The sequence below is a fragment of the uncultured Imperialibacter sp. genome, from assembly GCF_963974565.1.
Classification (GTDB): domain Bacteria; phylum Bacteroidota; class Bacteroidia; order Cytophagales; family Cyclobacteriaceae; genus Imperialibacter; species Imperialibacter roseus.
This window is the reverse complement of sequence record NZ_CAXBCJ010000011.1, coordinates 1-115343: the sequence shown is the minus strand read 5'-3', so window position 1 is coordinate 115343 and position 115343 is coordinate 1. Positions and strand designations below refer to the sequence as shown.

Here is a 115343-nt window from a genome sequence, read left to right as displayed (position 1 = left end):
TATCCTACACTCACCTTAAAAGTAGCGGGTTTCGCCTTGCCACCGCCACCAGAAACATGCACCATGTCCTTGCCAATTTCCTTTAGCCTCACACTGGTAAAGTCTGCAATCACATCAGGCGTGTAGTACTCATGAGGATTTACTACCTCGTAAAGTAGCTGCTCTTTACTTGTCATTAGGTTGATCACGCCACCAGTGCCGTTCACTTTACTGATGACCGCCGATCCGTCGGTCGACACCTCTGCGATTGGGAAGCCCAGCTGGGCGGGATTCGGTACATCTTTTTTACCCGGATCCATAAAATAGCCCCCGGTAATTTGTCCGGCGCATTCCATCAGGTGACCAATCACGGTGCCTTTTCCCAGAAAGTCGTAATCGTCCGTTTCCCAGCCAAATGCATATACCATAGGTGCCAGAAACAGCGACGGATCCGCCACTCTACCAGTAATGATAATATCGGCACCCGATTCCAAGGCAGGAAGAATGGCGTCTATGCCGATGTAAGCATTGGCAGAAAGGAGCTGCCCTGCTTCCTTAAGTGGGCGCCCCGTTTCCATTGCCTGCTGAGCGGGATCTATTTGCCCAAAAACGTCGTCGCCAGTTACGGCGGCTACCTTTACTGACAAGTGCAGCTCTTTGGCTATTTCCAGCACTTTGTCAACTGCAGCCAGGGGATTGGCTGCACCCATATTTGTGATCAGCCTTACTTTGTTTTTCACCAAATGTGGCAGTAGCGACCTTATCCTCCGCTCGAGTAGTGGGTCATATCCTTTGGACGGATCGGCTTGCTTTCGCTTCTGAGCCAGGGCTATTGTTCTCTCGGCCAGGCATTCCAATACAAGGTAATCGAGGTCGCCTTTTTCGGCAAGCACAACTGCCGGTTCCAACCTGTCGCCAGAAAAACCTGCCCCACCGCCGATTCTTATTTTTTTCTTCATGGTTTAGAAACTTATCGCACCAATGAGGATCGACATTGTCAGCATAATCATTGTGACTAAAAAAGCCCACGGAATGGTTTTCCGCTGATGATCACCTAAGTCCACCCCTGTGAGACCAATCAACAGAAAAGTAGCTCCTGTGAGCGGGCTTACAGGAAAGCCGGTGGTCATCTGACCTAAAATGGCTGCTCTGGCTACTTCTATGGCCTCACCATTGAAGTGATCAGCGGTTGTTCCCAGCAATGGTAGTACCCCGAAATAGAAGGAATCCGGATCGAACAGTAAACTGGCGGGCATGCTCACCACTCCCGTCATCAAGGCCAGATGATTACCAATACCCGACGGAATATAATTAACAGCCGTAGCCGCCATGGCTTCTATCATGCCCGAGCCTTTCAGAATGCCGGTAAAGCATCCGGCAGCAAACAAAATGCTAGCCATTAGCAAAGCTGCTTTTGCATGTGCATCAATCCTCTCTCTTTGCTCCTTAAGGTTGGGGTAATTCACCGTGATGGCTATGACAAAGGCGATCATGAAAATGACGTGTGGCGGTGCGAGGGCAGCAATGAGTGCAGTAATGGAAATAACGATCAACGCCGTATTCAGCCAAATTAATTTTGGCCGATGGAGGCTAATATCCTTTTCGATAGCCATAGTGGAATCAATGACCTGCCCTTGTTCATTCACCCAGCTTCTCTCCTTTTTTCCCAGATACCAGGCAATTCCCAGTACCGCCAGCAACCCGCAAATCACAGGGATTAAAATAGGATTGAATAGCTCGGTCACCGGCACTTCGAGCGCTGACGCAGCCCTGATGGTCGGCCCACCCCAGGGTAAAATATTCATGGTACCAGCTGCCAGGGCAACCACTGTAGCCAATGTAGTTCTTTTCATTCCGATGGCATCATAAAGTGGCAACATAGCTGGCACTGTGACCAGAAAGGTGACCGCACCGGAGCCATCGAGGTGGACGATCATGGCGAGAATGGCTGTAACGACAGTAATCCGTGCCGGGTCGTTACCAGCGGCTTTCAATAGGCGCTTGATAACAGGCTCAAAAGTGCCGGCATCCATCAGGATGCCGAAAAACAAAATAGCAAAGATGAACATCACCGCCGTGGTAGAAATGGTTTTCACTCCGTCGGTAATATAGGTGACGATCTCCGTTGTGAACCCGCCAATTAACGCAGTGGCAATGGGCACAATGATGAGCGCCACTACAGGAGACAGTTTTTTGCTCATTACCAAAACAAGCAAAAGCACTATGGTCAAAAGTCCGAGGAACGCCAGCATAAGCTATTTATTCGCAGATAAAATGGCCGTCATAGTATCCAATGCTTCGCCGTCGGCGATCGGCTTTGCTTCAGCTTTAGTTCCCAATAGCATCACTTGCTGGCTGTCCGGTTTGTAAATAGGCCATTCGGGCAAGCCCGTAGCGTTTGGATTTCCTGTTTTGACGAAATTAGCCCAGTAGGTAGACATCGTCGCTTCCAGTTTCCTGTCTACAGCTTCCCAGGGACGATCAACAAACTCCAGGTTGTCGTAGGCGTAGGGAACCTCTCCGGTATGAAATGCGCCATATTTGGCATACTCACCTGTGCCTGGCACCTTTCGGGTAAACCGGTACACATACACACTGGTTCTTCCCTGTTTTGCCTGCACATTGGCCCAGGCGTAATTTTGGAGTCCAAAGATCATGTCACGTGACAGATCAAGTTGTGATTGAGCGGCCTCAGCGTCGTCGGATGCCGGGTAGTAGGTCAGTACTTTTCCGGCATTGCTTCCGTACTGTTGATTGATCTGCGTTTCGAAGTCAGTGGCATTTTTTACAGGCCCAAAAAGCAAGCCTTCGTCCTGGTTCCAGCCGGTGAGCAAATCAACGGGGTTTTCTTTGCCCTCGGCGAAAATATCGGCAATGTGCTGAGGAAGTACAAAGCCATCTATGATCGGGCCTCTGATCCCCAGCTGACCCTTCATGAGCTCTTGTGGAGACAGTTTTCTTAGGTCTGCCAAGCCAGTAGCACCCAAAGATTTCGCAAAAGCAACGCCAGCCTCTTCCGATGGTGCGAGGGCCTGCTGATTTCTTCCAAAACTGGCTCCACTTTCGGCAATTGCCTTGTTGAACAGCCCCTTTGCCAGAGGAGTCGCCACCATGCAGTTGACACTCATAGAACCGGCGGATTGGCCGGCTATGGTTACATTGTCAGGATCACCGCCAAAAGCTGCGATGTTCTCTTTTACCCACTTCAAAGCTGCCACCTGATCCATCAACCCGTAGTTGCCGGAAGCGCTATTTGGTGACTCTTTCGTTAGTTCGGGGTGGGCCAGAAAGCCAAACACCCCCACCCGATAGTTGATGCTTACAAACACAATTCCCTTGCGGGCCATGGCTTCTCCGTCATAAATAGGCACGCCGCTGCCGCCGCTTTGGAAGCCTCCTCCATAGATCCACACTAATACCGAACGCTTTTCTTTGGGAGACTTTGCTCCAGTCCAGACGTTGAGGTACAGGCAATTTTCACTGATCGGTTCCTCCGGAATTAGAAATTCCTGGCTCCACATGCTAAACGGAGCGGGTTTGCCCTGCATCGGGCTTGGTCCAAATGCTGTGCACTCTTTTACCCCCTCCCACGGTTTTACGGGCTGAGGGGCTTTCCAACGCAAATCACCGACCGGCGGCGCAGCAAAAGGGATGCCTTTGTAGCTGACCACCTGACCATCGGGTGTAGCGATGCCAGCTACTTTTCCTGATTTGATCTGAACAACCTGTTTTGCTATTAGCATGGACGAGCCAAACAGCAGGGAACAAAGGATATAAAAAACCTTTTTCATATTACTTACTTGACGTACGAACCGTTTTGTTTCAAGACTTTGCTAAAAAATAGCACCTGGTAGGGAAGTGAGTTTTGCCAATATTCCCAAGAGTGTCCTCCTGGCCTTTCTGAGTAATCGTGTGGCGTTTGGTTGAAAACAAGTCTGCGATGCAGTTCCCGGTTAGGTTCAATAAGAAAGTCGTCGACACCACAATCGAAAACCAGGCTCACTCCATTGGTTTTCATTTTGTCAGCATAGCTAAGCACCGACGCCGTGATATATTCCTCGGTATTGGCTTCCAAAGGCCCTAATATCTCTGCAAAAGCCTTTTTCACCCCTTCGGTAGGCTCCGGCGGCAGCTTCCAGCTCACCATGTCAGGGTTCAACGCTCCGCTCATACTCCCGGCAGCACAATATAAATCGGGGTGTTTCGACGACAGGTATAATGCACCGTAGCCTCCCATTGATAAACCAGTGATTACACGGCCTTCCTTTTTCGCTATCGTTCGGTAAGTTTTGTCTATTTTCTCTATCACCTCCTTTGTCAAATACGTCTCAAACTGACTATCCGTCTTCACTTTACTGTCGAGGTAGTAGCTAAAGGCCTCTCCTTCAGGCATGGCAATGATCAAATTGTACTGATCCGCTAGCTGTTGAATCAGCCCCCTCTCAGGAGTTTTTAAAATCCAGTCATCAAAGTGACCAAAACCTCCGTGCAAAAGATACAAAACGGGATAGGCAACCTTGCTTTGCGTGTAGGACGCTGGAAGCGCAACAACTGCTTTGTATGACTTGCCCATCACAGCACTGGGAATCTCAAGGGTGTCTACTTTGGCGGCAAAAGTAAGGACCGGGCTAAGCAAAAAAGTTAAAACAGCAAATCTGAACATAGGATGAATGTCTAAAAGTTAAGTAACTAAACTTAGCTCAATTTTTTAATGTGTCAAAGAAACATAATGAATGCTTCAACTAAAAAGCCTCAAACCGGGAGGAATGAGGCTTTTATAAATAAGCTTGAAAGAGGCCTTACATTGCCGCTTCCAAAGGTGCTTTTTCTTCATTCAGAAATACAATTTCTGAAATCTGCACCAATACCTGATCGGGCGTTGCTTTGTCGCTTTTGAAAACAAAGTACACATCGTGTTTTCCTTCAGTCGGTTGAATTTTGGCCTGAGCTTGTGAGTTTCTCTTCCTTCTCCAGGTAACGATATCTTCGCCTTCCGCAGGTCTGCCAAACCCAACATTTTTCTGACCTACGGTGTTAGTAGTACCTAACAACGCACCGGTTGGCGAGTCAAGATGCACTTCTACATAACCCCCGGCTGCACTTACCCTTGGGGAAGCCACTACAAACAAATCAATTTGCTTGATGCCAGTGAGGTCGATGGCCTTATAGCCTATGTATGAGCCGCTACCTACCATGTTGAAAGTAGTGCCTGGAGTGGTTAGTAAATTCACGCCCTTTCTGATTTCTGCCAACTGAGGATCCAATGAAGGGTTTCTGAGCGCCACGAAATCGTCACCAGAAAGCGGGCCAACAGTGCCTGCACCTTTGTCAGCATAAGAGGCTCTGAGCAAGTAGCCGCCCTGTCCATCTTCGCCTTCGGGCACTTTAGGAGTTACTGTACCAGCCAGGGGAAGCGATTCCACTGTAGGCTTTGTCTCCAGCATATTGAGAATGAACATCACCATTCTTTTGGCATCAGCCTGGCTCAATTGCGGGTGAGCACTCATGGCATGTTCGCCCCACACGCCACTACCGCCGTTGATTACTTTGCCTACCAGCATATTAATATTGGCGTCAGTTTTAGGATACTTGGCCGCTACAGCATTGTAAGCGGGGCCAATTGATGCTTGCTCGTACTGGTGGCACGACTTACAATCGCTGGTTTCAATCAGGTTCTTGCCAATGTTCAAAGCAGCCATCGACTCTGCTCCTCTATGCTTTGACGCCATTTCGATTGGGTCATAGCCAGAGGGCACGTAGTCGAAAGTAACCGCTACTTCGTTAGGCTTGATAGTACCATCAGCACTACTTCCATCTTCCTTATCACTCACACTTACAGAATAAGCGAGCGACTTTTCGCCGAAATAGAAGCTCCGGTTGGGTACCTGGAAATCGATAGACACCACCGGCGGCTCATTACCTGCCACTACTTCCATCGAAGTCCTGTTCTTCTCCCCTTTGGTATCAGTTACTGTCAGGCTCACCTGATAAGTACCAGCCTGCTCAAAATTGAACGATGGATTGGCTTCAGTAAGCGTTTTGTTAACGCCTCCGTCGGAGACTACCTTCCACTCATAAGTCAATTTTCCCTGATCGTAGTCGTCGTAGTCTTTTGTGCCTTCCGATGATAGCTGAGCTGTAAAAGGTACAGCGCCTGCGGTTTTGTCAATAGAGGCAGCCACAATCGGCTTCCTGTTGCCTGCATTGTATTCGATTTTAACGATTCTTGAGTTAGAATTGCCCCTAAACCAGGCACTGCCATACTCCAGTACATAAAGGTCGCCGCTCGGGCCGAAGTCCATATCTATGGCGCTTACGAAGCTCTCATTGGGCAGGAAGCGTTCCATGGATTGGTAGTCGCCATTTTCATCCATCGTTACCGACATGATCCAGCCACGCATGAACTCCACGATCAGCCACTTGCCTTCGAAATAGGAAGGGAAAGGTCTTGGAGCACCGGCAAAGTCCGCTTTGCGGAAAACGGGGCCTCCGGTAGCACTACGTCCTGCCGTTCCCACCAAAGGGAAAGTATCCGACGGGCCATAAGGGTAATAGATAAAGGCTGGTACCACAGGCGTAGGCAATTCTTTCAATCCGGTATTGTTTACCGACTCGTTGACAGGATGGTTCACATCAAACGGCTCTCCGTAAGTGTCGGTAGCCAAATCATGGCGATTATACGGCCTGTTGTTAGCAATAAAATATGGCCAGCCAAAAAAGCCCGGGCCTTTGGCCTGGTTGAACTCGTCGTAGCCTTTTGGTCCCCAAACAGAATCAACAGATGCATCCGGGCCAACTTCGCCCCAATACAGATAGCCCGTTTTGCTGTCCAAAGTTGGTCTCCAGGGGTTTCTGTGGCCCATGGTGTAAATCTCTGGCCTCGTTTTCTCTGTGCCTTGGGGAAAAAGGTTGCCTTCAGGAATAGTATAGCTTCCGTCCGCCTCAGGGTGGATGCGAAGGATTTTGCCTCTAAGGTCGTTAGTGTTTCCCGGTGCACGCTGATCGTCTGAGCTTTCCATGCCGGGGCGTTCATCAAGGTTAGAAGACCCAGTTCTTGGGTTCACCGTGTTGTTTCCAACGGTCAGAAAGAGATTCCCCTCTTTGTCGAAAACCATCCCGCCGCCGGTGTGGCAGCATTCTTCTCGCTGTGTAGGCACTTCCAGTACCACTTTTTTCGTAGATGAATAAAGCGAGTCGCCTCTCAGCTCCCAGCGGGCCAGCACGTGTTTCGGCGTGTCGGGATCAGCATAATACATGTAAATCCAAGAATTTTCTTTGTAGTTGGGGTGAGCTATTACGCCCATCAAGCCTTCTTCAGCTTCCCTTACTCTACCTTCCTTGTTGGTATACTTGGTATTCACCGGAATGGTAGCTACCAGCGTTACTTCGCCGGTGTTTTCATCCAGTATTTTCACTCCTCCTTTTCTCTCGACAAACAGCACACGGCTGTTGGGAAGGAAGGTCATTTCCATCGGTTCATCCATCCCTTCTGTCAGCACCACTTTGGTAAAGCGATTGTCTTCAGGTGGTTCGTTGGAAGTTTGCGTTTCAGGTTGCTTGCAAGATTGCACAAGCAGGCAAATCGATGCGGCATAGGTCAATACTGACCTGCCGGTAGTTTTTAAAGTAAGTACCATGTAAACGAGTGTAATTGTTGTTCAAAAGCTGTGCTACCGGCTGTATAAACGCTTGCTTTCCTATGCATTTGACAGCAACCGACAGAACATTGCGACAGTAAGGTCATTAAAAGGGAAATGAAATTCTAAGAAGAATAGAAAATCCGGTAGAATATCAGGATAAACTATCGGATTTTAACGTCGACTCAGTATCGGCGAAAGTAATTCTTTGTGTCAAAACATCACAATAACTTTTTACGACCGTCTGAGTGGTGACAACTTTTTACAACAGTTCGTGTAAAACTTGGCTCAAACAACCATTTCAAATCCGATCTTTATGTTAATTGCCTTGTGTCCGGCATCCACTTTAGGTGGTTTGACGACGGCAAAATTCCAATCTACTTAAATAGTTGTCCTATGGTGAAGCTTTTACTTGGTACCAGCATCGCAATAGCTAGCCTTATAAGCTATCTGTTTGCACCAGTTGAAACAAAGAAAGAAACACAAATCACATTGTGTTACGTTGCTCCATCGGACGATAGCATGGCCTCCTTCGCTGCCGATCCGGCTTTTATTGCTCTCCATCCTGCCCCGCTCCCCCTTCAGTACGACCCCATGGGAGAGAAAGTGACTTTCAAAGCAGCCGATGGTACCGATGCAACCGGGTACATGGTGAAAGCCAAAAAGAAATCAGACAAATGGCTGTTCGTTTATCAGGAATGGTGGGGCTTGAACGACTATATCCGCAGACAGTCAGACACCTTTTACAATGACTTGAACGGAGAGGTAAATGTGCTTGCCCTTGATCTTTATGATGGCAAGGTAACCGACGTTCCTGCAGAGGCCGGTAAATTGGTGCAGGGTGCCCAAGAGGCTCGTTTGGAGTCCATTATCAAAGGTGGCCTGGCCTATGCAGGGCCCAAAGCTAAAATTGCCAATGTCGGCTGGTGCTTTGGTGGCGGCTGGTCGCTCCGGTCAGGATTGCTGGGAGGCAAGCAAACCATTGGCACCGTTATGTACTATGGCATGCCGGTGAGAGATGTGGAAAAGCTGAAGCAGCTCAGCGGAGACGTGCTGGGTGTTTTTGCCACGGAAGAAAGAATTTCCAAAGAAGTGATCGAAGAGTTTGCTGCCAATATGAAAGCTGCCAACAAAACCCTGATGTATAAAATATACCCCGGCGTTCATGGTTTTGCCAACCCGAGCAATCCGAAGTACGACGAAGAATCGTCGAAACAGGCCTACGCAAAAGCCATTAGTTACCTCAAGGAAAGATTCAAAATATAGATCAAGACCACGCCCGAACTTCGGTCTCAGGCCTGGACTTTACTCGTTTTTTGGCAGAAAATTGCCCTTTAATAATCATTACTACACAGCCCCGACTACTGTTTCCAACTCATGAATTACAACTTTTCGTTATTGCATCTTCGTTCAGTCTTCACCCTTGTTCTTTTTTTTATTGCAACCACGCACGGGCTCTTTGCCCAGGGAGGTAAAAAGGTAAATGTGAAAGGAAAGGTGGTCGACAGCCAGTCGGGCGAGGCCATGAGTTTTGCGTCTATCCGGATTTTTGCTCAGGACGATCAGTTCATAGGAGGAAATGTTACTGACGATAAAGGAAATTTTACTGTAGAGGTGCCCGCAGGCAACTACTATGCTTTGGTGGAGTTCATGGGCTACGAAGCGCACCGTACCGAGAGCTTTCAGGCTTCTTCAAATACCGACCTTGGCACTGTACAGCTTGACGCTTCGTCCAGCACGCTCGAAGAAGTGGAAGTGCGGGCCGAGAAAAGTACCATGGAGCTTTCTCTCGACAAGAAGATCTTCAACGTGGGGCAAGACCTGGCAAATGCCGGTGGCACAGCTTCCGACCTGCTAACCAACATCCCCTCTATTGCCGTCGACCCTGAGGGCAATGTGAAACTGCGTGGCAGCGACAATGTAATGATATTGATTGATGGCAAGCCGTCAGGACTTGTGAGCCTCAAAGGTGCCAGCGGATTGCAGCAGATGCAGGCCAGCATGGTTGACAAAGTGGAAATCATTACCAACCCCTCGGCCAGGTACCAGGCAGAAGGCATGGCAGGCATTATCAACATCGTGCTCAAGAAAGACCGCAACCAGGGCTTCAACGGCTCCTTTCAGGGCATCACGGGCTATCCTTACAACTTTGGCGGCGCTGCCAACCTTAACTATCGCCACAAAAAAATCAACTGGTTTGTCAACTATGGCATAGCCTGGCGCAAGCAGCCCAATGTGGCCTCTCTTTATCAGGAAGTCTATTCTGGCGATACTACCTACATTTCCAGACAAGACAGAGACGGCTATCTCAAGGGCCTCAACAACAATATTCAAGGTGGTGTTGACTACTTTTTCAGCGAAAAGAGCATCCTCACCCTCTCCTATTTGTTCAAGCGAAGCGATGGCAACCGCATTACCGACCTGACTTACAAGGACTATCTCTTTGATGAGAACAATTACCTGGGCTACACGGCTCGCAGGCAAAATGAGAACGAAGCCGAACCCAATTCAGAAACTACCCTGACCTGGGAAAAATCATTTGAAGAAAAAGGCCACAAATTGCTCACCACGTTGAAGTATATCGACTACTGGGAGCGGTCGGATCAGATTTTCACCCAACGCTCATTTGATGAGAATGATGTTTCCATAGATGGTTCAGCCCAGAAGCAGCATGCGCTGAATGACGAGTTTGAAAAGCAATACCTGCTCCAGCTAGACTACACCAAGCCTATTGGCAAGGAAGGTAAGTTTGAAACGGGACTCAGGAGCAGCCTCCGGAACATGGAAAACAACTATGTGGTGACCAACGTGGACGAGGCAGGTGTTGAAACCGTGGATCCTGATTTGAAGAACATCTTTCTGTACGATGAGAACATACAGGCGGCTTATGCCATTTTGGGCAACAAAAGCAACAAGTTCACTTACCAGGCTGGGATAAGAGCAGAATACACCGATGTAAAAACGAGGCTGGTAGAAACCAATGAGGAGAACCCCAGAAGCTACCTGAACTTCTTCCCTAGCGCACACCTCACCTACGCTGTAGCCAACCAAAACTCTTTCCAGCTAAGCTACAGCCGGAGGATAAGAAGACCATTCTACAATGACCTGAGCCCTTTTGTTACGCTGGCCGATGGCAGGAACTTCTTTAGTGGTAACCCGGATCTGAATCCTGAATACACTGATGCCTATGAAATTGGACACCTGAAATACTTTGAAAAAGGCTCCCTCACTTCTTCGTTTTACTACCGGGAGTCGAAGGAAACCATCGACCGCATCAGGGTGGTGGACGACGAAGGCAATGCCCGCACGCTTCCACAAAATCTCATCGGTCAAAAGTCGTTCGGCCTTGAGTTTACCAGCGACTATAACCCCTACGACTGGTGGAAGCTGGACTTCAACTTCAACTTCTTTCATGCTGAAATTGATGGCACCAACATCATCGATACCTACAAGCCCACTACCTACAGCTGGTTTGCCCGCCAAACCTCCCGCTTCAGCCTGCCGGGTAACCTAGATATTCAGCTTAGAGGCAACTTTGAAGCGCCACAAAAAACAACACAGGGTACACGGAAGGCACTGGCCTACATCGACCTGTCGTTTGCCAAGGAAGTACTGAAAGGCAACGGCACGCTCAACCTCAACATCATGGACGTGTTCAACAGCCGGGTAAGCCGCTATACCACCGAAGGGCCGAACTTCTTCACCGATGGCCGTAGCCAGTTCCGCAGAAGGCAAATCAACCTCACGCTGAACTACCGCATCAGGCAGTCGAAGTCGGCCAGAAGTAAGTATGTGATTGATGAGGGGTAATACCTAAAAAAGCTCCAAATCGTTATCGTTAACCTGCGCCAGAAACTACAAAAGTTTCGATTCCCATCAGCCGTCAGCTGTCAGTACAACGGCATGATCGCTTCATTGCACACCAAGGGCAGCTAACTTTTGTAGTCTTCGCAACTTCTGTAGCCGCATATTGTAGAAGTTCTGGTGAGTGTCTTCACTCGCCAGCAATCCGTCATCAAAACCCTCTATGATCAAAGCCCAATAAACCTTATATTGTCTATCATTCACCTACAACTACAGTCATGGACGAAATCAAAAAAGAAGACATCAAGCAGGAAGTATTTGACTTGTACGACTACTATGTACACAACAAGATCGACCGCAGGGAGTTTGTGGAGAAAATATCTTTCTATGCAGTAGGCGGCCTAACAGTGCCTGCCATGCTCAACTTTTTGATGCCCAGGTACCAGCAAACCCTGCAGGTGCCTGTCGATGACCCAAGGCTGAAGACTGAAACCGTAGGTTACGACTCTCCCAAAGGCGCAGGCAAAATGAGCGGACAGCTTTCCAGGCCAGTAAAGGCCAAGGGCAAGCTGCCAGGCATTGTGGTAGTGCATGAAAACAGGGGCCTCAATCCTCACATTGCCGACGTGGGTCGCAGAGCTGCACTGGAAGGCTTTATTTCCATGTCTCCTGATGCCTTGTTCCCACTCGGTGGCTATCCTGGCAATGATGATGATGGGCGAGAACTACAGCGCAAAAGAGACCGTGATGAAATGCTGGAAGACTTTATCGCAGCCTATGATTACCTGAAAGGCCACCCTGAGTGCAACGGAAAAATTGGAGTGGTAGGTTTCTGCTTCGGTGGCTGGATTTCGAACATGATGGCGGTGAAAATTCCGGGGCTGAAAGCTTCTGTTCCCTTCTATGGTGGACAACCAACTGCGGAGGAAACTGCGCAAATTAAAGCGTCCTTGCTGATTCAGTATGCAGGGCTGGACACAAGAGTAAATGAAGGCTGGCCAGCCTATGAAGAGGCTTTGATAGCCAACAAGAAGGAATACAAAGCCTATATCTATCCCGACGTAAACCATGGCTTCCATAACGACTCAACGCCAAGATATGACAAAGAGGCCGCAGTGCTGGCTTGGGGCAGGACAGTGGAGTTTTTTAAGAAGAAGTTGGGGTGAGAGACCAGAGAGGTCAACAAAGAAAATCAAGATACTTTATCAATTTCGATGTTTCGTAACCTCTATTTGGAAAGTAACCGCCCTAAGTTACTGATTGCAGTTAAAAAAATAAACTGTTTATCTATTAAATGGATCAAATTGAGGCTCTTTACTTAAAATTCTTACACTAAAATATGTCAAAATTTACATACCTATTGGGGGCAGGTGCTAGCATTGGATCAATTCCAATCATCTCTGGCTTTATTGATGGCCTTCAGGATTTTGCCAAATTTCATAAAGAATTTAGCCTTGAAAGTGAGCTTTACGAATCAAAATCGCTTATCGTAAATGACTTAGCACAATCTCAAAAAGAATTTGTATCTAAAATACTTGATTTATGCAGCAGAGTCAACGACCATGCGTCAATTGATACTCTGGCGAAGAAATACTATTTGCGAGGAGATATTCCAAATCTCTTGGAATTAAAGACAATTATCAATGAGTTTTTAATTTATCGACAATTGAGGTTTGGGCTCGATAAAAGATATGATGCATTTTTTTCAGCAATAATTTCGAATAACCAAAAGGGTGGCATCGAGTTGCCTGACAACATCAATATCATAAGTTGGAATTACGATAGACAAGTTGAATTTTCGCTTGGGCAGTTCCATGAGCAAACTAGGGAAACGACGGATCTCAATCACATTGAGAAAATCAGCAAAATTGCGCAAGTCATTCCAAATGCTTTAAACAATTTTGAGTTCAACCCCGATAAGTTCTCGCTGATAAAGCTAAATGGTTCGGTCGGGCACTATTTCGACGGAACCTCTGACGAAAATATGAGAACAGAGCGGTTTAATGTGAACTTAACAAAGGAATACTACAGTGACCAAAATAACCTTCACTACATTGCCCAAACGGGAGTTGTAAACTTTGAAAAGACAAAAAGTAGGGCATATTCGATTGGGTCAAAAGATACTCCGTTATACGATGAGCCCTTCATTTCTTATTCTTGGGAGAATACTAAGCTAAATCAAAACATAAGAACTGCTGCAAAAAAGGCTGTCTCGGATACAGAATACTTAGTGGTTATTGGCTACTCGTTTCCTGTTTATAATAGAAGAATTGATAAGGAAATAATTGATTCAATGAGGCCTACGAAAGTATTCATCCAGAATCACCGTGACTATATTGATGGAGTTGTCTCCAGATTTAGGGCCTTTTCCAAGGTGGAGGTGGAACCGATTAAGACTGTCGACGAATTCTATATTCCATTCGAATACGATTTCCCGGAAGTCAATCCGGGTCTGACAGTTAGCAGTTTTTAACAAAATTGTGCTTGGCATTTTATATCGCTTGCTTTCAACTACCCAGCTGGCAGCATATTTCTAATCGCTGAAATCCGCCATTTGCCTTTTTGCTTCACTACCACAAAAGTGCTCCACATCTTCCGCTCTGAACCCTCGGGATTCTTTATTTCATAGCGACAGTCGGCAATGGCACTTGTCGTGCCCAGGTATCGGATTTTGTCAACGGTAAGCGTACGGGAACCAGGATTGCTGGTCGAGCTCCGCATCATGCCATCAATGGCCACCCTGATACCAATCCGCCATTCTCCGTTCGATACCAGTTGGTCGATGTCCTCGGTAAGGATGTTCTTCAGCAGCACAGTGTCTTTGGTTTCCCTGGCCTCAGAGTATTGATTGATGAGCTTGGTGATTGCCTGGTCATTTTCAGTTGCCTGGCCAGAGGCAAATTGAAATAGGAACATGCATAACACGGATAGCAAGGAAGCTTTCATTGTCTTCTATTTAGTAACTAAAGTCAATTTAAGCATTTAACTGTAAAACCCTTCCCCCCTGCAAAACTGCGGACACATTGTCTTGCAGCGCAGTCGGACACTACGATTGCATGACTCTCAGGTATTCCACCCACGGCCCCACTTCGGCTTTATATTGTTTGGCCATCACTCGGGCTATCTGGCAAATATGGTTCAAATCGTGAGCGACCCAGGTGGCCAGAAGCTGCGCCAGTGTCACTTCCCCAAAAGCCGGATGAATGCCTGTTTTTGTAAGGTCTTCGTCGCTGATACCCATCGCACGAAGTCGCTCCATATTGCTCTTGCGTAGCGTGCTAAACTCCTGCAAAAGCTGCTGCAGCGTCTTCTTCCCGCTTTCTCCCATTTGGGCGAAACGGTCAAATGGTCGGAAATACTTATCTGCCTCAGGCGAGAGAATAATGTCAGCCCTGGGAATCCAGTCAGTTTTCTCCCCATGAATCAGGTGTCCGACTACATCGTAAGCACTCCAACTCTCCCCTCCTTCATTGCTGGAAGTCCAGTCGGCAGAGAGGCCGTCCAGCAAGGTATTGAGCACCCCTGGTGTCCGTTCCAGCACTTCAATCGCTTTTTTGAGATCAAATTTCATGTTCTGAATGTGTTTTTTTGCCAAATGAGTCTGCGGGTTTCCTATCAATCAATACGTCGCTATCATTTGTCTCAAATTTCAGGAATTTTTGCTTATCATGAGAGCAATATCGCTGTAGAGGCCATTTACTTCCAACGGCTGCTGAGCTTTGTGTCAAGAGCCTTTTTGAAAAGACACGCCATTTGAGTTCGAATCCGAAGAAAATCGTCGTATTTTAAAAAAATCCAACGGGCAACGGCGTCTTTTTTTCTGCTGCATCGTCTATATTAAATGAATACAACCGACATGCACACAACCGAATTCATCTGGACATCCTTTCACAAAGAGCTACATGCGTTCATCCGGCACTCGCTGAAAGACGAAATGGCAAGTGACGATGTGCTGCAGGATGTCTTTGTAAAAATCCACACCAGGCGGCATACATTAAAAGATGAGGGGAAACTGGTGAGCTGGGTGTGGCAAATCACACGAAACACGGTGCTGGATCATTTCAGAACAAAAAGGCAATTCACCGAGCTGCCTGATGACCTCGTATTGCAGCATGAGGAGAATCCGTTCAATGCCACGTTTGCCCAATGCATGTCACCTTTTATCCACAACCTTTCTCCTCTGCACAAAGAAGCCATAAAAAAGATTGACATTGGGGGAATGCCGCAAAAACAGTTTGCTGAGCAGGAAGGCATTAGTTACACAGCCGCCAAATCGAGGGTGCAGAGAGCCAGGCTTCACCTGAAAGACTTGTTTTTGGAATGCTGCGCTATTCCAGCCGACAAGTATGGAAATATCCTGGATATGATCCCTCAAAAAAATTGTCGCTGCCGGGAGCGTCCTTCTCCCCATGCGCTCGTCTCTTCTATGTAAACCAAAACATGTATTATTATGGGAGACGATTGTTGTGGTGGAGGTTGCTGCGGAGGCGGTAGCTCTACAGGATGCTGCTAATCTGAAAAGACAGCATTTCGAAAATAAAGGAGGCCGGGAGGTCTCCTTTTTTGTTTGGAGTTAAAGTATATCAGGTTTCAGTCAATGTTCAGTGCGCTTGGCCAAATCCCGAATAATTAGATAAGCGGCTTACCCTGATCTCGTCAATTCTTTTAAATTAGCTTTATGAAAACACCTACTTACTCCCGCCGCAGTGCACTTAAATACCTTGGTGGCACCGCCGGCCTCATGGCATTGCCATCCTTTGGATTTAGCAGCCCCACTACGTCCCTCATTGAAGACAGCACCACCGGCATGCTGAAGAGTGCCGCAGGCGACTTCATTCCCTGCCTCAACATGGCCACGATCATGGGACATAATCTTGGTTTTGTCAAGGAACTCGAAACAGCGTCCAAAGGCGGCTTCCGGGCCGTAGAAATATGGATTCCCACCCTGCAAAAGTACCTCGATGGCGGTGGAACGATCAAAGAAGCGGCCAAAATCATCAAAGACCTTGGGATCAGTGTTGAAAACACCATTGGCTTTGCTCAATGGATAGTGGATGACGAAGCTACCCGAAACAAAGGACTGGAACAGCTGAAAAAAGAAATGGATATGCTGGCACAGCTGGGCTGCAAGCGTATTGCAGCCCCACCATCGGGTGCCACAGCTGAAGCCGGGCTTGATCTTTATAAAGCAGCAGAACGGTATCGTACTATTCTGGAAATGGGTGATCAGTCGGGTGTTGTGCCGCAGCTGGAGATATGGGGGCATTCCAAAAACCTTCACAAGCTCAGCCAGGCATTGTTTGTAGCCACGGAGTCGGGCCATGCGTCCGCCTGCATCAACCTTGACATCTTCCACCTCTACAAAGGAGGCTCGAGTTACGATACGCTCAAGATGGCCAATCCGCTTGACGTGCAGGTATTGCATGTGAACGATTACACCGACATTCCAAGGGATGTTATTAAAGATGGTGACAGGATTTATCCCGGTGAAGGGTTGGCTCCCACCAAGAAGATACTCCAGGCATTTCAATCTCCAAAAAGGCCGTTGATTCTGTCGTTAGAAGTCTTCAACAAAGAATATTGGGCGCAGGATGCACTGGAAGTGTGTAAAACCGGACTGGCCAAAGTAAAGGCGATCACTCAGGGACTTTGATCCGGCGTCAGTAGTCAAAAAAGTAGAAGCCACTTCCCAGGACTTGCCAGGAGGTGGCTTCTTAGGTTTTAAGCCGTCAGAATTGCTTTAACCTTCCTTACTTCTTCATCAGAAAACGAAGTGTTCTCCAAAGTCTTTGCATTGTCTACCAGCTGTTCAATTTTGCTAACGCCAACAAGTACCGATGTCACGGCTTTGTTATGCAACAACCAGGCAATGGCCATTTGCGACAGTGATTGCCCTCTTTCAATAGCTATCTTGTTCAGTTCCTTGATCTTCGGCAGGTTTTTCTCCACTGTTTCCTTTTCCAGGTAGGTCATGCCCTGCCCTGCCCTGCTATCGGCGGGAATGCCGTTGAGGTACTTATTGCTCAGCATGCCCTGCTCCAGTGGGCTAAAGGCAATACAACCAACGCCACCTTCGGTCAGCACGTCCAGCAACCCATCTTCCACCCAACGGTCAAGCATGGAGTAGCGAGCCTGGTGGATCAAACATGGGGTACCCAGGTCTTTTAGAATAGCAATGGCTTTTTTGGCCTCCGCCGCAGGGTAGTTGGAAATGCCGACATACAAGGCTCTTCCAGATCGGACGATAAAGTCAAGAGCGCCCATGGTCTCTTCCAGTGGCGTATGTGGATCAGGCCTGTGGTGATAGAACAGATCAACATAGTCAAGGTTCATCCGCTTAAGGCTCTGGTCAAGGCTGTTGACCAGGTATTTACGTGAGCCAAAGTTACCGTAAGGGCCAGGCCACATGTCGTAGCCAGCTTTGCTGGAAATGAAAAGCTCGTGGCGGTAGGGCCTGAAGTCGTCGTTATACATACGGCCGAAGTTGGTCTCAGCTGAACCGAACGGGGGGCCGTAGTTATTAGCAAGGTCAAAATGGATGATTCCCATATCGAACGCCTTGCGAAGCAAAAGTTGAGCGTTGAGCAGATTGTCTTTGTGACCGAAATTGTGCCAGAGGCCCAACGAGATTTCAGGAAGCAGGATGCCACTCCTCCCCGACCGGCGGTACTTCATGGTTTTGTATCGGCCGTCGCTGGGTAAGTAAGTTGTTAATCCTGATTTGTCATGTATTTCCATAAGTTTCTAGTGTGTTTATATTTTCAATATGGCCCAAGGCCCTAACCCTTCTCTCTATTTAAAACTGTCAGCTAAAGGTAAACCGCCCTGCCGAAAAGTTGTAGCCCTTTCTCAAGAATGTTCGTATTCCATGGTCTGTCCCCCGACAGACTTCGCCGGTCGTTGAGTAGATCAAGAGTCACGAACCTCGCTCTCAACCTCAGGCTTGTCGCCAGCAAACTGGCTGGCGTACTCCGAAGGGCTAACACCAAAGTATTTTTTGAACCTGTTCCGGAAGTATTGCAGGTCGTTGAAACCCACGGCATAAGTAATCTCCGACACGGTCAGCTGGTTTTGCTTGAGCATCTGAGCCGCCCGCTTCAACCGGATCGTCCGGATAAATTCAACTGCTGTCTGGCCGGTAAGCGCCTTCACCTTTCGATAAAAGTGCATCCTGCTCATGGCCACCTCTCTACCGAGATCCTCCACCCTGAACTCTGAGTCACCAATATTGTCTTCGATAGTTTTCAACACCTTTTTCATGAAAACCTCGTCCAGCGGAGTAATAGTGATCTCTTTAGGCTCCAACACCAGCTTCCGGTTGCCCATGAAGCGCTCCCTCATCAGCTCCCTCGTTTTGATCAGGTTGCGTACTCTTACCTCCAAAAACCTGGAATCGAAAGGCTTGGTGATATAGTCGTCGGCCCCAGTTTCCAGGCCAGTGAGTTTATCCTCCAAATCAGCCTTGGCTGTGAGCAGTATCACTGGCACATGACTTATCCGACTGTCGGTTTTTACCAAATGACACATTTCCACTCCATCCATCAATGGCATCATAATGTCAGAAATAATAAGATCCGGCACCAGCTCGATGCATTTCTCCAGCCCTATTTTGCCGTTAGCAGCGTCAATAATCTCATAGCTGTGCTCCAGACTTTCTTTCATGTAGGTACGCAAGTCCCCATTGTCCTCCACTATCAGCACCAGCGGTTTACCCTCTTTGGGGTCGGTCTTCACAATAGCAGCCTCACCAGTGCTATGCTTGTCTCTTTCTTCCAACTCTTCCACCACATGGCCGATGCTAACAACTCCGACCTTTTCAGGCTCCACAATTTCACTGTCCTGCAAATGCGCTTTGCCCATAGGGATGAGCACCTTGAAGCACGAACCCTCACCAAGCGTACTTTTTACTGATATCCTGCCCCTGTGCAGCTCCACCAGCTCCTTGGTAAGCGAAAGGCCTATGCCAGTCCCCTCCTGGTCACCGTGATGGTCAACATCCGCCTGATAGAACCTGTCAAAAACTGACTGCAGGTGTTCCCTGGGAATTCCGACGCCACAGTCCCTGACAGTAATTTGCACAAACTCCCCGCCTGCTTCGCTGTCAGTCATTTCCATAGAAATTCGGCTCAGATTTAGGGAGATTTCACCCTCACTGGTAAACTTGAAGGCGTTGGACAGCAGATTTGTTACTATCTTCTCAACCTTATCATGATCAATATATGCCTCCAGAGGAGCGTTCGGATGGTTGTAGGAATAGGACAGCTTTTTTTGGGTGGCATAGGATGAAAAAGATGCTGCGATTGGCTTCAAAAACTCGACAACGTCGGTTCGGCTGGCTTCCAGCTTCATGCTGCCACTCCCCAGCTTTGACAAGTCGAGCAGCTGATTAATCAATCTTAGCAACCTCTCGCCGCTCCGGATCATGACGCTATACTGTTTTCTCACGTCGCCACGAAAGGCCCCCGAGTACATCGACTTCAGTGGGCTTAACATCAAAGTGAGCGGGGTTCTGAACTCGTGTGATATATTGGCAAAAAAGTTGGATTTCATAGCATCCATTTCTTGCATTTTGGTCAGTTCCATGTGCTCAAGTCTCAAGTCACTTTTAAGCCTTTCTCTGTAGATAAGTACTTGTCTATACCAGAAAAGCAGACCAATAACGATACTAATGTAGATAGCGTAGGCCCACCAGGTGGCCCACCACGGCGGCGTCACTATTATTCGCAACGAGGCTCCTTCCTCATTCCAAAGGCCGTCATTGTTGGAAGCCTTTACCCTAAAAACATAGTCGCCATGCGGCACCTTGGTGTAGCTGGCGGTGCGTTGATTACCAGCCTCGTGCCAGTGCTCGTCATATCCCTCCAGCATATAGGAATAGCTGTTTTTAAAAGCCTGAGAATAGTTAAGCGCTGCAAACTCAAAGCTAAATTCGTTTTGGTGATAGGTCAGTGTAATTTCTTTTGTATCGATGATGTTTTGTGCCAAAACTGAGCCTTTTGCGCCCGGCCTCACTTCTTCATTGTATATCCAAAAGTTGGTGATGTACACGGGTGGTATGTGTGGATTCTCTTTCACCTCTCCCGGATAAAATGAATTAAAGCCATTTACCCCACCAAAAAAGAATTCACCGGACTGGCTTTTCAAATAGGCGCCCCTCACAAACTCCTGCTCCTGCAGCCCATCTGCTGTGCTATAGTTTTTGAATCTCCTTTTTTCAGGATCGAATTCACTGATTCCCTGGTTGGTACTGATCCAAAACATTCCCCGCTCATCTTCCAGAATGCCATTGACTACATTGTCAGCAAGTCCATCATTTTTGCGAAACGTTTCGAAGGCTCCTTTTCCGTAGTCAAATTTATTGAGCCCTGCCCAGGTGCTAACCCACAGCGTGCTCTTGCTATCCTCATAAATGGCGTTAACCACATTGCTACTTAAGCTGGTGGAGTCTTTGGGGTTATTGATATAGGTTTTAAACACCGGCTCTCCATCTCTGTCAAACATCATTTGCAGGAGGCCCCCGCCTTCAGTACCAATCCAGATGTTATTCCGACTGTCTTCAAACATGGTAAACACCCTGTTGTGACTCAAAGATTCGGGGTCGTCGGGGTTCACTTCATAGTGCGAAAATGCGCCTGTCTTCCTGTCAAACAGATCCAGTCCTTCATAGAAAGTACCCGCCCATAACCGCTTTTTGCTATCTTCAAAAACTGAAAACACATAGTTGGAACCTATGGTCGTCGCATCCTGGGGATCGTTTACAAATCGCTGGAAGGTGCCGGTTCTTTTATCAAACTTATTAAGTCCACCCTCCCATGTGCCCGCCCAAAGGTCCCCATAGCTGTCGATCTCCAAAGAAATGACGGAATTGCTCCCTATGCTTTTGGGGTCATTGATATCGTGAACATAGCTTTTCACCTCGTTGGTTTTCCTATTGAAATAGTTCAGACCTCCGCCGTCGGTACCTATCCACAAGTTGCCTTCCCTGTCTTCTACAAAACAGATGATGTCATTATTGGCCAGGCTATGCCCCCCCGATGGCGGCAAAATATGGTGAATGAACTTTGTCTGATACTGATCCCATTTATTCAAACCTCTGTTGCGGGCTGCCAGCCACATGGTGCCAATATTGTCTTTGTATACAGCCCAAATGGAGTTGGCGCCCACGCTTGTCGGGTCAAGTGGGTTGGGCCAAAAATTGGAAAACTGCCCGGTTTGCCTGTCATAGATCGACAACCCGCCGTTTTCCATTCCGAGCCAAAGCCGGTTGTAGTTGTCTTCGCTGATGCTAAGCACAATGTTGTGCACCAGGCCCGTTGGGTCTACAATATTGGGCATCACCCTTTGAAACTCTACACCATTATCTTTTGGCACCAGACGGCTCAGACCCTCTCGTGTGCCAATCCAAATTTGCCCGTCGCTGTCTTTCAAAAACGAATTCAGGTAGTTGCTGGAAAGGCTCTTTGCATTACCAGGCTCGTAACGATGATGGATAAATCTTTGCCCGCCAGCATCAAATCTGTCCAATCCGCCACCGTAGGTCGCCACCCAGATATTGCCGGAGCTATCTTCGCAAATCGATCTCACGTGATTGTTGGCCAGGCTGAGGGGGTCTTTTACATCATTTGTGAAATGCTTGAAAGCTTTTGAACCCGCATACACCACATTCAATCCACCCCCTTCGGTACCAACCCACACGTTGCCCCGGCTGTCGATACACAGATCCGTCACCCAATTATCGGAGAGGCTTTCGGGATCATTAGGCTTGGATTGGAAGCGGGTGAAGTTGTCCAACTTTCTGTTGTAGCGGTTTAGTCCGGCATCGGTTGTCCCCACCCAAATATTACCTTCTTTATCTTCTGCCAGGCTGGTGATGAAGCTACTGCTTAACGAAGTGCTGTCTCCATGAATATACTCATATACCTTAAACTCAATCCCATCATACTGATTCAGTCCGTTTCGGGTGCCAAACCACAAGAAGCCATGCCGGTCCTGGATGATGCTCGTTACTGACTTCTCCGAGAGGCCGTCGGCGAGTTGCTCAAACTTAATATTGCTAGTCAGCGCAGAGTTATTCTGGGCTATGGCCAAATCGGCTGCAACCGGACACAGCGCAATCAAAACGAAATACCTTATCCACCCCATGCTCTTCCACATTGCTATCGTTATTGAAAAATTCGCCACTCTGTAAAGATCAGGAAAAATCCAGACCCATAAAGGCATCTTTTTTAAAACATTTATAATATCTCCCAATAATAGTATCTCTTCAAGTGCTTTTTTCAGAAGGTTACAAATGCAGTGGTCTTTTGAAAGAAGTGTCGGCAGGTTTGGGCGATACTATAGTTTACTTTGTATTGAGTATATTATGTATCAATGTAGAGAAGCAAAAATGCCCGGAAACTAGCCGGGCACTTTTGTTAACTACATTTTTATATTTACCAAACTTACTAACAGCGCATGGTAGCTAGTGAGTTTATCGTCTCACCGAACCTACTCAGCTTATTTTTTTTCGGAGTTGCTCACGAAAGCCACTGATTTACTATCAGGCGACCACGAAGGCGTATTAATAGTCCCCTGCCCACCATATAAGTAGGCCAATACCTTTGACTCACCACCAGCTGCGGGCATAATTTTTAAAGTGACTCTTTTGTACGAAGGGTGCGAATCGACAGGAATGGTGGGTGGAAAAGAAATGTAAAGTATCCACTTGCCATCAGGCGACACGTGCGGGAACCAGTCATTATTTTCATCGAAAGTCAACTGCTCGTTTCCTGTGCCGTCAGGTTTCATTCGCCACAGCTGCATGGTACCCGACTGAGAGCCGTTGTAGTAAACATACTTTCCGTCAGGTGAGTACTCGCAACCATCTACGTGCCCCGAAGTGAATGTCGTCAACTGAGTCTCCACTTTCGTTTTGATATTGGCCTTATAAACATTGTAGATATTCCCCCCGTTTCTCTGAGCTACATAAACCAACTCTTTGTTGTTCGGAGCCCAGCCATGAAAGTAAGAAGGAGTTCCTTCCGTTATCAGTTCGGGTGTTCCTCCTTCCAGCGGCAGCACATAAACAGTGGAGCCTCCACCAGGAAGTCCATCCCTGTGGCTGCTTACTGCAAGCAGCTTGCCATCAAAGGAGATGCCGTGGTCATTGTTATTTCTTTTCAAATCACCGGTGTTCAGTTTTTTTGGCTCTCCACCAGCAATGGCCATGGTGTATATTGACCCATCCATGTTGAACAGCAGCTCCTTACCGTTAGGCATCCAATTTGGCGCTTCAAAGCGACCATCCTTTTCGTAAACAACGGTTCTTTTTCCATCTGCGATGGTCATTGTTTCCATGCGACAACCAAGCCATCCGTCTCGCCCTGGGTTGTAATTGTCGGCCACTGGCTTGTCGATCCTCACATTCCAGGCAATGCCTTCTTCAATCACTTCAGGGTTATGCGAGCCCACGAATATGCCCGCAAATACTTCATCTGGCATATATGGCATCACGTGAGAGCCAATCATCTGAAGTGGCTCTCCAAAATGTGCAGCTCTCATGATCAATTCCTTGCCAGAGCGCTCAAGTTGGATTATCGTGTAATTACTTTTTGGAGAAAAAATCTCGTCTTCTGGATCACGCATAAAAGCTCCCCTCAATTCCCTCCACTGAAGAACCGTTAGCCCGTCGCCATGAAGGGTGGCACTAACGTGTGCTGCCTTCTCGCCCAATGACTCCCTCACCATCCACCCAATTTTGCGGTGTGGGTCGACGCCTGCTCCATTGAAACCAAAATTGGCCGTCAGGATAAAATCACCTTTTAGCTTTTGGTGAGCAAAGTGAAATTCGTCTCTTTCAAACCAAATATTGTACCCCGCACCTTTGATGGAATAGGTTTGTGTTTGCTCGTTGTAGGTAGCACCCCCTTTATTTTTTGGGTTCCCTACATCCCCGTGGTCAGAAAATATTCCGACGGGATTTTGGGCGTTTGTTATGCCAATTGTTAGCAAAAAGCTTAATGCAAGTAGTTTAATTCTCATAGTGCTGTTCTTAAAGTTTAATTACCCAGGCAGATCTGGAGTGACAATGGAAGCGGCATCTGCGATCGAGTGCGCTTTTGGTCTGTCACGGTAAAGGTGGATACATTTCGGCCAACCATTCGATGACTGATGTAACAATGTCACTAGGCATTTTAATTTGTTGGAATCGGATTTGGAAGAGAACCAGCGAAATGAAAATCTGGGCAAAGCTATTTGTAACTTTCCCACGTGGTAAAAAGCTCTAATCCAAGTTAAGCTTTCTTGCTCCGAAAAAATGTGTCACCTTTTAAAAATGAAAATGCTTCCCTTTCGTATTTGGTGGGAGTAAACAAACAAGAACCATAAACGAGTATAAATACATGGAAAGAGGGCGGGGATTACCCGCCCCTTTTTCTTTTAACAGTTGGTGTCAGTAAATTATAGTATTTGGGAGCCAAAGGTGTATTTGACAGACCCAAGCTCCAGTTTAACGTAGCTGCCCTCACTTGCCCTTAGCTCGACAAAACCCCGTTCAGCTTATCGTATAACGCTTTTACCTTTTGCTTTGGGTCGCCGGCACCTAGCGTTTCGATGGGTAAGTAACCCTTATAGTCCGATGCTCTGATGATATCTATCAGCTTTTTCAAATCCGTCTCTATTTCCTCGCCCTCTACAAAAATCAATTCCTTAATCTGCCAGTTGACTGCATAAGGAATGGTCTTCTCAATTTCCTCATAGGGATCCCCTACCCGGTAACTTCCCGTGTCCAAAATAAGTCCGAACCATTCAGAGTCAACCATCTCCATTATCTTTGTAACGTGCTCTGCAGTTTTGATAAAGTCGTTATGGTTTTGAATGGCCACTGTTACGCCAAACTTCTTGCCATGGTCAATACATTCCTGAATGTCTTTCACCATCCAGGCGGCAACGTTGTTCCATGAAAACCCGTCGGGCACTTTGGCACCTGCAAAAATCCTGATCACAGGAGCCCCGAGTTTAGCGGCCGCTTCAATCCAATTTTTTACCAGCTTTACTTCTTCCTTTCTTTTTTCAGGATCGGCCAGCGTAAAATCGTTGCGAACACCGGTGCCGCTTATGTCCAGCCCCAACCGAAAAGCGTGCCTCTTGATCTCAAACAGGTAGTCGTCTGGCGGCACATTGGGGTAGCCTTTGAAATAATAAGCAGTAATATCCACAGCCGCAAAACCAACTTCTGAACAGTACTCCAGCATATCGTGCACATCCATACTGCCATCGGTAAGTGGCGCATTGAAGGAAAATGCATTGAGACTGATTTTCAACTGAGAAGCTTTTGCAGACCTGCCCGCAATGTGCTGCGCCAAAAGCGTTGGCGTTGAGGCAAAATTCACTGCCGATAACGCAGATAGGCCTAGTGCACCCTTCAAAAGCTGTCTTCTTTTCATGCTATTTATCATGGCTGGGGTATTCTTCAATGAGCTGTTCACACTTTTGCACATCAGCGCATTCTCTAAATTAATAAACTTCCATTATTTTACACCTCATTAATGCGTTATCTTAGCATTACATATTTCTAAACCTACAAAAACTGAGCATGATCAGACTATTTCAACTAGCCTTCTCACTTCTTCTTTTCACCGGTAGCATCCACCTTTCAGCGCAACGCTTAATCGTTCGTGGAGACGACATGGGATTCTCTCATAGTGGCAATGTAGCACTAATTAAGACCTTTAAGGAAGGCATAGAAACATCAATCGAAGTGATTGTTCCATCGCCATGGTTTCCTGAGGCCGTCAAGATGCTGGAGGAAAACCCAGGTATTGACGTCGGCATTCACCTGGTGCTCACCAGCGAGTGGGACAATGTGAAATGGCAGCCGCTGACCGATGCGCTAAGCCTTCGAAACAAGGACGGATACTTCTTTCCAATGATATGGCCCAATAAAAACTATCCGGGGCAAGCAGTGCTGGAAAACGAATTCAGCCTCGATGACATTGAAAAAGAGTGGAGAGCACAGATAGAACTTGCAAAGAAAATGATTCCCAGGCTCAGTCACATCTCGGGCCATATGGGCTGCACAAACCTAAACGATGAAGCGGCCGCCATTGCCAAAAAGCTGGCTATAGAATATGATATCGATATTGATACGCAGAAATTGGGCGTGCAGGGTGCCAGGTACGAGGGAGCACATGGCACGCTAGCGGAAAAGAAAGAAAGCTTCAGCAAAATGCTCAACAAGCTGGAAAAGGGAAAAACTTATATGTTTGTGGAGCATCCGGGCATCGACACGCCCGAGCTGAGGGCAATTTCGCACATTGGTTATGAGAATGTGGCCGAAGACCGTCAGGGTGTAACTGACCTTTGGATAGACGAAGAAATCAAAACGCTAATAAAGAAAAAGGGCATTCAGCTTATCAGCTACAAAGACCTTGTGAAATAGTGCTGAATGGAATCCCGCAATAGTTTTAATTAATTTTACTTACGAAAAGACACCATCATTTATTCATGCAGTTAACAGGAAAGAATTTAATCGGAAATAAACTATCAGGTATCAATCCTCAAAGCTTCAAAGGGCACGGCGGGCACTCAGGCATCGCATTCCACGAAGCAACAGTCGGAGAAGTCGATCAGGCTGTAGCCATTGCCCATAAGGCTTTTGGCAGCTACAAAAACACATCAGGCGTAGAAAGAGCTATCTTTCTTGAGCGCATCGCTCAGCTAATCGACGAAAACAAGGGCGAATTAGTAGCCATCGCCATGACGGAGTCACGACTGCCTGAGGGAAGGCTCATGGGAGAAACAGGACGTACTACAGGCCAGTTGAAGCTATTTGCCTCTCTTCTTAGAGAAGGCTCATGGGTCAATGCCATGATCGACCCGGCCATTCCTGACCGCCAGCCACTGCCTAAACCTGACGTGCGCCAAATGCAAAGACCACTTGGTCCGGTGGCTGTGTTTGGCGCCAGCAATTTTCCATTTGCATTTTCCACCGCTGGCGGCGACACCGCATCTGCGCTCGCCGCAGGTTGCCCAGTTGTGTGCAAAGCACATCCGGGTCACCCTGCTACTTCCGAGCTGGTGGCTTCGCTCATTGCGCAAGCTGCCAATGACACAGGCATGCCAGAGGGCGTTTTCTGTCACCTACAAGGCGAGGGTTATGAGGCAAGCGTTCACCTGGTCTCTCATCCGGCGATAAAGGCAGTAGGGTTCACCGGTTCGCTTGGCGGAGGCAGAGCCCTCTTCAATGCTGCCGCCAAGCGAAACGAACCAATTCCGGTTTATGCTGAAATGGGCAGTGTGAATCCTGTATTTGTATTGCCAGAAATATTGGAAAAAGAAGCCACTGCACTTGGGCAGAAGCTGGCTGGCTCTAACCTAATGGGTGCCGGGCAATTCTGCACCAACCCTGGTGTGATTGTCGCTGTAAAGTCGAAGGCCCAGGAGCAATTTACTGAAGCCTTCAAAACGGCCCTTGAGGCGGCCTCTGCCGACAACATGCTCACCGACAAAGTATTTAGTGGCTACTGCAGCAACCTCGGCAAAATGGCTTCGCTGCGGGGCGTTACCCAGCTCGTCGGCGACTTAACCGCAAAAGAAGGTGTTGCTGCTATCCCACACATGTTTCAGGTAGAAGCAAGTGCCTTTATCAACAACCCCGACTTGCAAGAGGAAGTATTTGGGCCGAGCTCATTGCATGTGGTGGCCGACAATGCCGCACAAATGAAGCAAGTGGCTGATATCCTTCACGGACAGCTCACAGCAAGCGTTTGGGGCACAGAAAAGGACATGAAAGGGCATTCGGAGCTGATAGGAACCCTTGAAAGTAAGGCTGGAAGGGTGATTTTCAACGCACCTCCAACAGGTGTGGAAGTAACCTATGCCATGGTGCATGGCGGCCCCTACCCGGCTACCACCGACAGCAGGTCTACTTCGGTAGGCACCAACGCTATTTATCGTTTCACAAGAGCAGTGTGTTATCAGGGCTATCACCAGGCACTGCTACCTGAGGCGCTGCAAGATGCAAATCCATTGTCCATCACTAGAAAGGTAAACGGTCAGTTTACCGATAAAGCGCTATGAAAAAGCTCATTCCCTGCCTCATTGGTCTCTGGGCCCTGGCGGGGTGCAGCCAAACAGTTAATGAAAACAAGGAGAAAGCGATGCCAGCTAAGGGAACCTTTGCTTATGATTCTGCTTTCCTGAAAGCCAACACGTCCTCGGTTTACGAACTAAAATCGCCTGACGGGCAGGCAAGGGTGCTGCTTTCAGCTGACTATCAGGGTCGGGTAATGACCAGTACTGCCACAGGCGCTTCTGGTAACAGCTACGGCTGGCTCAACTACAACCTGATTGAGGCAGGCGACTGGAAGAAGCAATTCAATCCCGTGGGTGGTGAAGAACGCTTTTGGCTAGGGCCGGAAGGTGGTCAGTTCTCGGTGTACTTTAAAGGTGGAGATTCCTTCGAAATCGGCAACTGGCAGGTTCCCGCCATCATTGACACGGTGGCCTACCCTGTTGTTTCCGCTACTGAAGATGAAGTAATCTTCGGAATTGAAGCGAGCGTCACCAACTATAGCGGAACCGTATTTGACCTGGCCATCGAACGAAGTGTTCGGTTGTTGTCGCAGGAGGCGCTGGCTGCTAGCCTTGGTGTTACTTGGGGAGAAAGCCTGAAGTGGGTTGGCTATGAAACGGCGAACCGTATTATCAACAAAGGAGCCAATCAATGGACAAAGGACAGGGGTCTCCTATCCATCTGGCTGCTGGGCATGATGACGCCATCACCCGAAACCATGGTGATTATTCCTTTCAAGCCAACTGAAGGAGCGAAAGACCATATCACTGATGACTATTTCGGGGAAATACCAGCAGAAAGGCTAACAGTAACGGACAGCGTGATCTATTTCCAGTGCGACGGCCTTTACCGGAGTAAACTTGGCTTGTCGCCTGCCATTGCCAAGCCAATAGCTGCCAGTTTCGACATTGCAAAGAATATTCTAACCATCATCAAGTTTCCGGTCGAGCCAAACGGCGCCTATGTAAACTCAAAATGGGAAATGCAGGATGAGCCTTTCAAGGGCGACGTTGTAAACTCTTACAATGATGGGCCAATGGCAGATGGCTCTCAAATGGGGCCTTTTTACGAAATTGAATCTTCGTCGCCAGCCAAAGAACTGGAGCCAGGCGAAGCGCAGGAACACAAGCAACTGACCTGCCATTTCGAAGGAGAATTCGAAAGCCTCAACAAATTATCTAAAACCCTATTGGGCATTGATCTAAACGATATAAAACGCAAGAAAACAACCCTATGAAACTTTATAAAACTTCCAATCGAATCATCGCCGAGTACGAAGGCCAGTCTTACCAAATCTCTGATAGCTGGGATCATGCCGTGAACCAAAGCAAGCTTCACGACCATCTGGTAAAACTGGTGAAATCTGCCAAGCCGCTTGAGTCTGGCATAAAAAAAGATTGGCTCAAGGATGGACTGAGCGCTCCCATTGGTAGTCAGGAGGTGTGGGCCTCCGGCGTTACCTACCTTAGAAGCAGAGATGCCAGAATGGAAGAAAGTAAAAGTGGCGGTGGATCTGATTTCTATCAGAAAGTATACGATGCCGACCGGCCGGAACTCTTCTTCAAGGCGTTGGCTCATAGGGTAGTTGGGCATGGAGGAGAAGTATATATCAGAAAGGACTCAACCTGGAACGTGCCTGAGCCGGAGCTCACTCTTTTTATCAATTCCAAAGGAGAAATTCAGGGCTATACCGTTGGCAACGACATGAGCAGCCGCAGCATCGAGGGAGAAAATCCACTTTATTTACCTCAAGCCAAGTCGTATGAAAAAGCCTGCGCACTTGGCCCCTGTCTTTACGTACCTAAAGAGCCTATTTCGCTGGATACCAATATTGTAATTTCTATCAAAAGAGGTGGAAACGAGGTCTTTCATGAAGAAATTCAGCTCAACAGAATGAAGCGCAAGTTTGACGAGTTGGTAGAATATCTATACAGGGCTTGCCACTTTAATCAGGGAGCCTACCTGATGACAGGCACGGGCATTATCCCTCCGAATGAGTTTACGCTACAGGCTGGCGACATGGTAAGCATCAGTATCGATGGCATCGGAACGCTGGAAAATGTGGTTGGGGTGATTTGATAACCACAATTTATGTCTGCTCATCTTAAGATGAAACTTTTCTCTTTGAGATAGAATTATTTCACAAACAAAAAGTAAATTGGAACATGAGCAGACATGAAGATTTTGAGAGAAAAATCAATAGAAGCCTCAATACTATGGAAGCTAAAATTTCCTATTTACATGAGGGTATGAGAGGGCTTCAGGATTCTTTTAAGGAATTTCACGAAGACATAACTGAATACATGGCCTTTTCGGCTGAAAAATATGCAGATCACGAAAAGCGTCTTGCTGCGCTTGAAAAGAAGGTGCAATAGACCGTCAACATTTTAAAAAATAACCTACTCCTTACTCCCTCCTCCACTTCTTCTTCTCACTTAGCTTTTTCTTGGCGTTAATATCCATGCGAAAAACAGCATCATATATCGAACCCACCTTAGTTTATCATTAGTTTCCTGGTGATGTTCGTTTGGTCTCCATCAATTCGAAGAAAATACAATCCTTTTGGAAGGTGGGAAACTGAGAATTCAATAGTGGATTCATTTGAGATATCTCCACTATAAATTAAATGCACTTGCGACCCGTTTGCTGATACCAAAGAAATGGTAAAATGCCCCTGACTTATCTCTTTGAATTTAATACTTGCATTTCCTGATGTAGGATTGGGGAAAGGATAAAAATTTGTTTCTTCCGAGAATAATAGAACACCGGCAACTGTATTTTCATCTATATCGTTGATTTGGATTGTCACAACGGCAGACGAAGAACCACCTTTTCCGTCGGTTACGTTCACCACCATTTCGATTGTTGGCAAGCGTTCGAAGTCAAGAAGGGCCGGACTTGCGACTTTGATTTGCCCGTTTAAAGAATTGATGCCAAATGCACCTTCATTGTCGGTGGATAAAATAGAAAAAGTAAGTATGTCCAACTCAGCATCTGATGCTTGAACAACACCGACGTCTGCTCCTTCTATGCTATTTTCATCGATAGAAAACGTTTGACTAAAAATCACGGGAGGGGTATTAAGGGTTGCTAATGGTCGTACGACCAGCGTTCGCTCAATTGAAGCAGCGGCAACGAAATTTTCACTTCCTTCTTAACTGGCTGTTATTGTGGAAGTACCCACTCCAATCACGGTAACAATTGAGCCCGAAATACTTGCAACTGATAAATTAGAAGACGAGTATAAAATTGGAAGTCCTGAATCAGAAGCTGCTTCAAGCTGAAAAGGCATTGCATCGACGGCTACAATTGATGACATTTCGAAAGTGATACTCTGCGCCGCTTTTGTCACAGAAAGGATTCCATTGAACAGGGCCAATTTATAGTTCGAGGAAACCCCTCCTGCCAATAAAATCGAGTAGTTGCCGACATTGCTTGTTGCATCTGCTGAGGTAGTTATCTCAGGCTCGGTAATATCTTCAACGTCATCTCCATTCACAAAACCTTGGTAACTGATACTCAGCGCTGGATTGACAGCGCCATATGCCCTGGATTGGTTGTCTGCAGTGGCCTTCAGCGCAGCTTTCGTTACTGTCAATTCCCCTGCTACCAACTCCAACTCATAGTTTGCCGCAGCACCTCCCGTCAGGGCAATTGGGTAGCTTGCAACGTCACTTGTGATCTCTGCTGAGGTAGTTATATCAGGCTCGGTAATATCTTCAACATCATCTCCATTCACAAAACCTTGGCAACTGATACTCAGCGCTGGATTGACAGCGCCATATGCCCTGGATTGGTTGTCTGCAGTGGCCTTCAGCGCAGCTTTCGTTACTGTCAATTCCCCTGCTACCAGCGCCAACTCATAGTTTGCCGCAGCGCCTCCTGAAAGAGTAATTGGGTAGCTCGCAACGTCACTTGTGATCTCGGCTGAGGTAGCTATCTCAGGCTCGGTAATTTCTTCAACATCATCTCCATTCACAAAACCTTGGTAACTGATACTCAGCGCTGGATTGGTAGAGCCATAGACCCTCGACTGGTCGTCCGCAGTGGCGATCAATGCAGCTTTTGTCACTGTAATAATTTGGCTTTTAGTGCCTAAAAAATAGAAATCATTTTCGGCCTGAGAGGCAGTAATTTCTACCTCACCTGAACCCACTAATGTAGCGACATCACCTTCGATGACAATGACATTGGTATTAGACGATGTATAAGTAACGTCGTTTTCTGTGGTTGAAGTGGCTGCCAACGTGAACGGCTGATCTCCATAGGTTTTGTCAGCCAAAGAAAAGCTTATTTCCTGATGCTGCTTCTCGAAAACGGCGATAAGGGATCCATAATACGGATTACCTCCCATATCTTCTGTGAAATCCAATTCTTTTACAAAGATCCCATCAAATTTATCAAGTGTAAATACGGTTCCATACCCATTTGCACCGCCGTTGTATGTCATACCCCATAGTTTCCCATGATATTCGAGTAAACTTCCGCCGGGGTATCTCCCAGTACTCTCATTAAAATCTACATGTTTAATATAATCGGAGCCATCAGTTGCCAGGGAGAATACTGCACCAAAATTGCCTTCACCTCCACCCCTTGTTAAACCCCAAAATCTCCCGTTGCTTTCGACAAGTTCTCCTGTTGGGCCGCCACCGTTGACGCCGTCAAACTCATGTTCAATTGAATAGTCACCGCCATCCCCAGATATGGAAAATACTACTCCATACTCGTTACTTCCACCCTGAGACGCCAACCCCCATAGTCTTTCACTCGCAGCGAATAAATTCCCATATACTCCAGTCCCGCTAGAATAGCTAAAATCATGAAGTTTGGTATAATTTGAGCCAGTAGGTTCGATTGAAAATATTACTCCCTTGTTGTTAACCCCCCCGGCAAATGTGCTTCCGAAAAACTTACCATCATTTTCAACCATACCTCCATATGGGATACCCCCGTCTATGCCATTAAAATCGTAAATCTTTGTAAACCCCGAGCCATCAGTATTTATAGAAAATATAACCCCTTTATGGTTGTTTCCGCCATAATATGTCACTCCCCACAGCTTGTCACCCTTCCTTACAAGGTTATTCCAGGGGAAAGCCCCATCAGTTGAAGTAAATTCGTGTATCTGAATAAAATTACTGCCATCGGAATCAACCGTGAAAATCGTCCCATATCCCTCAGCACCACCTTTCGCTGTCATTCCCCAAAGCTTTCCGTCTACATTCAACAGGCTGGCCATAGGATCAACACCTTCGTCGTTGTTGAAGGCATGTACTTTGCTAAAACCAGACCCGTCCTCATTGACAGAAAATATGGAACCAAAACTGGTGGTTGTTCCATAGGTTGTCATACCCCAAAGTTTCCCATTACTCAACGTCAAACTTCCGTGAGGAGCATGCCCCTCAAAAACGAAGTCGAAAACATGCTGAAGCGTAAAGTTGGATCCATCGTTATCGATTGAAAACAGATTTGGCGTTGAACCCCAAAGCTTTTCACCACTAACAGTCAGACTTCCTGTAGGATATCTTCCGCTTGTTCCGTCAAAATCGTAATCGCTCCTGTAGTCTGTTCCATCATTACTCATTGAGAACACAACTCCGTATCCAAAATCACCGCCTCCATAAGTAATGCCCCAAAGTCTATTCCCGCTTTCCACCAAATCACCATAAGGAGCAGCTCCCTCAATTAGATCGAAATCATAAACTTTGACCAATTCAAGTAGGTTCGAGTTAAGTTTGAAAATGACACCATTGTGGTTGTCACCACCCTGGGAAGTCATCCCCCAAAGTAAGCCCCCGCTCTCATATAGACTTCCATATGGAAAAGCTCCATTAGCGTCATCAAAATCTAACACTTTGGAATATACCTGAGAAAAAGGATCCAGATTAAATATCACTCCCATACTGTTCTCCCCACCCCCGTAAGTCATTCCCCACAGTCTATTGCCGCTTTCGACCAAACTGCCATATGGATTACTTCCGGTCGATTCATCAAAATCGTAGACCTTTTCAAATCCAGATCCGCTTAACTCCAAAGAAAATAAAACCCCAAAGTCATTTACACCACCAGCCGATGTCATGCCCCAAAATTTGCCTGAACTTTCAACCAAACTACCATGGGGCAAAGAACCATCTATCCCTGTAAAATCATGCACTCTTGTAAACCCTGAGCCATCAACATTTAGGTGAAAAATAGACCCTTCATCGGCCACTCCTCCCCTAGATGTCATTCCCCACAGTTTCCCACCACTCTCAATGAGGTGTCCATATTGTGCATATCTTTCAGTACTAAAGTCGACCCATTTCTCTGTAGAAAGGTCGCTGGGATCCAAAGCAAAAATTGATCCTCCACCCAAGGTACCCATGCCGACCAGTTTTGTCTGGGAAAAACAGACAGATCCCTTCAGGATAAAAAGAACACAAGTCACCAAAGCCGCTTTACCTATACTGGGAAAAATATTTACCATAGTACCGAGAAAGCGGAAAAGTCTAATTCGCATTTGGGAAATTTTAAGTGTATCCATCGATGGAGCTGTTTCTGGCTCAGAATATGAATACGGACCTGGGCACATCAATACTTTCCATACTTTTGGCTATCGCTATTCACTGAAATTATTACTGTCAGTCTATTGACAATAGACTAAATGTCGACTGAAACAACAGCGATTTTTACCACACTTCAATTTTAAGATCAGCTTCTCAGTACTAAAAATGGATTCACGGAATAGTGGATGTACGTTTTGAAATGAACTAAAAATAAGGAATAAAAATACGCTAAAGAACCATCCCACATAAGTTGATAAAATAAATATAGCCTGTTTGGTAGATATTTAGGGGATGTCACAAATAAAAAAATACAAAAATTGGAGCACTACCACCAATATCATGTCAGAGAGTACCGAAACTGTTCACCTAACACGGCAAACCTTACTCCTTACTCCTTACTCCCTCCTCCACTTCTTCTTCTCGCTTAGTTTTTTCTTGGCGTCTATGCGTCTCTGCACCGCCGCCTTGCCGGGTTTGGTAGGCTTACGGGCTTTCTTTCGCTCAAACGCTTGCTGTATCAGCGAAGAAAGTTTCCTTATTACCTCCTCTTTGTTTTTCAGTTGGGAGCGACTCTCATGCGAGCTCAGCAATAGTTCACCCTCCTTTGTTAGTTTGTTGGCCAGCTTGCTAAGAAGAATGGCCTTCTGTTCGTCGCTGATTATTGCCGACTCCTGGATGCTCCACCTCAAGGTGAACTTCGTGCTGACTTTGTTTACATGCTGCCCACCCGGCCCGCCACCAGTGGTCGCCGAGAAAACCAGTTCCGTAAGAATGTCTTGTATAGCCGGAGAGGCAGGATAGCTCATTGCACTTTGGATTACTCGCTTAGCTTTTCAATGGGTTGAAGTGTTACTTTTCGGAACTCTACCTCTGAGCCTTCGGCCTGTAACGCAATCTGGCCTTCACTTGCCGTGCAGCCGTAGCCATGGTTCACAAGGTCATCATTCACCCACACTTTGATTTCTCTGTCAAGGCATTCAACCACCATTTTGTTCCATTCACCCACCGCATTTTCCGAGCCGTCGGTCAAATTCACTATGCGGCGCAGCATGCCTTCCGAAGTTCCCCACTTGGCCGGGTCTCCTCTCCTTGCTTCCATATTATCTACCTTAATATCCTCTCTGATGCACCAGAAGTCACCGGCATTTTCATGCATCAACTGGGCTTCTATGGACTTTGGGAACATATCGTAGAGCAGGCGTGGCGTAGAAGCATGCAAAATTACACCACAGTTGCCCGGCTCGCCTGCAAAGCGGTACTGTACCTCCAGCCTGTAGTTGGAGTAAACCTTATCAGTGATAATATGCCCCTGCGGCTCAGCAAGGCTTACCAGCATGCCGTTTCTAACAATGAATGGGCTCGGCACCGTGTCGTTGTTATCCATAGCAGGCACATCGATATGCCAGCCAGTAAAGTCTACGCCGTTGAAAAGGCTAACAGGTTCAGTCTCTTTTTTGGAACAGGCAAAAAAGAAAACAAGGGCTAACAGGATTAAGATTTGCTTCATGCTTGCATTTTTTTTCAAAGTAGTCCCATTTAAGGCACATTCAAAAATATAAAAGGAACGCCAATACCCGGATAAAAATAAAAGCAAGGCTTCGTAAACCTTGCTTTTATTTGGGTTCTAACTATTACAAGTGCTTCTTATGCATGTTTCCAGCGTTTCAGCTGATGCTTAAGCGCATCTACACTCAGGGTCACTGCCTCTTCGAATGAATCGGCGTGCTTAGAGGCAAAAAGATCATTTCCAGGTAAAGAAACCTTTATTTCGCAAACCTTATTCTCTTTGTTATCAAACTTATCAAGTTTAAGAAACACCCGGCTTTCAACGATCTGATCGCTAAGGGTTTCAAGCTTTTCGACATGCAACTTCACAAAATCAGTCAGTGAATCTTTTGCGTTAAAATTAGGGGTTTCAATGATCGTTTTCATAGCATAACTATTTTAAGGGACATTTTCGGAGCCTTTGTGTCTCCGTTCGAAAGCCAAGATATCAGAGGCTTCCCGGTTCAAATATGACACGATTTAACGAGACTGATGATTAATGTCACCTGGTTTTCGGAATTAATTTTTGGGCACAAAAATTCTTCCGGCTACTTGCCTTCCCAGGCACGACAAAGCTCATCTCGCCGTGTTGACCGAAGTCAGTGCCTTTGAAGTAGTCGTGTAGTACCTTAGTTGGGTAACTAAATCACTAAGGCTATGACAACAGGAAAAGCATTATTGGGCGTGGTAGCCGGGATGGCTGCCGGTGCTGCTTTAGGGTTGCTTTTTGCTCCGGAAAAAGGCGAAAAGACAAGGAAAAACATTGTTGACAAAAGCGAAGATTTGGCAGGAACACTCAATCACAAAATTGAACGAAAATTCAATGAGCTAATGGATTCGGTCAACGCCAAACTTGGTAAAGGCAAGCTGGTTAACAGCTCTGCGCCACTGGAGCATGAAAACGTCAACTAGGAGACGCACTCGAGGTTTTAAATTATTCCTAAGCAAAGGGTGCCGTTTGAAAAAAAGAGGGGCGTTAGGTTAGCCACAATTGGTTGATCTGATGTCCCTTTTTTGATTTCCTCTGCTACCAGGCTTTATGGACTTCAGCAGCCTTTCACGCCAAAATGCCCCTCCTGTAAATTGCCTCCAATAAGTTGCTCGAAAAGTAATGCGCTTTAGTAAATTCGGTTAATTTAGCCGAACATACCCTCGTTGGGTATTTGATGATTTCATTGCATACTACACTCTTAAACTATGACTTACAAGCCGACAATAGCACTCCTGAAAGCTATCATCGCACCTCTGTCGTTTATCCTGCTATTTAGTTTTGGCTGTCAGCCCGAGAAGCCTTTTCTCAAGATTTCACAAGGAGCACATATCAGCCTTATTGGTAACAACCTCTGCTCCCGGATGATGAACTATGGGCATTTTGAAACAGAGATGCAGCTCAGGTACCCCGATTCAGAGTTGTACATAAGAAATATGTGCGACGGTGGCGACACGCCCGGGTTCCGGCCCCATTCCGGCAGGGTCTCTCCATGGGCGTTTCCCGGCGCTGAGAAATTCCAAACGGATTTGGCGCAAAACTCTGGCAGCGAAGGACATTTCGAAACCCCCGATGAGTGGCTGGCCAGGCATAAAACGGATATCATCATCGCCTGCTTTGGCTTTTCTGAATCTTACGCCGGGCCCGAAGGTGTGGATAATTTCAAGGCCGAGCTTTCTGCTTTCATAGAGCATACACTCTCCCAAAAATACAACGACTCCATCCCTCCTCAGCTGGCGCTGGTTTCGCCCATTGCCTTTCAGGATCTTTCCGACAAATATGATCTCCCTAACGGAGATCAGGAAAACAGGAACCTGAGTCTCTATGCAAACGCCATCAAGGAAGTGGCGCTGCAATATCAGGTGCTATTTGTCGACGCTTTTGGGCCTACGCAACAGTGGTTTGCTGAAGAACAATTGACAATTGATGGATTGCAGCTCAATGATGCAGGCTATCAAAAATTTTCGAAGCTATTGGTAGATGAAACCTTTGGAAAAAAAGAAGTAAAAAATGAAGACCTGAGAGCCTCAGTAAAGGAAGCGGTACTTGAAAAAAACTGGTTTTGGCACAACGATTACAAAATCCCCAACGGCGTCCATGTTTTTGGCAGAAGATACCGTCCGTTTGGCAATGAAAATTATCCGGAAGAGCTTATCAAGGTACGTCAAATGACTGCTATCAGGGATACCGCTATTTGGAAAGCTTTGAAAGGTGAAAAGCATGACCTGGCGGCTGCAGACGCAAAAACCCAAAAGCTAACGCCGATAGAAACGAACTACACACTCACCGACAATGTGAGGTATTTGTATGGCGAGGAGCTCATGAGTCATTTCAAAATGGCACCAGGCTACAAAATTGAGCTGTTCGCCTCCGAAGAAGACTTTCCGGAGCTGGCCAACCCCTCTCAGATTTCCTTTGATAATAAAGGCAGGCTTTGGGTAGCAGTGATGCCCACCTATCCGCACTACAAGCCCGGCGACGCCAGACCTGACGACAAGCTTATTATCCTGGAAGATACCGATGGCGATTTCAAAGCCGACAAGCTAACGGTGTTTGCCGACAAACTTCATATTCCGGCTGGCTTCGAATTCGCCCCGGAAGGCGTTTATATTTCCCAGGGAACCAATCTGAAGCTTTATACCGATACAGATGGCGACGACAAAGCCGATAAATCAGAAATTATCCTGAGTGGCTTCGACGACCATGATACTCACCACGTCATCAGCGCCTTTAGTGCCGACCCTTCCGGAGCCATTTATATGGGCGAAGGTGTTTTCTTGCATACCAATGTGGAAACACCTTATGGTACTGTACGGGCGACTAACGGTGGATTCTATCGCTACAACCCGCAAAGAAAGCGCCTGGAAAGAACCGCACAGCTTTCGATTCCCAATCCATGGGGTATCGCTTTTGATGAGTGGGGACAGAACTTCTTCGCTCACACTTCCGGCCCCGATGTCAACTGGATGATGCCCGGCTCGATCAAGTCAAAATATGGACTCGCCAACCCAGGCTCCAGAAACCTTATCGAAGAAAAACACAGGGTGCGCCCTACTTCAGGGTTGGAATTTGTTTACAGCAGGCATTTCCCGGACGAAGTACAAGGCGACATGCTGATCAACAATACCATTGGCTTCCTGGGCACCAAAATGCACCAGGTAATCGACGACGGCACAGGTTTCAAGACCAAACACCGGCTTGATCTTGTGGTCAGCGACGACCCCAATTTCCGCCCGGTGGATATGGAATTTGCGCCAGATGGCTCGCTCTACCTCGCCGACTGGCACAATGTGCTGGTAGGCCACATGCAGCACAATGCCCGTGATCCCCTGCGTGACCATGTGCATGGAAAAATTTACCGCATCACCTACCCTTCCCGTCCGCTAGTAACGCCGGCCAAAGTAGATGGAGCAAGCATTGAAGAACTGCTCGACAACCTGAAGCTACCTGAATACCGCACCCGCTACAGAAGCCGCAGAGAATTAAGAGAAAGAGACACCGAGAAAGTTTTGGCTGCCATCGAAAAATGGACGAATGAGCTCGACAAAACGGATCAAAACTATGAGAAGTTTCTTCTGGAAGGCCTTTGGGCATCGTGGGGCATGAATGCCATCGACCTCAAGCTGCTGAGAACGTTGCTCAAAGCTGACGACTATAAGGTAAGAACGGCCGCCGTTCGGGTGCTTCGTTACACTGGGCACCAGGTGTCTGAGCAGGCTGGCTTGCTGAAAATGGCTGCTGCCGACGAAAACAGCAGAGTTCGTCTGGAAGCCATTGTAGCCGCTTCGTGGCTCGATGACGATGCAGCCAAGGAGATTTTGGCAGTTGCAGCCGGGAAACCCCTGGACGATTGGATGGAAAAGCCGTACCAGGCCATATTGGATCACATGGTTCCCTACAAGCCTGAAGTGGCTGGCAACGAGCTGGTGCCACCAATGTTGTCGAAGGAAGAACAGCAGTTGTTCCTTGCCGGAAAGGAAATTTACATGAGGGATGGCTACTGCAACACCTGCCATCAGCCTGACGGAAAAGGTTTGGATGCCGCTGGATTTCCTCCATTGTCGGGTAACGAGTGGGTGCAGGGTAGCGAAGAACGACTGATCAAAATTACTTTGAAGGGCTTATATGGCCCGATAACGGTGGCCGGAAAGGATTATCCGGGTCAGGTGCCGATGACGCCGTTCGGGGGGCTACTGAACGACCAGGAAATAGCCGCTGTGCTCACCTACGTCCGAAGCTCATTTGGCAATTTGGCCGATGCTGTTACCCCTGAAAAAGTAAAAGAAGTACGTGAATCTTCAAGCAGCAAAACTGGCTTCTACACGCCTGAAGAATTACTGAAAGAGCATCCACACGAAAATGACAAGTAACTGATTTGGCCTGATTTCGGCTGAAGCCGGTGGATATTTCATAATTGACGATAAATTTACTGAAACTACTGTTAGATATATATTTTCAATCAATACCTACTTGCAATGAAGATTTCGATACACAACTGGATGCGGGCTGAAACCATTGAGGAAACCGTCAACCGGATTGCCAAACTGGGCTACGACAGCCTTGAAATTCAGGGAAGCCCCGAACTGTACGACACAAAAAAGGTAAAACGGCTGCTGGATGATGCAGGCATCAGTTGCTGGGGTTCCGTTACCCTAATGCTGGAGCTTCGTAACCTGTTGGCTAAGGACAACAAGCAACGGGCAGACTCAGTGCAGTATGTGAAAGACGTGGTGAGAATGGTGGCGGAGCTCGATGGCCACATGGTGTCGGTGGTGCCGTCTACAGTGGGGAAAATCTTGCCCGAAGGCAAACCCGAAGAAGACTGGAAATACGCCGTTGATAGCATGAAGCAGGTGTATGAGTATGCAGAAAGCGTTGGTATTCTGCTTGGCATCGAGCCTATCAACCGTTTTGAGACCTATTTCATCAACCGTGGCGACCAGGCGCTGGCGCTGGCAAAAGAAGTCGGCCCTAAGTGTGGTGTTTGCCTCGATACCTTCCATATGAACATTGAAGAAGACGAGATTTTGCCTGCCATAAGACGAGCCAAGGGTAAACTGATTGGCTTCCACGTGGCAGACAACAACCGAATGGCCCCTGGCATGGGTAAGCTGGATTGGGCGAGCATCGTCCAAACATTGGGTGAAATCGGATACGATGACGTGCTGTCCGTGGAGTTTTGCTCACCGCTCGACAGAACCCCGGCCAACCCCTATCCTAATTCCATTGACGAATCTCCTAAAGGATTGAGCCCCGAACAAAAGAAATTTCTGGAGGACCATGGCAGTTCAGCCGTCACCGACGAGTTCTACACGATGCTTACCCGAAAATCCATCGAAACGCTAAGGCCTCTGATTTAAATGAGAGCAATAATTGTAAAATCAAGATGTGTTAGCTACTGCCTGGCACTCACAAAGGCGGGGTGTTGAAAAACAGCCAGCGTAAGGGCCAATGAAAGAGACATAAAACTATGAAAATAAAAAACGTTGAAGCCTTCTGGCTTCGTTGCCCGATACCACCAGCCAAGCAGCACCGTTCGGACTACGGCCTGCTCACTGAATTCGACATGACCCTCGTGGTTGTCACAACAGAAAGTGGCTTGCAAGGTTTTGGCGAAGCCAAAGCCGCCGTGGGCTCCTCGGGCTCCTGCGCCTCCATCGTGAGCTGCGTAGAAAATGAGCTGAAACCAATTCTGGTAGGCCAGGACGTCCGCCATATTTCTCGTCTCTGGGAAATGATATACAACGGCACCCGTGACCATTATGCACTCAACAGAGGCCGCAAATTCCCTATCCTCGGCCGGCGTGGCCTCACCGTCTCGGCCATGAGCGGTGTGGACACCGCCTTGTGGGACATCAAAGGCAAAATGCTGGGCGTCCCCGTTGTCGAGTTACTGGGAGGAGCCTGCCGTGACAGCATGCCGGCCTATGCCAGCGGCGGTTGGGCAGGTGTCGATAAAATTGGTGAGCAACTATTGAGCTATACTGCAAAAGGCTTCAAAGGAGTGAAAATGCGGGTGGGGATTATGGACGATACCGTGCAGGAAAGTATCAAACGGGTAAAAGCCGCCAGAGAAGCACTCGGCGACAACATCAAATTAATGACAGATGCCCACGGCACCTTTAGCGTGCCTGAAGCCAAGCAGTTCTGCCGGGGCGTGGAAGACTGCAATCTTTACTGGTTCGAAGAGCCTATCAGTCCGGACAACAAAGTGGGAACTGCTGAAGTGCGGGCCTCTACGGCCATTCCGATAGCTGCTGGTGAAAGCGAATACACAGTGTTTGACGTGCGTGACCTGATCGACCTTAGAGCGCTGGATGTAGTGCAGCCCGACTCTGCCATCATTGGTGGCATTACCGAGGCCATGAGAACCGCTCACCTGGCCAATACCTATCAGCTTGAGCTGGCACCTCACTGCTGGGGATCCGCCTTTTCCTTTATGGCTGGTGTAAATGTGGCATTTGCAGCCCCTGCGGCAACCATCATTGAGTTCTCCCTTGGAGGCAACCCGATGATGTATGACCTGGTAGAAGAAAACATTGAGGCCATTGATGGCCAAATAGCGGCCCCAACTGCCCCTGGCCTGAGCCTCACACCCAACTGGGATTTCGTAAAAGAGTTTAAACAAACCGTTCGATAATTATGGCAAAAGCAATTGGAATTAACCACGTAGCCCTGATCGTGAAGAACCTGGAAGAGACCAGTAAATTCTACGAAGAAGAGCTGGGGCTGGAAGTCATTCCGGCTTTCTTGTTCGACTACCCAACAGCCTTTTTCAAAATCAACGCCACGCAGCAGCTTCACCTCACTGAATGGGAAGATGAGCATTCGTTCAGAGGGCATGTTTGTATGCAAGTGGACGACATCAACAAAATCTTCTGGCGCATGAAAGAGCTTGGCGTAATTGATACTTCTCCCTGGGGGAAAGTGCGTCAGCTACCAGACGGCCCTATTCAGATGTTTGTTCGTGACCCATCTGGCAACCTTGTAGAGCTTTCTTCACCCCCGGGCTTTGCCATTGATCCGAAAATTTTTGAGGACGAACTGTTCCAGGAAGGTATTTATGTTTCAGGCAGAAATGACTTCAGAGGCTATAAATCAAAAGACGCCACACTTTACCACAAGTAACCGTATGTACAATATCCTTCTACTGGAAACCGTGGCTGATGAAGCCCTGGATATCCTTGAAAAAGCAGCTGATGTCAATATCCTGGCAGCTTACGAACCTGGTTTTGATTTAACCGGCATTTCCAACCATACAGTAGACGGCATAATCACCCGGGGGAAAGGTCAGGTCAACCAGGCCCTAATGGACGCCTGCCCATCCTTGCAGGTGGCAGGTCGCTGTGGCGTGGGACTCGATAATTTGGACGTTGCCTATGCCACCTCCAAAGGCATTAAAATAGTGAATGCCCCCGGCTCCAACGCCCAAACAATTGCCGAGCACACCCTATCGCTGATGATGATGCTCCAACGGAACCTGTACAGATCAGTGGCGGAAGTAAAAGCGGGTAACTGGGCATGGCGCAACCAGTTTGAAGGTGACGAAATATATGGCAAAACCCTGGGCATTCTCGGCCTGGGCAACATTGGCAAGAAAGTGGCGGCCATGGGCGTTGCTTTTGGTATGAAGGTGATTTACTGGGATCAAGCTGAAGCTCCTAATGTACCCTACCCCTTCAAATCATTTGAAGAGGTAATTACCGAAGCGGATGTCATCACCCTCCATGTGCCGCTTTTACCTGCCACAAAGGAGCTTATCAATGCCGCAACACTCAGTAAGATGAAAAAAAGTGCCTTGCTGATCAACACCGCCCGTGGCCCGATCATCGATCAGCAAGCTTTATACGAGGCGCTCAAAACCGGAACCATCGCAGGCTTCGCAGCAGATGTGCTAACCGACGAACCTCCGGCCAAAGACGACCCTTTGCTCACTTTGCCCAACGTGCTCATCACCGCCCATGTCGGTAGCCTCACCAGCCGCACCTATACCAAAATGTGCGTAGACACTGTGAATAATGTGCTGGCCATTGTGAGAGGGCAGCAGCCAATGGAGGGATGCGTTTTTAACTGGAAGGAGTTGGGTGACAGCTAATTTGGGCAGAGTCAGAGAATGGCCTCTGAAAAAGGCTGCCACTTCATAACATGCCCTCCAGCGGACAACGTCCACCCCAGGTGCCTTCAGACAGAATTGGCCGAAACCTTGCAAACAATTCTTCTTTGTACCATTTTAACGCCTTTGTCTTGGCAATAGCTACACGATGATGTTCGCTTTCATAAGCGAATCTTCGCAGCGAGGCCTCATCCTCCCAAATGCTGTAAGTGGCCATCTGCAAAATGGGCACCTCTCCCATTCCTTTTGTGTAAACAAGTCCACTATTAGATTTCAAATCTTTTTGAGAAACAGGCACGTATCGCCAGAAATCAAGCAGCTTTTGCCATTTGATGGTTGCACGGGTAATGGCGATGACAGGGCCAGAGGATTTGATGTTATCCCTGGCTTCGAATGGGTTACCCCCACTCCAACGGCCATGAGAACTGATATTCACCATGTAGGTTGTCCAAATCTCGGAGGAACGTTTTCGGTAACGATCAAGGATTTGTGACCCAGCAAAGAATGCCTTAGCATGATCTTCGCTTCGCCAAACCTGCAAAAGGATGTATATGGAAAAATCTGGAAAAGCATTAAAGCTATCGCCCCTGCCCGTACCCATAAGTTTATAGAACGTGTTACCCGCTACGCTGGCAAGATGGCTTTGGGCCAATTGCATCATTGAGAGAGCCCAAAACTTATCGGCAAAACTATTGAATCGAAAACATGTGATCGTAGTAACCTGTGACATGCCCTGCTAACACCTTGTGTGCCTGTTGTGTTAACAACAAATGAAAAGAAAAACAGAAAAGTATCGGTAAAGTAAGATCTTTGTTCACCAAAAGGCGGTCGAAACGGGGCCAACAATAATATCCGAAAATTCAAAAAAACCCACAGGCCTCCTAAGCGCAAGTATCAATGATCTTCTGCCGTTTGCTAGAATTATTCTTTTATCTTTGCAATTCCTCCAGCCCATTTTTAAAGCTTATCCCTCATTCTTAGCGTTTACTCCACTAGACACTTTTCTTTCATATGTCGTCGAGGATCGTCAGGACATTTTTCTTTGCATATTTTTTACTTACGAGCACCAAAGTACTTGGCTGGCAGCAAGGCACCCCCGTGGTTAATTTTGGCAGAGAAGCAGATCGGTCTGGGGGTGCCGTGACTGCTATTGAAATCGACGATCGGGGTTTAATGTATTTTGGCACTTCCCAGGGCGTAGTCGTTTTTGATGGTGAATCCTGGCAGGAGATTGACCTCGCCGGAAAAGGAAACACCCGTAGCATCAGTTACGACAGCCTTACTGACAGAATATATATTGGCGGTACCCAGCATTTCGGATACCTTACAAGAGACAGAACCAGCCGCTTTTCATACACTGATTTGTCAACACAAATCTCCGAAAACCATCTCTTCAAAGACGTATGGCAAATTTTTCGATTCAATAACGAAATTTACTTCATGACTCAGGAAGGACGCTTTGTCTACACCTCCGACTCAGTCATTTATAGACATTTTCCAGAATCTTACTTCTTCAGGGTAGGGTCAACGGTTTACTTATCTGAGGCTAACGGAGCATTGAGCATATTTGAAAATGGCAACTTTGTACAAAACTGGGACCAAAGCTCTCACTCAAAAAATCCTACCTTCCAGGTGCTCCCACTAGAGAAGCAACGGCATTTAATACTTTATCCACAGTCGTCCCCCGTTGTTAGAAATTTGATAGATGGAACTATCACCGTCTACGACCAACCGCTCTCTTCTCTTATAAATGAGCATTGGATGTACACGGCCGCCAGCCTTTCGGATACGCTATTAGCGATTGCCACCTGGTCGGACGGTGTGTTCATTACCGACAAAAAGGGCCAGGTTCTTCGTAAGTTTACGACAGAGGATCGTCTCATATCAAACGAGGTATATGAGATAAAAAAGGGATCACAAGGGAATCTGTGGTTAGCTACTTCCTATGGTATTTCAATGATAGACATGGCAAAGGCGTTTCCTCTTGTGGCTCCCGATAGTGCCAATGGATTTCGTGTTCACATTTCCTCGTTCGTGCACGACTATGATTCAATTACGTATACGACGCAGAATGTTGATACAGCCAGGCTGGTTGGAAGAGAAACAAGAATAAAGATCAACTTCAGCAAACCGGGAGTAGACTACTACTCGGTTCAGACTTACCACTACCGACTACTTAACTATGATACCACTTGGTATTCAACAACCGAACCTCTGGCCGCTTTTGGTGGGCTACCCAACGGAAAATATGTCTTTCAGGTAAAGGATGGGGCAAGTAATTTGGAGCCATCCGAACTTGTAGTCGTTGTGGCAGTGCCTTTGCTGGCTTTCTTTAAAGGCCCATTAGCTTACGCATCTCTAGCTGTAGCGATTCTCGGACTAGCAATTGTGGGAATCATCCACAGGTCTAAGCGTATGCGCAAAAAGCTAGCCACGCTGGTGGCAAAAAAAACGGAAGAGGTGACCAGGCATGAGCAAGAACTCATCCGCACCAACCACAACCTGCTGGCGGTAAACGAGGAACTGGACACCTTTCTTTATCGGTCTTCACACGATCTCATTGCTCCGGTAAAATCCATAAGAGGCCTTCTTTACCTCTTGAAGGCATCCAAAGATGAACTTCCTCAGTATTTGGATTTGATGGAAAACAGAATCTTAAGATTGGAAAACACTCTGCTAGAAATTAATAGCTATGTGAAAAACAGCAAAAGTGAACCACTAGCGACAAATATTCGGCTTCATAGCCTGGTCAATGAGGTCTGGGCAGATATCGAGTTTATTGAGCATGCCGACAAACTCACATTCATGAATGAAGTTGACAGTGATCTGGAAATAAAGTCCGATCCGGGGCTCTGGAAAATGATCATCCACAACCTTCTGATTAACGCTATAAAATACCACGACGGTCGCAAAGAAAGCTCGTTCGTTCGTGTATGGCATTCCATCGATAACAAAGTGTTTACTTTGAAAGTGGAAGACAATGGACAAGGAATAGCCTCAGAATCGTTACCCCGTGTATATGACATGTTTTTCCGGGCAAACGCAAATTCAAAAGGATCGGGTCTTGGACTGTTTTTGGTTAAAAAGATGGTCGACAAGTTAGGAGGAACAATCAATATAGAGTCAGAATACGCCAAAGGAACGCTGGTATCGGTCAGTTCGGCTACCCTTTCCTTCAAGGTCAATCAACCCGAAACGAGGCAAACACACACGAGTCACCTATTGTAAGGCAGCAATGTGGAGCGTTAGCTTGCCTAAAACAGATAATAAAGGGTTGCACGGGGAGCAGAGGCTTCAGAAATCTAACCTGGGAATTTTGTTGTCTATTACCATTTGCTACATCTCTCCCATCAACTCCGCAAAAAGCTCATACGACTTTAGGCGATCCTGGCTACTGTACATATGGCTGGCGACCATAATTTCGTTTACCCCAGTCTTTTGTAAGAAGTCGCTGGTCTTTTCTTTCACTGTTTCCTTGCTGCCCACAAAAGCATAGTGCAAGAAACGCTGAAAGGCAGGTTCATCCATAAAGGCTCTGATCTGCGGCTCCAGCGGCGCAGGTGGCCTCAGCTGATCACGGTTGTTGGTCAGTATGCCCAACACCATCCTCACCAGCGAAGACGCCAGCAACTCGGCTTGCTCGTTGGTATCGGCGGCAACCACATTCACGCAGGCAATGGTATAGGGCTCCTGAAGGGCCGCCGAGGGCTGAAACTCGTTGTAATAGACATTGAGTGCCTCAAACAAATGCGTTGGTGCAAAATGGCTGGCAAAAGCATAAGGAAGGCCTTTTCTGGCCGCCAGGTGGGCACTATCGGTGCTCGAGCCGAGAATGTACAAAGGGACATCCACCCCTTCGGCTACGTAGGCCCTCACCTTTTCATCTGCGTTGTCGTCAGCGAAATAATGTTGAATCTCCCCTACTTCCTCGGGAAACCTGTAAGCAGCGTGCATTCGCTCCCGACGAATGGCGTAGGCTGTTTCCTGATCGGTGCCAGGTGCTCTGCCCAGGCCGAGGTCAATCCTGTGAGGAAACAATGAACCCAGCGTGCCAAACTGCTCCGCCACAATCAGTGGGGCATGATTTGGCAGCATAACACCCCCGGAACCAACCCTGATGGATTTGGTCCCGCCTGCAATATGCCCTATGAGCACAGGCGTAGCTGAGCTGGCTATGCTGATCATGTTATGGTGTTCCGCCAGCCAAAAGCGGGTGTACCCCCATTTTTCAGCATTTTGCGCCAACAACAAACTGTTTTTAAACACATCACCTGTGGAGGATCCCGCAGGCACCGACGCCAACTCCAGGATGGAGTAGGGTACTTTTCCTTTCTTCATATTCACACCAGACCAATTGTATCAATAGGCAAATGAAAAAAGGGCCTGGTTGGTTCACATAACCTGCTACTATTTCAATTTAACCGTCTTTGGATCTACGCCTTCCCCGATCAGCATTTGCTTGGCCGGGCTGGAAAAGTCGGTTTTTGAAAATGTTAGGTTGGTGGTTTTGTTACCCTGAATGGAAACCGGCTTTCCCTCATGGGACACTACTTTGAACCCTGAAAAGGTAAGGTTATGGGCATTGTAGATCGTGAAGGGACTTCCTTCTGTTACGACGACAGTGACATTCTTAAAACTCATTCCATCAGCATCAATGATAGAAACGCCCTTATTGCCTGACAGATAAACATTGTCAAGGTTCACATTTTTAAGGTTCATTTCAGGCAGTCCCTGAAAGAAACCTGCCACACCAGAGTTAACCGATCGGATATTCTTCATGTAAATGTCTTTGAACGAAGGGGTTTCCTCTGTTACCGATACGGGCGTGTCGTCGATCTCAGGCGTCTCCTGATCGTCCTCCAGAATAGGCGACTGCCCACCGTAGAAAAGATTGAAGCGAATAGGCTCGGCAGCAATATCGTACATGTCAATGTCGGAGATGTACACGTTCTCCACCACGCCACCACGTCCTCTGGTGCTTTTGAATCGCAAGCCACAGTCAGTACCAATGAAGGTGCATTTTGACACATGCACGTTCTTTACCCCACCCGACATTTCGCTACCAACGGTGAATCCACCATGACCGTGGTAAACAATGTTGTTGAACACCACCAAGTTTTCAGTTGGGACGCCTCTTTTTCTGCCATCGGCATCTTTCCCCGATTTGATGCAAATGGCATCATCACCCACATCAAAGGAGTTGTTGTACACCCAGGTATTTTTACACGATTCGATGTCAATGCCATCGCCGTTTTGCGAATACCACGGGTTACGCACAGTCAGGTTTCTTACGATCAGGTTCTCACACATGAGTGGATGTATGTTCCACGCAGGTGAATTTTGAAAGGTCGGTCCATCAAGCATTACATTCCTGGAGTTCCGAATGCTGATCATCACCGGTCTCAAAAAGTCTTTATACTCCTTCAATTCATCCATCGATGCATTGTCAGGGACATTAAAATTGTTGGTCGCCTCCACTCCTTTTTTAAAGCTTTCTGAAGGATACCAAGTATTCCCGTCATCGCTTACCAGTCCACCACCAGCCACAATCTCTTTCCACTGCTGGCTCGACACTTTACTTCTTTTCACCATCCTCCAGGCATCCCCGTTGCCATCGATAACACCTTTTCCAGTGATAGAGATGTTTTCCACCTCAAGAGCATTGATCGGCGATATGCATCTGTACGTATCAAGTCCTTCAAAGCTCGTGGCCACTACGGCGTACAGCGTTTTGTCGTCCGAGAAAAGAATAAGGGCTCCTTCCTCCACGTGTAAATCGAGGTTGCTTTTAAGCGTGATCGGCCCTGTCAGCCAAATACCCCTCGGAACCACCAGGTGCCCCCCTCCTTTGCTCACAATGGCCTCAATGGCCTTTGCAAAAGCCTCGGTGTTAAGTGAAGCTCCATCAGGCACACCCCCGAAATCCAGCAGGCTCACCCGATAGGTCGGAATAACAGGCTCTGTCATTTTAGGCATGTCGAATTCGAGCTTTGGGAAAAGAGTAGCCCCCTGGCCTGACACAAGATGGGAAATGAAGAAGAAAAGACTGGCTATTTTCAGTTTCATAAGTTCAAGCGATTAAAATCGTGCTGGAGAGGTTTGTAATCAACAAGCGTAAAAGAGTAACCATCGTGTACTTGCTAATCGTAGCAGATAATTGAAAATCAAGCCCTATGCCTGATACAAACAGTTCTGAGTAAAGACGTATTTAGGAGCGAAGTCACCCACAAGCGGGTTTGTGGATTTGAATCAATAGCATCCTAAGTGATTTGAGTTGGAGCCTATCCAAGCAGACTGGTAAGCACCAAAAGGGTTGTAGGCTTCATAATCTATAAACTAATACAACTCAAGACCCTCTTATAACGAGAAAAGCGCCTTACGGCACAAACTCATCTACCCTCCCGACCTTCGAAACCAGCTCCTCAAAGTCGAAAATATCCTTATCGAATAAATGGGATGGAGAAACGTTTTTCAAGGCCGTGAGCATGATCTCGGTGCGGTCGGGGAATTGCTGCTCCCATTGCTTCATCATCTGCTTGATCACCTTGCGCTGCATATTGGGCTGAGAGCCGCAGAGGTTACAGGGGATGATCGGGAATTGCTTTAACTCAGCATACTGAATGATGTCCTCTTCCTTGCAATAGGCCAGCGGACGTATCACCACGTGCTTACCGTCGTCTGTGCGGTATTTAGCAGGCATGGCTTCCAGCTTGCCGCTGAAAAACATATTGAGGAAAAAAGTTTCCAGCACATCTTCCCTGTGATGCCCAAGCGCAATTTTTGTGGCCCCAAGCTCTTCGGCTGTGGTATAGAGAATGCCCCTCCTGAGCCTGGAACAAAGACTGCACATGGTTTTGCCTTCGGGCACTTTATCAACCACCACGGAATAGGTATCTCTTTCTACTATGCGAAAGTCAACGCCAAGATTGGTCAGATAGTTGGGCAGCACTTCCTCAGGAAAGCCTGGCTGCTTCTGATCGAGATTCACGGCTATGATGTCGAAGTCGTGCTGTCTCGACTTTTGCACGTGCAGCAGCATGTCGAGCATGGTGTAGCTGTCTTTGCCTCCTGAAAGGCACACCATTACCTTGTCCCCAGCCTCTATGATACCGAAGTCTTCCTGCACCGCCCACACCTTCTTGTGTAAGCGCCTGATTAATTTTTCCTGATCCAGCTCTGACAACATGCCCGATTCAAATTAGCGTTTCGACACAAAAATAAATGCTGAAATCTGGATTATGGCCAAGGTCAGGTCTTTATTTAGCTAACGGGTGTTTGAGATAGATCATTACCAGGGGCAAAATCATAAAAGGAAGCTCAACGAGTGCCGTTTTGAAGTCACGCTGCTGCAGGCAGAGGGCCACAATTAACAAAAGGCTGGCAGCCGTGATAAAGTTACCCAGGAAAAAGGTTCTGGGAAACAGAATCAACACGGTGGCGAAAATACCAACGGCACCAAAATTAATAATGGCATGCTTGCTAATGCCCCATTTGCCAAACATTTCCAGCATTTTGGGGTCAGCACTTACCATTCCCCAGCCATGCTTGAAGCCCATGTACACTGAGAAAAGGATGAGAATTGAGTTGATGACTTTCAGTACCATGATGTTTTTATGAACAAGGTAAACTATTTCTCAGGCTTTCGATGTTTAGTCTCCACACAGAAATGGAACTGAGCACCGCAATCAAACTGATAGAGAATGGCGTGTCCAATGCCGGGGATGCCCAATCCTGGCTTGATTTGGGTGCTGGCAATGGCCTGTTCACAAGAGCGCTGGCTGCTGTACTGCCCTCAGGAAGTGTTGTTACTGCTATAGAAAAAGCAGTTCATTCTCCCCAACCAAAAACGACCTCCAGGGCGCCACCCGAATCGACACCAGGGTTGCAGATTTCACCACGTTGCGCTCAGAAGATTTGAAGGTGAATGGAATTTTGATGGCAAACTCTCTCCATTATGTGAAGGATCAGGAAGGCTTTCTTAAGAAAGTGCTGGACAGCTTGCTGCCAGATGGCAGGCTGATCGTGGTAGAATATGACACGGACAGAGGAAATATGTGGGTGCCCTATCCGCTAAGTTTCAGCTCGCTGACTAGCCTGTTAACCGAAACATCGGCAGAAGTTGTTACCAGACTGGGTAGCACTCCTTCACAGTTTCAGAGAGGGGGCATTTACAGTGCGCTCATCATGTCTGCAGCGTAACTGAGGTTTTGGCTAATGCCACGCCCACTGCAAGAAGCCAAATGACAAAAGCGCCGATAAAAATGCGAAGCCCCTCCAGGTCGGTAAAAACAAACCCGAACAACGTCATAGCAATGGCAAGAATACCCACAACCAATCCGAGCCATCCAAGCCACTTTTTCAATAAGCCCGTTCTCACGATGGCCCACGACCAAAGCACGGCAGCACCAGACATGGCCAGGATAAAAATGAGATCAAAAGCTTTATTGAGTGAATAATTGTAGATCAGTACAGCTCTGATCAAATCATTGTTTTCGCTGGTGATCTCACCCATTCGTTCCAGGAAAAATGGTACTGCGAGGCCATTCAATGTCGCTGCCATCATCACAGCTACAGCACTAAAAGCAAAGAGCACTGCACCTCCATAGGACAAGACAATGTCGGATTTGAGCTTGATTGCGAGCCCCACAAGGCCATAGGAGAGCACAATGATGGACAGAATTGCCAAAGAGTGGCTGGCGATGATGATGTCAGACATTTGCCTGATGTGGGCTGCATTGCCGCCCGCCGGGTGCAGTACCATTGTAAGCACCATGAATACTGAGCCAATGATAATGGCTACTCCGCTTGATTTCTCCAGTCTGCTGTCCATCTTTCGTTATTTTGAATGATGGACAATTATAGAGGCTTTTCAAACGGAATCACTTGATCGTAATCAAGAAATGTATCACTTGATGCGGGACCGAATCCTGCTCAGCGTTTCGGGTGTGATCTGGAGGTATGATGCAATGTGTTTCAGGGGAAACACCTGAAAGAGCATAGGCCGGGTAGTGAGTAACTCCACGTACTTTTCGTCAATCGACTTTGGACTTAGCTTGCCCTCCACTCCAATGAAGTTGTGCTCGAGAAGCTTCCCGAGTACAAAGAAAACCGGAGAAATGCCTATAAGTTCATGAATTGAACTAACGTCAAGCCCCATTACCGCCGAGTCTTCAAAAGCGGAAATGCTCGCCAGAGCAGGTTTTCTGGAGACAAAACTAAGGTTGTCAATTACCCAGTCGCCAGGCAAATAGAGACCGTCGATAGTATCTGAGTCATCCTGCTGCCGGTATTGCACCAGACTGCCCCGTTCAAGAAAGTGGACGCCTCCACAAACCTGTCCTGCTTTTAGTAAAAATTCACCCTTCTTCAGCGGAGTTGTAACAAAACGAACTGTGATCAGATCCAGCTCATGCGCTGAAAAAGGGTGTAACTGCAGCAGCGATTTGGTAATACTTGCAAACATTGGTTGGCAGGATTTGAGCGATGGTTATTGCTGCCTCCAAGTTTGCTAATCTCATTCTTCTCTCCAAATCTCGCCGGTCTAAAATCCGTGCTCAGCCAACTTCCGTATTGTTCTTAAGTCCTCTTCCTGAATCGGCATATAATGCCATGAACAAAACGAAATACATCCACCTTTCATACTACCAATAGGTTTCCAAAAAGCAGCCATCCGCCCATGCTCATTCACTGCCAGCGGCACAATGCCCTCGCCACCTGAGATAGAAGAGCCCAAAGAGGCAAACGATTCGGGGAGCCCCCAATGGCGACCTGCTGGCGTAGCCTTTGCGTAGTACACACCAAAGTCCATATTGACGTCAAAATTTATTCCCAGCAAATCGACGGAGTACTGAGCATTGGATGCCACAATGTTGAAATCCTTGTTGGTCACCCAATAGTTGGGAAAATAACCCAGCCAGATTACCCTGCCGCCCGCCTCCATATACTGGTTCAGCAGGCTTCCCCCTGCTTCTTTTCCTACCACCGCCTTTGGCATATACTGATGGGCAAACACGATGCTGCTTTGTTTTTTGTCGGCAATCCGATCTCTCATGAACGTGGTAAGCGCAGCGGTATCCAGCCGGGGATAGCCCTGGGTCTCCAGGTATGGCGAAATCTTTTCTGAGCTTATCATCTCTTTTTGCGCCCTCAGTTCAGGGTAATAGACAGCAAGCATTCTTTCGTCTCCTTCTTCAAAGGCATACAGGGAACCATCGTCGCTCCCGACATAGAGGGTTCCCTCGTCGAGAATAGGCGAAGACATCACGGCTCCTTCAGTCTGGTACTTCCACGCCACCCTGCCGGTCGTTTTTTCAAATGCATAAACCAACCCCGTAAACGAGCCGATATACACATGCTTTTCGTCCACCACTGGTGTGGAGTAGAAATAGGATCCTCCATCGAATTTCCACAGTTCCTTCCCACTTGTCATATCCACTGCGGAAACAGCAAGCGCATCGGACCACCCAACATATACCGTATTTCCATCAATTGTTGGTGAGCTCCCGACCCAGGAGGATCCATAAGTAAACCTCCATTTTTTTTCAAGCGACCTGGCATCAATGCTGTAAAGGCCGCCATCTCTTGCGCCGAACACCAGCTGATTGTCCTTCATCGCTGGCCTGGAGATCAATGATGTTCTGTCCCATCCGTACACTTTGGTGTAATAACTTACGCCCTCCGTCTCATATTTCCCTTCCTCTTTGCCACTGGCAGCATTCACTACATAAAGAAATCCATTGAAATCAGAAACATACACTTTGTTCCCGTTCACGAGCGGCGTAGCCCTTATCTTATCTGCCGTGGAGAACTTCCAGGTGAGTTTTCCGTTCTGCAAATTGAGCGCATAGAGATTATTGTCGCCTGAACCTATCAAAACATTGCTGCCATGGGCAACAGGCGAGGCATCGTAATAGTCCCATCCCCAGGTGTGTGGAACGGGCTTCTCCATTTGAAATGACCACAATAGCTTGCCTGAAGTGGCATCAACAGCATACACTTTGTTGTCTCTTGCCTGAAAAATTGCCTTTCCGCCTGCCAAAAGTGGTTGCGAAACAATGGCACCCCCAGCTTTGAACTGCCAGATCTCCCGGGCCGACTCCTTTTCAACGCAGTATAAGGTACCTGCCGAGTTCCCAAAGTAAAGTTTGCCATCATTGATTGAAACTGTGCCTCTCACGGGCCCTCCTGTTTCAAAACGCCACTTGATTTGGGGGTGGCTGAGGGAGCCGTTAGCATTGAGCAGACCAGGAAGCGATACTAACACAAGCAGGACAAGTAATATTCTTTGCATACTTTTGAGTTTTGGTTTCAACAAATCAATCGAAAAGAATGACAGACTGTCGAAAAACGCCCGGACTTGTCTGTTCAAACCTGCTCAAGTCGGTTCAACTATTTTTTCTAACCCTATTCAGCTAAATTTTGGGCATGGAGTCAGACGATATCAATATAAAAGAATGTCTAGTTGAAATAGAGAAGCGGCTCAACTGGGGGCCTGGCGAGGCGTGGACTACCAACGACTTCAAGGCGCTCAGTGAGAAGATCCATGCTGCCACTGGCACCAACCTTAGCGTGGCCACTTTGAAGCGCCTGTGGGGCACCATTGACTACCAAAGCAAGCCAACGGCCACCACACTCAATGCGCTTGCTCAGTACCTCGGTCACGAGAACTGGAAGGCCTATCAATACGCCAACAGCCTCCCGAAAGAAACCAACCAAAAGAAGCTCACTTCGGCAGAGGCGAAAAAAGGCCGTCCCGTCGGCATCATTCTTTCATTGCTAGTCATACTTTCTCTCGGTGCATGGCTGCTGTTTTATATCTCGAACAAAGACCAGGAAGAGACAAAGCCTCTGCCGGACGCCAGCCTGTTTAGCTTCAGCAGCAAGCAGGCCGTGTCAGAAGGTGTGCCCAATTCTGTGATCTTCGATTATGACGCATCGCCAGCCAGTGCTATCGACACGATCTTTATCCAACAAAGCTGGGACAAAAGGCTACGGCAACAGGTACCCTATGATAAGAAGGTACACACCTCTATCTACTACTACCCGGGCTACTTCCAGGCAAAGCTGGTAGTCAACGACAGTATTGTGAAACAGCACCCTGTTTATATCACCTCTATGGGTTGGTTGCCTTTGGTAGAGCAGGAAAAGGTGCCGGTGTATTTCAAAGTGGAAGATGTAATCAAAGGAAATGGGGCTTTGTCGCTTCCACTTGAAAAGCTGACCAGTAACAATATTCACCTGCAGCCAGAAACGCCCTGGACATCCTACTTCTATGTGAAGGCATTTGAGGGACTGCAGTCCGATAATTTGGTGTTCCAGACGGAAATACGGAACGATTTTAGAGAAGGTGCGGGAATTTGTCAGCATACCGAGATTCATCTCCTGCTGGCGGGAGGAGCGCTTATTGTTCCGTTGGCCATCAAAGGCTGTATCTCAGGGTTGACGCTGTACGACGTGGATGGAAAAGTTGAAGACCCGACGCCTTTGGGAGTAGACTTCTCAGATTGGGTAAAGGTGAGGTATGAGGTAAAAGATATGGCCGGCCGGCTTTTTATCAACGATGAATTGGCATACGACAGCCTGAACCTCCATTTCGGGCCGGTGGACGTGGTTGGATTGAAGTTCCGGTTTCAGGGAACCGGGAGTGTCAATTATGTGAAGCTTTGGGGAAAAGATGAAGAGCTCATTTTTGAAGAAAACTTCTAGTTGTCCTGCTCTTTTCCCCTCAGGCATGAGACCAATTTCGTTAAGTTAAGGAATCGGAACACTAAACTTCACTCACCTCAATTCACAAAGGACAAGGAAAGTTCGTTATTCTCCCTGCAGGGCCGGGGTAAAAAAGGCTTAACTTAACGACATTGGGCATGAGACTAGCTCTCGGAAATCACGATCACCCTGTCCTTCCAGCTGAATTCTATCAGGTCCGACTTTTTCGGGTTCACCACCACTCCATAGCCCATCTCCACATTTTTGGCATCTGACATCCGGCGATAGCCAATGGCAATTTCATTTTGGCGTGCAGCCGACTCCAGCACTGTGTAAAAATTGGTCGTCACCATGCTGTTTGCCTCCAATGAAATGTAATCCGTAATTGGCTTGATATAGATTTCAGCCCCGTCGGCATCAAGTAGTTCCTCGAATACACGCATTAGGTATTTGTTCTCTGCTACCTGGGTCATGAGCAAACTAAGCAGCTTATCACTTACAATAAAGTCGTCGGCGCTGGTCACATCGGCCAACTGGCGATTGCGGATATCCATCATTTCCGAGACCAGGTTCACTTTTGTGGGGGCACTCTCCAGTATATTCCTGAGGTGCAGAAGCGTAATCAGCGTTTGTGCATCTGCTTCCTGAAGTGGAAAGTCGTCCTGATAGCACAGCATGATGATGTAATTGTACTGCTGGCAGTGGAGTTTTTCGAGCTCAGTTCTGTCAGTCGTGTCGCTGTGCTGGAATTCCAACCTGATATTCTTCAGCGAAGCCTGTAGTTTCTCCAGGCGTTCTTCTTCAATACGAAATTTTGAAATAATATGAACAGTGGATCCTTCATCCACATAGTTATCCAATTCCCTGATCACCAGGCTGGCTCTGTGGTTCCAGCCAATAACGAGAATAGATTCTACGACACTTGGCTTCTTTTCTCTCCTAACGATGCGCTGCTCGTCAATCACAAACGATTTGCCCGATACAACCATGGTGTCGTCATCTTCTGTGATACCAATGAGCTTATCTCCCTTTTGAATGAGCTTGTTCATTGGTGGGTTGATCAGTATTTCAACTTCATCAGCCGACTGCATACCAATGATGGCAGAATCCTCGTAGCTAAAAACAGCCTCTCTGAAGGTTTTACCTACCAGCTTTGGCTCCTCCATGAAATAGATTTCATCACCTCCGAAATCCATCAACTCCGTGTAAACAACAGAAAGCCCCGATTGCAAACTGGTTTGCACCATCACCTTCGAAACAAATTCATCCGAAAGGATCAGCTCTACTTCCTCCTTCCCTACCATCTTGGCCACCTCATAATTCTCGCTATGCTTTATCTCGGCGGTAATGTGGTAAGGTGTCTCCCTTCGGGTATCACTGGACGTAATCGCCAGAATTGTCTTGATAATCTGGCTGTCTGAGTTTTCATTTTCCTTGTCAAGGATAATGATGGACTTCGATCCTGCCGGATTGCCGATGTCGAGGTCGTGCAGGTCAATAGGATCCCCGGTTCGACAAACAATCCTGGTGTTCTTATGGTCGGGTATTTTGTCACGGATCTTGTCCTCCATCTCAATCTTGTCCTTGTCAGCCAAAATCACAATAAGAGGATCCTTCTGGTTTTCATTGGCTATGATTAATTCAGACACGATGGTATAAATCTTCGAAGACCACCCCAGAATCAACACGTGGCCGTCGTCAACAATACGGGATCTTCCCTTGCGCAGCCGATCAATTTTGTCCATGATTCCATTTGAAATCAAACCAATCAGCGTACTGAGCGCTATGATGCCGTACCCCGTGACCACAAACATCCAGAACTTGTAAATCCAGTCGCCTTCATGCTCCGCCAATGTGCCAGGATCAAGCGTATGCATCAGGCTGAACCATAGTATATTGATATAGCCGTCGGGCAGGGCTTCATCGGGATGAATGTTGGCAAAAAAGAGGACGCAGGTAAAAACAGAAAGTATAACCGTAGAGAAAATTGTGAGATATAGTATGAGTGCCACCGGACCGGCCGACATCAAATTATCGAACTTATAATTTAGTTTTTCCCGAAAAGGGTAATTTTTCATTTGAAGAAACTTTTTGACAGAATTTGCCTTAGAAAAACATTTTTGTCTGCATTCGACTACTCCGAAATTCGCCACACAAAGGAAAAATACCGATGGACTATACCAGCAAACACAAATAACCTACCAGGCTACCGGTTAGTTTCAATATGGCATTTTGGCTGCAGGAGCAGGTCACCAAAATTCCTCAGGTTCAATATGATGCAAAAAAGCAAGAGCTAAAAGCTGAACTCAGGAAACTTTGGGTTTAAGCTCAGGCTTTGGGCGGTGGAGAGCTAATCTCCAAAAAATTTTGTGGAATGAGAAACAAGGGATTTCCGAAGGTGTGAACAACACTCACAAAGTCATTGTCGAGCGAAACCGTAGGTAGCAGCGACTGCTGACAGTAGACCACATGATGAACACCAGGGTGTCCATTTTCGCCATCCTGCTCATCGTGTTCCTGCATGGCGTTTTCAATACCCAGCACCGACTCCAAAGCGAACTCCAGGATACTTTCAATATCGTTGTGGGTCAGATCCTCGGCCACATAGTCAGGCTGAGCGTCCCTGCCATCAATGCTATAATTGAGCAAATAGAGGGCTAGGCAATAAGCAAGAACCTTGCGTGTGAATATGTACCCTCTGACTTTCATTTTTGACTATGGTGCAAATATAGGGGTTTTAGCATTGGTTAAAGAAATGGAACACCAATCTTATATTTTGGTTTCGTGAAAGATGCGAGAAACGTTTTCGGAGCCTCAACGCAAGAAATGGCTCTCCTCTCCAAAAGAGATTAGCCTTTCTGTTCAAAGTTTTTTGAAAGGTCACTTTTGGAAGCTGGCAGATTTCGCCACCTCAATATCTCTTTCCACTTCTGGAATAAGGCTTTTCCAGGAAAAGTAGTCCTTCCTTTCATCCTGGAAACCAAAAACACCACCAACAATGTAGGGCACTTCGAGGTAGTTTTTGGAGGTTACCTCCGAAAGTTCTTTCCAGATAACAAGGGCTTCTTCCAGGGCCTTGACTGCCTGTTGCTTTTGAAGTGTGTCTCCATTTTTCCTAAATAGCCCAAGATAAACCCCTGCCTGCAGCTTCTTAGCAAAATAACGACTCAGGAGCGACCAGGCTCTCAAATCATCTATTTCCTGATTGTATTCACTGGTGTAAATAGTGCCTTTTGCGGTAAAAGACTTTATGAGGACGTCTGCTTCCGCCGCATTGGCTGTCAATTCATTTGCCAGATCCAAAGGCGTCTTTTTACTCTCGGACACTTTTTTCTTTTCGACCTGAATAGCCACATAGTCCTTGATAGAAAGGTAGCTCGGATCCAGCACCTTACGGTCCATTAGCTCTTCCAATGAAATAAAGAAGGAGACCTTGTCGTCGTAGCCATACCCCGGAGGTGTTACCGGCGACATAAACCCTTCAGCGTAAAGTGTGTAGTCCCAGGTAGAACCGAAGAACGAAGCCAGCCTCAACGGCATCCTGCTCACCAGTTTATATGCCTCCAACATCTGCGGCCCTTGATCCATATGATATTTTCGATTGAACTGTTCTTCAAATACCTTGTCAGGCGTGTTGATATCGTACAGTAGCCTGCCCCAAAGACTGTAAAACAACCACTGGCGCTCGAAGGCGTAGTTCCACGTGCGACCAATTTCAGGTTTGGTGAAGTATTCGAAAGCAGGTATATAGCCCTCAGAACCAATATAATACCCGTTCATATAGTCGGCTGTATTGGTTTTGATGTGGCTACGGATAAAGTCTGGCTCGCCCCACCGGAGAATAAAGAAGTCCTCGTTGCGCACCATCCACTCAATTTTGTAGTTCTCAGGGGCCGGATTCCAATAGCCGGTATTCACAGCGCCTGACTCGCTGGCGTGGGTGATCAAAAGCTTCGGTGTTGAATGCCCATGGCTCCAGTTGAACTTCACTTCTACTTGCACAGGATCTTGAAAATCAGCAGCATCCAGTATGCGTCTCATTTCATTGCTTGAGCCCGACAACACGGCCCTGTGCAGAAACTTCACCGGCCTGTTTGCCGCTCTCATGCCTGCTACAAACGTCTCAGCAATCCAGTCCTCCCGCTCTGCTGCTGTCATTTTTGTCATCCAGTCGGCCAGGGTTACACCAAGGCCTGACAGGTCGTTGTAGGTATCAATGACAGCAGTCACCGCCTCCCTTGTATAGTCCCTCACCACTTGCGAAGTATCATTGAGGGCTTTCACACCGTGGTGTTTGGCAAAAGATTCAGGCACCACAATATTCCAGTTGACAATAAATACCTCTACTCCTCTTTCTTTGGCCATACGGAACAGCCCTTTCCAGAACGCCTGCCAGTCGGCCATTTCCTGATCGGTAAAAGGACTGGCTTCCGGATAGTTGGGTAACTTCACCATGTATTGGAAAGGGTGCATGTTGTACAACGCCAGCTGGTTGAAACGGTTGGCCATCATCATATCCAGAAAAGCCTCCCAAAACTTCAAATCCCGGCAGGTGCTCAGGTGGTAGTCCATGCTGAGGCTCTCCCGGTAGGCATCCCAGGGCAGGTTGAACTTGATGGCCCGGACTTCCATGGATGGGTTGACCTGCCTTCCATTTATTTGGTTCGGTTTCCCGCCGTTGACAATTTCCTCTGTAAAAGCCAGGAGCCCGTACCGGGCACCCGAGAAGTCATTAGCTGAAATGATGGTTTGGTTCCCATTCCAGTTTATCCGGTAGCCTTCCGCTTTGACGTTGGGATCAGCTCCTAGTTTAATGGCAATGTCATAGTCGGTAATCTCATTGGACGCCAGCGCTTCTTTAGTTTTAATTACCAGGCGCTCCATTCCGGGGATATCAGCAGGGTAATTAATGGTTTGGCCAGCTGCCCAAAACGTCAACAGCTGGAAACAGATTATCAGGGTATAATTTTTCAACATACTTGAAACTAACAAAAAACGCTAAGATTAAAGCATCATAGCGTTTTGCAATTGCTTAATGATAGGAATGTCATTCCCCGGAACCGCCAAACTTCTTTTTGGCAGCCTCGGCCTTAGCTTTCAGCCCGGTCATTTTGGTTTTGTCTGTAACAATAGCTTTCATCGAACCATCAAGTAATGCGGTGGCCTTCTTCACTCCTTCTGCACATTTCGGTGCCTTGGTGCCACATTGCGAACTAGCCTTTGAAGCAGTGGCACCGTCAGTAGACAGGCGTTTCGAGTCTGTATCCAGCGATTTGTAAGAGCTTTCCAGGTCTTTGAACCTGGAGAGCAGGCCGTCTATAGCACTTTCATCCTCTTCCTTTGACGCTTTGTCAATATCTCCATCCAGCTTTGCCAGAGTTGAAGACAGTCCTTTTTGTTTGCTGGCAAACTCAGTAACGGAGGCAATGTATTTGTCGATAGTAGCATTGCCGAATTTTTCGGTTTTAGCACCATCATCCTGCCCTACAGCAAGGTGGACAGTCAGGAACAGTAAAACAATAGGAAAAAATGTTTTCATAGTTTTAAAAATCAATGGTTTATGAAAGCTAGGTAAAAGCTCCATAATTTCTCAGGTCGGCTAAAAGAAAATATATTTACCATTGCCCTTATGTTTTTTTCTACTTTTCAATAACCACAGCTTCATATTGCCCCAACTCCTCTATCTTGAGTTGCAGGTACCCATCGCTCCAACGATAGTCAACCGGATCACTGCCCACCATCGTAAACACGCTGGATGGTTTAACTTCACATCGCACCCTGAATTCCAGGTCATTAACTGTAAGTGGTTCAAAAAACGTGTTGCCACTAAACCCTGTAATATTCACCAGATGTAAAATGATACCGTCTTCCTCCTGCCTGCCAAAGTTCTCGGGGGTGTTCTCTACATACTTTTGCAACACCGCCTCTACTCTCGGGTGCGCATTAGTTGTGAACAAATCGCTAATGCCGGGCTCCAGGTAATTGATTATATCAAGCAGTATCTGCTTGTGCTCTTCGTAGCCATGTATGTAGTACAATCTGCCGAGATTGATGGGCATCAAAACAGCTTTGCTTGCAGAATGGTTTTTCACGGCCACGGCCTTGTAACCTGTCGGTTCATGGCCTCCTATTTTCTCGGGAGGGCCTGGTCGGCCAGGTGTGTAAATGGGCAAATAGGTTTCGTCAGCCTGGTCAAAATTATAAAAGCCAAGGTTAAACTTAAACATGATAAGACTCTGTAAATCAAAGCTTTTAAATACTGATTTGTTTTCAGGCGCCAGGTAATAGCCTGCTCCGTCCTGATCTGGCTGGACAGCCTTTGCACCGAACAGCTCGAGCAGCGCATCCGGGTGCCCACTCAACGACTTATTGGTCGCAATCAGGTGTGTGCCGCCAGCAACTGCTGCCTTAATTACAGCCAGTGATCCGCTGTCCAGACTCACAATTTCCGGAAGGATGATCACCTTGTAGCCTTTCATCTTATTTCCCAGTTTCGACAACTGGGCATCTTCTATCAGATCAAATTGAAGGTGAGCCTCCTTCAGCATGAGCTGAATGCCCCTGTATTCCTGCGCACGCTCGCCTCCCGGCCAGTAGCCAGGCGATACCACGGCGATTTCAGCCGGAGACATATAATGACCGTAGTACTTTTCGTTGGCTTTGTGGTGGGCATATACTTCTCTGAAAACCCCATAACTCCTCTCGTCTTCATTCCCTTGAAAATCGCCCATGATGCTCATGTCGAGCCCTGAGCCGTTGGCAATGTTTTGATACAGCCTGATGGCCGACTCCTCAGGTTCCACGGCGTTGTACCTCGACTGAAAAGAAATCTGTTGGATACTTGCGTTACTTATGATGTGGTCAGGGTAGCTGTTTTCTACGTTGTTGACATTGTCAGAGGCTGAATAGGGCCAGTAAGGCAGGCCACTTGGGTGCGACTCATGTCTGATGATGTCGACGTAGTTGCCCATGTACGTGCAAATGGCGATCTGCTCATTCTTTGCCTTCACCATGGAATGTAGTCGCTTCATCAAGTCATCCACAGTGAACTTTTTGAACTCCTGGTATTTTTGAAATACCGGGTCAGCGTCGTCCTCCACCAATGGCAGGGTCATACCGCTGTACTCCATAAACCGCTCTTTATCGTAGGGGTTTTGGTCAATGCCGTGATAAACGCCTTCATAGGCATTTCGTGTTTGGTAACCCGGCATGTTGATGAAAATACCATCAATAGCATACAAGTCAATCACCTCACCAACAATGTCGAAAAGCACCTTTTGCTCATAGGGTGCATTAATGGAAATCACATACATATCGTCGTTCCTGATCCGCTCTCCTTTTGGCGACAGATAAAACCAATCAGGATGCCTGTCGAAAATGCTTTCGTGAGCCCGGCTGAAATCAAATCGCACAATTACCCTAATGCCGTTCTCATGGCATTTACTGATTACATCACCCAACATATTTTCCTTCATAAAAGAGTTCGTGTACTGGTCTTCCAGTTTGGTGGGGTAAAAGGCCATAATGCCACCGGCATTGATGATCAACGTGTTCACCGAGAAAGCTTTGAGATCATTGATCAGTGAGTCTACATTAAGATCAGCCTCATAAGCAGGGAGATTGGTCTGCATAGTGCGAAGGTTATTCGCCTTCCACCAGGGTATTGAGTCGGGCCAGGTGATCTGTTCACCAACCGCTTTCGTCCCTGACTGTGGAGGAGAACATGATAGGGCAGTTAGCAACAACACTAAAAACATCGAGAATCTTAGAATTTCCCTCATAAAGCTCATCTAACTTGTTTTTATAAATGTAAATCAATATCGATACAGTTTACTTGAATCTTATATAAACGTTGGTGACGGGCGCAACAACGGAGGTGAATTACGCACCTTAGTCGTCTCTAATCTCCCCCTATTATCCTTATTATCGGCCAGCGCTACGAAATTGATTAAACACAAAGTCTATTTCTTCATACTTTGAGGCTAACAATTGAAGATCAAACAACTTAACCATGAAAAGACTTGCGCTCCCCTTGCTGCTAGTGACTTTTGCAGTAACCGCCCTGGCACAACGAAAAGCCCAGACAACCCAACCTCCCAAAACCATTGACCAAAAGTATTTCTCGGAAATGAAATACCGGTCAGTTGGCCCCTCCAGAGGCGGAAGAGCTACTGCCGTTGCTGGCATACCTCAAAGTCCCTACACCTTCTACATGGGATCGCAGGGCGGCGGCGTTTGGAGAACAGACGACGCAGGCTGGAACTGGGAGAATATCACTGACGGCCAGTTTCAGGTGGGCTCCATTGGTGCTATTACCGTGGCTCCCTCCGACCCAAATGTGATTTATGTCGGCACTGGCTCCGCCTGTCTTCGAGGCAATGTTTCTCCCGGCATTGGTGTGTACAAAACCATGGACGAAGGAAAAACCTGGGACTTCATTGGTCTACCCAATGCGGGACAGATCGGTAAAATTGTTGTTCATCCCTCTAATCCTGACATTGCCATGGTAGCTGCTCTGGGTAACGCTTTCGGCCCCAACCCGGACAGGGGAGTGTACAAAACCATTGATGGAGGCAAAAGCTGGAAAAAAAAGCTATTCGTAAGCGACAGCACTGGCGCTATAGATATAGAGATGAACCCCGCCAACCCTCGCATCATGTATGCGGCGATGTGGCGTGCGGATCGCAAACCCTGGGCCATGACCGACGGCGGCATGGAAGGCGGCATCTGGAAGTCGAAAGACATGGGTGAGACCTGGGAAAAGCTGGAAGGCGGACTGCCGACTGGGCTTCTTGGCCGCATCGGACTAGCCATTTCACCTGCTCAACCTGATCGTGTTTGGGCACTGATACAAACGGCCGACGAAAGCAAAGGCGGCGTGTACCGAACCGACGACGCCGGTGGTTCCTGGAAGAAAATCAATCGGGACCACGAGCTTCGCCAGCGGGGCTGGTATTACACCCATATTACCGCCGACCCGAAAGATGCCAACACAGTGTACGTCAACAACGTGGGCTTCTACAAATCGATTGACGGGGGCAAAACATTCGATACCCGCATAAGAGTGCCCCATGGCGATAACCACGGCCTTTGGATCAATCCCGACAACACGGACATTATGATCCACTGCAACGATGGTGGCGCTACTGTATCTATCAACGGAGGCAAAAGCTGGTCGCACCAGCAGAACCAGCCCACGTCAGAGTTCTACAGAGTCACTGTCGACAACCAGTTTCCTTACCGTCTCTATGCCGGCCAGCAGGACAACACTACCATCTCAGTTCCCTCCTACTCTTCCGGCTCTCTCACCGACACCGAAGAGTGGTTCGGCGTTGGCGGTGGCGAATCGGCTGACGTGGCGGTGGATCCAACCAACCCCGACATCATTTATGCAACAAGCTACAGCGGCGAGATAACTTTCTACAACAAGAAAACCGGCGAAATGCGCCAGGTAACGGCCTACCCTCACTATACAGAAGGTACCGAGCAAAGAAAGCTCAAGTACCGCTGGCAGTGGAATTTCCCTGTACTGATTTCAAAATTCAACACAAACGTTATTTACGACGGCTCCAACTATGTGCACAAGTCAACTAACAAAGGGCAGTCGTGGGAAGTGATAAGCCCGGACCTTACCACTAAGTTCGCTGAAACGTTGGGTATCCCTGGTGGCCCTATTCAGCACGACGGCACAGGTGTAGAAGTGTACTCAAGCATCTTTGCGCTGGAGGAGTCTCCCTTCAATGAAGGTGAGCTGTGGGCCGGTTCCGACGATGGGCTGGTGCACATCACGAGAGACGGCGGCAAGTCGTGGAAAAACATCACCCCTCCCGGCATGCCCGCCATGGGCACTGTGAACAAGATTGAGCTATCGTCTCATCAGGCCGGAAGAGCGTTCGTGGCTGTGTACAAATACCGCAGGAAGGATTTCAGCCCTTACATTTTCATGACCAACGACTTTGGTGCTACCTGGTCGACGCTGACCAACGGTAAAAACGGCATTCCTGCAAATCACTTTGTACGAGCCATCGCTGAAGACCCCGACAGAAAAGGGCTCCTCTACGCCGGCACAGAATTCGGTATGTACCTTTCCTTCAATGAGGGTAAAAACTGGCAACCCTTTCAGCTTAACTTGCCTGTAACGCCCATTACCGATATGGAGGTACATGAGAAAGACCTTGTCATCAGCACCCAGGGCCGGGCTTTTTGGATACTGGACGATCTTACACCCCTGCACCAGCTCAACGATGACCTGATGGCAAGGGATGCCTTCCTTTACAAGCCCAGAGACACCTACAGAACCAATGTAGGCGGCTGGAACGGGCGGTCAGCAGATATCAACTTCTTTGTGAGTAAGACCGACGACAAAGTGACTTTAGAAATAATGGATGCGAGGGATGTTACTCCGGTGGTTTACTCAAGCAAACCCGACAAGGCAAAGGGAGAAAAAGAGTTGGAACTAAAAGAAGGCATGAACAGCCTGTCGTGGAACCTGATGTACCCCGGCCCAAAAATGGCTGATAACTTTATGGCGATGGTGTTCAGCGCTAACAGAACGCCTGGCCCAAAAGCTGTGCCTGGCACCTACTCCGTGAAACTAACGGCTGGAGACTATTCCCAAACCGAGACCTTTGAGTTAAAGGCAGACCCTCGCTGGCCTCACATTACAACAGCCGACTACCAGGCCCAATTTGATCTCGCTTCAGAAATGACCGACTACATCACCAAAAGCCAGGATTTGATCAGAAACATGAGGGCTATCAGGGAGCAGGCAAAGGCCATTGCAGAAAGGTCGGAAAAAGCTGGCTATTCTTCGGCAATCAAAGACAAGGCAACGGCATTGAACAAGAAGCTGACCGAAGCAGAAGACGCTATATTCCAAAATCAGATTGAAACCAGCCAGGACGAAATCAATTTTGAGAGGAAGTTCACTAACCACATAGCCAGGCTTTACGGTGTGGTGATTGACGATCACAATAAACCAACAGCAGGCATGCTGGAGCGATACGACGATCTCAAAAAACAGTTTATTGACCTAAGAAAGCCGTATGATGAAGTATTGACGACTGACTTCCCTGCTTTCAATCAGTTGCTGGAAAAAGAAAACGTGCCCAGAATAATTACAGAGAAATAGACACAAAAAAGCCTGGTCGATGCCAGGCTTTTTTATGCTTTATCCTTTCGGTTCGTCTTTGTTAACTCTCAGCTCCCGGCCGTCAATCACCAGCCCTTTGAAGCTGCTTGCCACTTTACCGGCGCTCTTTGCGTCCACCTCAAAAAACGAATGGCTCTTGTTGAGCTGAATCTGTCCTATATCGTCTTTTCTCAGCTTCGTCTGATCACAAATGAATTTGAGCAATTCGCCCTTGTTCACTTGGTCCATACTACCGATGTTGATAAAAAAGCGATCCATGCCCTTGCCTGCTGGCCCGGAACCAGTTTCACTGTTTGTTCTTTCACGCCTCTCAGACCTCACTGGCCGGTCGTTGCTCTCAGACCTCACAGGTCTATCACTTCTTTCGGGTCTCGAAGGCCTTTCAGCTCTAGCTGGTTTGTCAAAGCCACGATCAGGGCGATCACTTCGCCTGTCGGGACGCTCGTCTCTGCGGTCACTTCTTCTTTCGCTGCCGAAATCGTTGCGATCCCTTCTGCCATCCCTTTCACGGCGGTCACCTCTGCGTTCCATGCCCCGGTCATTGCCCCGGTCTCCGGTACGGTCATCGTTCAGGTTCTTGTCCGATACTTCTTTGTAGCCTATAAGCTCCATTTGTCTCGACAAAAGCTTGGCAAGCAAGGTTTCCTGGTTCATCTCAGCAAACATGGCTACCACCTTCTCGTGAATTTTGATGTCGAGGCTTTCGTTTACCTCAGTTTCCATCACTTTGTCAGCCCAGTGCTCAAGCCGACTGTTCAATATCTGACTAACTGCCGGCACCTGCACTTTCTTCATCCCAATGCCCAGCTTCTTTTCAATGAAGCGGATTTTACGGATGTCATGGTGCGTAATCAGTGCCAGAGAAATACCTGTTTTACCCGCCCTTGCTGTTCTGCCGCTTCGGTGCGTGTAATATTCCGAATCATCTGGTAAAGAGAAATGGATCACGTGACTCAGGTCGTTCACATCAATGCCCCTGGCAGCCACGTCGGTAGCAATCAGCAGGCGAACGGCATGGGCTTTGAATTTCTTCATCACCTGGTCACGCTGCTGTTGCGAAAGGTCTCCATGCAAAGCTTCAGCATGATAGCCACTTTGTGTAAGCTCTACAGCCAGGTTTTGGGTATCTATCTTGGTTCGGCAAAACACAATACCCAGCATGTCAGGCTGGAAGTCGATAAATCTCCGAAGCACCTCTATTTTGTCAGACGCCCTGATAACGGCATACTGATGTTCAATATTGGTATTCACCACATTACCCGACTGCACCGAAACCTCTACCGGATCCTTCATGAACTTCTTGATCAATGATCTGATTTCACGAGGCATGGTAGCCGAAAAAAGCCAGGTGGCTTTCTCCTCCGGTGTGTGGGACAAAATGGCGTCAATGTCTTCTTTGAAGCCCATGTTGAGCATTTCGTCCGCTTCATCGAGAACGACAATGTCAATGGTCTCAATTTTCACGACCTTTCTGTCAATCAGGTCGATGAGTCTGCCGGGAGTTGCCACAATGATCTGCACTCCGGCTTTTATGGCTTTTATCTGAGGGCCTATTGGCGCTCCACCATAAACTGTCTGAATACGTAAATTGGGATAATACTTGGCAAATGCTACAAGCTGCGCCGCAATCTGCTGGCACAACTCACGTGTTGGCGCTATAATCAGCGCCTGTGTGGTAAGATCACTACTATCCACATGGTCCAGCAGCGGCAAACCAAAGGCCGCAGTTTTTCCTGTTCCCGTTTGAGCAAGGCCAATAAAATCGATGGGCTCACTTATTAATAACGGAATGGACTGCTGTTGGATGGGAGAAGGAGATTCAAACCCCAATTCGGGAAGAACCCTTAGCAAGGGCTCTGATAACCCAAGCTCAGAAAATATACTCATTAAAACTTAATATAGATTAAGCTGCAAAGGTACAGCAAATTATTTGGAGTTGTGCTATTGGCGAATGCCCATAACAAATAATATTCTGAGACCTGCACGATAATCGAGTGAAAGGAAATAGCCAACCTTCAACAACTTGCGAGTTATCGTCGTTAGAAAAACTAAATTATATAGTATTTACAAGAGTGATAAAGCTAATTTATTTAGTATTTTAGCGGGGTAAACATAAAACCTGCCATCTTGTACCTCAACACCCACTCTTATTACAGCTTCAAATACGGCACTATGAGCCCCAACGAGCTCCTTGAGGAAGCCAGAACGAAGGGTGTGTTCACACTGTGCCTGACCGACATTAATTCAACCGCCGGTTGTCTTGAGTTTGTAAGAGAGGCTTCCAAATATGGCATCAGGCCCATTCTGGGGGTTGATTTCCGGAATCACCTTCAGCAGCTCTACATCGCTATAGCCAGGAACAATGAGGGCTTTCAGGAAATAAACGAACACCTTTCAAAGCACCTCAGAGAAGGCTCACCGCCCATTCCGTCGGGTGCGCCTCAAAAGTGGCAAAATGTCACCGTCATCTATCCGTGGGAGATTTATAGAAAAAGCCTTCACAACTTGCTTCCCCACGAATGGGTTGGCATCAAACCGCATGAAATTACCTATCTGCACTTGCAGAAAGAGTCTCTCCCAAAGAATAAGCTTGTTGCATTGGTAACTTCCACATTCAGGCACAAAAGAGACTACAACACACACCGGCTGTTAAGGGCTATTGCTGAAAATGCTCTGCTGACCAAGCTCGAACCCTGGCAGCTGGCTGGCGATGTCGACCACTTTTACTCGCCCGCAGAGCTGGCAACCATCTACAAAGAAACCCCACAATTACTGCTCAATGCTGAGCGAATAGCCGGTGAATCCGGGATATTTTTTGATTTCAGCGACGACCGGCCCCACCAAAACCTAAAAACCTATACTGGTTCGGAAACAAACGACTTCCAGCTCATTTCCAAACTTTGCCAGGACGGCGTCTCTTATCGCTACGGAAAACCTACCCGGCAAATTCAGGAGCGGATCAACAAAGAGCTGGAAACTATCCGTGCAAAAGGATTTGTAGCCTACTTTCTTATCAACTGGGACATTCTCCGGTACGCCCGCAGCAAAAACTACTTCTACGTCGGGCGGGGCAGCGGTGCCAACAGCATTGTGGCCTACCTGCTGCACATAACCGATGTGGATCCGATTGAGCTTGATCTCTATTTCGAGCGCTTCATTAACCTTTACAGAACAAATCCTCCCGATTTCGATATCGACTTTTCGTGGAGAGACAGAGAGGATATTACTCAATATATTTTCAACCGCTTCCCAAACGCTGCGTTGCTGGCTACCTACAGCACATTCCAGTACAAATCGGTGGCGAGGGAGTTAGGAAAAGTTTTTGGACTTCCTTCAATCGAAATCGAAGAGATGAACACCAACACAAAAAGCGGGAAGGTGCCCGATCAATTGGTGCAAAAGATCATGAGCTATAGTCAGCTTATCCACGATTTTCCCAGCCACCTGAGTATCCACGCAGGAGGCATTCTGATCGGTGAAAAACCGATGACTTATTTCACCGCCACTCACCTGCCACCTAAAGGATTTCCCACCACCATGTTCGACATGGTGCTTGCCGAAGACGTTGGTCTGTACAAGTTCGACATTCTGAGCCAGCGTGGTCTTGGGAAAATAAAAGAAGCGATTGACATCATCAGCAACAACAATCCGGCTGATCCAAAAATCGACATCCACGATATCAAAAGATTCAAAAAGGATGAAAGGGTGAAGGAGCTTCTTAGAGAGGGTAAAGCGATCGGCTGTTTTTATGTCGAGTCGCCTGCCATGCGTATGCTGCTCAAAAAACTGAAGGTAGACGACTACCTCGGCCTGGTGGCCGCCAGTTCCATCATAAGGCCTGGCGTGGCAAGGTCGGGCATGATGAGAGAGTATATTCTCCGCTTCCGTTTTCCTGAGCGAAGAAAAGATGCCCACCGGGTGATGATGGATATCATGCCAGAAACCTATGGCATTATGGTCTATCAGGAAGACGTGATAAAAGTGGCACATATGTTCGCAGGGCTGTCTCTGGCCGAAGCAGACGTTCTGCGCAGAGGAATGTCAGGCAAGTTCAGGTCCAGAGAGGAGTTTCAGGAAGTGAGAGAACGATTCTTCAACAATTGTTGTGAAAAAGGCTACGATAAGAAACTGACTGAGGAAGTGTGGCATCAGATCGAAAGCTTTGCAGGCTATGCATTCTCCAAAGGGCATTCAGCCTCCTATGCCGTGGAGAGCTATCAAAGCCTATTTCTGAAGGCTTACTACCCTCTTGAGTATATGGTGGCCACGCTCAATAATGGTGGTGGATTCTACAAGCCTGAGCTCTATGCCCACGAAGCCAAAATGCATGGAGCTATTATTGAGGCCCCTTGTGTCAATAAAAGCGAGAACCAAACCACAATTGATGGAAAGACCATCACGATTGGGCTTGGGTCAGTGAAAGACCTGGAAGCGACCACCATCGAAAGGGTGCTGGGAAGTCGGCACAAAAAAGGACTCTTCCTGAGCCTGGAAGATCTTGTCAGCAGAACAGGCATTTCACTCGACCAATTGACACTTTTGCTAAGAGTAGGTGCGCTCCGTTATACAGGAAAAACCAAACAGCGGCTGCTATGGGAGTCGCATTATATGTTTGGCAAAATGGGTGGTGCCAAAAGCAAGATGCAAGAACAGCAGTTGTTCGGACTTCCCTCCATCAAGGACTTTGAGCTGCCTGCATTAACAGTTGATCCCTTGGACAATGCCTTTGATGAGCTGGATTTACTTGGTTATCCACTTTGTGATCCGTTCTTGTTATTGCGAGACATTCCGTTTGAGCCCGTAATGGCATCGCAGTTTCCAGCCTATCTTGGAAAAACTGTCACAATGCTGGGTTACCTCATTGCCACAAAAAACACCAGCACGCTCAAGGGCGATGCCATGCACTTTGGCACATTCATTGACCAGGAAGGCAATTTCATTGATACTACGCACTTCCCACAAGTTGCCAGGAAACATCCTTTTCGTGGCAAAGGGTTCTACAGGCTAACAGGAAAAGTGGTGGACGAATTTGGCTTCTATAGTCTGGAAGTGAGTGAAATGGAAAAGGAAGCTTTGCTTTCCAGCATCAAAATGCAAAACGCATAAAAAAAGCCCCACCGGTATTTCCAGCAGGGCTCTTCGACCGAAGTCAAATATTATTAATTACAGCCAGCAGCGTCTTGTGCATCAGCAATTTCTTCTGCCTTCGCATTCTTCTTCAATTGAGTGTACACCGACATCAAAGGCCCCATTACAGAACAATCTTCTGGTTCAGCAACATGGGCGGCTTCAAGATAAGGCAACGACTTAGTTAACACTTTGTCACCTTCTTCCACCAGCTTACCGCCTTCTTTCTGATAGGTTTTCAAATCCATGGCTCTCGCCTTGTCGTAATATACTTTGGCTCTGTTCACCCAGATTACACCAAGGTTAAAGTTCCCAACGTAGTTTCCTGGCTCGATAGCCAACGCTTTTTCATAATTTGTCTGAGCTTTAGCAATAAGATCCTGCGTTTCAGCAGCGTTACCGTCAGCTTCAGTCTGGACACTCAAATTGTCATAAAGAACAGCCAGGTTAAGGTAAAGCGAAGCATTGTCCGGCTCCTTTTCAATAGCGCCTTTCAACTTCTCGATGGCCTCAGGGCCTTTTTTCATAGCAATCAGAATATTGATTTCCTCACGCATAAAGTCTGCATTGTCAGGGAAAGCTACTTTCGCCTTTTCCAACAAAGCAAGTGCCTTGGCATCGTTTTTCTTTTCACTTCTCTCAAGATAAACCATTGTGGAGTAGATGTCTTCGTTGGCATCACCCTGATCGATCAGTTTGTAGTACATCTTCATCGCTTCATCTGTCATCTCAGCCTGCTGCGCCGCAACACCTGCGTAAAACAACGTCAATGAGTCGGTTGGCTTGATAAGAGAGGCCTTGTAGAAGTTCTCATAGGCACCATTGTAGTCCTCTTCCCCATAAACTTCTCCACCTGTGTTCAGGAACTTGCTCCAAAAGTCTTCCACTTCGTATTCGGCAAAGTTGTAGTTTACCGAACCTTCAGACTCCATAGTCATCGCCTTTTTGAGCGCTTCAGAAGCCTCAGCAATAGCCTTGTTTGTGTCCATAAGGCCACTAACGGCTGGGTCTTCACTCGTAGCTATGGCCTTATAAATTTTTCCTTTTGTAAGAAAGGTCTTACTCTTACTGGCGTTCTTTTCAATAGTAACAGCAACATCTATCTCGGCTTTTGCGCCGGCCACATCTCCTTTATTAAGGAGGCTTTCAGCCTTCACCACATTGCCTTTCTGAGCATAACTCGCCGTGAACAAAAGCACACCAGCGAGAAGTAACAGCATGTTTTTCATAGTGATAATCTTCTTTTGCAGTTTTAGTTTATTTCCTTTGGTTGGTTCGATTGAACAAATTTACAAATCATTTAGAATTATTCGTCTTGTGGCTCGTCGTTATTAGCGTTTTCAGCATCTGACGCTTCAGGACTCGTATTTTCGCCGTCAACCTCGCCTCCTTCTTCCGTTATTTCGTCTTCCTCAATTGCCTCTATTTTCTCTACCGAAGCAATCGCATCCGTGTCGTTAAGTTTAATAAGCCTCACTCCCTGCGTATTCCGGCCCATTACTCTCAGCACCTCTACCGAAATCCTGATGGTGATGCCTGAGCGATTCACAATCATCAGGTCGTCGGTATCTACCACCTCCTTGATGGCAACAAGTGAACCAGTCTTTTCTGTGATGTTGATCGTTTTAACACCTTTTCCGCCACGCTTCGTAATACGGTAGTCTTCTATCGAAGAACGCTTTCCATAGCCTTTCTCAGAAACAACCAGAATATTCGTATCCTCCCTTGATACAGCAACCATGCCAACTACAATATCGTCGGCTCCTTCTCTGGTAACGCCTTTCACTCCAGTCGCATTCCGTCCCATCGGTCTCACATCGGATTCGTGGAAATGAATGGCCTTTCCTTTGCTCTTGGCAATCACTATGTGGTTATCGCCGTTAGTAAGGCTCACACTAAGTAACTGGTCTCCCTCCACCACATTAATGGCGTTGATACCGTTCGTTCTAGGCCTTGAATAAGCCTCAAGCGAAGTTTTCTTGATGGTACCCAATTTGGTACACATCATGATGTAGTTATTGTTGATGTAGTCCGCATCAGAAAGGTTCTTCACATTAATAACGGTTCTGACGGAATCACTCGGCTCAATATTGATAAGGTTCTGTATCGCCCTTCCTTTGGTTACCTTACCACCTTCAGGAATTTCATACACTTTCAACCAAAACACACGTCCCAGCGCTGTAAAAATCAGCAGGTAGTTGTGGGCAGTAGCTACAAAAAGGTGCTCAGGAAAATCATCGTCCTTCATGGTCACACCTCTTGCGCCAACTCCACCCCTGCCCTGTGTTCGGTACTCAACCAGTGGTGTGCGCTTGATATAGCCCTGATGTGAAATAGTAATGACCATTTCATCGTCGGCAATCATATCCTCCATGGTGAACTCATCACCAACCATTTCAATGGCCGTGCGACGCTCATCACCATATCTGTCCTTCATTTCAAGAAGTTCGTCTTTGATAATGCCCATACGAAGCTCTTCTTTCTCCAGGATTTCCTTCAACCTGTCGATCAGCGCCATTACTTCATCATACTCTTTCTGGATTTTCTCACGCTCCATGCCGGTAAGGCGCTGAAGTCTCATTTCCAGAATGGCCTTGGCTTGTATCTCGCTCAGGCCAAACTTCTCCATCAGTCCCGTTTTCGCTGTATCAGGATCCCTTGATGAGCGAATCAGGTTGATCACTTCGTCCAGGTTATCTAAAGCGATCAGGTAGCCCAGCAAGATATGGGCACGCTTTTCGGCTTCATCCAGCTCAAACTGGGTCCTGCGGATCACCACCTCATGTCTGTGCTCTACAAAATACTGAATCAGGTCCTTCAGGTTGAGCGTTTGCGGACGTCCTTTAACAAGGGCCACATTGTTTACGCCAAATGAGGTCTGAAGCTGCGTATATTTATACAGTTTGTTGAGTACGATATTGGCCACCGCATCTCTTTTTAATTCATAAACGATCCTGAAGCCGTCCCTGTCCGATTCGTCACGGATGTCAGATATGCCTTCTATCTTCTTTTCGTTTACCAGTGCGGCAGTCTTTTCAATCATCGAGGCCTTGTTGACCTGATAAGGAATTTCCGTAACGATGATCTGCTCCCTGCCCGACGGCATTGCTTCGATTTCAGCTTTGGCACGCATCACCACTCTGCCCCGGCCGGTTTCAAGCGCCGCCCTTACGCCAGAGTAGCCATATATGATGCCCCCGGTTGGAAAATCAGGCGCCTTTACATATTTAATCAGCTCCTCAACGGTAATTTCTTTGTTGTCGATATAGGCAATCGTGCCGTCTACCACCTCACTCAGGTTGTGAGGGGCCATGTTAGTAGCCATACCTACGGCAATACCGCTGCTTCCATTCACCAGCAGGTTAGGAAACTTGCCTGGGAGCACTGTAGGTTCTTCCAGTGAGTCGTCAAAATTGGGCTGAAAATCAACCGTATTCTTGTTGATATCGGCAAGCAGTTCTTCAGCAATTCTTTTCAATCGGGCTTCCGTGTAACGCATGGCTGCCGGTGAATCACCATCGACACTACCAAAGTTGCCTTGACCATCGACCAGCGGATAACGCAATGACCAATCCTGAGCCATACGTACCATGGTATCGTACACCGAGGAGTCACCATGAGGGTGGTACTTACCCAGTACCTCACCTACTATTCTCGCCGACTTCTTATATGCCTTGTTATAGTTCACACCGAGATCAAGCATGCCGAAAAGCACCCTTCTATGAACCGGTTTCAGACCATCCCTAACGTCGGGAAGTGCCCTGGAAATAATCACCGACATGGAGTAGTCGATGTAGGCACCCCGCATTTCATCTTCAATATTAATTGGGATGATATTTGACTTGTCTTCTTCTGCCATAAATTATGTTCAAACGCTCCAAAAAAACAGAGCGCAAGTTAGTTAAAATTATTGTTGACGACTAAAAAAAATGCAATGGATAAGTGATCAATTTCACGACCTAATAGGGCTCAATTTTATTGCGGTTTTTCCACTTGTAGCGGAAGAGTTTCCTATGGTTTTGACCCATTTTCGGGTTCTGATGTTTTGTGATGGGTTGGCCCCTTACAATTTCATTGTTGCCATTGTGCGCATGCTTCAGCTGTATGGCGCAGGAGGGCAATGGGCAACGGCGGATATCCGGAATATTGATAGAAACACCAGCTTGGATAAAGAAGGTTTGTTGCTTGTGTGGAATAGCAATACCGGCTTCTGTCAGGTTGGTGTTGAATGTGTGGTAGTCGAAAGAAGGCTTCACAATGACCCTGAAATACTCAGAAAGGTTCTTTTCAATTGAAATCCCCAAATTAAAGAAGGCCCCTCGTTGTATCACAGCATAGTCATAAATGGGCTGCTCTCCTTTTATTTTTCCTCCACCACGCAAAACGCCTATTTGCGCTTCACCGGCAAAAGAATAGCTCCAGAAGTCATAAAATTTATAGCCAACCGTTGCAAAATACCTTTGAAAGAAGACCGGAGACACCTCCGGTTCAAAAGGCCGGATCGTTTCTTTGAAAGTAATTGGCTTAAAAGAGGTGAAATATTGCCTTTCAAATGTTGCCCCCGCCCCTGCTCTAAAATTCAGATAGTTGAAATGTACAACCACCCCTATAGGGATACTATGCGACAATGACCTAAACTTAAGCGGCATGGTGTCGGTGGCCATACTGAATTCTCTCCTTAACTCCGGGTTAAACACAGGTTCGTCCAAAGGCCTGTATGGCACTTCAAAATAATTGGTGAGGTCGAGCGTGTCTCCGTAGGTGCTTCTGTTGAACCAGTTGCTGTTGCCAGCTATTACTCCGGTTGGGGCTGGCTCCCCCTCAACAATAGGAACGATGATTTGATTACTTTGTGACTGGTAGAAATAAACATTATTGAGCTCATGGCTGTACATGACCAAGCCATAACCAGTCGTTCCTGTGATGGAAAACTGATTGAGCATCACCCTCACAGGGTTTCTGTAAAGGTCGCTCGATTTTCGGCGTGGTGGAGGTACAAATCCAGGTTTTTGCCCAAGCGCAGTCTCGGCGCAAAGTATCCATACACCAAAAAGAATAAAAATAAGCTTAAATAACTTCAACCTGTTTAATTTTCCAGCCTTGAAATTAATCAATTTTTAGGAAAAAGCCCCAACTATTGATATTCAACTACAGTTACCTCAAAGATTAATGGCGTGTAGGGTGGGATAACTGCCCCGTAGTCAGGAATAATCTGCTTTTCGATCAGTACGTCCTGAAAACCAGCGCTGTGCGGCACGGTCTGCACACTCGCTCCATAAGCCATTTCAGACGGAATGAGCAACTGTGCTTCCTCGCCAAGCCGCATATTGTTCAGCCCTGCTTCCAAACCTGTAATGACTTCATCGGCCCCCATATTCACTTCAAAACCGGATTCGCTGCCGAAAGAGTCACCGCTAAAGAATTTACCGGTCCAATTAATTGCTATAGTGCCACTCGAGGGCACCTCGGCAGCTTGTTTATCTCTTTTTGTCTTGATAATAGAAAGCCCGGAAATGAGATTGATAACCGTATCAGGATTATTACTGATTTCAAAATCGCTGATGTAGTTGTTAATCAACTGTAGCTCTTTTTGTCTGATCTGATTGATGCTTTCCTCAGCCACTACTTCTATTTCAATAATGGCAATAGAATTAGCAGGCAGTTCGCCAGATACCTCCAGGGTTCCGTAAGCTTTATGAGAAGGAAATATAAAAACGTAGCTATCACCAGTGGCAAGTATCTGCAGTGCTTCGTCCAGACCAGGCGGATAAATTGTTTTGGTGTTTCTCTGAGCCTTAATGGGCTCGCCATTACCGGCCGTGTGGGAGGCCACAACAACACCGTCTATGTTTTTTACTGTGTAGTAAAACGAAATAATATTAGAGGAATTGGGAAGTGAGTTTCCTTCTACCACAGGAAAATAATAGAAATCCTGATCCGACTTTGTGGCGCTGTCTATCTCATTTTCCGCTAAATAGTTCTGAATGGCCAAATCCTGCTCTTCAGGAAGTGGTAGCGGCTCATCCTTGTCCTTGCAGCCTGCTAGTCCCGTTAACAGCCATACTCCTGCCGCCAACACACAAAGTTTATTCATGGAAATCTTTCTTACACTAACGAATCACTATCAGAAATAGTACCAACAATTCACAGACCGTTAACCCTTTACCTTGAATGTCTGACAAAACTGCTGAAAAACAGGAATCCTGTGCAAGTCAAGCTTCTGACCAATATCCAGAAGTCGCTCGTAATCGGTTTTATTCATAGACCGTCTCTGAATAATGTGCTCGTCGTCCTGAAGGAAAAAAGAGGAGATAAACCGAATGAGTATATACGGCGTGTTCAGCACAGTCCTTTTGTATTCGTCGTAATTATTGTCAACAACAGCAGCCTCTTTTGTCTTTAGCTTGTCGATATCGAAAGAGCTACTCATCGCAATTTTGAGCACATCAAAAAATTTCTCCTCCCACTTAGTGTAGTTGTCGAGCAAAAATTTCATGGCATACACAGTGGGATCCTTTTTGAGAAAATAGCCGCCTTTTGACGCTTTCCTGGCCTTTTTATTCAACGCCAGCTCTTCAAAAAGACTCACGCTCCCATTGGCCAGGGCCACCCCCACCGTCGGGGCCAGCATGATAAGCCCGAAGAAGTCATGATCACCGATCTCAAGGTAAGGCGCATCGGTTCTTATAAAGTCCTTTTTTAGCTTTTGGGTGGCTTCAAGGATGGCAGGAATCTCCATCATTGTTTCAATTTCGAATTCTGTCAACATGAGGTTAGGCGGATATTAAGTGATCCTTTAAATATAGCACTTACTAATTATAATTTACCAGTTGATTTTTAGTAAGCATAAAAAAAGGGCTGATAACAGCCCTTAGATTCCTTATGTTTGGTTAGTTACTTCCGCCGTCGTCGGTTTCGCTATCGCCTTCGTCAGTACTTTGCATGCTGGCGAGTAGCTCGTCGTATTTTGTCTTAAGCTCAGCATCGCTTTTCATTGCGTTCCTGACCTTGTTATACAACGCAGCACCTAAATCATCTTTTATCAGGTTCGGATATACTTCCTTAAACTCAGCCACCATATTATCATACTCGTCAAGAATTCCCTGATAAGCCGCTTTCTCCTCGTCTGTGGCATTAATTTCAGCTAGCTTTGCGTCGTCACCCCAGGCCTTCTTCAATTCCAGAAACCTTCGCCCTTCATCCATCAGCTCATTGTTCTTGATGACCTCATTGTATCGAACCTGCAGGTCTTCCTTCATTGAATCAATTTTATTCATCACAGTAGCATACTGCGTAAGCTCTTCATCTGTTACAGCCTCTGCGTCTTGTGCAAAAGAGCTTTGAAGGGAAAGGCTAGCTAAAAAAGCTAACATCAATATAAACTTCGCTTTCTTCGTCATCGCTTTGAACATTGTATTTATTGGTTTTTGTTAAAACTATATTTTTCTCCAACCTCCAAAAAACGGAAATCTAACTTAAATACCAACTCCTAAAGGTATTTATACCCTTATAGGACTATGAATGGCGAATGGATTGCGCTAAACTACCAGGTGCGGTAAGGATTGGCGGTAGGTATGTCTTCCAACGACTGAAAAACATGAAAGACGGTCTTCCCTTTGCGGATGTCGAAAGTAAACTCCTGCTGTTGTTTCTTACCAGTTGCGGAAGCCAGGTTCAGTTGCACTTTTTGCTCTCCTTCCGGCAAAGACACTCTCGAATAATAGATGGTATGTGGAATCGTTTGCCAGTTCCTAGTATCGGCCTTTTCAGTCAGTGCATTAAAAAGCCCTATGGCAGCACCAAGGTCCTGGTTCTCGCCTCTCACCTGATATTCCGCAGCCTTTTTTAATGCTACCCGCAAAAGCGACTTGCCAAACTCGGCCAGCATGCGTTCCTGCAAGCATTTAAACGCAATTGCATTAACGTCCTCGGCGGCTTCCAGGTCATACTTTTTTCCATTGGCTGACAACGTGGCACTGTTGAATAGCACCGGGCGTTCCACGTACGTGGGAAAAGCAACCCTGAAGAATTCGAGTGCTGCGAGGCCCTGCTTCTTATCGTCTTCATTGCTATCCAGGAAAAAAGGGAAGTTAAAACCGTAGTCGCTGTTAGCAAATGTAACCAAACCACCCTGTCCATGAATGACGGAAAAGTTGATCGACCATTCTGCCTTCACTGGCCCAAGCCCATTGTTCCAAAAGAAAATAAGCTCTCCTCCATTCTTTGGCGAGGGCGTAAACTTTCTGCCAAAAGCTTCCTCGTAGCGGCGCACCTCATCACTAAACCCGTTAAGGTAGGCTGTTCTCAAAAGATCCTCTTTCAGTTGATCGGGGGCGCTCATGCCAAACAATTTCTTGTAGTCGCCTTCGTAAGTTTCATAGGCGTTTCTATAAGCCACGAAAGCGTTGTTAACATCGCCCGACGCCTCATAGATAATGCCCATCAGGTTGTTCACAAACGCATCCTTCTTGTATTTATCCGGATTTTTATATTTGTCAGAAAGTGTCCCCAGCCGGATATTTAACCTGCGGCACTCCACCAATGCGGATTCATAGTCGCCTAGCTTCAAATAGTTGATAGCCTTATAATACAGCAGCAGCAAATGTTCGTGATCTTCCCCTTTGTACTCTGTCATTGTCGGGTTGGTGAGCAACGAGGCTGCTTCATTGAGGTAGTTTACCCGATAGTCTTCACCAAATATATAGGCCTGTTCAAAGGCTTCATTGCTAATTTCGTAGTTACCGAGCAGCGACTGCACAATACCCTGGTTCAAAAAATACAGGAACCTGGCCTTTCCTTCGGCGGCCTTTTTGTTCTTTTCCAACACCCTTGCCGCCTGCTCCAGGTCACCAGACTCGAAACTCTGGTTGAACTCATAGTTCATTTGGTAATAGGTTGCACAGGAAGCCAGCAGCAGGCCGCTAAGCAATAAGATTTTAATCGAAAAGCGCACAGATATTGTTTTTGAAGAGCTTTTTTGAGACTGAGCAGCAAGCAACCGGTAGTGTAGAGATTTGCTCGCCAGTTACCGGATGCTCGTTACCTTATTCTATTTTGGTACTTGAATAGCGTCAGATTAGTTCCTTATGAACTTCTTGATCTCCTTGTCTCCTATCCAGACCTTCTCATTGGTTTGAAGGTTAGCAAGCTCAAGGTCAACTTTGTACAGCACCACTTTTTCTTTGCTGTAAGAGTCTACAATGGAATTGATCGTACCAAACAGCATAAAGTCTGCTCCTAGTTCAGCACCCCATTTCTTTTGGGTTTCCGGCGAAGCAAATTCCTGCTGATCAGCCCTTTCTTCACGCATTTTCTCACGGAAAACAGAATTTTGCACGACTCTCACCATGCCTGAGTTGATAAACTCTCTTTCGATGTCCTTGATAAAAGTCTCAGATTCAATATGCTCGTGGCTTTTGTTGGTAACCAAGCCAACGATCACCACTGGTTTGGCATTTTTTGCTCTGCTAAAGTCTTCTCTCCATGGGCGATTGAGCACATCACGGATCATCTCCTCTGCCACGAGCTTGGAGTCGGTGTCGTTCCAGCGCCCACTAAGGTCAATTTGCTGATCGGGGCTTACCCTGGTAACCGTGCGTTGCGAACAACCGGCGGCGATGAATAAAACGGCCAAAGAAAAAACAGAAGCTTTAACTATTGATTGCATTCTCATAATTGTTTTTTTGTCTTGTATCACTTATAAAAATAGGCAGAATACCTCAGAATCTACCTGAAAGCTTCACATTCAAAAACCTTGCCGATAATGAATTGGGTACGGCAAATTGTTGATTGAAGACGTCTTTGACCCAGGTGTAGGAAATGGTGTTCTCTGCACCAAGCAAATTAAGGATCTCAGCGGTCAGCCAGATCGACTTCAGACCTCCAAATATTTTTCCTTCGTTCTTTTTCGAAAACACCTTTGTGAAACCAACATCAACCCTGTAATACTCATCTCCCTTGAAAAAGTTGCGATAAGTCGGATTATTTGGCGCACTAAAGGGTAACCCGCTGCCATAGAGCGCACTGACGTAAATTCTAACACTTGGATCGTTGGGCAAATAATCCTGAAAGAAGATGCCCAATGTGACCCTTTGATCGGATGGCCTGCGAATAAAGCCGAGAGTGTCTCCTTCTATGTCCTCAATGGTTCGAAGCAAACCGAGGCTAAACCATGACTCTGTGCCCGGAATAAACTCGCCGTTTACTCTGAAATCAACACCATAAGCCCACCCCCTGGCCAGGTTGTCGCCAAAGTAACGGAGACGCACATTGTCGATGTCGTAAGGAACCAGGCGATCCAGGTATTTGACGTAGGCCTCTGAAAAGAAAACAAAGTTCCTTCCATTCATTTGAAATGCAAAGTCCATTCCCGCCAGGGCATGGTACGACACCTGGGCTTTCAGGTCCCGGTTGATGACGCCCTGCCTGTTGCGCATTTCCCGGTAAAAAGGCGGCTGCTGATAAACGCCTCCTGCAACTTTAAAGGCAGTTTTACGTGACCAGGCGGGTGTAAACACATATTGCATTCTCGGGCTCACCAGCAGTTGGCCATTGACCGTCCAGTAGGCCGTGCGAACACCAGCATTCAGAATGTGAATAGAATCTCTGGAAAAAACTGTGTGCTGCAAATAGCCAGTCAGGTGGTAACCATCAACCAGGTTTTCGGCCCAAATCCTGTCGGTGGTGCTGGCATAACCGGAAGAGTCTTGAAAAATGTATTCGTTCAGCACATCTTCTATTCTTTCCTTTCTGGCTCCAAGGCCAGCTTCGGTTAGCTGGTGATCGTTCCAGCGGGCTGAAAACCGGCTTTCTGTATTCAATAGCGTTGCCTGGAGCTTATTGCGGCCGTAGTGATAGTTGCTGCCAACGCCAAGAACAACCACGCAATCCTTGAATTCATCACTGGTGGGGTCGTTGTTCACATCGCAGAGCCTATACGCTCCTTCCACTTCAAAGTATTCTCTCTCAGCAGTATAAACACCTGAAGCAATCACGTCCAGGTTGAATTTATCCTCCCACGTGTTCGTCCATTTCACACCGGTTTGATAAATGTCGTAGTCAAGCACCTCTTTGCCATCGAAGGCCGCCACCATACGGAACGACCTGCCGAACGTACCGAATTCGACTTCCTGCGATTCTGGCTTTGTGAAGTACCTGTTTTGGGCATAGGAGGCAAGAATCGAGATCTTTTGTCTGTGTGCCTCGGTCTGCTGACCTAACTTAACAGAAACAAGAGACTGGAAGTCGGCGAACCGAGGCAAGTATTGGCCCTTCACTGAAATCGTGTTGAGCAAATACCTGGAATTTTTGTAACGAACCCCCGCTGTATAGTTTACCCTGTCGTTTTTGCTAACACCTTCCACATGTGCTGAGCCACCTAATAGCCCCAGATTGACAGATCCAGCCTGTTCAACAGGGTTTTTGTAGCCTACATTAAGCACGGATGAAAGCTTATCTCCGTATTTCGACTGCCAGCCACCGGATGAGAAGGTAATTCCCGACACCATGTCGAGGTTGACAAAACCCAGCCCCTCCTGCTGACCTGCCCTCACCAAAAAGGGCCTGTACACCGGAATATCATTCACGTATACAAGGTTTTCATCGAAGTTACCACCTCGTACAGAGTAAGCTGAAGACAACTCATTGCTGGCCACGACACCCGGTAGTGTGGCCAGTATCCTGGAAATATCTGCCGTGGCCGCAGGGAAATTTGCCAGTTCCTTACTTGTCACACGAAATTCGCCAGCCCTTGCAGGGCCCAGCTCTCTTTTGCCTACCACAGTTACCTGAGCCAGAAGCGTTTTGTCTTCATTCAACGTGGCCTGAATAACCAAACTATCGCCCGCAGCAAGGGACACAGGTTTTTGAACTGCCTTATAGCCTACGAAGCTTATTTCAAGTTGATAATTGCCCGGCTCAAGGCACAATAAAAAAGTGCCGTCCGTATCGGCATTGGTACCTTTGGTAAGCGATGGAACGGAAATGGTGGCGCCTTGTAACGGAACATTCTGGGCGTCGAGCACTATACCCTGGATGCAGGCTTGTTGTGCCAAGGTGGCAAAAGAAAAAGCTAAAAAAGTAATGGTAAGTAAGCTCCTGCGCATCAAACGAATTTTTCCTCGCTGTTCACAGTTTTGAGTCGTGCGATTGTTTCCAGTGGATCAGATGCACTGAAAACGAAGTTGCCAGCCACCAGAATGTCTGCTCCTGCCTGACAAAGCGCCCTGGCATTGTTCATGTTTACACCACCATCTATCTCGATCATGGTATGCGTGCCGGCATTGAGAACCATCTCTTTGGCATCTCTCACTTTTTGGAAAGTTCGTTCGATGAACTTCTGTCCTCCAAAGCCGGGGTTCACCGACATTAGCAAGATAATATCGGTCAGCTCCATGATATCTTTCAGCACATTTACGGGGGTATGCGGGTTGAGCGCCACACCTGCCTTGCAGCCCAGCTCACGAATTTCCTGCAGCACCCTGTGAAGGTTTGGGCAGGCTTCATGATGCACAGAAATCACCTCAGCGCCGGTCTCTACGCACTGTTTGAAATAACGAGAGGGCTGCTCAATCATTAAATGAAAGTCCAGGGGTTTTTTCGTGTGCTTATTGATGGCCGCCGTTACCGGAAACCCGAAAGAGATATTGGGAACAAAAGTGCCATCCATGATGTCAATATGCAGCCAGTCGGCCTTGCTGCTATTGAGCATTTCCACATCTCGTTGAAGGTTACCGAAGTCGGAGGCAAGTATGGAAGGGGCAATAAGTGGAAAGTTCATGGATAGGTTTTCTTAGTATCTAAGCAGTTTTACCTGCTTCTCAAATGTGCTTGACGACAACCGTAAAAAATAAACTCCGGGAGTTGTGCCCGAAAATTCAAATATAACAACGTCGTTGATATCGTAGCTATTGTATTCTTTTTGGGCAATCATCTTCCCATTGGCATCGAACATCTGTACGGAAAGCCCGTTGACAGCCAGTTCATTATTGATTTTTATACTCAGCCTGTTCTCTGTAAACGGATTGGGATAAACCTTCACCTTGTCATTGATCACATCATCCACTGAGAGAATTTTCCCACCCGTTGCTTTGATAAAATCAGGGATGCCATAGCCAAACAAAGTATCAGGTTTAGTTGACCTGCTGCCTGAGTTCAGAATGTCGTTAAAAAGCTCTTCTCTTGTTTTTTCTGGTTCCGCCTGAATGAGTCCGGCCACAAAGCCAGCGACCATAGGCGCCGAATAACTGGTGCCATTAGCAGTGATGAGTGAGCCACTCTCGGCCCCCACAGTAGCGAAAACCCCAAGCGCCACGACGTCAGGCTTGATGCGCCCATCGGCCGTGGGACCGATCGAGCTGAAGTTTGCTAGTTTACCGCTATTATCCACCGCACCTACGGACAGCACTTTGGGACTGTCGGCTGGGGCCGTGGCCTTTTTCCAGCTGTTGCTGCCCTCATTGCCTACGCTGGCTACTACAAAAATGCCCTTATCGGCGGCCAGGTTGGCGGCCTGCGTAATGATGGCCGTTTTGCCGTCCATTTGCGCCTTTGTGTAGTTCATTTGCGAATCGCTGAACACATTATAGCCAACCGAGGTATGAATGATGTCAGCGCCGAGGCTATCGGCCTTTTCAGCGCCAAAAAGCCAGTTGTATTCCTCGATCCGGTATTCGCTTTTCACGTCTTCCGTAACAAAAAGGGCGAAATCCGCTGCAGGTGCGGTACCCAAAATCAATGTAGTGTCTTTGCCCTCGACCTGGATCATTTTGGCTCCAATGGTAGAAAACACCCTGGTGCCGTGGTCATCGAAGGTATACACCTGATGCCCGTTGGTAACAAAATCGTAAGTCTGTATTATTCGGTTACTACTACGAACGTCTTCAAAAAACGGAACGGCATCAACGCCACCAAAGCCTCCGTCGAATATGGCAATCAGCACGCCTTGCCCGTAGAAACCCTGGCGGTGCATGTGCTGAATCGAGAGAAGGCTGTTTTGAAAATCGGTGGTGGCGAGTACCCTGCCTGTAGCACTTTTGCTTTTGAAACGACCGTTGGCTGTTTCGCCTTTGGTAAGCCTTGCCCCCGGCGCCACCAGCTCCACTCGTGAAACAAATGGGAGTGCATCGACAGTCAGCACCTTGTTGATGTTGCATTGGATCAAGGCCAGGTTCATCCATTTGGAGGTATGGTACACTTCAACGCCGGTTGCTGCCAGTTGATCGAGGTAAGTCTGACTAACCGGCAAATCAGTCTCATCTATTGCAACTCCCTCTTTCTCCCGTCTTAAAATTGCCTTTTCTGAAAGAAAATCTTCGGGCCTGTCAACGGAGTAGGTTCCACCTGATTTGTCCGTAAATTGAACAATATACCGGTTGACCTGAGCTTTCAGTGAAAGCCCGGACAGTAGTAAAATCAAAATAGTCAGAGCTCCTCTACTCTTTACCATGCGCAACAAGTTCCATGTATAATTTTCGGCCAGAATCTATGATCTTCTGACCAAAGCACTCCTCTGTGCTGCAGTAATTTAGCTGAATAAATTCTTTTTTCACCAATCCAATCTCCTTCGCAAAGTACTCTCTGCGCACATCCTGGAAAACGATAGTGTCAAGCACTTCTCTCTGAAGGATTGTTAGCGTGTTTTCGAACGTGGTATCACCCACTTCAAGGGCCAGCCCAAGCCCACTCACCTGATAGGTTTCTTCCCCCCTGTTGTTCAGCGCATTACCGTTCCACTCTTTGCCTTCAGCCAATGGAAAAGTAAGCTTGATAAACGGCACATTATTTTCAATGCGAACCGCCTGGGAAGTAGAAAGCCTTGCCGTCCAAACGGAGTCAAGCTGCCAGTCAACTTCGGCTGATTCCCGGCTAAACCGCTCCAGCCTGTAGCTCAGGCTGCCCGACAGATCAGTGAAGGTATCGGCCACCACTTCCCTGAGAAAGTAATGCGACGGCATGGAGTCGAGCAGGTTGTAAGTGGTAAGGTCGACCTCATATTCCCAGTAAAGGCCCTTTTCCATCGGGAAAAAGTCGGCACCCAACCGGGAGGTGTCGGGCACAATGGTTTCTTCCTGACAGCCCATTGAAGCGATCAGGAGAACCCATAGTGTCGGTATATTAAACAGCCTTGGCATGTTGTCTGAAACTTGACTGGATCCAGCCACCACCTATTACGTCGTCGCCTTCGTAGAACACCGCTGCCTGCCCCGGGGCAATTGCATTGACTCCGTTGCCGAAGAACACCTTCATGGTGTCGCCTACCTGCTCGATGACGGCAGGCGCACCGTCGTCGTTGTAGCGCACTTTGGTAATGGTATCCAAACGCTGGCCGGTAAGGTCAGTGTATTTCATCATGTTGAGGCCTTTCACGTACATGCCATCTCTGGAAAGTTCGTCAAAGGTGCCTAGCACGACCCTGTTTTTATCCTTTTGAATCTCGGTCACATAAACCGGATAGCCCAAAGTAATGCCCAGGCCTTTCCTTTGCCCGATGGTGTAGAAAGGATAGCCCTTGTGCTTGCCCAGAACAGTGCCGTCTTCCAATACAAACTCACCACCGTCGACTTGTTCCTCAAGGCCTTCCACCCTTCTTTTTAGAAACCCACGGTAGTCATTGTCAGGGATAAAGCAGATTTCGTATGACTCAGATTTGTTCACAAGGTCTATAAAACCCCTTTCGCTAGCCATCTCCCTTATTTCAGGCTTGCGCAGGTGGCCAAGTGGGAACATTGTGCGGCTCAGACTCTCCTGCCCCACTCCCCACAAAGCATATGACTGGTCTTTGTTTTCGTCCTTTCCTTTGGAAATAATATAGCGATCATTCTCCTGCCTCACCTTTGCATAATGACCCGTGGCGATAAACTGGCAGTCCAGCTTGTCTGCACGTCGCAGCAGCGCCTCCCATTTGATATGGGTGTTGCACAACACACATGGATTGGGTGTGCGACCTGCCAGGTATTCGGTGGTGAAATTGTCGATCACGTAGTCGCCAAACTCACTTCGGATGTCCAGGATATAGTGGGGAAAACCCAGATTGACGGCAATATTCCTTGCGTCGTTGATAGAATCAAGGCTGCAACAGCCTGTTTCCTTTTTGGAGCTGCCTGCGGACGCATAGTCCCAGGTTTTCATTGTCATTCCGATGACTTCATAGCCTTGCTCATGAAGCATCACGGCTACCAGGGAGCTGTCAATACCACCGCTCATGGCCACCAGTACTCTTCCGTGTTTACTCATTAAGTGTGTCTTTCGCCAGGTTCAAAGCCTGACTTTTACATCGATTAAGCCTCTGAGGACGTCCCTCAAAAAGACGAAGCGAACGGAAATGGTTCGCTTGTGGTGCAAAATTACGATAAGTTTTTGGGAAAAACTTTATGTTCCACGCTCTGCATCGTTTTTAATAAATTAGTTACTTCACATTTCTCACTTCACCAGGCAGATTTTCTGAAACAACGGCTTATATGGATCCAAAGGTTTTAGGCGCAAAATATGATAAAATCGCCCAATGGTGGCACGACGGGCACCTAGCCTCCAACTACGGCGTGGATCAAATCAAAAGGGCGATTAGCTATTGTTCCAACAAAACAACCGCTCTCGATGTCGGCTGCGGCAGTGGCGGAAGAATAACGAAAGAGCTGCTTGCCAGTGGCTTTAGTATAACCGGGTTAGATGTGTCGAGCCAAATGATTGAAATTGCAAGGGCCAATCACCCGGAGGTTAATTTCCTTAACGAAGACATTTGTACATGGCAGCCACCAGCAAAATTCGACTTTATTGTTGCCTGGGACAGCATATTTCACCTGCCGTTCAAATCACAGGCGCCCGTAGTTTCCAAACTTTGTGGCATGCTGAATAGCGATGGCATACTCATCTATTCATTTGGCAACGACTACGGCGAGCACGAAAACCAATGGAGAAATGACACTTTCTACTACAGCACAATCGGTATCACTGAAAACCTTCGGGTGATCGCAGAAAACAATTGCCAATGTGTGCACCTGGAGTTGGATCAATATCCCGAGAAACACGTTTACGTGATTGCTCAAAGAACCTGAATCCATTCACAATGAAGCCCTTAAAAGACATCATCACCCAAATTGAACTCCACTCGATTGAAGGAATCAAAAAGTGCTTTCAAGAAGGAGCCAGCCCTAACGACCTTTTCCGGGATGAACCCCTCATCTACGAGCTCACAAGCGAATATACCCGAAGTCCCTGGTTCAAAGCATGCGTGCAGGCCTTTGTTGATGCCGGGCTGGTCTTCGAAGACAAGGCATTACTGGCTGTTCTGCTCGATGATGCCGAGACACTTGCCAGTGAGGTAGCGACCCAACCTGCATTGATTTCTAAAAAGTATAGTCTGAGGTGTGCCTATACGCCCCTTTTTGAAGCCACACTTCTTCATGTCTGCGCCGAGTTCAATCATGTGGCATGCGCTGGTGTGCTGGTTGAGAATGGCGCTGACGTCAATGCTAAAGCCGGCGTTGATAAGCATGGCTTTGGCGGACAGACGCCCATATTCCACACGGTGAATCAGAACAATAACCAATCCGCTGAGATGCTCGACTTTTGTCTTGAAAACGGTGCCGATTTGAATATTACCTTGCAGGGCATCATCTGGGGAAAAGGCTACCCCTGGGAAACACTTATTCCTTCGGTCAATCCGATCAGCTATGCGATGATGGGCCTCCTTCCCCAAATGCACCGAGACGAAACCACCACATCGGCTACCGTGACCCGGCTGCTCCAAAGGGCTTATGGCATCGACTACAAACCGGAAAATGTGCCCAACGCTTATTTGAGGTAGTGAGTGGGTAATACTGACAAAACTATTCAGACGGCCTTGCAATCGGCTGGCCTCCTTCTGTATCAAATTAGCTGATTACCTGCCTTATCACACCAATGAACGGTAGTTCTCTCATTAACAGGTGGTCAGCACTTCAGTACCAATATTCAATCCTTCAAACCAGGTCATTTAGTCTTCTGAACATTATCGCTGACAATTTTTCTTTTAGAAGATAAAGGCAAAAGGCTTATCTTTGAATTTTGGTCATTCCATTAGCACGGACATTTTTTTTCACTTAGTTTACTCAACCAATTCGTAGACATAACTTCTCGTTCTATGAGATACATACTTCTATTTTTTGCGCTGATCATCACCAGCTTTTCCTACTCCCAGGGGTGCAGCGATGCCGGGTTTTGCACCATGGGTGCCATGAAACCAGACCAGGGCTATAATCGACGCATCCAGGTAAAACTCAGGTCGATTGAGTTCACTCACTACGTGGGACTGACACGGTTCAAGGACGTGGTGTACAACTATGTGGCCGATGTGAATGTAGGCCTCAATAGCAAAACCACGGTTCAGTTGAAGGTGCCTTACGTTTTCGTCGACGGCGCCCTGGCCAACACAAAGGGCATCGGCGATCTTAGTCTCGCCCTTACCCGCAACCTCATTACAAGAGAAGCATTTCAGATAAATGCCACGGTTGGATCAAAGATTCCGACGGGAGACTCTAATATTAAGAACACCGAGGGGCAATCTCTGCCTATGTACAACCAGACCGGACTTGGCACCTACGACGCTGTGGCGGGCATCTCTTTTATTACTTCAAAATGGCTGCTGGCAACAGGTATTCAACGCCCTTTCGGACAAATCAACAGCACCTTTCTATGGAGCGACTGGATAGGCGATCCGTTGGAAAAAAAGGCGTTAGAGTACACACAGGCAAGGTCGCTTGTGAGAGGCACTGACATCATGTTCAGGGTAGAGCGCAACTTCAGGTTCACGAACTTCAACTTCAGCACTGGTCTTCTGCCTATCTACAGACTTAATAAAGATGTAATTAACATTCCGGTACTGGAAGGCGACCAGGTAGTTGGCTATAAAGACAAAATCATTGATGGCTCGGAGGGCCTGGCGCTGACACTCCTGATAAGCGGTGGCTATCAATTCAACACCAGACTTGGCCTCAAAATGATCAATGGTTTCCGGTTGGTAAAGCGACACACCAATCCAGATGGACTGTCGAGAGAGTATGTAAACAATGTTTCATTGATTTATAAATTCTAAATGAAACTAAGCAACCAATTATTCTGGCTTTTTCTGTTTATTAATATTACTGCCCAGGCACAAGAAGCTTTGATGGAGCAGGCAGAAAACGAGCAAATCAACGCTAACTACTCAGCGGCCTACGATCATTTCGAACAAGCCGCTGCCAGTTTTTTCAAAGCCAACCAAAATGAAAAGGCTGCACTTTGCCAACTCCGGATGGCCGAATGCCAGCTGGCCCTGGGCGAGCCACAGTGGGCTCAGGCCATAGTTCAGAGCAACGAGCTGGCGGAGATTATTAAAGGGTCTGGCAACCTCAGGGCCATCTCCCTGAATATCCTCGGCGATATTTACCTTAGATCCGGAAGAAATGACCTGGCGCTCGAAGAACTTCTTAAGGCGGAAAAGTTACTGCCTGCCAATAGCCTTGAACAAGCAAAATGTTACAACGACCTGGGCGTGGTGTACTGGAACAACGGTAACCGGGAGCTGGCCCTGCAATACCACGAAAAGGCACTAAGCATTCGCCAATCGGCGGGCGCAGGCAAGGCGGTGTTGCTTGCAGACTCCTACAACAACATCGGGCTTATTTATTTGCAAGACCTCCCCGCCTTTGCTGTCGACTATTTTAACAAGGCCCTGGCTATTTACAAGGACAATCTTGGTGAAAACCACCCCAAAGTAGCCAGCGGATATAGCAACCTGGCGTTCGCCACCGCTAATCAGGGAAGTTACGACAAGGCGATAACTTACCTTGACCAGGTCATGAATATTTGGAATGCCACCTACACAGGCGACCACCCCAACAAGGCCTTTACCACCAGCAACAAGGGGCGGTTGACCGAAATGAAGGGATCGCTTGAAGAAGCACTGGCATTCCAGAGAGTTGCGCTGCAAATGTACCAAAACCTTTATGGAGAAAAGCATCCGGAAATAGCCAACACCTATTTTCTCATAGGATCCATTTACCAAAAACAGAATAAGTTTGAGCTGGCAGTAGAGAGCTTTCAAAAGTCTATTTATGCGAATCTCTACTCCCAGAATTATCAGACCATTTACGACCTGCCTGAGCTGAGAGACTACTATAACGCCGACATTCTTCTTTCCTCGCTGCAATCAAAGGCCAAGAACATGGAGGCGCTGCATTTTGAAAAAACACTGAAGCTACGGGACATTGACGGGGCACTTGCTGCCTACGTTGCCTGTGATGAATTAATCACAAGCATTCGCCAGATTCGTTTAAATGAGGCTGACAAGCTCCGACTTGGTGCTGTTGCCTATGAAGTGTATGAAAATGGCATTAGTACTGCACTCTACCTGAGCGAGCGAACATTTAAGAAGAAGTACTACCAAAAGCTGGCTTTCAATTTCTGTGAAAGAAGCAAGTCAGCTGTGCTTCTCGACGCCATCAACGACGCCAAAGCCAAGCACTTTGCCGGTATCCCAGATGAGGAGCTGGCGCTGGAAGACAGCCTGAAGGACCAGATCATTTTCATCGAACAAAAGTTGGCAGGAGGCAAACTTTCGGCTGAAAAAGAAGAAGAGCTTGAGGCTGAGCTTTTCGCCTTTGAATCTGCCCTGAGAAGCTTTATTGAAAAGCTGGAAGATCAGTACCCGGAATACTTCAAGCTCAAATACAGCAATACCCTGGCCTCAGTTGAAACATTGCAACCACTTTTGAGTGAGAATCAAGGCATCCTCTCCTATTTCATAGGTGAAGAGAATGTATATGTCTTTCTCGTCACAAGCAACCGGCTTAATGCCACCACAATCAAGAAAGACGCTAATTTCGCCAGGAACATTGTTGGGTTGAGGAACGCCATTAAGTACAGGCAGCAGGAGGTGTTCCAAAAAGCTTCCGAAGCATTGTACAAGCAGCTCATACCCAAACTACCTGGCTCTATCAGTTCGCTTGTCGTACTCCCCGATGGTCCGATTAGCGCTGTACCATTCGAGTCGTTGGTAACCGGTCGTGACAAGGACGGCACCATCAACTACCTCATTAGTGAAAAAGTCATTTCGTATGACTACTCTGCCACACTTCTTGCTGAACGAATCGCCAGTAAGTCATCCAGCACCGGGAAGGGCATTTTATTATCAGCGCCGCTTTCCTTCGAAAAGAATGAAGTGGTCATGCAGACACTGCCAGACACGGAAAAAGAAGTGAAGGAGATCAAGTATCTATTTACCGGATCCGACCAGGAGGCAAACCTAATGTTGAGTGCTTCCGCTTCGGAGAGCTTCATTAAATCGGATCAACTGGGACAGTACAAATTTTTGCATTTTGCCACCCACGGCATGGTGAATGAGGCCAAGCCAGAGCTTTCGAGGATTTTCCTCTCGCCAGGAAATGATGAAGACGGCAGCCTTTATTCCGGAGAGATCTACAGCCTCGGTATCAATGCCGATTTGGTCAATCTTTCGGCTTGCGAAACAGGTCTCGGCAAAGTTACCCGTGGTGAGGGCATCATTGGCTTGAGCAGGGCACTGATGTACGCCGGAGCCAAAAACCTGATCGTTTCATTGTGGCAGGTAGCCGATGCTTCGACAGCATCGCTGATGATTGAGTTTTATAAACAACACCTCTATCATTCTGACAATAACCTGTTTGCTGACGACCTCCGAAAGGCAAAATTAAGCCTGCTCAACTCTGAAAATTACCAGGATCCGTACTACTGGGCCCCGTTTATTTTGGTAGGTTTGTGACAATAGCAGCAGTTATTTTGTTCCAATTGGTAGTGAATTGCTAATTTTGGGATAGCAGAGAATCAATACTATCCGGCGCCATGAAATCGCTCGAAGACATCAAACTTACTCTTGGGAAAAATAGGCAATACTTGTTCAACAAGTACCCCATACAATCGATGGCGGTCTTTGGTTCTTATTCAAGAAATGAACAGGTAGCTGACAGTGACCTTGATATATTAATCGAATTCAACGATAAGATTGGCATAAGATTTATTGACCTGGCCAATGAAATCGAGGAATTGGTCGGCTTTACAGTTGATGTGGTGTCGAGAAACGGCATAAAAGAAAAGTACTTCGAAAAAATCAAACCCGATTTGATCTATGTCTAGCCGTGATCTTCTCTTTCTTCTGGAAGATATTCTGGAATCGGCTTTAAAAATCAAAAAGTATACCGGGGGCTTGTCATATGAAGCCTTCATTAATGATGACAAAACGATCGACGCTGTGATTCGTAATTTTGAGATCATTGGCGAGGCGTCGAGTCGAATTGACAAAGACTTTAAGATAAGCAACCCATATATCGAATGGGATAGGTTAAGAGGCTTCCGCAATCGTATTGTTCACGAATACTTTGGGGTAGACTATGAAATTGTTTGGTCGATCATTGAGCAACATCTACAGGTGCTAATCGATAGCATAGAGGGTCTTATTAACGAAACCAGAAACGACACGAAGTAAAAAAGGAAGCAACTTAATGGCATTAAAAGCAATAGTAAAAGTGGGAAGTGTTACCAACTTGAGTGATGCAAGGTATTGTGCTGGCATGGGTGTGGATATGCTCGGCTTTGATATCAACCCGGCAAGCCCAGAATACATCAATCCGCTAAAGTTTCAGGAAATAACCGGCTGGGTGGCTGGCGTAAAGCTGGTGGGTGAAGCACATGGGCTTTCGGAAGAAGACATCAGGGCACAACTGGTTCAATATGAGCTTGATTGTCTGGAAATAAGTGATTTATCCCTATTGGAATCACTGAAGCACACAGACTTAACTTTTATCATAAAAGCCACCACAGAAGCAAGCCTTAATACGGCCATGACTGTGGCTAAAAACACGCCGGCAGTGGCGTATATTTTTGCTGAGCTTAATGATCAATTAACCGTTAGGCAAGCGGTTAGTGCAAATTCAGAGGTGCCTTTGCTGGTGGGTTACGACGTCAATCCAGATCAGACAGAAGGTCTTTTGGCTACCAAGGAAGTGAATGGATTTGCGCTAAAAGGAAGCCAGGAAGTTAAGCCGGGCTTCAAAGACTATGATGAGCTGGCCGATATGCTGGAAGCCCTCGAAACAGACGATTGAAAAGCCCCGGCAGGGGCTCAGGCAAACCGAAACTTCATGTACTTGATGGTCTCGCCTTTCTCCGTAAAAATCAGCTCATACTTGGTTTTGATGCCGTAGTGCTCTTCCCAAAGATCAGACTGGTAAAGGTCAAAGGTATACTCCATATCTTTGATGGCATATTTCTCTCTCAACAAGTCCAGGGTGTATTGAAAGAGTGGTGTGCTGTCGGTTTTAAAATACACCCAACCATCTTTCTTCAACATGGCTTTGTACATATCCAGAAACCTGGGCGACGTAAGCCTTCGCTTTTCGTCTCTGTCTTTCGGTCTAGGGTCGGGAAAAGTAATCCAAATGGCCGACACCTCCCCTGCTTCAAAAAAATTGTCAATCATTTGAATTTGCGTGCGCAAAAACCCCACATTGGTGAGTCCAAGCGCTTGTGCCCGCTGGCTTCCCTTCCAAATCCTGTCTCCCTTTATATCGACACCGATAAAGTTTTTTTCACTGAACCGCTCCGCCAATCCTACAGAATATTCTCCTCTGCCACAGCCAAGCTCTACCACAAGCGGTAAGTCGTCATCGAAAAACCCTGTGTTCCACTTTCCCTTTATCGTCTCAAAAAGTGGCTTCCCTTCTTCCAGCACATTCCTGCTTTCACGGTTCTGCTTGTACCTGTCCGTTTTGTTTCTCACTACTACAACTGATCTATTTCTGCTACGACAAAAGTACTCCCCCCCACAAAAACGACATCGTTTGCTCCCGCTTTTTTGCTTGCCAGGCCAATTCCTTCATTCACATCGCTCACCACTTCCCCAACATACCCCTCCGCTTTTGCTTCCTCATAAAGCCGTTCAGCGGGCAGTGCTCTGGGAATGCTGGCAGCAGTGAAATAGTAGTAGGCATCCTTAGGCAAAACACTCCATAGCTTCGACCTGTCCTTATCGCTTACCACCCCGAAAACGATGTGCAGTTGTCCATGGATGTTCTCGCTGAGTTGTTCGAACAACTCCCTCATACCCTCTTCATTGTGGCCTACATCGCATATCATCAGCGGCTGCTGTTGCAGCACCTGCCAGCGACCTTTCAGGCCCGTCAGCCTCTTCACATTGCTGAGTCCTTTTGCTACGGCTTCATCGGAAATGTCAAATCCTCTCGTGCGCAGCACATCAACGACACTGAGAATCCCGGGGAGGTTTTTGAGGTAATACCGGCCTGTTAGGTCAAGGTTCAATGTCATCGGATCAGAACCGCCAGTTTTAGCTACCGAAACCACTCTTGAAAACAAGCTATACTCCTTATTTTCAACCTTATATCCGTTCCTGGCAATGACGATCGGGCTGTTTTCCTTTTTTGCCTTCTCAATAAACACTGCATCCAATGACCCGTAATAACCTCCGGCCACCACAGGCGTATTTTTCTTAATAATTCCAGCCTTTTCTCCCGCTATTTCCTCCAAAGTGTCGCCCAGCAGGTCCATGTGATCGTAGCTAATAGAGGTAATCAGCGACACCAGTGGGTTGATCACATTCGTTGAGTCGAGTCTCCCACCGAGGCCCACTTCTACCACAGCTATATCGACCTGTTCTGACGCAAAATGATCGAACGCCATGGCCACCGTGGTTTCAAAAAAGCTTGGCTTTACCTGCTCCAATACCGGCTTCATTCTTTCTACAAAAGCCACCACTTTATCCTCGGGCATCTCTTCTCCATTGACCCTGATGCGTTCGGTGAAGCTCTTTAGGTGAGGTGAGGTATACAAGCCAGTTTTGTATCCAGCAGCCTGCAAAATGGCTGCAATAGAATGAGCACTCGTGCCCTTTCCGTTTGTGCCGGCAATGTGAACTGATTTGAATTTGTTGTGGGGATTGTCGAGCGCATTACACAGCGCCAAAGTATTGGTGAGATCCTTTTTGATGGCCACTTTCCCCACCCGCTGAAACATCGGAAGACTACCGTAGAGGTAGTCCAGCGTTGCCTGGTACGTCATTGGCTAATTAGCGAGATTTAATGATAAAAGTGATTCTGCCTGTCGATCTCGGCGGAGCAGGACTGTTCGGTGGGTTCCTTTTGAAGTAGAGGCCTTCCACCTCTCTCTGATAAACTGCTGCCACGGCAGCACTCACACCTCGCTCCAAAACTTTGACTCCAATTACTTCACCAGCGTCGTCAACAGTGATTTCAAAGACTATTCGCCCGCTCTCGTTGGAAGTATCATTTGGTTTAGGAATCTCCTCCCACGCCCAGCCTGCCATATCGAGAGCAGCGCCACCTCCACCACCCGGCGTTCCATACAGGGCACGGGCATCGACAGTTCCTTCCTTGCTTCCTTTATCACCTGTAGCAGCTGTGTTATCGCCTTGGCTGTTGGCGGCCACTACTTTATCGGAAGCTACCCCCCCTGATGGTTTCTCAGCAGGCTTTTCTGTGGGTTCTTTCTTGGTTTCTACCGGAGTTGGTTTTGTTTCTGCCACTACGGGCTTGGTTTCCTTTTTCACCTCCTTCGGCTTCTCTTCTTCTTTCTTAGGCGTGGTCACCGGCGTTTTGACCGGCTCCTCTTTGCGCACATCAGGGCTGGCTACATTTTGCGTAGCTACCGGCTCCTCTGGTGCATTGGTTGATTCCTCCACTACTTCTGGCTCAGCCGTATCCTCTACCGGCTCCGTCTCTTCTGTCTGTGTCTCTTCAGGAACGTCTTCATTGACCTCTTCGGCATCTGATGTGCTTTCGCTTTGCTCTACGGTAGATTCTGGCTGAACAGCGCCAGACCCCTGACTATCCAGGCCAAAGTTTAATTCTATGCCATACTCAGGAATGGGTGGATTGGGTTCTTTCCAGGCCAAAAGAAAAGCGAAAATCAACAAAAGTAGTGCATGGACGCCCAGAGAGACCGCCGTGCCTATTCTTTCATTTTTCTTTTCTTCTTTGCTCTGAAACTCCATTACTTAATTCGGTTTTGTCGCTATCGATACTTTGGCCTCCAAAGCGGTCGCTATGCCTGCCACATAAACCAGGTGCTCCGTAGGAACAGATTTGTCAACATGCAGCACTACCACTCCCTCTTTGCCAGCCAGTTCATTCCTTAAAACCATTTCCAGGTTGTTTCGGTTCACCAGCTTGTCGTTTACATAGTAACGCAAATCGCTGCTAATGGTGACACTCACTTTTTGCAGCACAATGGTGGAGCTTTTGCTCGAAGGCAAATTGACCGGCAAGCCAGAAGGCGTAACAAACGTGGCTGTGAGCATAAAGAATATCAGCAAAAGGAAGACGATGTCGGTCATCGAACTCATGCTGAATGATGCATCAATCTTATTTTTTGGACGTAGATCCATGCTTCAGTGGTTATTTAGGCTCCTGTAGCAGGTCGATGAACTCGATAGCACTGTATTCCATTCTATGAATGACCTTCTGCATTCTGGTCACCAGGTAGTTATAACCTAGATAAGCTATAATACCTACCGTGAGGCCGGCCGCCGTAGTCACCATGGCTTCGTAGATGCCCGATGAAAGCAACTTTGGACTAACAGAACCTTCTTCCTGCGCAATGGCGATGAAAGCCTGTATCATACCCGTTACCGTACCAAGGAAACCAATCATTGGAGCAGCCCCTGATATTGTCGCTAAAACACCCAGGTTTTTTTCCAGCTTGTAAATCTCTATTTTGCCCACGTTCTCGATAGACACCTCAATGTTTTTCAACGGACTTCCAAGGCGGGAAAGGCCCTTCTCTATCATTCTGGCAACAGGCGTGCCAGTTTGGGCGCAAATCATTTTGGCACCATTTACATCGCCAGCCAATACTTTGGCCCTGATGTCGTCTGTAAAGTGGTCAGGGGTTTCGCCTGCCTTCCTCAACGTAAGAAACCGCTCCACGAAAATGATAACGGCTACAACGGACAATAATAAAATGGGGATCATCCAGAATCCCCCTTTTAACATCAAATCTATAAGAGTGACCGACTGATCTTCAACAGCAATATCAGCGGTGTCAATTTGCAGTAACATCATATGTTATATCAATACCTTAAAGCCCAAACTTCACCTCCATAGGTTGACTTAGCTTTTTCGGCTTCATCCACTGCTTCCTGATAAGTGTCGAAATCGGAAATACTTACCCTGTAAAACCTTGATTTCCCGAACGGCTTAATAACGGTTGAGTTCAACCCCTCTTTTGCCAGCTTCTTACCATAGTCATCGGCCAAGTCTCCATCGAAAAAGCTACCTACTATTACATAAGAACGACCAGTTCTCTCAGTTAGTGTAACTACTTCGCCGGTTGTGTTAACTGGCTTCTTCACTACGGGCTCTTCTTTAACAGGTTCTGGCTTTGGTTCAACAGGCTTCGGCTCGGCTTTCTCCACTTTTGGTGTTGCTTTGGCAACTACTTTCTTGTCGTCATCTTTATGATGCCAGTACAAAAACGCAAAACCAATAAGAACAAAGGCCACCGCCCCTATGATAATGATTCTGGTGAAGCTCTTTGCCGAGTCGCCACTGTCATTTGCTTCCTGATACGCCTGTTGTTTGAACGATGGTGGTGGAGTTCCCCCAAATACATTGGAAATCTCCTCGTGGCTTGGCTCCTCAACGTCAAAAATTGAACTTACCTGGCTATCATCTTCCTGAAAAGAAGGAGTTTCTGGCTCATCAAAAACCGGGCTGGGTTCTTCAGTTGGAGTTTCGCTGGAAGATTCGTCCTCAGCTTCGTCTTCATCGTCATCCAGTGCTTCATATTCAAGTTCCGGAAGGCCGAAGTCCTCATCATCCTGAGGTGCGTTTGAACCACTCTGTTCTTCCTTGTCTTTGTTTGCTTTGCTTTTAGCCATTTATTAAGAGGTTGAGAGTACTTTAGATTCGTTATAAGCTCAGCTCAGTTGAAGTAACAATTCCGTAAAATAGAAATTTCTTATGTTTTAATGAAAAAATTCCTAGCCGCAAATAAAGAAACTTTTTTGGAATAATTTAAGAACACCTTAGAATGAATAAGAAAAACCTGCTTTGAAAGTAAGCCCCCTTACCGGATAATTTGAAAGTAATTGGTATTGCTGGTTGGCTAAATTGTGAAACTGAAGAAATATGGTTGCTCTTTCAGATAGCAAATAATCAAGATCAATGTAAATATCAGTCGCTGCTTTCAATTCTTTGGATTGTCCTAAATTCCAGTCATAGGCTTTTATCCCTCCAAGGTAGGCCAAGCCAGCCTTTGTTCTCATTTTGTTAAAGGCAAGAAAGCTTCCGTTAAATGCTATTCTGTAACCCGGCATATGCCATGCTTCCTCAAATGTGCCGGACTGGTAATTGTAATAATTGACTTGCAGGCCCAAATTGAGCGAGCTTCCTATGTAAAAGTCGCTGGCCAGGTACAAATCCAATACTTTGAAATTGGCTGTATCGTAGGCCAGAATAAACTTCGACGGGTCGTCGGGCGAATTGAGAAAGACGCCAAATTGCTTGAAGACCTTCTGTGAAAGGCCTGCCTTGTAGCTCATGAAGGCCAGGTTTCCCTGTGCTCCCAGCCCGAGGTTCAATATGTTGTTGGAGTTGTGAATGTCGACCCCAGTGGCTAAATAAGGGTTACGGTCAGTCATGCTTTGCCATGTGTTCAACTGGCTGTTTCCTGACAATTCGCCAAAAATGCCAAAGAGTTTGCCGAATTGGTATTTACCTTTCAAAACGGGGTATAGCTGCGACGCAGGCACCAGTGAGTCGGACTGATACAAATACCGAATGCCAGCAGATACCTGGTAGTTGTCACCAGTGTACACCACAGATGGCTCAAGTCCAATTCTTTGCCTGCTGGTGCTCAGAGAATCTTTGTAACTTATCAAGTCAGCAAAAACGCCCACATGCCCGGTTAGCGCACTTTGCAGTTCCATGGAAAGATCCGCATTCACTTTTACCCAGTTTTCCGAGATGTCCAGATTATCACTTTGTCCATTGTAGGCAAGGCCCCCGGAAATACTGATATCAGACTCCGACGATGAGTTGTCGATATTTACCGACACTCCATACTTATTGAAGTTCCTCTTCAGGCTGTCCTCCCCTTCCGTAACCGAAACTGATGGATCGTACCCATAAAAATTAAAGCGTGAAAGCTTGTAGTAGGCATCTCCTGAGGCTGTAAACCCATCGCCAAAGTAGCTCGCCTCTCCTTTCAGAAGCGTCTCCCCTGATGCGCTGTTTTTTCCGTCAACAGGGCCTTTGCCAAATGAGAGGTGTTTTGCCTGAAAACCGGCCAGGTACTGCTTATTTCTCTTGTTGTAGAGATAAAGCTCGCCCAGCGGAGAGTTGTAGTTGCCATAACCAAGCTTCACCAGGTTACCATAATACTTTTCCAGAGGCTCAGACTGAAGCTTCAACGCCTTGATGTCGACGGTAGTAGGCGGAACCGTTACGTCGAGGGCTGGAAAAACGTATTCCTGCTTGATACCGCCCGTTTCAATGGCTGCAGGAGGTATCTTTTCAAAACTTCTTGGCTGAAAAGGCAATACTATCTCCCTGTCCTTTTCTATCACTACTTCTGCTTCCTGTATTTCCCCGGCTTCTTCCCACTGCTCCTGTGACCAAGCGGGCAGGCTCATCAAAAGACAAATGCAGAACAGTAAGCTTTTATACATTTTCGGCATAATTAGTTTCTCTTTTGACTTGTGCTATCCTTCTTAATCGGCGACTGATCGGTATCTTTTTGCGTTACCGCTTCGGTCTCTCTTTTGTCTACTTCCTTCAGTTTGGCCCTTGCCGCCTCTTTCAGTTCAGGTATCGGACTATTAGTAATCACGGACTCCAATGTTGCTTTGGCCTGAAACAGCTCATTCAGCGCCAGGTAGTTGTCGGCTATCAATAGAAATGATTTACCAAGCCAGTTCTCGTAAACTGCATACGACTTGTTCAGCCCGAATAACGTTTCCAGCGAACGCTTGTACTCCTTCTGTCTGTACTGGATCAGTCCGACGTAATACTGTGACTCAGCCGCATTTATGTCTTTAGCGGCATTTACCACGGCCAAAAACTCATCCAGCGCAGCGCCATACTGATTGCGCTCGAAAGCGATTTTTCCCATATAAGTGCCAGCTTTGTTCTGTGCATTGAATGCCACCTTGTCGTCACCCAGGATTCTCTCCGCATACACCTGAGATGAGTCGAGGGAATTGGCCGCAAAGTGAGACTCCATCAAACCTTCCCTGGCAGTGTACAAATCCCGCTTGCTATCAGATGACACCCGAAGCTTGTGCCAGTATTTGATAGCTACGGGATAGTTTTTGTTGCTGTACTCCAAGGCACCAATCCGCTGGTACACCTTGGCCGGTGACACTGTCTGCATGTCCCCGATCAGTTGATAATATGCCTCCAATGCCGGCGCTGTTTGATTGAGCCTGTAATAGCTCTCTCCCACGTAGTAAAGTGCCTCTGCAGCATTGATACTTTGGGGGTACGACACCCTATAGGCCCTTAAAGCATTGACCGCTTCAGTGTACTTTTGTTCAAAGTAGAGGTTTCTGGCCCTTTCGTATTCAACACTTTCCAATGCTTTGTCATCGGGGTTGGCTTTCTTATAAAGGGCGATGTATTGATCAACTTCATTTGATTTGCCCATCAGTGCCAATACCTCCTGTAGCCCTAGTAAAGCACTATTGGCCAAAGTATGCTGCGGGTATTCTTCCAGCACTTTCTTATAGTCGTTAGCTGAGGCAGGGTACTCCTTCAGGTTGTAGCTGCTTGATGCCCGGCGCACCAACGCATAGGGAATAAACCCACTGTTAGGATATTTGCTAATCACACTGGTGAAGCCCGCTTTGGCCCTGGCGTAATCACCTGCTTCAAAGTCGAGCTGCGCCGACTGGAAAGTGGCGTCGTCGGCATAGCGGGAATTAGGAAAAGCCTTTGTCACCTGATCAAGCTCTCTCTTTGCATCTTCTTTCCTATTCTGAAAACCAAGAATCACCCCCCGCTGATAAAGCAAGTAATCCCTTTCCTTAAATCCATTGGAGCCTGCCTGCTGGTAGAAGGTCAGGGCCTCATCGTATTTCTTCTGAGCATAAAGGCAGTCTGCCAGCCTCACCTCTGCATCACGGTTGTTGTCGGGCCTGCGGTTGTTAACATAAGCCTTGAAATAGTTGGCAGCTTCAGGGTATCTATTCAGGTTAAAAAGGGCATAGCCAATGCCATAGTTGGCTTTGTGGACGGTTAAGGAATTGCTCCTCCGCCCCTTTTGCAGTGCCATGGTGTAGCTGCCAATGGCGTCTTCATATTTTTTCCCTGTCGAGAAGGCCTCTCCTTTCCAGAACCATGCATCAATTTCCAATTCCGGGTCTAAGGGGTAGCGCAGCGAGTTGTCGAACATCTGCACCGACTCATAGAATTTGCCGCTATTGAACAACTGAGTGGCATTTAGAAAGGCTGCCTTTTGATAGGCCTTTTTAATCCGTTGGCTTCCCAGGCCTACTTTTTCGAAATAGGCCAGTGCCCTGTCGTAGTTGCTGGAGTTCACGTAGGCCTCGGCTATCATGTCCTGCGCATCGCCCTTGTCAGACGACTGAGGATACTCCCTCATGTATTTTTCCAGTACCGGAATGGCCTGCTCGTAGTTGCCCAGGTCCATGTGCACCTGTGCCAGCTTAAACATGGCTCGTTCCTTTACATTCTCGTCGTATTCAGAGTCGGCAGCTTGTTGGTAGGCACTTACTGCAAACGACTTATTGCCCTCCATGATGTAAAGATCACCCAGATAATAAGACGCAGCCTGCCCTATTTCGTCTTTCTCAAGGGCTACGTATTTAAAGTTCTCTATTGCCTTGGCGGGCTGTTTTGCCTTCATATAGCTGTAGGATATCCGAAAAAGCACCGGCGCTACAGGCTTCTTGCGCATCGGCTTCATGTACTGCTCGTAATAAGGCAACGCTTTTGCATAATCTTTCTGCTCATAGTAAGCTTCGGCAGCATATAAAGCAATCTGATCGACATTCTTCGCTTCCTTCGTGCCCGTCAGGTAAGGCTTGGTATAACTAATCAGTTCTTTAAAATCATTCTTTCGGTACAGTGTGGCAGCCACCAGCTCAGGAACAATCGTTTCATAGCCGTCGCTTTCTCCCGCCAGTCTAAGGTCTGTCAGGGCATCGTCGTATTGCTTGAGCTGGAAGTAGATATAGCCTGCGTAGTAATAGGCTGGCGCTTTATATTCTCCATCCGACTTCTTCACCAGATTAAAATGTGGCAAGGCTTCTTCGAACTTCTTCAGTGTGAAAAGCGAAAAACCCCAATGGAAGTAAAATTCAGGTCTTTCGGCGGTGGGGAGGCGCTCAGGTTTGGCTTTGGCATAAAACTCTGCTGCCTTGCCGTAGTTTTCCTGTCGGTAATAGAAGTTACCAACCTCGTAGTAACCGGTAAGCGCCCTTGGGTGGTTCGGATATTCTGTCAGAAACCTCTCAAAAAGACCCTCTGCATCGGCGTGCTGTAGTGAAAGTCCGCAAAAGGCCTGAAAATAGAGCGCATCGGCCACATTCGAACCACTCGGGTCTGCCTTTAAATAGGCCTCGAACGACTTTCGGGCAGCGGCATACTTGTTCTGATTGAACAAGCTCACCCCTTGTTGGTAAAAATTCCCTTCACGGGAGTCGCTGATGGATGTTTGGGCCAGCAGGAGCTCGAAGCCACCTGCTAACGTCGTTACCATCAATATTAGAATACCTGTCCTTATCTGTTTGATCACTTGAAAGTAGGTTTAACCCCTTGAACGATTTAATGCATCAACTTGTATACCAATTCTTTCATTAAATCCTCTTCACTTATAGAATTGCTGGTAACGCCCTTTACCTGAAGGTCAGCATTTTTCAGCAAATGGATATTGCGAATAACCATCATAGCGCTGTAATTCCTGGCCGCCACCTTGTATTCTTTCACAAAGAACGGAGAAACTCCTATTTTTCGTGCAAGTTCGTCGTCCGACGCCTGGTTATTTTTGTGCAGTAGCAGCAGCTTGGTGAAATAAGTAAACAGAATCACCAAAAGGGGGATAACAGGGTGACTCTTTGTGTTGGCCCCAAAATACTGTACTATTTGAAAGGCTTTTTTATGGTCTTTCATGCCAATGGCCTTCTGGAGCTCAAATTCGTTAAAATCTTTGCTGATCCCGACAAACCGCTGGATATGATGCTCGTCCACCACCGTATCGCCAGGCAGGTTTACCTTCACTTTCTTCAGCTCGTTATGTATCCTTTCCAGGTTGTTACCAATGTGCTCGGAAAGCATATACACGGCCTTTTCGCTCAGTTTTAGCTGAAGGTCGGCAGCAAACACCTTGATCCAGTCGGGCACCTTGTTGTCGTAAATCCTTTTCTCAGCCAGCACCACGCAGGCTTTCTCCAATTCCTTGGCCAGCTTTTTCCGGGCATCAATTGTTTTGTATTTGTAACAGAACACCAGCACGGTGCTTATGTTGGGCTTTTCCAGATAAGCAGTAAGGGCTTTTTCGCCTTCCTCTCTATTCAAATCGGCAATATCCTGGGCTTCTTTCACAAGCACCACCCGTCGCTCCGCCATCATCGGAAACTGCCTGGCGTGGTTCAAAATATCTATGATCTTATTTTCCTTGCCGTAGAGAACTGTTTGGTTAAAACCCTTGAGCCCCTCATCGAGCGCATGCTGTTCAATATAGTCGGCTATAGAATCAATAAAGAAGGGTTCTTCTCCCTGGAGCCAATAGATGGGAGCATAGGTATTAGATTTTACGTCTTTGAGAATTTCGTGATAGCCTTTAGGCATGAAAAAGCGGATTGATTTATTCGGCTGCTAAGATAGTTACTTCGAACAAAAGTGAAGACTGCCCTTTCAGGATTATCTCCATTTCGCCCATAAAAGGTAAGATTTGGTTCGATCTTCCATTTTATCTCTAAAAATGTATGAGAGACACAAAAAATTACATTCATAGAAAAAGGCATTTAATGGTACTCAACAGCCAATACTTGCTCTATTTCAACGCCAGCGCCTTTCTATTTGGCAAGAATCACGTAAAACCTTACACCGATAATACTTCACTTTAAATGAGCAAATACGCTGGTTTGAGGCAACCTACCTTTGAAATATCAAAAAACAAAAAACTTTACAGCTATGAGAATTCAACACAGATTTGCCGACTTCAATCACCTGGGATTAATGATCGTTGAAATGTTCAGAGGGAAAAGAAAGAAGAATCACTCTATCTAATGAGCTTTCGGCGGCTGCCACGTGCGCTTCATCTAAGCAAAGCTCGGGTTGGTCGCTTTTTACCCACCAACATTTTAATAGATCATACTTTTGTCAAAAAAATAGAAATCATGAGAGTAAAATCAGCAATCAGAGACTTAAATCATTTGGGAATGATGATCGTAGAAATCTTCAGAGGAAAAAAGAAGATGGCCTCCAAATAATAATTCTCTAAAAGTACAGACAGAAATATTTTGTACTTTTAGAGGAAAACTTTCTCGAAAACTCGCCTACGGGACATCGTGCAGATACAGATCATAACAAAAGTAACCGAAACCGACAAGTTGCTTCATGCTGTAGTGTATGATAACCTGGAGTTTTTTGAGTTAAAGCTCGAAACTAAAGATATTTAAGGGTGAAGAGCATTTGGCTATATAAATAGTCATATGGTTTGTTGCAAAATTTATAATTTGAAAAAAAGTAACAATAAATTTTGCAGACAAAGATTACAATTTGCGATTATTACACAGTAAATTGTTCATCTGAACAAGTTCACTCTAAAACGACAGACTAATGAATGTTAGAAAACACCTGAGTGCCCTGATAGGACTCGCACTTGTTGACCATGACTTTTCAGATAATGAGAAGCATTTAATACTGTCTATTGGGAAGGCACACAAAATAAGTGAGAGGGAGATAGAGGAGTTGATTCTGCGTCCGGAAAAGGTAGATATGGACTCGTTAAATGACGACCAGAAATTTGAGCTACTTTATGATTTGGTGTTGTTGATGAAAGTTGACAGAGAGGTATATTACAGTGAGATTAACTATTGCCAGGAAATAGCTACAAGGCTTGGTTTTGACAAAGCAGTAATCGCTGAGCTCTCTTCGAAAATATATTCTGATCCAGCCATAACCTCTGACAAAGCGCATTTAAGACAGAAAGTTCTTGCGTTTAAGAAAGTATAACGGAATGAAAGACGTTAAATATGAGGCTCACCTGGTGAGCCTTTTTTTATGCCTTCAGCAGGGTAATAGTTTCCGCAACAAGAGCATCTTTCGTGCTCCCCGCCAACTCCAGGTTATTTTTGGTGAACAGCTTGATGCCCGAAGCGGCCACCTCAATTTTCAACAGTTTTGTTTTCAACCGTACCCTTGAGTTTACAGGCACGGGAGCAAGAAATCTCACCTTCTCGCTGCCATAGTTAATTGTCATACTACCAAGCTTAAACTCGACAAGTTGCGACTTCAGCTTGGGAAGAAGAGATAGCAGGAAGAAGCCATGAACGATGGTGCTGCCAAAGGCTGAAGCAGCGGCCCTGGCAGTGTCCACATGGATCCACTGGTGGTCGCCCGTAGCAGTTGCAAAAGCATTGATCATGTCCTGATCTATTTTCAGCCAGTCAGACGTTCCTATCTCCTGCCCCACCAAGGCCTCCATCTGCCCTATGCTGGTAATCTCGATCATTGGTCTTTCTTTGAATTGACTTTTCTTAACAGCAGAAAAATGGGAAATCCGGCTAACAAAAACAAGGTACTCACCAGGGCCGCCATCGGGTTTTCCAAAAGAGCATTAAAAGAAACGATGAGGAGAAAAAGTATGAACACTGCCGGAATGACCGGATAGAGTGGCACCTTGAATCCATTGTACGACTCGTCTTTCATCTTTTTCCGGAGCACAAAAATGGCAGCCGCCGCCGTTGCCAATATCAACGTATCATTGAACATCACCAGGTTGATGATCTGATCGAACTTGCCCTGGGTAATGATGAAGAACAGCACCAGACCGGTAAATATCGACAGAGCAAACTCCTGCACCTGTGTTTTTGGGTTAACTTTCATAAACAGCCGGGGAACGGCATCGTCCTGGGCCATGGCGTGGTAGGCCCTGGGTAGCTGCATCAGGGTGGCATTGATAAAGCCCAGCACAGAAATAAAGATGGTGACAGACACTATCCTTCTTCCCACTTCGCCAAACACCACCTCAGCCATGTCGGCTGCAATGAGGTTGGCAGACTTAACCCCTTCAAAGCCGAGTACCGCCACGTAACCCACGTTGATGGACAAATAGAGAAAGAATATAATGGCCACCCCCCCTATCACCGCCCTCGGAAAATTCTTTCTGGGATTGATCACGTCGCCACCCATATTCATGATCGACTGATAGCCACCACAGGTATAAAAGACGGATATCAGAGCGATGCCAATGCCTGCGAAATTGAATGCGGAAGGCTCTGCTTTAACAGCAACCGGTGCCACTTCCGGTGCAAGAAGCCCCAAAAGGCTAAAAAGCAAGATCATCACAATCTTGATCACCGTAATTGCATTCAATACCCTGGCTCCCATCTTAAGCCCAGCAAAATTGATAAGAAACAGTAGCAAGATGATCATTCCGGCAAGCCACTGAAGGCCTGTTTCGCCCTGAAAGAAGTCCAGAGGAATAAAAGGTTGGATATATTCCGAGCCAAGTATCGCCACTGCAGCCATACCAGCACCCTGCACCAGAATAATTCCTATCCAGTTGAGCATAAAGGCCAGCGCAGGGTGGAAACTTTCTGACACGATCTTATAGTAGCCTCCAGCCATGGGCTTCCGGCAACCAATTTCAGCATACGTCAAGCCCCCGAACAGCGCTATTACACCGCCTATTACCCAGGCGAGAAAGAAAGCAGACTCGGAGCCTGCCGCATTGGCTACCAGAGAGGGCGTGCGGAAAATACCTATACCTATCACCAGGCTAACCACTATCATGGTGGTGTCGAACAAACCGAGTTTCGGCTCTATGTCGTTGATCTTGTCTTTCATTGTTGCCGAAAATAGGTATTTCGCAGCAACAAATTGTACACTGCCCAATCAAAGGCATGATTCGACTTTAAATGGAGCAAATTCATGCTATGGCTGTATTATTTAGCTATCTTCCCCTAAAAAGATGTCTAATGACTATTCAGGAAAAATTCAGGCTCGATGGAAAAGTAGCTGTGATTACCGGGGCCAGCAAAGGTATTGGTGAAGCCATGGCCCTGGCTCTCGGGCAAGCAGGAGCGAAAGTAGTTGTGAGCGGTCGCAAACAGGACGCAGTAAAAGAGGTCGCCGAAAAACTAAAGGCAGAGGGCATTGAAGCCATAGGCGTAGCTGCCAATGCCGGCGACAAAGGTGATTTGGAAAACCTGCTGAAGGCGACGGAAAAAGCATTTGGAGGCGTCGACATTATCATCAACAACGCAGCCACCAATCCGGTGTTTGGCCCTGTAGTGCAAACAGATGAAGCCGCCTTTGACAAAATCATGCAGGTGAATGTAAAGGGCCCCTTTATGCTAAGCAAGCTGGCTTTTCCCATCATGAAACAACGTGGAGGCGGCTCTATTATCAACATCAGTAGTATTGAAGGCCTCAGCCCTGAGCCATTCATGGGCATGTATGCGGTAAGCAAGGCCGCACTTATTTCGCTCACAAAGGTGTTTGCACGGGAATGGGGCGCAGCTGGCATCAGGGCCAACGTCATCTGTCCGGGGCTGATCCAAACCAAGTTCAGCCAGGGTCTTTGGGCCAACGAGGCCATTCTCAACAAAATGATCAAAGAGCTCCCTATTTCGAGAATTGGTCAGTCAGATGAAATGGCAGGACTGGCGCTGTATCTGGCCTCCGAAGCTTCCAGCTATACCACTGGTGGTGTGTTTGTGGCCGACGGAGGGTATACAATCTAAATCTGGGAATCGCTGCAAATTAAGAAACGGACAAGTAGTATTAAACAGGCTTGATTCGGAGAAGAATATTGAAATAGAAAATGCAAAAATTTGGAAAAACACTAGTTTTGCGGTTCGCATCTGATTTTTGAAATAGACATATATGGGAAGAGCATTTGAATTCAGGAAAGCCAGAAAATTCAAAAGGTGGGGCCAAATGGCTAAAACATTCACCAGAATAGGCAAAGACATCGTTATTGCCGTGAAGGCGAGCGGCCCCGATCCCAGCACAAACTCCAGGCTTCGTGCCCTGATCCAAAATGCCAAGGCCGCCAACATGCCCAAAGACAACATCGACAGGGCGATTAAAAGGGCGATTTCCAAAGAGGAAAAAGATTACAAAGAGGTGGTTTACGAGGGCTATGGCCCCTATGGCGTGGCGATAGTGGTAGAAACTGCCACTGACAACCCCACCAGAACCGTGGCCAACGTAAGACATGCCTTTACCAAATACGGCGGCTCGCTTGGTACCAGTGGCTGCCTTGATTTCCTTTTTGACAGAAAAAGCGTTTTCAAAATTGTGACCCCTGAAAACGTTGACCTGGAAGAGCTGGAACTGGAAATGATAGATCTGGGCGTGGAAGAAGTGGAAGCCGAAGAGGAAAACGTGGTGCTGTATGGCACTTTCGAATCATATGGCGCTATTCAGCACTACCTGGAAGAAAAGGGATATGAAATAGTGAACTCCGAGTTTGAACGCATTCCGGTCGACACCAAAGAGCTGACTGAAGAGCAAGAAGCCGAAGTTCAAAAGATTTTTGAAAAGTTCGATGAAGACGACGATGTGCAGAACTATTTTCATAATATGAAATAGTCGCTACTGATGTAAAACAAGAAAGGCCCGGGTTCGGGCCTTTCTTGTTTTAGTGGGCTAAAGACTTTAAAATAGCCTCCTTTAGTTAATATCCTCTCCTTTTTCCAGCTTGGCTATGCCCGCAGTAAGCGCATCTTTGTTGGGCTGATCAGGGGCGTTGGCTAATGCTAGCTTAGCGTATTTAAGCGCCGATTTGTAGTTACCCACAGCGGAGTATCCACGGGCCAGCCCGAAGTTCACCGGCCATGTTTTTGGGTTCTTTTTAGCATTGAACTGGAACACCTCCAGGGCCTTTTGCTTTTCTCCCTGAGAGATCAGCTGACGACCGTAGGCATGTACCTGGAAAACGCTTGCCGTTGGATGGTTAATGGCTTTGTCCATTACATTCGCAGCCTCCTCCTTTTTACCCAACGCCGTTAGCACACCTGCCTTGGCAGAAAGGGTGGTGAAGTTCTCTTCGCCAATAAAAGAGTTGGTTGAAGCCGCTTCCGCCCAGGTAAGGGCCTCCTGCAGATTGATGTTTTTCGATAAGCAAAACTGCACCGCAGCTACCCTATTTTGCCAGTTGAAGCCCGGAGCATTCTCCATCTCTTCCCTGATTTTTGCCAGGTATAAGTCGTTCATGTTTGGCACCGATATTTTGAAAGGCACCATCAACTCATCCCAATACAGTGCTGCCACGGTAAACTCGGGCTGCCTGTCGATGAACTCATAGCTTAACCACTCATGGTAAGGAGCCCCTTTTGGCTGCACTTCCACCCTCAGGGCGTCGTCTTTGGCATCGTAGAAATAGCTTCCCCAGGCTGTTGAGTTGTTGGAAAGGATAAGTGTCCATGGCTTGTCTTTCTCGATAATCATATGAAGCCCGTAGGTGCCTGCCTTTATCGCTTTGCCCTCTACTTCCATGTCGTGAGAAAAGGTAATCGTTGTATTCTGGTTGGCGCCAGCTCTCCAGGGAGAAGCTGTGCTGGTACCAAAGCCAAGGTTGTTGAGTCCGTAGGGCTCAAGCTGGCCCCATATTTTACCTTTTCTGTCGGCACCATTAGGAGCAGTAACGTCAGGGCTATTGTAGTTGATGGTCACAGAGGCAATAGAGCCTATGTACTGGGTAACAATTGATTTTTGGTTGTCGCCACTAGGCGGCAAGGTGATTCCCTGCGCAAAAAGACCAGTGACACATAAAAATGCCAGGGCCGTCAACAGGCCCAACTTTCTTGTAGAGTTGTTCATAGATGTTTGTTTGTTATTAAAAAAAGCTCTTGACGGTCGGTCAAAAAAAACCTACCTCTAAAGGAGGTGGATAAAAATCAATAACGTTAGCTACGGTTGTGGGGTTGGTACTATTCCACTATTAATGTCAATAAGTTGAAATAGAATAATGGTCTAACAGCCCGAATGAGTTTGGCCCCTATATTGACAGAAAAAGAATTGCTTAGCGATATGCAGAAGGCTGATGTTGCTTAAACGTTTTGACAGGGGAAAAATCCAAACGCACTGTGTTACCTTAAATCCTGCCCGGGCCGCTTGCCTGTAATGCCCCTGTAGTAAGCCATGATTCGTTCCATGTCCGTTTCCATTTCTCCAGGCATAAAAGGCTCAAGCATTTCCACTCTTTTTCGCTTAAAATCAAAGCTCACCAAAATGATCGGGATATTGGCAGCTTTGGCAATCCTCCAAAACCCTGTTTTAAGTCTCTCAACTTTCTTCCTGGTTCCTTCTGGTGCCAGCGCAATCGAGAATGCATCCTTTGAGTTAAACAGGTCAACCACCGACTCCACAAGGCCGGCGGCATTGGTTCTGTCGACAGGATAACCACCCAGCCAGCGAAGGATTACGCTCAGGGGAAACCAGAAAAGCTCTTTTTTACCTAAATATTTTGTGTCCAGCCGAAAAATAGAGCGGGCAGCTACACCCACAAAAAAGTCCCAGAAGCTGGTATGAGGGGCCACTATAATGATGAATTTTTTATCCGTGGGCTTTGTACCCACAGCCTCCCAGCCCAAAAGCCAAAACATAAATCTAAAAACCGCTCTCATCAGGTCAGATGTTGTTTATATCCTCAAGATACGTCCTGTTTCAATTTCGACAACACGGATTTGTTGGAAAGAAGGTCGGAGGCATAGTCGTAACCCACCTGAAAAATTTGTTTGGCTTTTCTAAAGTCGAACACATGAAAGTTTTTTAGCTCGGTTGGCTCAATAAACAAATCGCATTTGGGCTTTCTTGCCGCAACATTCTCGTTGATGGCAAGCAGCAAGCTACGTTCCATCAGGCGCCGCATATTGCGCCCCTGGTATTGATCAGAAATAGGGTTACAATGAACGCCCACAATTCTGTCGACATTGCCCAGCAATGGTTCCACCGGCAGGTTGTTTACCACGCCCCCATCCATGTATAGCTCATTGTCAATAGCCATGGGCTCGTACACCACCGGAATGCAACACGACGCCAGCACGGGGCGCATGAGCTCTCCCGCTGAAAACACCCGTATTTTACCTGTCCTCACGTTAGTAGCAGACACGTAAAAAGGTGTTTCCAGGTCAGTAAAAACTGCTTCTCCAAAATAGGGTTTTATGATCGATTCTACGCTGCCTATTTTGAACAGCCCCCTTATGTTGATGGCAGGCCTGAGGAATTTGTACACGCTTGTTCTGGTGAAGATTTCCAGGGCCTCGTCGGGAGAATAGCCTTTGGCCAGGAACAAGCCAGCCACGGCACCTGCCGATGTGCCCGAAATCACGTCAAAGTGAATGCCTTTTTCCAACATCGCTTTCACTACCCCAAGATGGGCAATACCCCTTGCGCCGCCCCCCGATAAAGCCAAACCTGTTTTCATGTGTATATAATTTTGTTTCGATCAAGTAGTAAAGTATCCATAACAAGG

General features: G+C 47.1%; 90 protein-coding genes (1 of these 90 running past the window's edge). 33 read left to right on the top strand and 57 right to left on the bottom strand.

Going from position 1 to position 115343, the window contains the following annotated elements:
• From AAC052_RS16630 to AAC052_RS16610, 5 genes are all read right to left on the bottom strand, one after another.
• A protein-coding gene (locus AAC052_RS16630; protein WP_339814688.1) for an acyclic terpene utilization AtuA family protein crosses the window boundary here: on the bottom strand, positions 1 to 938 show its 5' portion. 385 nt of this gene lie to the left of the window's left edge; the window shows 938 of its 1323 coding nt (coding positions 1–938); it begins with the start codon at positions 936 to 938; the stop codon falls past the left edge of the window.
• 3 nt (positions 939 to 941) lie between these two features.
• The gene (locus AAC052_RS16625; protein WP_317492079.1) at positions 942 to 2231 is read right to left on the bottom strand and encodes a citrate:proton symporter; all 1290 of its coding nucleotides are present in this window, start codon (positions 2229 to 2231) and stop codon (positions 942 to 944) included.
• A gap of 3 nt (positions 2232 to 2234) precedes the next feature.
• Positions 2235 to 3770: a carboxylesterase family protein gene (locus AAC052_RS16620; protein ID WP_339814687.1), complete on the bottom strand. Its 1536-nt coding sequence runs from the start codon at positions 3768 to 3770 to the stop codon at positions 2235 to 2237.
• A gap of 5 nt (positions 3771 to 3775) precedes the next feature.
• A complete protein-coding gene (locus AAC052_RS16615) occupies positions 3776 to 4642 on the bottom strand; it encodes an alpha/beta hydrolase-fold protein (protein ID WP_317492081.1) in 867 nt (288 codons plus the stop codon).
• A gap of 136 nt (positions 4643 to 4778) precedes the next feature.
• A complete protein-coding gene (locus AAC052_RS16610) occupies positions 4779 to 7616 on the bottom strand; it encodes a PQQ-dependent sugar dehydrogenase (RefSeq protein WP_339814685.1) in 2838 nt (945 codons plus the stop codon).
• A 396-nt stretch (positions 7617 to 8012) separates the two neighbouring features.
• Here AAC052_RS16610 and AAC052_RS16605 point away from each other — a divergent pair, with 396 nt between their 5' ends.
• The 4 genes from AAC052_RS16605 to AAC052_RS16590 all read left to right on the top strand — a co-directional run bounded on the left by AAC052_RS16605 (position 8013) and on the right by AAC052_RS16590 (position 13893).
• Positions 8013 to 8882, top strand: coding sequence for a dienelactone hydrolase family protein (locus tag AAC052_RS16605; RefSeq protein WP_339814684.1), 870 nt, complete (start codon positions 8013 to 8015; stop codon positions 8880 to 8882).
• Positions 8883 to 8993: 111 nt separating this feature from the next.
• Positions 8994 to 11426 (top strand): TonB dependent receptor, encoded by a 2433-nt coding sequence (locus AAC052_RS16600; RefSeq protein WP_339814683.1) that lies wholly within the window; start codon positions 8994 to 8996, stop codon positions 11424 to 11426.
• Between the two features lie 272 nt (positions 11427 to 11698).
• Positions 11699 to 12586: a dienelactone hydrolase family protein gene (locus AAC052_RS16595; protein ID WP_339814682.1), complete on the top strand. Its 888-nt coding sequence runs from the start codon at positions 11699 to 11701 to the stop codon at positions 12584 to 12586.
• A gap of 173 nt (positions 12587 to 12759) precedes the next feature.
• A complete protein-coding gene (locus AAC052_RS16590) occupies positions 12760 to 13893 on the top strand; it encodes a hypothetical protein (RefSeq protein WP_339814681.1) in 1134 nt (377 codons plus the stop codon).
• A 38-nt stretch (positions 13894 to 13931) separates the two neighbouring features.
• On the opposite strand, the gene AAC052_RS16585 is transcribed toward AAC052_RS16590, so the two are convergent.
• Both AAC052_RS16585 and AAC052_RS16580 read right to left on the bottom strand, forming a co-directional pair.
• The gene (locus tag AAC052_RS16585; protein ID WP_339814680.1) at positions 13932 to 14336 is read right to left on the bottom strand and encodes an SgcJ/EcaC family oxidoreductase; all 405 of its coding nucleotides are present in this window, start codon (positions 14334 to 14336) and stop codon (positions 13932 to 13934) included.
• A 130-nt stretch (positions 14337 to 14466) separates the two neighbouring features.
• A complete protein-coding gene (locus AAC052_RS16580; RefSeq protein WP_339814679.1) occupies positions 14467 to 14991 on the bottom strand; it encodes a DinB family protein in 525 nt (174 codons plus the stop codon).
• 285 nt (positions 14992 to 15276) lie between these two features.
• Between AAC052_RS16580 and sigZ the strand changes: the two genes are divergently transcribed.
• Together sigZ and AAC052_RS16570 are read left to right on the top strand one after the other, a co-directional pair.
• Positions 15277 to 15852, top strand: a complete 576-nt coding sequence (sigZ, locus tag AAC052_RS16575) for an RNA polymerase sigma factor SigZ (RefSeq protein WP_339814678.1) — start codon at positions 15277 to 15279, stop codon at positions 15850 to 15852.
• A 246-nt stretch (positions 15853 to 16098) separates the two neighbouring features.
• Positions 16099 to 17073, top strand: coding sequence for a sugar phosphate isomerase/epimerase family protein (locus tag AAC052_RS16570; protein WP_339814677.1), 975 nt, complete (start codon positions 16099 to 16101; stop codon positions 17071 to 17073).
• Between the two features lie 68 nt (positions 17074 to 17141).
• Here AAC052_RS16570 and AAC052_RS16565 read toward each other — a convergent pair whose 3' ends face one another.
• From AAC052_RS16565 to AAC052_RS16550, 4 genes are all read right to left on the bottom strand, one after another.
• Positions 17142 to 18158, bottom strand: a complete 1017-nt coding sequence (locus AAC052_RS16565) for an aldo/keto reductase (protein ID WP_339814676.1) — start codon at positions 18156 to 18158, stop codon at positions 17142 to 17144.
• A 171-nt stretch (positions 18159 to 18329) separates the two neighbouring features.
• Positions 18330 to 22574: a two-component regulator propeller domain-containing protein gene (locus tag AAC052_RS16560; RefSeq protein WP_339814675.1), complete on the bottom strand. Its 4245-nt coding sequence runs from the start codon at positions 22572 to 22574 to the stop codon at positions 18330 to 18332.
• Positions 22575 to 22916: 342 nt separating this feature from the next.
• Positions 22917 to 24440 (bottom strand): hypothetical protein, encoded by a 1524-nt coding sequence (locus AAC052_RS16555; RefSeq protein WP_339814674.1) that lies wholly within the window; start codon positions 24438 to 24440, stop codon positions 22917 to 22919.
• A 491-nt stretch (positions 24441 to 24931) separates the two neighbouring features.
• Positions 24932 to 25843, bottom strand: coding sequence for a sugar phosphate isomerase/epimerase family protein (locus tag AAC052_RS16550; RefSeq protein WP_317492094.1), 912 nt, complete (start codon positions 25841 to 25843; stop codon positions 24932 to 24934).
• Positions 25844 to 25992: 149 nt separating this feature from the next.
• Between AAC052_RS16550 and AAC052_RS16545 the strand changes: the two genes are divergently transcribed.
• The 5 genes from AAC052_RS16545 to AAC052_RS16525 all read left to right on the top strand — a co-directional run bounded on the left by AAC052_RS16545 (position 25993) and on the right by AAC052_RS16525 (position 30848).
• On the top strand, positions 25993 to 26838 hold the full coding sequence (locus AAC052_RS16545) for a ChbG/HpnK family deacetylase (protein ID WP_339814671.1): 846 nt from the start codon (positions 25993 to 25995) through the stop codon (positions 26836 to 26838).
• Positions 26839 to 26903: 65 nt separating this feature from the next.
• A complete protein-coding gene (locus AAC052_RS16540; protein WP_339814670.1) occupies positions 26904 to 28478 on the top strand; it encodes an aldehyde dehydrogenase (NADP(+)) in 1575 nt (524 codons plus the stop codon).
• Positions 28475 to 29710, top strand: a complete 1236-nt coding sequence (locus AAC052_RS16535; protein WP_339814669.1) for a DUF6786 family protein — start codon at positions 28475 to 28477, stop codon at positions 29708 to 29710. The genes AAC052_RS16540 and AAC052_RS16535 overlap by 4 nt, the downstream gene beginning before the upstream one ends.
• A complete protein-coding gene (locus tag AAC052_RS16530) occupies positions 29707 to 30552 on the top strand; it encodes a fumarylacetoacetate hydrolase family protein (RefSeq protein ID WP_339814668.1) in 846 nt (281 codons plus the stop codon). The genes AAC052_RS16535 and AAC052_RS16530 overlap by 4 nt, the downstream gene beginning before the upstream one ends.
• An 86-nt stretch (positions 30553 to 30638) precedes the next feature.
• Positions 30639 to 30848: a hypothetical protein gene (locus AAC052_RS16525; protein ID WP_317492099.1), complete on the top strand. Its 210-nt coding sequence runs from the start codon at positions 30639 to 30641 to the stop codon at positions 30846 to 30848.
• A 119-nt stretch (positions 30849 to 30967) separates the two neighbouring features.
• On the opposite strand, the gene AAC052_RS16520 is transcribed toward AAC052_RS16525, so the two are convergent.
• From AAC052_RS16520 to AAC052_RS16500, 5 genes are all read right to left on the bottom strand, one after another.
• A complete protein-coding gene (locus tag AAC052_RS16520; protein ID WP_339814667.1) occupies positions 30968 to 31543 on the bottom strand; it encodes a T9SS type A sorting domain-containing protein in 576 nt (191 codons plus the stop codon).
• A gap of 84 nt (positions 31544 to 31627) precedes the next feature.
• Positions 31628 to 34837, bottom strand: coding sequence for a choice-of-anchor tandem repeat GloVer-containing protein (locus tag AAC052_RS16515; protein ID WP_339814666.1), 3210 nt, complete (start codon positions 34835 to 34837; stop codon positions 31628 to 31630).
• A 576-nt stretch (positions 34838 to 35413) separates the two neighbouring features.
• Positions 35414 to 35824 (bottom strand): alternative ribosome rescue aminoacyl-tRNA hydrolase ArfB, encoded by a 411-nt coding sequence (gene arfB / locus AAC052_RS16510; protein WP_339814664.1) that lies wholly within the window; start codon positions 35822 to 35824, stop codon positions 35414 to 35416.
• Between the two features lie 11 nt (positions 35825 to 35835).
• Positions 35836 to 36525: a DUF1080 domain-containing protein gene (locus tag AAC052_RS16505; RefSeq protein ID WP_317492102.1), complete on the bottom strand. Its 690-nt coding sequence runs from the start codon at positions 36523 to 36525 to the stop codon at positions 35836 to 35838.
• A 137-nt stretch (positions 36526 to 36662) separates the two neighbouring features.
• A complete protein-coding gene (locus AAC052_RS16500; RefSeq protein ID WP_317492103.1) occupies positions 36663 to 36950 on the bottom strand; it encodes an HPF/RaiA family ribosome-associated protein in 288 nt (95 codons plus the stop codon).
• Between the two features lie 270 nt (positions 36951 to 37220).
• On the opposite strand from AAC052_RS16500, the gene AAC052_RS16495 reads away from it, so the two are divergent.
• The 6 genes from AAC052_RS16495 (at position 37221) to AAC052_RS16470 (ending at position 44647) form a co-directional block, all read left to right on the top strand.
• A complete protein-coding gene (locus AAC052_RS16495; RefSeq protein ID WP_151996951.1) occupies positions 37221 to 37475 on the top strand; it encodes a YtxH domain-containing protein in 255 nt (84 codons plus the stop codon).
• Positions 37476 to 37760: 285 nt separating this feature from the next.
• On the top strand, positions 37761 to 40922 hold the full coding sequence (locus tag AAC052_RS16490; RefSeq protein WP_339814663.1) for a PVC-type heme-binding CxxCH protein: 3162 nt from the start codon (positions 37761 to 37763) through the stop codon (positions 40920 to 40922).
• A 105-nt stretch (positions 40923 to 41027) separates the two neighbouring features.
• A complete protein-coding gene (locus AAC052_RS16485) occupies positions 41028 to 41912 on the top strand; it encodes a sugar phosphate isomerase/epimerase (RefSeq protein ID WP_339814662.1) in 885 nt (294 codons plus the stop codon).
• 110 nt (positions 41913 to 42022) lie between these two features.
• Complete coding sequence (locus AAC052_RS16480) at positions 42023 to 43192, top strand: mandelate racemase/muconate lactonizing enzyme family protein (protein WP_339814661.1); 1170 nt, start codon at positions 42023 to 42025, stop codon at positions 43190 to 43192.
• A gap of 2 nt (positions 43193 to 43194) precedes the next feature.
• Positions 43195 to 43680 carry a VOC family protein gene (locus AAC052_RS16475; RefSeq protein WP_317492107.1) on the top strand — a complete coding sequence of 162 codons (486 nt, stop codon included), beginning with the start codon at positions 43195 to 43197 and terminating at the stop codon, positions 43678 to 43680.
• Between the two features lie 4 nt (positions 43681 to 43684).
• Positions 43685 to 44647 (top strand): hydroxyacid dehydrogenase, encoded by a 963-nt coding sequence (locus AAC052_RS16470; protein ID WP_339814660.1) that lies wholly within the window; start codon positions 43685 to 43687, stop codon positions 44645 to 44647.
• Between the two features lie 43 nt (positions 44648 to 44690).
• On the opposite strand, the gene AAC052_RS16465 is transcribed toward AAC052_RS16470, so the two are convergent.
• The gene (locus AAC052_RS16465; RefSeq protein WP_317492109.1) at positions 44691 to 45326 is read right to left on the bottom strand and encodes a spheroidene monooxygenase; all 636 of its coding nucleotides are present in this window, start codon (positions 45324 to 45326) and stop codon (positions 44691 to 44693) included.
• A 350-nt stretch (positions 45327 to 45676) separates the two neighbouring features.
• On the opposite strand from AAC052_RS16465, the gene AAC052_RS16460 reads away from it, so the two are divergent.
• Entirely contained in the window at positions 45677 to 47893 is a 2217-nt protein-coding gene (locus tag AAC052_RS16460; protein WP_339814659.1) for a HAMP domain-containing sensor histidine kinase, read from the top strand.
• 108 nt (positions 47894 to 48001) lie between these two features.
• Here AAC052_RS16460 and AAC052_RS16455 read toward each other — a convergent pair whose 3' ends face one another.
• The 4 genes from AAC052_RS16455 to AAC052_RS16440 all read right to left on the bottom strand — a co-directional run bounded on the left by AAC052_RS16455 (position 48002) and on the right by AAC052_RS16440 (position 52269).
• Positions 48002 to 49003 carry an LLM class flavin-dependent oxidoreductase gene (locus AAC052_RS16455; RefSeq protein ID WP_339814658.1) on the bottom strand — a complete coding sequence of 334 codons (1002 nt, stop codon included), beginning with the start codon at positions 49001 to 49003 and terminating at the stop codon, positions 48002 to 48004.
• Positions 49004 to 49072: 69 nt separating this feature from the next.
• The gene (locus AAC052_RS16450; protein WP_339814657.1) at positions 49073 to 50731 is read right to left on the bottom strand and encodes a glycoside hydrolase family 28 protein; all 1659 of its coding nucleotides are present in this window, start codon (positions 50729 to 50731) and stop codon (positions 49073 to 49075) included.
• A gap of 310 nt (positions 50732 to 51041) precedes the next feature.
• Complete coding sequence (ttcA, locus tag AAC052_RS16445; protein ID WP_317491838.1) at positions 51042 to 51851, bottom strand: tRNA 2-thiocytidine(32) synthetase TtcA; 810 nt, start codon at positions 51849 to 51851, stop codon at positions 51042 to 51044.
• A gap of 70 nt (positions 51852 to 51921) precedes the next feature.
• Positions 51922 to 52269: a hypothetical protein gene (locus tag AAC052_RS16440; protein ID WP_339814655.1), complete on the bottom strand. Its 348-nt coding sequence runs from the start codon at positions 52267 to 52269 to the stop codon at positions 51922 to 51924.
• 62 nt (positions 52270 to 52331) lie between these two features.
• Between AAC052_RS16440 and AAC052_RS16435 the strand changes: the two genes are divergently transcribed.
• Both AAC052_RS16435 and AAC052_RS16430 read left to right on the top strand, forming a co-directional pair.
• Positions 52332 to 52583, top strand: coding sequence for a class I SAM-dependent methyltransferase (locus AAC052_RS16435; RefSeq protein WP_339814654.1), 252 nt, complete (start codon positions 52332 to 52334; stop codon positions 52581 to 52583).
• Entirely contained in the window at positions 52565 to 52864 is a 300-nt protein-coding gene (locus tag AAC052_RS16430) for a hypothetical protein (protein ID WP_339814653.1), read from the top strand. Before AAC052_RS16435 ends, AAC052_RS16430 begins: the two co-directional genes overlap by 19 nt.
• Here the strand turns inward: AAC052_RS16430 and AAC052_RS16425 are convergent.
• The 3 genes from AAC052_RS16425 to AAC052_RS16415 form a co-directional block, all read right to left on the bottom strand.
• Positions 52848 to 53495, bottom strand: coding sequence for a hypothetical protein (locus AAC052_RS16425; protein WP_339814652.1), 648 nt, complete (start codon positions 53493 to 53495; stop codon positions 52848 to 52850). The two genes, AAC052_RS16430 and AAC052_RS16425, sit on opposite strands and share 17 nt — an antisense overlap.
• Before the next feature lie 75 nt (positions 53496 to 53570).
• Positions 53571 to 54128: a cyclic nucleotide-binding domain-containing protein gene (locus AAC052_RS16420; protein WP_339814651.1), complete on the bottom strand. Its 558-nt coding sequence runs from the start codon at positions 54126 to 54128 to the stop codon at positions 53571 to 53573.
• A 78-nt stretch (positions 54129 to 54206) separates the two neighbouring features.
• Positions 54207 to 55955, bottom strand: coding sequence for a PQQ-binding-like beta-propeller repeat protein (locus AAC052_RS16415; RefSeq protein ID WP_339814650.1), 1749 nt, complete (start codon positions 55953 to 55955; stop codon positions 54207 to 54209).
• 134 nt (positions 55956 to 56089) lie between these two features.
• On the opposite strand from AAC052_RS16415, the gene AAC052_RS16410 reads away from it, so the two are divergent.
• A complete protein-coding gene (locus tag AAC052_RS16410; RefSeq protein WP_339814649.1) occupies positions 56090 to 57370 on the top strand; it encodes a hypothetical protein in 1281 nt (426 codons plus the stop codon).
• 164 nt (positions 57371 to 57534) lie between these two features.
• On the opposite strand, the gene AAC052_RS16405 is transcribed toward AAC052_RS16410, so the two are convergent.
• The 5 genes from AAC052_RS16405 to AAC052_RS16385 form a co-directional block, all read right to left on the bottom strand.
• A complete protein-coding gene (locus tag AAC052_RS16405) occupies positions 57535 to 59448 on the bottom strand; it encodes a hypothetical protein (protein ID WP_339814648.1) in 1914 nt (637 codons plus the stop codon).
• A 250-nt stretch (positions 59449 to 59698) separates the two neighbouring features.
• Entirely contained in the window at positions 59699 to 60079 is a 381-nt protein-coding gene (locus AAC052_RS16400) for a hypothetical protein (RefSeq protein ID WP_339814646.1), read from the bottom strand.
• A 171-nt stretch (positions 60080 to 60250) separates the two neighbouring features.
• Positions 60251 to 62308 carry a hypothetical protein gene (locus AAC052_RS16395; RefSeq protein ID WP_339814645.1) on the bottom strand — a complete coding sequence of 686 codons (2058 nt, stop codon included), beginning with the start codon at positions 62306 to 62308 and terminating at the stop codon, positions 60251 to 60253.
• 109 nt (positions 62309 to 62417) lie between these two features.
• Positions 62418 to 62909 carry a hypothetical protein gene (locus AAC052_RS16390; protein WP_317491848.1) on the bottom strand — a complete coding sequence of 164 codons (492 nt, stop codon included), beginning with the start codon at positions 62907 to 62909 and terminating at the stop codon, positions 62418 to 62420.
• Between the two features lie 100 nt (positions 62910 to 63009).
• Positions 63010 to 65001, bottom strand: coding sequence for an alpha-amylase family protein (locus AAC052_RS16385; RefSeq protein ID WP_339814644.1), 1992 nt, complete (start codon positions 64999 to 65001; stop codon positions 63010 to 63012).
• Between the two features lie 380 nt (positions 65002 to 65381).
• Here AAC052_RS16385 and AAC052_RS16380 point away from each other — a divergent pair, with 380 nt between their 5' ends.
• The gene (locus AAC052_RS16380) at positions 65382 to 68501 is read left to right on the top strand and encodes a glycosyl hydrolase (RefSeq protein ID WP_339814642.1); all 3120 of its coding nucleotides are present in this window, start codon (positions 65382 to 65384) and stop codon (positions 68499 to 68501) included.
• A 39-nt stretch (positions 68502 to 68540) separates the two neighbouring features.
• On the opposite strand, the gene AAC052_RS16375 is transcribed toward AAC052_RS16380, so the two are convergent.
• Complete coding sequence (locus tag AAC052_RS16375; RefSeq protein ID WP_339814641.1) at positions 68541 to 70409, bottom strand: DEAD/DEAH box helicase; 1869 nt, start codon at positions 70407 to 70409, stop codon at positions 68541 to 68543.
• 240 nt (positions 70410 to 70649) lie between these two features.
• Between AAC052_RS16375 and dnaE the strand changes: the two genes are divergently transcribed.
• Positions 70650 to 73628, top strand: coding sequence for a DNA polymerase III subunit alpha (dnaE, locus tag AAC052_RS16370; protein WP_339814640.1), 2979 nt, complete (start codon positions 70650 to 70652; stop codon positions 73626 to 73628).
• Between the two features lie 53 nt (positions 73629 to 73681).
• Here the strand turns inward: dnaE and AAC052_RS16365 are convergent, their stop codons facing one another.
• The 13 genes from AAC052_RS16365 to mnmA all read right to left on the bottom strand — a co-directional run bounded on the left by AAC052_RS16365 (position 73682) and on the right by mnmA (position 89882).
• Positions 73682 to 74869 carry a hypothetical protein gene (locus tag AAC052_RS16365; protein ID WP_339814638.1) on the bottom strand — a complete coding sequence of 396 codons (1188 nt, stop codon included), beginning with the start codon at positions 74867 to 74869 and terminating at the stop codon, positions 73682 to 73684.
• A gap of 86 nt (positions 74870 to 74955) precedes the next feature.
• Positions 74956 to 77508: a DNA gyrase subunit A gene (gene gyrA, locus AAC052_RS16360; RefSeq protein ID WP_339814636.1), complete on the bottom strand. Its 2553-nt coding sequence runs from the start codon at positions 77506 to 77508 to the stop codon at positions 74956 to 74958.
• Between the two features lie 100 nt (positions 77509 to 77608).
• Positions 77609 to 78730 carry a hypothetical protein gene (locus AAC052_RS16355; protein ID WP_339814634.1) on the bottom strand — a complete coding sequence of 374 codons (1122 nt, stop codon included), beginning with the start codon at positions 78728 to 78730 and terminating at the stop codon, positions 77609 to 77611.
• Positions 78731 to 78783: 53 nt separating this feature from the next.
• Positions 78784 to 79743 (bottom strand): FKBP-type peptidyl-prolyl cis-trans isomerase, encoded by a 960-nt coding sequence (locus tag AAC052_RS16350; RefSeq protein WP_339814633.1) that lies wholly within the window; start codon positions 79741 to 79743, stop codon positions 78784 to 78786.
• Positions 79744 to 79803: 60 nt separating this feature from the next.
• Entirely contained in the window at positions 79804 to 80418 is a 615-nt protein-coding gene (locus AAC052_RS16345) for a hypothetical protein (RefSeq protein WP_317491857.1), read from the bottom strand.
• A gap of 121 nt (positions 80419 to 80539) precedes the next feature.
• Complete coding sequence (locus AAC052_RS16340) at positions 80540 to 81061, bottom strand: hypothetical protein (RefSeq protein WP_339814632.1); 522 nt, start codon at positions 81059 to 81061, stop codon at positions 80540 to 80542.
• 131 nt (positions 81062 to 81192) lie between these two features.
• Positions 81193 to 82602, bottom strand: coding sequence for a hypothetical protein (locus tag AAC052_RS16335; RefSeq protein ID WP_339814631.1), 1410 nt, complete (start codon positions 82600 to 82602; stop codon positions 81193 to 81195).
• A gap of 123 nt (positions 82603 to 82725) precedes the next feature.
• Complete coding sequence (locus tag AAC052_RS16330) at positions 82726 to 83316, bottom strand: penicillin-binding protein activator LpoB (protein WP_339814630.1); 591 nt, start codon at positions 83314 to 83316, stop codon at positions 82726 to 82728.
• Between the two features lie 52 nt (positions 83317 to 83368).
• Complete coding sequence (locus AAC052_RS16325; protein WP_339814627.1) at positions 83369 to 85753, bottom strand: TonB-dependent receptor; 2385 nt, start codon at positions 85751 to 85753, stop codon at positions 83369 to 83371.
• Positions 85753 to 86427, bottom strand: a complete 675-nt coding sequence (rpe, locus tag AAC052_RS16320) for a ribulose-phosphate 3-epimerase (protein WP_317491862.1) — start codon at positions 86425 to 86427, stop codon at positions 85753 to 85755. Before rpe ends, AAC052_RS16325 begins: the two co-directional genes overlap by 1 nt.
• 12 nt (positions 86428 to 86439) lie before the next feature.
• Positions 86440 to 88095: a S8 family peptidase gene (locus AAC052_RS16315; RefSeq protein ID WP_339814623.1), complete on the bottom strand. Its 1656-nt coding sequence runs from the start codon at positions 88093 to 88095 to the stop codon at positions 86440 to 86442.
• Positions 88082 to 88780 carry a hypothetical protein gene (locus AAC052_RS16310; RefSeq protein WP_339814621.1) on the bottom strand — a complete coding sequence of 233 codons (699 nt, stop codon included), beginning with the start codon at positions 88778 to 88780 and terminating at the stop codon, positions 88082 to 88084. The genes AAC052_RS16315 and AAC052_RS16310 overlap by 14 nt, the downstream gene beginning before the upstream one ends.
• Positions 88764 to 89882: a tRNA 2-thiouridine(34) synthase MnmA gene (mnmA, locus tag AAC052_RS16305; RefSeq protein ID WP_339814620.1), complete on the bottom strand. Its 1119-nt coding sequence runs from the start codon at positions 89880 to 89882 to the stop codon at positions 88764 to 88766. Before mnmA ends, AAC052_RS16310 begins: the two co-directional genes overlap by 17 nt.
• Before the next feature lie 224 nt (positions 89883 to 90106).
• On the opposite strand from mnmA, the gene AAC052_RS16300 reads away from it, so the two are divergent.
• The 7 genes from AAC052_RS16300 to AAC052_RS16270 all read left to right on the top strand — a co-directional run bounded on the left by AAC052_RS16300 (position 90107) and on the right by AAC052_RS16270 (position 96742).
• Positions 90107 to 90700: a class I SAM-dependent methyltransferase gene (locus AAC052_RS16300; protein WP_339814618.1), complete on the top strand. Its 594-nt coding sequence runs from the start codon at positions 90107 to 90109 to the stop codon at positions 90698 to 90700.
• 11 nt (positions 90701 to 90711) lie between these two features.
• Positions 90712 to 91452 (top strand): hypothetical protein, encoded by a 741-nt coding sequence (locus AAC052_RS16295; protein ID WP_339814616.1) that lies wholly within the window; start codon positions 90712 to 90714, stop codon positions 91450 to 91452.
• A gap of 315 nt (positions 91453 to 91767) precedes the next feature.
• Positions 91768 to 92718 carry a hypothetical protein gene (locus AAC052_RS16290; RefSeq protein WP_317491868.1) on the top strand — a complete coding sequence of 317 codons (951 nt, stop codon included), beginning with the start codon at positions 91768 to 91770 and terminating at the stop codon, positions 92716 to 92718.
• Entirely contained in the window at positions 92719 to 95403 is a 2685-nt protein-coding gene (locus tag AAC052_RS16285) for a CHAT domain-containing tetratricopeptide repeat protein (protein ID WP_339814614.1), read from the top strand.
• Positions 95404 to 95483: 80 nt separating this feature from the next.
• Entirely contained in the window at positions 95484 to 95774 is a 291-nt protein-coding gene (locus tag AAC052_RS16280; protein WP_317491870.1) for a nucleotidyltransferase family protein, read from the top strand.
• Entirely contained in the window at positions 95767 to 96123 is a 357-nt protein-coding gene (locus AAC052_RS16275) for a DUF86 domain-containing protein (protein WP_339814612.1), read from the top strand. The genes AAC052_RS16280 and AAC052_RS16275 overlap by 8 nt, the downstream gene beginning before the upstream one ends.
• 16 nt (positions 96124 to 96139) lie before the next feature.
• Positions 96140 to 96742 carry an N-(5'-phosphoribosyl)anthranilate isomerase gene (locus AAC052_RS16270; RefSeq protein WP_339814611.1) on the top strand — a complete coding sequence of 201 codons (603 nt, stop codon included), beginning with the start codon at positions 96140 to 96142 and terminating at the stop codon, positions 96740 to 96742.
• Positions 96743 to 96759: 17 nt separating this feature from the next.
• On the opposite strand, the gene trmB is transcribed toward AAC052_RS16270, so the two are convergent.
• From trmB to holA, 9 genes are all read right to left on the bottom strand, one after another.
• Positions 96760 to 97416, bottom strand: coding sequence for a tRNA (guanosine(46)-N7)-methyltransferase TrmB (gene trmB / locus AAC052_RS16265; protein ID WP_339814609.1), 657 nt, complete (start codon positions 97414 to 97416; stop codon positions 96760 to 96762).
• A 2-nt stretch (positions 97417 to 97418) separates the two neighbouring features.
• Entirely contained in the window at positions 97419 to 98711 is a 1293-nt protein-coding gene (locus tag AAC052_RS16260; RefSeq protein WP_339814608.1) for a folylpolyglutamate synthase/dihydrofolate synthase family protein, read from the bottom strand.
• A 7-nt stretch (positions 98712 to 98718) separates the two neighbouring features.
• Positions 98719 to 99663, bottom strand: coding sequence for a hypothetical protein (locus AAC052_RS16255; protein ID WP_339814606.1), 945 nt, complete (start codon positions 99661 to 99663; stop codon positions 98719 to 98721).
• A gap of 3 nt (positions 99664 to 99666) precedes the next feature.
• Positions 99667 to 100056 carry a biopolymer transporter ExbD gene (locus AAC052_RS16250; protein ID WP_317491876.1) on the bottom strand — a complete coding sequence of 130 codons (390 nt, stop codon included), beginning with the start codon at positions 100054 to 100056 and terminating at the stop codon, positions 99667 to 99669.
• A gap of 10 nt (positions 100057 to 100066) precedes the next feature.
• Positions 100067 to 100732, bottom strand: a complete 666-nt coding sequence (locus AAC052_RS16245; protein WP_317491877.1) for a MotA/TolQ/ExbB proton channel family protein — start codon at positions 100730 to 100732, stop codon at positions 100067 to 100069.
• 8 nt (positions 100733 to 100740) lie between these two features.
• Positions 100741 to 101550, bottom strand: coding sequence for an SPOR domain-containing protein (locus AAC052_RS16240; RefSeq protein WP_339814604.1), 810 nt, complete (start codon positions 101548 to 101550; stop codon positions 100741 to 100743).
• A 147-nt stretch (positions 101551 to 101697) separates the two neighbouring features.
• Positions 101698 to 103341, bottom strand: coding sequence for a hypothetical protein (locus tag AAC052_RS16235; RefSeq protein WP_317491879.1), 1644 nt, complete (start codon positions 103339 to 103341; stop codon positions 101698 to 101700).
• 11 nt (positions 103342 to 103352) lie between these two features.
• Complete coding sequence (locus AAC052_RS16230) at positions 103353 to 106430, bottom strand: tetratricopeptide repeat protein (RefSeq protein WP_339814602.1); 3078 nt, start codon at positions 106428 to 106430, stop codon at positions 103353 to 103355.
• 29 nt (positions 106431 to 106459) lie between these two features.
• Positions 106460 to 107482 (bottom strand): DNA polymerase III subunit delta, encoded by a 1023-nt coding sequence (holA, locus tag AAC052_RS16225; protein ID WP_317491881.1) that lies wholly within the window; start codon positions 107480 to 107482, stop codon positions 106460 to 106462.
• 993 nt (positions 107483 to 108475) lie between these two features.
• Between holA and AAC052_RS16220 the strand changes: the two genes are divergently transcribed.
• The gene (locus AAC052_RS16220; RefSeq protein WP_317491882.1) at positions 108476 to 108871 is read left to right on the top strand and encodes a TerB family tellurite resistance protein; all 396 of its coding nucleotides are present in this window, start codon (positions 108476 to 108478) and stop codon (positions 108869 to 108871) included.
• Positions 108872 to 108917: 46 nt separating this feature from the next.
• Here the strand turns inward: AAC052_RS16220 and AAC052_RS16215 are convergent, their stop codons facing one another.
• The gene (locus AAC052_RS16215; RefSeq protein ID WP_339814600.1) at positions 108918 to 109370 is read right to left on the bottom strand and encodes a MaoC family dehydratase; all 453 of its coding nucleotides are present in this window, start codon (positions 109368 to 109370) and stop codon (positions 108918 to 108920) included.
• Positions 109367 to 110707, bottom strand: a complete 1341-nt coding sequence (locus tag AAC052_RS16210) for an amino acid permease (protein ID WP_317491884.1) — start codon at positions 110705 to 110707, stop codon at positions 109367 to 109369. The genes AAC052_RS16215 and AAC052_RS16210 overlap by 4 nt, the downstream gene beginning before the upstream one ends.
• Before the next feature lie 131 nt (positions 110708 to 110838).
• Here AAC052_RS16210 and AAC052_RS16205 point away from each other — a divergent pair, with 131 nt between their 5' ends.
• Complete coding sequence (locus AAC052_RS16205) at positions 110839 to 111606, top strand: glucose 1-dehydrogenase (RefSeq protein ID WP_339814597.1); 768 nt, start codon at positions 110839 to 110841, stop codon at positions 111604 to 111606.
• A gap of 142 nt (positions 111607 to 111748) precedes the next feature.
• Positions 111749 to 112459, top strand: coding sequence for a YebC/PmpR family DNA-binding transcriptional regulator (locus AAC052_RS16200; protein ID WP_317491886.1), 711 nt, complete (start codon positions 111749 to 111751; stop codon positions 112457 to 112459).
• 81 nt (positions 112460 to 112540) lie between these two features.
• Here AAC052_RS16200 and AAC052_RS16195 read toward each other — a convergent pair whose 3' ends face one another.
• The 3 genes from AAC052_RS16195 to AAC052_RS16185 all read right to left on the bottom strand — a co-directional run bounded on the left by AAC052_RS16195 (position 112541) and on the right by AAC052_RS16185 (position 115295).
• On the bottom strand, positions 112541 to 113689 hold the full coding sequence (locus tag AAC052_RS16195) for a DUF2911 domain-containing protein (protein ID WP_317491887.1): 1149 nt from the start codon (positions 113687 to 113689) through the stop codon (positions 112541 to 112543).
• A gap of 269 nt (positions 113690 to 113958) precedes the next feature.
• Complete coding sequence (locus tag AAC052_RS16190; protein WP_339814590.1) at positions 113959 to 114495, bottom strand: 1-acyl-sn-glycerol-3-phosphate acyltransferase; 537 nt, start codon at positions 114493 to 114495, stop codon at positions 113959 to 113961.
• Positions 114496 to 114518: 23 nt separating this feature from the next.
• Positions 114519 to 115295 (bottom strand): patatin-like phospholipase family protein, encoded by a 777-nt coding sequence (locus AAC052_RS16185; protein WP_339814588.1) that lies wholly within the window; start codon positions 115293 to 115295, stop codon positions 114519 to 114521.
• Between the last annotated feature and the right edge of the window lie 48 nt (positions 115296 to 115343).

Coding starts and splice junctions, on each gene's coding strand:
- AAC052_RS16625 (WP_317492079.1), bottom strand. CDS start 2,231: ATGCTGGCGTTCCTCGGACTTTTGACCATAGTGCTTTTGCTTGTTTTG.
- AAC052_RS16200 (WP_317491886.1), top strand. CDS start 111,749: ATGGGAAGAGCATTTGAATTCAGGAAAGCCAGAAAATTCAAAAGGTGG.
- AAC052_RS16475 (WP_317492107.1), top strand. CDS start 43,195: ATGGCAAAAGCAATTGGAATTAACCACGTAGCCCTGATCGTGAAGAAC.
- AAC052_RS16585 (WP_339814680.1), bottom strand. CDS start 14,336: ATGTTCCTATTTCAATTTGCCTCTGGCCAGGCAACTGAAAATGACCAG.
- AAC052_RS16220 (WP_317491882.1), top strand. CDS start 108,476: ATGAATGTTAGAAAACACCTGAGTGCCCTGATAGGACTCGCACTTGTT.
- AAC052_RS16300 (WP_339814618.1), top strand. CDS start 90,107: ATGGATCCAAAGGTTTTAGGCGCAAAATATGATAAAATCGCCCAATGG.
- AAC052_RS16295 (WP_339814616.1), top strand. CDS start 90,712: ATGAAGCCCTTAAAAGACATCATCACCCAAATTGAACTCCACTCGATT.
- AAC052_RS16350 (WP_339814633.1), bottom strand. CDS start 79,743: ATGAATAAACTTTGTGTGTTGGCGGCAGGAGTATGGCTGTTAACGGGA.
- AAC052_RS16470 (WP_339814660.1), top strand. CDS start 43,685: ATGTACAATATCCTTCTACTGGAAACCGTGGCTGATGAAGCCCTGGAT.
- gyrA (WP_339814636.1), bottom strand. CDS start 77,508: ATGGCAGAAGAAGACAAGTCAAATATCATCCCAATTAATATTGAAGAT.
- AAC052_RS16330 (WP_339814630.1), bottom strand. CDS start 83,316: ATGCAATCAATAGTTAAAGCTTCTGTTTTTTCTTTGGCCGTTTTATTC.
- AAC052_RS16270 (WP_339814611.1), top strand. CDS start 96,140: ATGGCATTAAAAGCAATAGTAAAAGTGGGAAGTGTTACCAACTTGAGT.
- AAC052_RS16245 (WP_317491877.1), bottom strand. CDS start 100,732: ATGATGTTACTGCAAATTGACACCGCTGATATTGCTGTTGAAGATCAG.
- AAC052_RS16255 (WP_339814606.1), bottom strand. CDS start 99,663: ATGGAGTTTCAGAGCAAAGAAGAAAAGAAAAATGAAAGAATAGGCACG.
- AAC052_RS16505 (WP_317492102.1), bottom strand. CDS start 36,525: ATGAAGCAAATCTTAATCCTGTTAGCCCTTGTTTTCTTTTTTGCCTGT.
- AAC052_RS16345 (WP_317491857.1), bottom strand. CDS start 80,418: ATGTTGACAGAATTCGAAATTGAAACAATGATGGAGATTCCTGCCATC.
- AAC052_RS16340 (WP_339814632.1), bottom strand. CDS start 81,061: ATGTTCAAAGCGATGACGAAGAAAGCGAAGTTTATATTGATGTTAGCT.
- AAC052_RS16550 (WP_317492094.1), bottom strand. CDS start 25,843: ATGAAAAGAAGACAGCTTTTGAAGGGTGCACTAGGCCTATCTGCGTTA.
- AAC052_RS16325 (WP_339814627.1), bottom strand. CDS start 85,753: ATGCGCAGGAGCTTACTTACCATTACTTTTTTAGCTTTTTCTTTTGCC.
- AAC052_RS16540 (WP_339814670.1), top strand. CDS start 26,904: ATGCAGTTAACAGGAAAGAATTTAATCGGAAATAAACTATCAGGTATC.
- AAC052_RS16600 (WP_339814683.1), top strand. CDS start 8,994: ATGAATTACAACTTTTCGTTATTGCATCTTCGTTCAGTCTTCACCCTT.
- AAC052_RS16465 (WP_317492109.1), bottom strand. CDS start 45,326: ATGATGCAATTGGCCCAAAGCCATCTTGCCAGCGTAGCGGGTAACACG.
- AAC052_RS16195 (WP_317491887.1), bottom strand. CDS start 113,689: ATGAACAACTCTACAAGAAAGTTGGGCCTGTTGACGGCCCTGGCATTT.
- AAC052_RS16215 (WP_339814600.1), bottom strand. CDS start 109,370: ATGATCGAGATTACCAGCATAGGGCAGATGGAGGCCTTGGTGGGGCAG.
- AAC052_RS16405 (WP_339814648.1), bottom strand. CDS start 59,448: ATGAAAAATTACCCTTTTCGGGAAAAACTAAATTATAAGTTCGATAAT.
- AAC052_RS16250 (WP_317491876.1), bottom strand. CDS start 100,056: ATGGATCTACGTCCAAAAAATAAGATTGATGCATCATTCAGCATGAGT.
- AAC052_RS16480 (WP_339814661.1), top strand. CDS start 42,023: ATGAAAATAAAAAACGTTGAAGCCTTCTGGCTTCGTTGCCCGATACCA.
- AAC052_RS16285 (WP_339814614.1), top strand. CDS start 92,719: ATGAAACTAAGCAACCAATTATTCTGGCTTTTTCTGTTTATTAATATT.
- AAC052_RS16190 (WP_339814590.1), bottom strand. CDS start 114,495: ATGAGAGCGGTTTTTAGATTTATGTTTTGGCTTTTGGGCTGGGAGGCT.
- AAC052_RS16275 (WP_339814612.1), top strand. CDS start 95,767: ATGTCTAGCCGTGATCTTCTCTTTCTTCTGGAAGATATTCTGGAATCG.
- rpe (WP_317491862.1), bottom strand. CDS start 86,427: ATGAACTTTCCACTTATTGCCCCTTCCATACTTGCCTCCGACTTCGGT.
- AAC052_RS16420 (WP_339814651.1), bottom strand. CDS start 54,128: ATGTTTGCAAGTATTACCAAATCGCTGCTGCAGTTACACCCTTTTTCA.
- AAC052_RS16375 (WP_339814641.1), bottom strand. CDS start 70,409: ATGAGTATATTTTCTGAGCTTGGGTTATCAGAGCCCTTGCTAAGGGTT.
- AAC052_RS16450 (WP_339814657.1), bottom strand. CDS start 50,731: ATGAAACTGAAAATAGCCAGTCTTTTCTTCTTCATTTCCCATCTTGTG.
- AAC052_RS16240 (WP_339814604.1), bottom strand. CDS start 101,550: ATGGCTAAAAGCAAAGCAAACAAAGACAAGGAAGAACAGAGTGGTTCA.
- AAC052_RS16380 (WP_339814642.1), top strand. CDS start 65,382: ATGAAAAGACTTGCGCTCCCCTTGCTGCTAGTGACTTTTGCAGTAACC.
- AAC052_RS16535 (WP_339814669.1), top strand. CDS start 28,475: ATGAAAAAGCTCATTCCCTGCCTCATTGGTCTCTGGGCCCTGGCGGGG.
- AAC052_RS16565 (WP_339814676.1), bottom strand. CDS start 18,158: ATGGAAATACATGACAAATCAGGATTAACAACTTACTTACCCAGCGAC.
- AAC052_RS16560 (WP_339814675.1), bottom strand. CDS start 22,574: ATGTGGAAGAGCATGGGGTGGATAAGGTATTTCGTTTTGATTGCGCTG.
- AAC052_RS16455 (WP_339814658.1), bottom strand. CDS start 49,003: ATGAAGAAAGGAAAAGTACCCTACTCCATCCTGGAGTTGGCGTCGGTG.
- AAC052_RS16460 (WP_339814659.1), top strand. CDS start 45,677: ATGTCGTCGAGGATCGTCAGGACATTTTTCTTTGCATATTTTTTACTT.
- AAC052_RS16545 (WP_339814671.1), top strand. CDS start 25,993: ATGATCAGACTATTTCAACTAGCCTTCTCACTTCTTCTTTTCACCGGT.
- holA (WP_317491881.1), bottom strand. CDS start 107,482: ATGCCTAAAGGCTATCACGAAATTCTCAAAGACGTAAAATCTAATACC.
- AAC052_RS16435 (WP_339814654.1), top strand. CDS start 52,332: ATGGAACTGAGCACCGCAATCAAACTGATAGAGAATGGCGTGTCCAAT.
- AAC052_RS16485 (WP_339814662.1), top strand. CDS start 41,028: ATGAAGATTTCGATACACAACTGGATGCGGGCTGAAACCATTGAGGAA.
- AAC052_RS16615 (WP_317492081.1), bottom strand. CDS start 4,642: ATGTTCAGATTTGCTGTTTTAACTTTTTTGCTTAGCCCGGTCCTTACT.
- AAC052_RS16425 (WP_339814652.1), bottom strand. CDS start 53,495: ATGGACAGCAGACTGGAGAAATCAAGCGGAGTAGCCATTATCATTGGC.
- AAC052_RS16210 (WP_317491884.1), bottom strand. CDS start 110,707: ATGAAAGACAAGATCAACGACATAGAGCCGAAACTCGGTTTGTTCGAC.
- AAC052_RS16290 (WP_317491868.1), top strand. CDS start 91,768: ATGAGATACATACTTCTATTTTTTGCGCTGATCATCACCAGCTTTTCC.
- AAC052_RS16590 (WP_339814681.1), top strand. CDS start 12,760: ATGTCAAAATTTACATACCTATTGGGGGCAGGTGCTAGCATTGGATCA.
- AAC052_RS16525 (WP_317492099.1), top strand. CDS start 30,639: ATGAGCAGACATGAAGATTTTGAGAGAAAAATCAATAGAAGCCTCAAT.
- sigZ (WP_339814678.1), top strand. CDS start 15,277: ATGCACACAACCGAATTCATCTGGACATCCTTTCACAAAGAGCTACAT.
- AAC052_RS16315 (WP_339814623.1), bottom strand. CDS start 88,095: ATGGTAAAGAGTAGAGGAGCTCTGACTATTTTGATTTTACTACTGTCC.
- AAC052_RS16415 (WP_339814650.1), bottom strand. CDS start 55,955: ATGCAAAGAATATTACTTGTCCTGCTTGTGTTAGTATCGCTTCCTGGT.
- AAC052_RS16390 (WP_317491848.1), bottom strand. CDS start 62,909: ATGAAAACATTTTTTCCTATTGTTTTACTGTTCCTGACTGTCCACCTT.
- AAC052_RS16580 (WP_339814679.1), bottom strand. CDS start 14,991: ATGAAATTTGATCTCAAAAAAGCGATTGAAGTGCTGGAACGGACACCA.
- AAC052_RS16410 (WP_339814649.1), top strand. CDS start 56,090: ATGGAGTCAGACGATATCAATATAAAAGAATGTCTAGTTGAAATAGAG.
- AAC052_RS16365 (WP_339814638.1), bottom strand. CDS start 74,869: ATGCTGTTACTTCTCGCTGGTGTGCTTTTGTTCACGGCGAGTTATGCT.
- AAC052_RS16280 (WP_317491870.1), top strand. CDS start 95,484: ATGAAATCGCTCGAAGACATCAAACTTACTCTTGGGAAAAATAGGCAA.
- AAC052_RS16495 (WP_151996951.1), top strand. CDS start 37,221: ATGACAACAGGAAAAGCATTATTGGGCGTGGTAGCCGGGATGGCTGCC.
- AAC052_RS16605 (WP_339814684.1), top strand. CDS start 8,013: ATGGTGAAGCTTTTACTTGGTACCAGCATCGCAATAGCTAGCCTTATA.
- AAC052_RS16440 (WP_339814655.1), bottom strand. CDS start 52,269: ATGGTACTGAAAGTCATCAACTCAATTCTCATCCTTTTCTCAGTGTAC.
- AAC052_RS16205 (WP_339814597.1), top strand. CDS start 110,839: ATGACTATTCAGGAAAAATTCAGGCTCGATGGAAAAGTAGCTGTGATT.
- AAC052_RS16555 (WP_339814674.1), bottom strand. CDS start 24,440: ATGAGAATTAAACTACTTGCATTAAGCTTTTTGCTAACAATTGGCATA.
- AAC052_RS16310 (WP_339814621.1), bottom strand. CDS start 88,780: ATGCCAAGGCTGTTTAATATACCGACACTATGGGTTCTCCTGATCGCT.
- AAC052_RS16595 (WP_339814682.1), top strand. CDS start 11,699: ATGGACGAAATCAAAAAAGAAGACATCAAGCAGGAAGTATTTGACTTG.
- AAC052_RS16530 (WP_339814668.1), top strand. CDS start 29,707: ATGAAACTTTATAAAACTTCCAATCGAATCATCGCCGAGTACGAAGGC.
- AAC052_RS16490 (WP_339814663.1), top strand. CDS start 37,761: ATGACTTACAAGCCGACAATAGCACTCCTGAAAGCTATCATCGCACCT.
- AAC052_RS16500 (WP_317492103.1), bottom strand. CDS start 36,950: ATGAAAACGATCATTGAAACCCCTAATTTTAACGCAAAAGATTCACTG.
- AAC052_RS16400 (WP_339814646.1), bottom strand. CDS start 60,079: ATGAAAGTCAGAGGGTACATATTCACACGCAAGGTTCTTGCTTATTGC.
- AAC052_RS16610 (WP_339814685.1), bottom strand. CDS start 7,616: ATGGTACTTACTTTAAAAACTACCGGCAGGTCAGTATTGACCTATGCC.
- mnmA (WP_339814620.1), bottom strand. CDS start 89,882: ATGAGTAAACACGGAAGAGTACTGGTGGCCATGAGCGGTGGTATTGAC.
- AAC052_RS16515 (WP_339814666.1), bottom strand. CDS start 34,837: ATGGGTACCTTGGGTGGAGGATCAATTTTTGCTTTGGATCCCAGCGAC.
- ttcA (WP_317491838.1), bottom strand. CDS start 51,851: ATGTTGTCAGAGCTGGATCAGGAAAAATTAATCAGGCGCTTACACAAG.
- AAC052_RS16385 (WP_339814644.1), bottom strand. CDS start 65,001: ATGCAGACCAATCTCCCTGCTTATGAGGCTGATCTTAATGTAGACTCA.
- AAC052_RS16185 (WP_339814588.1), bottom strand. CDS start 115,295: ATGAAAACAGGTTTGGCTTTATCGGGGGGCGGCGCAAGGGGTATTGCC.
- AAC052_RS16260 (WP_339814608.1), bottom strand. CDS start 98,711: ATGACGTACCAGGCAACGCTGGACTACCTCTACGGTAGTCTTCCGATG.
- arfB (WP_339814664.1), bottom strand. CDS start 35,824: ATGAGCTATCCTGCCTCTCCGGCTATACAAGACATTCTTACGGAACTG.
- AAC052_RS16620 (WP_339814687.1), bottom strand. CDS start 3,770: ATGAAAAAGGTTTTTTATATCCTTTGTTCCCTGCTGTTTGGCTCGTCC.
- AAC052_RS16570 (WP_339814677.1), top strand. CDS start 16,099: ATGAAAACACCTACTTACTCCCGCCGCAGTGCACTTAAATACCTTGGT.
- AAC052_RS16235 (WP_317491879.1), bottom strand. CDS start 103,341: ATGTATAAAAGCTTACTGTTCTGCATTTGTCTTTTGATGAGCCTGCCC.